The following is a 99,545-nucleotide window of genomic DNA, read 5'->3' as shown; positions in this document are numbered from 1 at the left end:
CTCCCCAGTTGCCATTTTGACGAGTTTTCTCATTTATGATGCCTATCATGGGCGGCATAGGAGTAATCTGCAAATAATGGTGCTATGTTATTGATTAACTATGGGTGGCTAACTGCTTGCTCATTTAGGAGTAATCTGCAAATAATGGTGCTATGTTATTGATTGACTATGGGTGGCTAACTGCTTGCATTGCTAACTGCTTGCATTAGTTCATGCCCATGCTGGGCGTACACAAACCCATCCAAGCGACCGCATTCTGCGGCGCTTGATGGGGGCGTTATATTTATAGTCATGTCTGGAGTTCAAAATGGCATTACCAGCATTAGATGTATCAGAAAATAAGAACAACTCGCCTCACGTGGTCATCTTGGGGGCAGGAGCAAGCTTTGCTGCTTTTCCTAACGGTGACAAAAATGGTCGAAAGTTGCCTTTGATGTACAACCTTGTGGAAGTTTTAGGGATCGGTTATCTCTTTGAGAAACACGGCGTAAAATATGATGGTGACAACTTTGAGGCTGTTTACGACCAATTATCTAAATCAGGTCAGCATGAAGAGCTCGTTCAAGAAATTGAGACTGCTGTTGAAGAGTATTTCCGTGATATGGAACTACCTGATGAACCGACTATTTACGATTACTTAATCCTTAGCCACAGACCTAAAGATATTATAGCTACATTTAACTGGGACCCTTTCTTAGCTCAAGCTTATCAACGAAATATGAGAGCTGTTGGTTTTGAAAATATGCCTAGAATAGTTTTCTTACATGGCAGCGTTTCTATTGGTGCTTGTATGCCATGTAAGACCAAGGGCTGGGTTTATAATCGCTGTGATTCTTGCGGAAAGCAGTTTACACCTTCAAAGCTCTTGTACCCAGTTAGTGACAAAAACTATAGTGCAGCCCCCTTACTATTTGGTGAGTGGGATGAGCTACAACGTCACGTAAAACACGCTTATTTTGTAACTGTATTTGGTTACAGTGCGCCTGTAACCGATGCTGAAGCTAGAAAGTTGTTATTAGATGTATGGCAAGAAAACCAAGTTAAAGACTTTGCTTTAATCGAGGTCATCGATATCAAAAGCTCCGAAGAAGTTAAGGCTAGTTGGGCTGACTTTATCGTCAGAGAAAACTATGCAATTTACAATGACTTTTTTAATAGCTATGCGGCAGTTCACCCCCGTAGAAGCTGTGATGCTTATGCCATGGCAACTCTTCAACAAAGCCCTTGGCAAGACAATCCTTTTGTTAAAGGACAAACGTTAAAAGAGCTTCAAGAGTGGACCCTTAACTTAGTGGAAGAAGAGCAGGGTGTTCTATCAAGTAAAGGTGTTACAAAATAAATATAACAAATAAGGATAGGCCGCGCGCAGCCGCGTCCTTATCCCAAGTGTTGAACAAGCCCGAGCTTACTGGAAGTGATACCTTTATATAGTAAATAGCGGCGCGAGAGTTCACGCTGGTTTAGGTCGGGGAGCTTAATTTACACTTTTGGCTAGCCGTAACTATCCCTTAGCAACGCTAGCTAATTAATTAACTTCACTATATCAGTGCCTTAATCACCTCCTTTAAGTCCATCTCTTTCGGTCTATTAAGTCTGTATTCTTGAACTTACCCGCTTAAACAGCGGCGTTAGGCAGTGTTGCTTAGCGGTGTTTTTAAGCTTGTCGGTCGTGCATGCTTATTCTCATGTACTCCCATAAACTTCATTGGCTGTTGGCAGCAGGGACAAGGCCGTATTGCTGCGGTGTGCTTTGTATCCTCTACTATAGGAAATACCGCACCAGCGACAGCGAGCAGCAGCTGTATCTGTATCTGTTGCCTGAGCTTGCTGCAACTCCCTCTCAACAGTCCATAATCTCTGACCCGCCGTAACCCTTTGGGCAAAACATGCTGAAGCACTAACCATAGGAACTCTATCGCGGGTAAGGTACGCACTTTATTGGTTTGAGTTTGGCTGTCTAGATACTCGAAGCTGACGTGCCCATTGATATTACTGATGATATGGTAAGCCCCTAGAACAGTAGACACTTCATAGAGTTATAATGAACCAAAAAATATGAGGTGTCACATGCGCGCAGCCGCGTCCTTATCCCAAGTGTTGAACAAGCCCAAGCTTGCTGGAAGTGATACCTTATATAGTAAATAGCGGCGCGAGAGTTCACGCTGGTTGAGGTCGGGATCTTAAATGACACTTTAGGCTAGCCGAACCTCAACTCGTCGTGGAATACTTGAAAGCTAACCATGCCAAAATGCCTAGAACAGCTTTTCGTTATGCGTTAGAGTGCCTAGATAAGCAGGCCCAGCGAGTGCTGATGTCACTGTGAAAATTGGCTTAGCAAGGCGTTAAATTGACATAGGAATGTTATTGTAATGGAAGTGAATACACTGGTGCTGTTTGTCATTGCAGCGCTCTCTATTAATCTGATCCCTGGCCCTGATGTTATCTACATTGTAACAAACACAATGAAAGGAAAAATGCATTCGGGTATTAAAGCTTCGTTGGGGTTGGGCGTAGGTTATTTGCTCCACACGTTAGCCGCGATTTTAGGGCTTTCTGCGTTAATTTTGAGTTCAGCATTTTTGTTTGCGGTAATAAAGTATTTAGGTGCTATCTACTTGCTTTATCTCGGTGTTCAATCGCTTATTCATTGTTATAAAAATGAATCTAAACTTTGCGTTGAACAAACGAATAGCAAGCAGAGTCATGTTTTCAAGCAGGGTGTGATCGTTAGCGTATTAAACCCTAAGGTTGCGATGTTCTTTCTTGCTTTTTTACCGCAGTTTATTGATCCTACCTCACCCAACGCCACGAGTGAATTGCTCACTTTAGGCTTATTATTTAGTGTGTTGGCAACATGCTGTAATCTGTTTTATGCCTGTTTAGGCGGTATATTGTTGAGTAGCTCAACATCACAAAAATACTCAAGAGTGCTTGAGGGAGTATCTGGAACCATCTTAATTGGTTTAAGTGTCAAGATAGCCTCAAGCGATAATAAATAGTCGATTTCGCAATGATTTTAAATGGTGCGACAGCAATTGGCTAGGCTTCGCGCCTATCATGTTAGCCAACCTTTTTTGTCCGCCTAAGCGGGATGATTATCTTGGAGAAATCGATGGAAGTTATAGTCGTTGAACAACATGTTTCTGAATACCCCAACCCTATCTATTTGAAACAAGGGGATAGAGTAAGTCTTGGCCATATGGATGATGAATTCCCTAATTGGATGCTGGTAACCACAAGTTCGGGTGTGCAAGGGTGGGCGCCGATTCAATATATTGAACCGTCGGATTGTGGCGCGTTTGGTCATTTGCTCAATGATTATGATGCATTGGAACTTAATACCGTGTTAGGTGAAAAACTGTCAGTACTTTTTGAGCTTAATTGTTGGTATCGAGTCTCAAGGGCCACTGGCGAGATAGGGTGGGTTCCTGTACAAACAGTACAAGGCACAGAGCAAGTTGAACAGGAAGAATAAACCGTTGCTTTGCAGTGCTGTCATATTATCCTGCCTATTTGATCTCGTCACGCTTGCCCATTCATTATCCATATCACGATTACTTTCCTTAAATGATAGCGAGATATCGATGTTACTTTGTTGAGGGGCAAACGGGGGAGGTGCGTGAGCTGATATGCAGCGAATTACTGCTGGTGATGCAGATAAAAAAATGGCCAGTATTGCTACTGACCATAGTGTGGTTATGACTTATCGATAAGCGTTACTTAGCGGGTTGCGCTGCACTTGGGCGACGCGTACGGCGACGACTCGGGGCGTTGCCGTCTCTGTGCTCGCTCTTACCTTGGTATGGGCTCTTGTTGTGGCTTTGGCTTTCGGTGCTTGGTTTATCGGCACTGCCACTGCGACGCTTACTTTGGCCGTCACGGTTGCCTTGTGGCTTATCATCATTGCGGTTGTGACCACCGCTATTACGCGCTGGGCGACTGGCATTTGGCTTAGCATTACGCGGGCCACGGTTTTGTCCATGACGCTTAGGTGTTAAGTCTGTTTCAGGGAGCTTATGAGTCGACTCAAAGCCTGCCACTTCGGTGCGTGGCAGGGTTTTACCTATTAAGCGCTCGATATCGGCAAGTAATTTGCTCTCTTCACTACTCACCAGTGAAATTGCTTTACCTGCGGCGCCGGCGCGACCAGTGCGGCCGATACGATGTACGTAATCCTCTGGCACGTTCGGCAAGTCAAAGTTGACCACTTGTGGTAGTTGATCGATATCGAGGCCACGAGCGGCAATATCGGTCGCAACCAATACGCGGACTTCACCACTTTTAAAGTTAGCCAGCGCCTTGGTGCGCGCGCCTTGGCTCTTATTACCATGAATGGCCGCAGCAGTGATGCCTTTGGCATCTAAGCTCTTAGCGAGGCGGTTAGCTCCATGCTTGGTGCGGCTAAAGACCAATACTTGTTGCCAATCGTGTTGCTTGATTAATTGCACCAGTGCAGCCGATTTTTGCGTCTTGTCTACTGGGCAAATTAACTGCTCTACCGTATTGGCTGTGGTGTTACGTGGCGTTACCGAGATTTCGACCGGATTGTTAACCAAGCCTTTGGCTAGGGTGCGGATCTCATCGGAGAAGGTGGCCGAAAACATCAGATTTTGACGCTTGGCGGGGAGTACGGCCAAGATTTTTTTGATGTCGTGGATAAAGCCCATATCCAGCATGCGGTCGGCTTCATCGAGCACTAGCACTTCCAGTTGACTAAAGCTAACGGCGCGTTGGTTATAGAGGTCGAGTAAACGCCCTGGGGTGGCCACTAAAATATCGACGCCACGATTAATTTGGCTGATTTGCGGGCCGATGCCGACGCCGCCAAATACTACGGCGCTACGCAGGGGTAAATATTTGCCGTAAGTGGTGACGCTTTCTGCTATCTGTGCAGCCAGCTCCCGAGTTGGGGTTAACACCAGTGCGCGCACTTGTTTGGCGCGAGCACGTTCTCCTTTGCTTAGCAATTCGAGCAGTGGCAGGGTAAAGCCTGCGGTTTTGCCCGTGCCGGTTTGTGCCGCCGCCATTACATCCTTACCTTCTAACACGGCTGGAATCGCCTGGGCTTGAATTGGAGAGGGTGTTTCATAACCTTTATTGGCTACAGCTTTTAAGATAGGGGCGGATAAACCTAGGGAGGTAAAACTCATAGATGGGTCTCTTGGGGCTGCATGGGCAGCAAAATTCAGGTGCCAGGTACGCTGGCGGGCGTGCATCTTACAGGATTTACTGAAAAATCGCTAATTATTCGCTAAAACATGGCGAGTAAATGTGCAGGCATGGGAGCCATGGGCTATCAATGGCTGGGTGGAAGTATAGCGTTTAAGTGGTACGTAAGACACCTTGTGTGGTTAAGGGGGGATTAAGGCACCTGTAATATCGAACGTCGGCTGTAGATGACTAGGCCGTTAGACGATATATTTAGCTGGGCTTAGCGTCGCTAAAAACGAGGGTGAATATGTCATTAAGCTCAATCTTAATAATGGCTTATACTTTAACGCACCTGATGTTAGCGCTTTTTTGGTTATTAAAATTGACCCCTTATTTAAATTGATTAGTATTATTCACTCGCCCATGATTGAGTTTTGTGCAAAGGAGACTACAATAGCCGCCTTTCGGGCAAAACCCATCGCGGGCCTCGCCCAACCGGTGGTAGATATTTAGACACTCGAAGATCTATGCCTTTACTTATGTTAGGACTGAATCATGTTAAAAGATAAAAAGTATGCCCTTCGTGTTGTTGAAACCGAAAAAGGCTGGAGTGCACAAGTCACTCGTCGTATGACTGCGCGTAAAACCGTGGTTTCTAAGTCAAAAGCTGGCTTTGCAACCGAAGCGGAAGCGACAGAGTGGGGCAATGGCGCCCTGCAACAGATCGTTGAAAACCTAATGGTACGCAATCAGCGCCGCGCTAAGCAGCGTGAAGAGCGTACAGAAGCGTTAGCGGCAAAAGAAGCGGCAGCGCAAGAGTGGCGTGACGCGCACCCAGATGCCGATGAAGATGACGACGAGATCTATATTAAGCAAGATTAAACCTTGTTGTTATTGATGAATCGCCCAAAAAGCCAGCCAAAAGTGCTGGCTTTTTTGATCTAGCTCAATTTTTGTGAAGCGCCTAACAATTACGCACGTCGCTGTTTATTAAGCCCCCATTGCCTGCGATACTTCACGGATTGGCAATATACGCCGTTACCCTCGCCTCAATGTCGTCGGAGCCCCATGGACAAAAGCTTAGAAAAAGTGCTTTCCCGTTGGTTGAAACAGCAAAAATCAGCCTGTGGCATCTACCTTAACCTCACTGTGTTGTTTGGCGTATTGACGGGCTTAGCCTTAGTGGCACAAGCCTATCTGCTGGCCACCATGTTACATGGCATGATCATCGAATCGCAGCCCAAAACCGATTTTATCAACCATTTTTATCTCCTCATCGGCATCATAGCGCTTAGGGCATTATTGGCCTATGGCCGCGAGCGCATTAGCTTTAAAGCGGGCTGTTTGCTGCGTGGGCAGATCCGTAAAGCGGTGCTGGATAAGTTAACCCAACTGGGACCCGTGTTTATAAAAGGTAAGCCTGCGGGTAGCTGGGCCAGCATTGTATTGGAGCAGGTTGAAGATCTGCATGACTTTTACGCCAAATACCTGCCACAGATGCTGCTGGCGGGCTTTATTCCGCTGACCATTTTAGCGGTGGTGTTTCCGATAAACTGGGCCGCGGGCATCATCTTGCTGGCAACGGCCCCGTTAATTCCGCTATTTATGATCTTAGTGGGCATGGGCGCTGCCGATGCCAACCGTAAAAACTTCACCGCCTTGTCGCGTTTAAGTGGCCACTTTATGGACCGCCTTAAAGGCATGAGTACCATTAAGCTGTTCTATCGCGGCGATTGTGAGATCAAAGCGATTGAAACCGCCTCTGAAGAGTTTCGCAGTCGCACTATGGCGGTGCTGCGCATGGCCTTTTTAAGCTCCGCCGTGCTGGAGTTTTTCGCTGCTGTGTCGATTGCGGTATTGGCGGTGTATTTTGGTTTTAGCTTTCTTGACCATCTCGATTTTGGGCATTATGGCGCTGGGCTCACCCTGTTTACCGGTTTATTTGTGCTGATTTTGGCCCCCGAGTTTTATCAACCGCTGCGGGACATGGGTACGCATTATCATGCTAAGGCGCAGGCCATCGGCGCGGCAGAAGCGTTAATGGCCTTGCTTAATCATCCCGAGAGTGGCTGTGGCGATAACAATAGTTGCGATAGCAATATTGGCGGCAATCAGGGGGTGCCGTTTGCCTCTAATCAGCCGCTGAGTCTGGTGCTGCAAGATGTGACCGTGCGTAGCCTCGATGGCCAAGTGTTAGCCGGACCGCTGAGTGTGACGTTATTGGCTGGGCAACGTATGGCGTTGGTGGGGCCTAGCGGGGCAGGCAAAAGCAGTTTACTCAATATGTTGCTCGGCTTTTTACCCTATGAAGGGTCGGTGTTGGTCAATGGCATCGAGCTGAATACACTCGACAGAGTCAGCTATCGCCGCCATTTGGCATGGCTGGGACAAGAGCCGCAGCTGTTTCATGGCACGGTGCGCGATAACGTGGCGATGAGCAACATAGAGATGAGCGACGCCAGCGTACTGGCGCTTTTGGAAAAGGCGCAGGTGAGAGAGTTTGTCGACGCGCAGCCGCTCGGGTTAGCCCATCCCATAGGGGAGCAAAGTGCCGGGGTATCGGTGGGGCAAGCTCAACGCTTGTGCCTTGCTCGCGCGCTGGGGCAAGAGGCGCAGCTTTTGTTACTTGATGAGCCTACTGCCAGCTTAGACAGCCACAGTGAGCAAGCGGTATTAGCGGCACTGGATGAGGCGATGGCAGGCGCGAGCGCCTTGATGGTGACTCATCGTCTAGATTCTCTGCAGCAGATGGACAAGATAGTGGTGTTAGACAAGGGACGCATTGTGCAGCAGGGCGATTATCAGACCTTGGTGAGCCAGCGGGGGCTATTTCGGGAGCTGTGCCATGAGCAGGCTTTAAGCGAGGCATTGTCATGAAACGTAAAGGAATAAGCCAACTGTTGCCGTTTTTAAGGCTGTTTAAACGCCAATGGCTGATGATGGGCGTTGGACTGTTGTTAAGTATCACCACCTTGATGGCTGGCATTGGCTTGTTATCGCTGTCGGGCTGGTTTCTCTCGGCCACGGCGGTTGCAGGACTCACGGTGGCGACCGCGCAGGCGTTTAACTATTTTTCCCCCGCAGGTGGCGTGCGCTTTTTATCCATCGCCCGCACCGCGAGTCGCTACGGTGAGCGCCTTGCCACCCATGAGGCCACCTTTAAATTATTGACCGAGCTTAGGTGCTGGGCATGGCGCAAGTTGATGCCGCTGAGCGCGAGCGATCTTCAGGCGGTGCGCGGTGGCGATCTGCTGAATCGTTTAGTGTCAGACATCGATACGCTGGATCATCTCTATTTACGCTTAATCACTCCCATGACCGCCTCGCTGTTGATGATTGGTGCCCTATACCTGTTTTTGGGCTGGTTTGATGCCACCTTAGCGCTAACCCTGTGCGGCGTGTTATTGGCTTTATGGTGTTTATTGCCGTTGATCTTTTATGCATTAGGCCATCGCCCAGGCATCGCCCAGCTTGAGGCAAAACGCGACTTTAGAGTATTAATGCTCGAATATGTGCAGGGCCAGGCCGAGTTAACCCTATTTGGCGCGCTACCACGGTTTCGCGCCGAGCTTGATAGGGCGCAGACAAAGTTGTTTGCCAGCCAAGCGGCGATGGCCAATGTCACTGCGCTGAGCCAAGCGGCGTTGGTCTTGTGTCATGGGCTGGCCGTGGTACTGCTGCTATATATGGCGGCCGATGGGGTGGGTGAACATCTGCCGCCGGGGCCCATGCTGGCGTTGGTGGTGTTTATGACACTGGCTTGTATCGAGATGTTGATGCCGCTAGCGGGAGCGTTTCAGCACCTGTCTGCGTGTGTGATGGCCGCCGAGCGAGTCAATGAGGTGGCGCTGCAATCGCCTAGCATCATCTTCGATGAGCAGGCAGAGCATAGAGTCAGCCACGGCGCGTTAAGCTTGCAGCAGGTCGATTTTGCCTATACGGCAGATAGGCCCGTGCTCAAAGGGGTCGATTTAACCCTGCAGGCTGGCGACAAGGTGGCGCTGCTTGGGCAAACCGGTTGTGGCAAGTCGAGTTTGTTGTCATTAATCACTCGTCAGTGGCAGCCGCAAGCGGGCAGTATCATGCTCGATGGGGTGCCTATTTCAGCCTACAGCGAAAAACACCTGCGCCAAGGCATGACAGTGGTGAGCCAGCGTATCTACCTGTTTGCCGGAACCCTGCGCGATAACTTAACCTTAGCGCAACTCGATACGCAAACGGAGAGCCAGACACAAGGCTTAAGCCGTGCAGCCCGGCAGGAGGCGCAGGCGGCCAATGATAAGCTGCTCGTTGAGGTGCTCAATAAAGTGGGCTTAAGTACTTTAACTCAAGGTGATAAGCCACTGGATACTTGGATTGGTGAAGGTGGGCGACAGTTGTCGGGAGGGGAGCAGCGCCGTATTGGGGTTGCCAGAGCGCTATTGCGTGATGCGCCGTTATTGCTGCTCGATGAGCCTACCGAAGGGTTAGATCAACGCACCGAACGTGAGATCTTGGCGCTGTTATTTGAATTTGCTCAAGATAAAACCTTGTTGATGATAAGCCACCGCCTAACTGCGATGGCGCAGATGGACTGTATTCATCTGATGGAAAATGGGGCGATCCGTCAAAGTGGTAGCCATCAAATGCTGCTGCAACAGGATGAATACTATGCCAGCTTACAACGGCGCTTAGTGTAAATTAGGCTTGCTTAAGCCGGCGATGAGCCGTTAAGCAGACAGTAAAAAGCCAGTTGCATTGCAACTGGCTTTTTATTTATCGTCGCCGACACCTTAGGATATCGGCTTACTTGTTATTTGCCTACTTACGCTATGGGATGCGCTAATGGCATTAGTCATCACTATCGCCCAGAGATAATAGGGTCGCATTGCCACCGATGGCGGTGATGTTATTGGTGCGGGTCTTTTCGGTCACAAAACGGGTTAAGTAGTGTGGACCACCGGCTTTAGGGCCTGTGCCCGACAGGCCTTGTCCGCCGAAAGGCTGCACGCCAACGACAGCGCCAATTTGGTTGCGATTGATATAGACATTACCCACATTAACCTTGTCGGCTAAGGCGAGGGCATGGCTTTCGTTACGGCTATGGATCCCTAGGGTAAGACCAAATCCGGTTGAATTGATCTCATCAATAACCTTAGGTAAATCAGCAGCCTTGTAGCGGATCACATGCAGGATAGGCCCAAAGTGCTCTTTTTCTAACACTTTAATCGAGTCTATTTCTACCGCGATCGGCGCCACAAAGTGGCCATTTTCGGTGCCAGTTGGTAACTCAAGTTGGTTAATCAAACGGCCTACTTGCTTGATGTGATCGATATGGGCATTAAGGTTGGCCTTGGCGGTCGCATCGATCACCGGCCCGACATCTGTCTTCACCGAGTTGGGATCGCCAATGGTTAACTCATTCATCGCCCCTTTGAGCACATCAATAACGCGATCGGCGATATCTTCTTGTAAAAACAGCACTCGCAGCGCCGAGCAGCGTTGTCCGGCACTGGTAAAGGAAGATGACACCACATCATTAACCACTTGCTCTGGCTGCGAGGTTGAGTCCACTACCATGGCATTTTGGCCGCCAGTTTCGGCGATTAGCGGAATGATAGCCCCTTCGCGCTGGGCTAAGGTTAGGTTGATGCGCTTGGCCGTGACGGTTGAGCCAGTGAAGCAGACGCCCCCTATGCGCTCATCGGCGGTGATGGTCGCCCCAACGCTAGCACCCGTGCCGGGGAGGAACTGTAACACCTCTTTGGGGATCCCCGCTTGATGAGCCAGCTGCACCGCGCGGTAGCCGATAATTGAGGTTTGTTCGGCAGGCTTAGCCACCACAGTGTTACCCGCAGCAAGCGCGGCGGCAACTTGACCTAAGAAGATGGCTAGGGGGAAGTTCCAAGGGCTGATACACACAAAGACGCCGCGACCTTGCAAGAACAGCTCATTGAGCTCACCCGTTGGGCCGGGAAGCAGTTCAGGCTTGGCCATCATCTTCTTGGCTTGCACCGCGTAGTAGCGACAGAAATCGACCGCTTCGCGCACTTCATCGATACCGTCTTGAATACTCTTACCCGCTTCACGGGTACATAAGACAATCAACTCTTCGCGGTGTTCTTCTAATAGATCCGCTAGCTTTTGTAGCGCGTTGGCGCGCACTTCAACGGGCGTTGCACACCATGAGCCAAAGGCGCCATGGGCACTGGCGAGCGCATGTTCTATGGCGTGGCTGTCGGCAAAGGCGACGCTACCGACCACCTGAGTGGTGTCATAGGGGCTGAGCACTTCTATGGTGTCACCCGTTAGGGTGTCGCCATTGACCAGCGGGCCCGCGCTCCAGCGCGTGTCTTTAAAGGTGTCTAGCGCCGCGAAAAACGGCTCAGATTCCGAGATGATATTCATATTGAGTCCCTTAGAGTTTTTACGTTCGGCGCCAAAAATATCGGCTGGCTGAACAATTTTATTATTGGCTAGGGTGTTGTAGCTTTGTAGGGTCGTCAAAGGATGGACAACCAAAGAGTCGATGGGGGTTTTAGGGTCTACCAGTTTATGCACAAACGAGGTATTGGCGCCATTTTCTAGCAGTCGACGCACCAAGTAAGGCAGCAGATCTTTGTGGGCACCAACGGGCGCATAGATACGCACTGTGCTCACGCCAGCTTCGGCCAGCAAGGTGTCATACAACTCTTCGCCCATGCCGTGCAGACGTTGAAACTCATACTGGCGATCGCCCGCCATATCGGCAATGGCCGCGACGGTTTGCGCATTGTGGCTGGCAAACTGCGGATAGATGGCGCCGCGAGTGGCATCAGACAACAGGTAGCGGGCGCAGGCAAGGTAAGATACATCGGTACCTGCCTTACGGGTGTAGAGCGGGTAACCGCCTTCACCAGCCATTTGTGCCCATTTTAGCTCGCTGTCCCAGTAAGCCCCTTTCACTAAACGGAGCGGGATCTCATCGCCTTGCTCTTTCGATAGGCGTGTTAGCCAGCACAATACCGGCAGGGCGCGTTTAGAGTAGGCTTGCACGACTATGCCTAACAGGCCCCAGCCTTTGGCTGCGTCTGAGTTATACAGCTTTTGGAATAGCTTGAGCGACAGTTCTAAGCGATCGGCTTCTTCGGCATCGATAGAGACGCCAATATTGAGGGCGCGCGCTTGCTTGATTAATTTGATAACTGTGTCGTATAGCTCGGTGAGTGTGCGATCTTCGTTAGCGACTTCATAGCGAGGATGCAGCGCTGACAACTTAATCGAGATGGTTGGGCGCGGCGCTTGGCTTTCATCGTACTCTTGCTCGCCCAAGGCGGCGATAGCGCTGGAATAATCGTCGAAGTATTTTTGCGCATCTTTCATGGTGAGCGCCGCTTCGCCGAGCATGTCGTAGCTGTGGGTATATCCTAGCTTACGCTTATCGACACTGTTTTTTAGGGCTTCTTTAACGGTGCGCCCCAATACAAATTGCTTACCCATGATCTTCATCGCTGCCAGCATGGCTTGGCGGATCACAGGTTCGCCTAGGCGGTTAACTAAACGGTTGAGTAGGCTACTGGGCTTACCATCAATCTCTTTATCTAGGTTGACAATTTTACCGGTTAGCATCAATCCCCATGTCGAGGCATTGACTAAGGTGGAGCCACTCTTATTGAGGTGTTCGTCCCATTTGGCCCCTGAGAGCTTGTCTTCAATCAGTGCATCGGCGGTCTCGGCATCGGGTATGCGTAGCAAGGCCTCGGCTAGGCACATCAAGATAATGCCTTCTTGAGTTTCTAAGCTATATTGCTGCAAGAAGGCATCGATACCGACCATCAGGCCTTTTTTATCGTATTGACGTACCTTGCTGACTAAATCGTGCGCACGTTGGGTGACTCGCTGGATCTCTGCTTCACTCGAAGGCACCAATTGGATCAGCTCTGAGAGGTATTGTTCTTCATCGACAATATAGTTGTGGGTGATCGCTTCAAAAAGCTCATCTAGGGTAGCTGAGTCATAACGACCAGTCAGAACTTCACTTGCTTTGAACATAGTAGTAACTTCCACCTGGACCTACATTAGGGACAGTTTTGGCTTGAACAAAAGGTCAGTTTAAAAGGCGTTTAGTATTATTTTTGTATACAACCTGGCGCCTTAGCGCGCCGATTATACATTCAAAATGTGACGAGGAACACCATTGTGAAAACTTATGTGATCCTTGTTTGAAATGATGTGAATGTAAGGTGTCATATGCCCGCTTTATAAAGGGTAAGGCTCGTAGCTGATAATTGCATGGTGTTTGAAATTGACTGTAAATAACCTGTTAAACCAGGTCGGTTTTGCCAAGAAGCAGCTAATCTCTACACAGCCTTTAACCATGCGTCCGCTGCAATATCTGTTTGCTCGTTTTAGCGCAGTTTGGTTGGCATAGCCTATGGAGTGTATTTATCAGATCAGGGTTGAGCATCGATTGGCCGAGCGGGTTCATGGGGTTGAGATGGCAGTAAAACGATTGAGTCCGGCTATCAATAAAGCGTGATGCATAAAAAAGCCAGCACCTTAAGTGCTGGCTTGTATGCTAAGCGGTCGTTATTACCAGCGATTTTTTTGGCGACGACGGGGTCTTGGTAGGTAAGCGATGATCACCCCAAGAATTAAACCGATACCCGCAATCATACCGCCTTGCTTGAGTTGCTCGAAACGCTCGTTATTTTGAATCTTTGCTAGCTCACGTGTGGCGCTATCGCGCTCGCTGCTGGCTTCGGCGAGCGCCTGCTCACTGGTGGCAAGTTGAGAGCGAAGTTGGCGGATAAGCTGAGTACTATTACTGCTTTCATTGGTCAAGGTATCGAGCTCGGACTGTACCTGTGCCAGCTTGGCTTCCACCTCGGGTAGCTGCACGCGAAAGCTCTTGCTGCTGGTGACAAGATTAGCATCGACCCAGCCTTCACGGCCTTTGTGGTCGATAATTTTAACATAGTCTCCTTGGGTCTCACCTAGGTAAGTGATGGCTTGTCCTGCCTCGACGCTACCTAAAATACGGAACTGAGTACCCGGCCCGCCATGAAGGAAGGTGTAGACATTATCCGAAATATAACGGGTCTGCTCAGCTGCCAAAAGAGTGGTTGACAGCAACATCAATGCAACGATAGATAGGAGTCTTAACACTTTGAGTTCTCTTCAACGAAATATTGCCACATGCTAGGGATTTAACGGCCTTTTTGCAAGGGGTAGCATGGCTGATATTTTATCAAATGATGATAGAGATCAGCGATAAGCTATCGTTATGGGCCGTGTCAATAGCCTATCTTGTTCTGTCGCGCCCATAAAAAAGGAAGCCTTAAGGCTTCCTTTTAATGCTTCTACTTATACTATCAAGGTGTTAGTTGAAAATACCCTTAATGGTAAAGAAGAAGATGATCGATAGGCCAGCACCTGCAGGTAAAGTGACCACCCAAGATACCACTATGTTACGTACCACGCCGATATTGATAGCGGCAATACCACGCGCCATGCCGACGCCTAATACCGCACCCACCAAGGTTTGTGTGGTAGAGATAGGTAAGCCGGTACCCGAGGCGATAACCACGGTAGAAGCGGCTGCTAGCTCGGCGGCAAAGCCACGGCTTGGGGTAAGATGAGTAATATTTTTACCAATGGTTTGCATGACGCGCTTACCAAAGATAGCCAGACCCATCACAATACCCACAGCGCCTAAAGGCAGGATCCACCATACCAATGGAGCTTTGCTGCTGATCTCGCCGCCACTGTTAACGACAGAAACAACGGCTGCCAGTGGGCCAATGGCGTTAGCTACGTCATTAGAGCCGTGCGCAAATGCCATACAACATGCGGTAACCACCATCAAGATGGCGAACACTTTCTCAACGTTACCAAACTGGGTTTGACGATCGGCTTTATCGCTCATCTTGAGGCGTTTAATCGCAACCATACCGCCAAGTCCAACAAGGATGGCAATGCCTATGGCTAATACATAGGACTCAAGATCGGTAAAGTGTAAACCAACGTGTTTTAGCCCTTTCTTGATGGTCACAAGTGACATTACAAAACCAGCTAACCCCATGTAGAACGGCACATAGCGTTTAGCATTTTCAAGTGGATTTTCGGTGTTGAAAATCAGCTTCTGTACGCTTTGGAATATCATGAAGGCAATAAAGCCCGAAATGGCTGGCGTGACTACCCATGAGCCAACAATGCCAAACACTTTGCCCCAAGCCACTGAGTCGGCACCCACTCCGACCGAGGCAAAACCAACAATCGCGCCCACAATGGAGTGAGTCGTCGATACTGGCCATCCTAATGCAGAGGCCACTACTAACCAGATACCTGCGGCTAATAGCGCCGCAATCATGCCGTAAACCAATAACTCTGGTGAGTCGACAAAATACGCTGAATCGATGATCCCTTTTCGAATCGTGCTGGTAACTTCACCGCCGGCAAGATAAGCGCCAGCGAATTCGAAGATCATCGCAATAATGATCGCTTGTTTAATGGTGATCGCGTTTGAACCTACAGAGGTTCCCATTGCATTGGCGACATCGTTTGCGCCGATACCCCACGCCATTAAAAATCCAAATGCGGCCGCAATAGCAATAAGCCATGGGCCGTTGGTGACTAATACATCAACCATGTTGATACCTTGATAACTTGTTTTTTAGACGCGAGCTAACATTAGCTCTAAGCGAGAACCGACGCGCTCAGCAAGATCTGCTAAGTCACCAACCCACTCAATTATCTTATAAAGGAACATCACATCGATAGGATTTAGCTCGTTTTCAATGCTAAATAACTGGCGACGGATTTTGATTTGTAGATCATCGGTGTCCTCTTCAATTTGGTCGAGTTCACTGATCATCTTAGCGACAAGATCGACTTCACGCCCACGAAAACCTGTTTCTAGTAGGTCGTCGAGTTCGTTAATGGCTTCCTTAGCCTGCACAACAGCATCAATGCAGCGTTGTAAATAGGCGGTGAAGGGTTCTTGTATAGCTGCGGGGACAAGTAGTTGACGGCCAATGACGCGGCCTGAAATGTCTTTCGCCTTATTAGCGATCTTATCTTGCTGGGTAAGTAGCTCCAGTAAGTCGGTTCGTTCAACTGGCATAAACAGGCCACCAGGAAGAGTCAGACGGATCTCTCTTTTAAGATCATCCGCTTCACGCTCCGCTTGGCTAATTTGCTTACGAAGTTGAACTGCTTTGTCCCAGTCACCTGCGACAGTTGCTTCAAAAAATGGTACAAGTATCGACGCACAGTAGTGCACTTTATCGATATGTTCTTGTAACGGTTTGATTGGCGATTTTGCAAACACGCCCAAAATAGAGTTTACTGGCATTGCCGTGTACCTATTTAGGTTATTCCACTGTTGGAAAATGCGGGCGCATGTTAACCCAAGCGTCCACGTATTGAAACTGTGTTTTTATATAAAAACTGACAGTTTTTATTCTAACGAGTTATATAGAAACTGCAAAGCGTAATCCTAAAGTGCTTTTGTGACAGCAATATTACATTATGACGTTTTCATTAAATAATAATGAAAGCTGCATTACAGAATCGAATTTATTAATCAAAAAGTGAGCAATTGGCGAATGGCAGCCGAAATAGAACTTAAACTGTTTTTCCCGAAAAGTGCACGAGAAGCCTTGATATCACTGCTAAACAGTTTACCTCATAGTGAGTCAAAAGGCGTAAAACATCTCAGTAATAGTTATTTTGATACCCCAGACTTACAGCTGCGGCAATGGGACATGGGGCTGCGTATTCGCGGTTGCGATGGCCATTATGAGCAGACCATCAAGACCGCCGGCAGTGTCGAAGGCGGAGTGCATTCCCGTCCCGAATACAATATTGATATCGATCAACCTAAGGTCGATTTATCACGCTTTCCGTCTAAAATTTGGCCGCTAGGTGCTGACATAGATAAAGTGCAGCGCCGATTAACTTCGTTATTTGATACCGATTTTAGCCGGATGATTTGGCATATTTATCTACAAGATAGCTTAGTCGAGGTGGCTTTAGATATCGGCACCGTTTGTGCCAATGGTGTCAGCGAACCTATATGTGAAATTGAGTTTGAGCTGCTTGCTGGCCAAACGCAGGCGTTATTGATACTGGGCGAGCAAGTGACCAAGCAGATCCCCGCGCGTTTGGGACGAGCCAGCAAGGCGCAGCGAGGCTATTGCTTGGCCGCCATGGCGAGCCCACCACCACTTGAACCACTCGATGTTATCGCGTTAGGTGATAATGCGACGCCAAAACAGGCATTATTAACTGTGCTTAGTATCGGACTGGAGCGTTGGCAATTGCTCGAAGCCTTGGTGTTAGAGTCCAGCGAGAGTGTTGAGCAGTCAGAGCTGGCATATCGGCTGCGCGCTTGTATCAGGCTGCTGCGCTCTACTTTGATGCAATTTGGTCTGTTAGATGAGTCCTTATTACAGGCTTTTTCGCGCCTAGAGCAACATCTGGCCCCGGTTGATCTTAGTTTGGGTTACCGCACTCTATTAACTCAAAGGGCCACCTTGTTAACGACTTTGCCGCAAGTGGAGGCGGTTGAGCCGTTAATCACCGAGGCTTTAGCTGCACTGGATTTACCCAGTATGATGCAAACCATGTTGGCTGATAACGCCTATGGTCACTTGCAGCTCAAGTTGGTTAACTTGTTATTTGCCTGTCGAGAGGGCTTATTGCCACTTAATCTCTCGTCTGAGCTGGTGCAATTTGCCAATCACCAGTTAGAAGATTCATGGCGGCAAATGTGTACTATGATGTCAGCCGAGCGCACATGGAACTGTGATGACTTGCTTTCGCTGGGTAAGGCATTAGAGGAGAGTCACTTAGTGGGTATCGCGTATGGTGACTTGTATCGCGTCAAACTAAGATCGCTATTTTGCGCCCCTTGGAATGACTTAGCACAAGGGGTTCGCACCTTATATGCTTATCAATGTTTAGCCAAGCTGGCGACAGCGAAAGGGATTGCGCTTCAACCTTGGCTCGATTCTCAGCAACAGAGTTTATTGGTCGCGATGGAGCATTCGCGCCGCTCGGCGCTGAAGGCCACGCCTTTCTGGCGTTAAATTAGCGCTTAAGGCTCGGTGCCTTTTTCACGGCATCGAGCCGAAGTTAGCTCAAATAGGGGGAAGCTTTATGGTTTAGCCCTGATATGCCTTAGTGCTAACACGACTTAGTTTTGAAGCGTAACCCATTGCTCGGCGTGAACAGTCAATGACGGTGTTATGGGCGGGATTAACTTACTCGAGCGATTTACCTTGTTTGAGTTGTTGTTTGAGTTGTTGTTTTAGTTCTGTAACTTCTTGCAGTAATGTGGCTTGGTTTTGCTCCATTCGGTGCAGGACATGATGAAGATCGCTACGAATTTCTTCGCTCTGAGTATCTAATTTTTCTGACTCATCGGGAGCGATAAAAATCGAGGCCATATAGCCTGATATCACCCCGAAAAAGCTCACACCACACACTATGACTATGCCGCCGATAACATGGCCAATGGTGGTGACCGGGTAATGGTCGCCATAACCTACGGTAGAAATGGTTACCAGCGCCCACCAAATCGCCTCTTCAGCGGTATGGATATTCGACCCAGGCTCGCCACTTTCTACAATTAATATTAATACTGAGGCGAAGGTGAGTAAGGTGACCAAAGCCACGAGTAAGCTTGCCAGCGTGGCCTGTCGTCGCTGTTTCATCATAGGCACAATGATTGAGCGGGTCATTCTAAGTAGACGAATAACCCGTAAGATTTGGAATAACCTTGCCATGCGCAGAGGCTCAATCGCCGGAATGCTAGCAACAAGATCGATCCAATTGTGTTTGATATAGTGACGTTTATCGTCGGCGCGAAACAGATTGATGAAGAAATAACTGATAAAGATGGTGCAGATACTGGCATCGACAAATAATAATAGCCGGCGGGTTTCAGTGTCGAGCTTGGCAAAGGTGAGCATCAATACCACGACAACGGAAATCAATGATAGCGCCATCATGGCTAGCTGAAACGGGGATGGGGCCTGCTCCATTGGCGGTAACCAACGTTTTTTCTCTGCCATAAAATGGCTCCCTAAACGGGACGCGGGTTAATCCCGCGCCCCTTTATTTTATATTTGAGCCACAATCTTATTCGTTTTCTCCAACAAAATGAACCAAGTCGTCCAATACCCGGCGTTTTATTTCCAGCTGTTCGCTGGGTGGCACGTTGTATTTTTGCGCCAATAATTGGTAATCATCTAGGCTGAGGGATACCGTTAGCCTTGGGCGTTTGGGACGCTTAGTGACCGATAATCCTAAGATAGAGCGAATTTGATCCGAGGGGCTGACCCCAGCATCCAGCGCCGCTTTTCGAATGGAGTATTGAAACTTTTCATCAAGGTCGAATGCGACTTGCGTGGCCTTGGCGGCCTTTTGATTTTGTAACCACTGCTCCGGGAGCGGTTGTTTAACTTTACTCATTTTTGGTTACCTCAGCTTGATGCGGTAAGCCGCTTAGGGTTAATTGGATCACCGCGACAATCCCTATCACTTTCCTGGCCAGTACTCGCGAATGTCACTCAGTGGGCGATATAGGGTCAGCATGACGTCGGTATCGCCGCCTTCATAGACTTCCACTTCAATGCCATAACGTTCGTCATCGTCAAGCAGTTGATACAGCTCAAATGGCTCACCACTGTTAGTGCCTTCATCTTGAGGGGGGGTCATACCGCGATAATCTTGGCGATGGAAATAACCAAATTGAGCAAAGTTAATCTGATGATATTGGCTGCCTAACCAAGCGCTAAGTGATTCAGGAACTGTGGGCAATATGGTCAGACTTGCCTGAACATCTTCTTCAAAAATATCGCTAAATTGGTCAAGATCGACAATCTGTTCGACTTGGCTGCGGGTGATTTTTAGGGCGAAACACAGATGGGTTTCATCATCTTCATCGAGCGATAAAAATAGGGTGTCATTACCATGACCTTTTAACACCCACTCGGTCGATTGTCGACGTTCAAATTCATAGGTGTTGACCGCTTCGACCCGCAGTTGTTGGCCGCGTAGCTGCTCGGGTAGCGCGAAGCTATCATCGAGGGTGATCATATCGCCAAGTTGGAGCTGATTGGGGTGGCTTAGTTGACGTGGCGGTGGGGCTTTTTTACCAAAAAGCCCTTTTAAGAATCCCATGTGATACTCCTAGCACTAACGTAAATGGCTAAAAGCACCTCGAGGGAAAACCTTGAGGTGCTTTGAGCAAAGTAACATCGATTACTTGCGGGCTTTGAGGCGTTCGAGCACCGCATTGGCATTGGATTTTTGTTCGCCAATGCCTGCTTCGGCTAACTTTGATTGCAGCGACTTATCACTGTTCTCTTCGGCTAAGGTTTCCGAGGCCTTTAAGCGATCGTCAAACTGTTGTTGACGTGCTTTGATGCGCTCTAGTGAATCTTTAGCGTTCAGCAGTTTTGAGTTGCTGCTGGCAAATGAATCAGTAATGGTTGCCGTGGCTTTTTGCACGCTCTCAGTGGTTTTAACCATGCTCAGTTGGCGCTGATAATCTGCCAGCTGACGTTCGGTTTTACGCACCAACTCTTTGAGTCGAATCGCATGAGCGCTAAAGCTGTCGTTAGCCGATTGCTGCTCGGCAAGCTCTTGGTCTAGTTGGGCTATTTTCTCTGCCACTTCTAGCGCCAAGGTTTCATTGCCTTTTTCTAATGCCTGAGTGGCATAGCCTTCATGCTCGGCGATGGCACGTTTTAGGCGGTCGATTTCACGGCTGGCCTGCATCTCTTTAGCCATCACGTCGGTTAGCTCACGCTTGGCCTTGGTGAGGTGCTTTTCAGCATCGCGGATCTCTTGTTCAAAAATACGCGTGGAGTTGGCATCAACAATACTTTGGCCTACTTCGGTCGCGCCGCCGCGAAACGCGGTTAAAATCTTATTTAGAATACCCATAATGAGACTCCTCTACAGTATAACCGTGCGCTAAAAACCGGATGTCTCGCCCACAGTTACCATAATTTAATTTGGTCTGAATCTAGTTTAAGAACTCGCTGAGTTCATCGATCACTTCTAAGCAGTTATCTGACAGTACCGATAACTCCTGTTCAATCTCTTTCATGCTCGAATTGACCGACAGTGCCCCGTACACCACATATTTGTCGTCAATTTTGGCAAAAGAGGACAGTGGCATTGGAATATTAAGCTCTAGCATGGTTTCGAACATCTGACTGCGACGCTCAGGTTTTACTTCATCTTCGCCCCACAGGTAGCTGATGCATAACACCTGATTCTCCGTGACTGACACAAATAACGGTATCTCTTCACGCCCAACAATATTGACTTGTAACACCTCGACATCACCGTCAATGGGATAGCAATCGAACTGAAAGCCTGTGTGGCTATTGTCGCCAAGATCATTGAGGTGGTTGGCAATTTGGTGAATGTTCATAGTTGTCCTCTTTGACATATTATGTCTGCGGTTAAAGATAGCACTGAGACATAATATGTCAAGTGCTATTTTACGATTCAAAATAGGGTTAGATTTTCATTTTCAGACCAAGCTTGTTGATGATACTGATACAGCTGCATTGAGCCAATATCATTCACTTTCACCTCATCGGCGTCTTGATAGTAGTTGCCCGGAAACTCGAATGCCCCCTTGATCAGCCCAGGCGTTAACCAATCTTCGGCTATCGATAACTGGGTCAGGGGTTGCAAGCGCTCACGTGGCGCTTTGCCCGCTAAGGTGGCGATACTCCAGCCCCACTCGCCAAAACTGGGCACATTATGATGATATTGCTGCATATTAAACCCAGCACTGGCGAGGGTTTTGCCCACGGAGATGAAGGCCTTTGGCGCATGGTAGGGTGAGGTCGACTGCACCGTAATCGCGCCGTCAGCGCTTAGTAGCTCTTTGAGTTTAAGGTAAAACATGTCGGAGTAGAGTTTATTCAGATCCGGGTGACTGGGATCGGGCAGGTCGACAATAATGGCATCAAATTTATCGCCGCGGCGGATCAGTTTATCGGCGCCATTAAAAGCGTCATCGAAGACAAGCTCTACTCGTTTATCGTTAAGCGCATCATCATTGAGCTTAAGTAGGGCGTGACGCAGGCGCGTCGGCATGGTGTCATCGGGGTTTTTAAATAATGCCACTAAGTCCGCATCCAGATCCATAAGCGTCACCTGCTGCGGCTGCCACTTGAGGACTTGGCGCAAGCCTAAGCCATCGCCGCCGCCAATGATCAGTACCTTATCATGGCGCGCACTGGCTTCGAGGGTTGGATGGACTAAAAACGCATGGTAGATATGCTCATCCTGGCTAGAAAACTGCAACCGACCATTGATGTAGAGCGAATACACCGCAGGCAGATCGTTTCCGCGTAAGCGTTCGGTGAAGGTAAGCTGTTGGAAGCGGGTCGCCTTGGCGTAGATCACTTTATCTTTGTAGAGCAAATTATTAAATTGTTGCTCCCACTGCGGACCATGGCTGGCGAGCAGGACCAACAAGCCGCTAGCGATTATATGGCCTGCGAGCAGTAATTTGGCGTGAGCGATATTATCCCAAAAGCGCCAAATAAAGATGAAGCCAGCGAGCAGGTTAAAGCTGGCGGTTAACGCTGCCGCGAGTTGAATATCGATGGCTAACATCAATGTTACCCAAATCGCCGCGCCAACCCCGGCGCCAATATAGTCGGCGCCATAAATGGTGCCTGCATTGTGTAGCAAATGGGCTTCACACAGGGACTGCCTGACTCTGGCGATCAGCGGGATCTCCATGCCGATCATCAAGCCCAGCAACACTCCCCAAAAATAGGGTAGGTACTCGCTTAATTTTTGCAGGCTGCCGATAAAGCCGCCTTGAGGCAGTTGATCGGGCGGCAGGCCGATAGTGTTAGCAATCAACATTGGCAGCTGCTGACCAAAGCCGATGACGGCGGCGGTGATTAAAATTGCCAAGGCGCCGCACAGAGCGACGCTGAGTTCTAAAATGGCAAAGCCAGTATAAGCGCAGCGAATTTTTCGCGCCGCAAAGGCGCCAATGCCCATGGAGACAATCATCAAGCCAATCATGGTGTAGATGGCGGCTTCTAATGCGCCGAGCACTCGCCCGGCATAGTGAGACAATAAATATTCGTAAATCAGACCGCAGCCAGCTAGCACGGCCATGATACCCAGTAACAGTAGATCGTCAAACCAGGTGAGTTTTTTGGCGCCAACCGAGGTTGGCGCAGTCGTGGGAGAAGAGTGCATTACATCCTTGCTGGTGCGATTAGGTTACACCATCAAACTGGTTAAAATAAGGGCGATAGCCACGCTAATGGCCAATTCAACGGTGGCGATCCCCACATTGTGTTGCAGCTCTACCTCTTCTGCCAAATTGATGTTAGCTAAGACTAACTTTTTCACCAAGGCTTGCAGCAAAGAGAGCGCCAGCAGCATGATCACCGAAAATACCAACCAGCCAATAATATTGTTGATATAGGCATCGGGGATAAAAATAATAAAGTGGCTGGCGGCATTAAAGCTCAGCGCCATCGCTAACATATAGCCGCTATGGCGAATGGCTAATGCAGTTTGGCCTTGGGCTAAAGCTTGTTGCATTGAGGCTTCTTGGTGGCGTTTAGCATAGCCTTTTTCACGGATGCGGGTGAGTAACACCAACATGAGTTGTGAAATGGCAAATGCACTAAAGATGGCGATAAAGGTATCTAAGGTCAGATCTTCAGCCCAAATCAGTACCGCGCGAATAATAATGGCTGTAGCGATGGCAGCGGTGGCATCGACAATTGCCACCGAAATATTGCCCTTAATGATGAGGGCATTTTTATCAATCTCGTTAAGGGCGATCTTATCGTGTAAAAAGCGCCCCAGTTTGATTAGCATTAAGCCGAAGATACCGTAGGCGCTCATGCCGATAGCTTCGACCCAATATGACTCGGCCGCCTCGCCTGTGATGGCGCCCGTTAGCACTATGCCTAAGCCTGCCACTGCGCCAGCAGTGCTAATGCCAAAGGCAAAATTATCGCGCTCAGACAGTTCATGGGTGCTGTTCACCTTAACGGTCCAGCCCTGTAGGTAGCGCATCGCCGTGAGGAGGATAATGGCGATAGCAAGATCGATCCCTAAAATGATGGCCAGTTCGGTGGTGATGCCGAAGTGTTGCAATATTGTCATCTTAATTTCCTTTATTTGCCCCGACGGACACCGCGTGTCGTGCGACTGCCTGAATTTCTAAAGTTGCTGTTTTTGGAGTAGTTAGAGCGAAATTTACTGCCACTGCTGCGCCCAGCTGTGCTGGCTTTAGGTGCACTGGCGCTTTGGCGTGACAAGCTGGTAGAGCCTGCTCGCGGCTTGGCATAGGGGCTGTCGAACTTTTTCCCCTGGGCATTAAACTGCTTCTTAGTTCGCTCAAAGGTTTGATTTTGCGCCTGAGCTTGTTTCGGTGACGTGTAACGGTAGCGGCCTACATCATTGTAATAGCTGTAGTTACGACGGCTCGACCAGCGGTCGTAATACACTGGGCCGCGTACCAGATTAGAGAACATGGCATACATGCCATACCAGGCCCAAAACGACATACCATCGGAGCCCGTTTGCCAATTACCATAGGCGGGGTTACCAACTAACTGACTGCCCGCGCCAAAATCTTCGGCACCATTAGCCAGCACAGCGGCTTCACGGCTGATGGCGTTGACCCGCGCCAAGGCGCCATCTGACATGTCGGCGACCACGTTAACTGGATCCGATAACATATCGTTAAATAGGCTGGGGTCGGCGGCTTGATAGAGGTTTTCTGCTTCGCTGAGTTGTTGATCCAGATCGACAAAGTTATTGCCATCACCAAGCTCGTTAAGGCGTCGTTGCAGCGAGGTATACATAGGCCCGGCTGACGTTGCATCTTTAGCTAACTCACGCAGTAGTGGAGCGAGATCGGTTTTTTGTCCTTCAAGTACCTCAACATACTGCCTGAGCAGGTTAGCATTTCGGATCTCACCTTTGTCGAGCATCTGACCAAGGTTAATAATGCGCTCTTGGGCGAGCTGTTGAAATTTTGCGATTTTTTCTGGCCTGTCATCACCACAGCCTGTTAAGGCCAGTAGTAAGGTCAGGGTGAGAATACGCATTAGCATTACTGCCATGTTTTCTCCATAAACATAAGGTTAGATTGCAACGGATAAAGGGTGAACCGTTGATCACTTCTTTGCATAATATAGCGACTAGTTGGGTTATAGTAACCCTTAAACGCGATCAATTTCGTCTCCTGTGGCCCTTTTATCACGCCACAGGGCTCGATAAGCCATATCGCACAAATTAACGCATATCTATATCATTCAAGACATATTATGTCGAATGTTTAAATGTTAGGGATTGTTTAGGCTATGGAAAATATCACGCATCACCCGTTACCCGCAGTGGTTAAGCAGGTTGCAGACTCGCAATGGCAACGCCTGACTGACGTTTGGCCTGATATGTCTGAGCAGTTAGGCGTGGAGCAAGAGGCGCAATTACGCCAGATGCTCGGTTTAAGTGATTTTGTCGCCGAGCAGTTATGCCGTCACCCTAATTGGATCATGTCGTTATTTGAAGGGCAATTAGTAAGCCTAGACCGTGCCGATTTCAGCAGCGAGTTAAACTCCTTGTTAGCGGGTGCTAGCGATGAAGAGCAGGTCAAAGCTATATTGCGCCGCTATCGCAATCGGCAAATGGTGCGTTTGGCCTGGCGTGACTTTCAAGGCTATGCCTCACTCAATGATGCCCTCCTCGATTTATCGGCGTTAGCCGAAGCACTCATTATTGCGGCGCGTGATTGGCTATATCAACAAATGTGCACGCAACATGGCACGCCATGCGATAGCGAAGGGGTTGCGCAGCCCTTGATGATTTTGGGTATGGGAAAGTTGGGGGGACGTGAGCTTAATTTCTCCTCCGATATCGATCTGATCTTCACCTTTCCCGAACATGGGGAAACCCGTGGTGGTCGGCGCGCCTTAGACAATCAACAATTTTTTATTCGTATGGGCCAGCGCTTAGTGAATTTACTTCACCAAGTGACGGTCGATGGCTTTGTTTATCGGGTCGATATGCGCCTGCGCCCCTATGGTGAGAGCGGCCCCTTGGTGGTCAGTTTTAGTGGCCTAGAAGATTATTACCAAGAGCAGGGACGTGACTGGGAGCGTTACGCCATGGTTAAAGCGCGTGCGCTGGGGCCATGGAACGCGTTTTCTGATGAGCTGCATGACATGTTACGCCCGTTTGTTTATCGCCGCTATTTAGATTTTTCGGCTATCGATTCACTGCGTAAGATGAAGCAGTTGATCAGCCAAGAGGTACGCCGCCGTAAGTTGACCGATAATATCAAGCTGGGCGCAGGTGGGATCCGCGAAGTGGAATTTGTGGTGCAAAGCTTTCAATTGATCCGTGGTGGCCGTGAGCCCGCATTGCGCCAGCAAAGTCTGTTTGCCGCTATCGATACCCTTTACAGCCTAGGGCAACTTGAATATTTGGCGGTCGATGAGTTGAAAAATAGCTATCAACTGTTAAGGCGTGTCGAAAACTTATTACAAGCCATTGGAGATCATCAAACTCAGACCTTACCTAGCAGCGAACTCGATTGGCAGCGTCTCTGTTTTGCCATGGGCATGGCTGATGAGGCCGAGCTTCGCAGCCATATCGATACGGCGATGAGTAAAATTCACCGTTATTTTAACGACACCGTCGGTGGGCAGGATACCGAAGAGATCTGCGAGCTGTGGACGCAACCGTTATGGAATGTGCAAGACGATGACGATGCGCACAGTTTGATGGAAGAGCAAAGCATTGCCGATCGCGCTTTATGGCCAGCATTAAAAAGTTGGCGCGAGACAGTCGCCAAGCGCACCATAGGCCCACGCGGACGAGATACATTAGACAAATTAATGCCTCTGCTGTTGCAGGAATTCACCCATCTTGCGGCGCCCTCGAAGGCCTTTACACCTGTCTCTAAGGTACTGGATCAAATTTTGACTCGTACCACCTATTTAGAGCTGTTGTTTGAAAATCCCGGCGCGCGCCAGCAATTGGTAAGCCTGTGTTTGGCCAGCCCATGGATTGCCCAGCAGTTAGCTAAATTTCCCATGTTGCTTGATGAGCTTATCGATCCATCGCAGCTGTATGACACCACATCGCTCGACGATTACCCCAGTGAATTACGCCAATATTTACTGCGGGTTCCCGAAGACGATATGGAGCAGCAAATGGAAGCCTTGCGGCAGTTTAAATTGTCGCAGCAATTAAAAATTGCCGCCGCCGATGTTACCGGTGTACTGCCTGTGATGCAGGTGAGCGATCATCTCACATTTTTGGCTGAGGCGATCATCGAGCAGGTGATTCAGCAGGCATGGCAACAAGTGGTGGCGCGCCATGGGGTGCCGCCCCACCTACAAGGCGATCAGATGGGTTTTGCCGTGATAGGTTATGGTAAAGCTGGTGGCATAGAACTTGGTTATGGTTCAGATCTCGATTTAGTGTTTTTGCATGACTATAGCCGTGAAAAATACCCACAGAGTAGCCAAACCAATGGTGATCGCCCTGTGGATATCGGCCACTTTTACTTAAAGCTGGCCCAGCGTGTGCTACATCTGTTTTCGACTCGAACCACCTCGGGTGAACTATACGAAGTGGATATGCGCCTGCGTCCCTCGGGAGCATCGGGTTTACTGGTGAGTGAAATTGAGTATTTTGGCCGTTATCAACAAGAGGAAGCTTGGACCTGGGAGCATCAAGCCTTAGTCCGTGCGCGATTCTTGTTTGGTGATAATGCCTTAGCGGTGCGTTTTAGTGAGCTGCGCCGCGACGTACTGGCCATGGCTCGCGACCATATTCAGCTGGCGAAAGAGGTGCGTGAAATGCGCCAGAAAATGCGCGACCATCTGCTGAAGGTCGAACCGGGTTATTTCGATTTAAAACAGAGCCCCGGCGGCATTGCCGATATTGAGTTTATCGCCCAATATCTGGTCTTAGCGCATACCCATACCCATCCAGAGTTAGCGACCTGGTCTGATAATGTCCGTATATTTGAGACGTTATCGGAACTTGAGCTGTTGCCGCATCTTAGTGCACAGCATTTAACTCAGGCCTATTGTTATCTTCGAGATGAGAGTCATCACCTAACACTGCAACAGCAGAGTGGCAAGCTCCCTATTGAATTGGTCGAGTCGCATACACAAGGTGTGGTCGATATTTATCAGCAGATCTTGGGGGGTGATGAGTAATAGGTTGCTTTTTTCTCAGTCTGCTACACTGAAATTTACCATTATCTAGCGGTATCTCTATGTGACCAGATTGCGCTTTGCGACTCTATTTACGGTTTGTTTATATTCTTGTATTGGGACAGTTACTTTCGCTAATAACTTGTCCCATCTCACTTATTTTACCGAATCTTATCCCCCTTATAACTATCGTGATAATTATCAACTGACAGGGATCGCTGTCGATCTGCTCGATGCCGCCGTGTCTAAATTTGAGACTGAATTTGACCCTAGCCAGATCCAGCTCGTGCCGTGGGCTCGAGGTTATAAACTGACAAGAATAGGCAAAGATACCGTGTTGTTTTCTATGACACGTACGGCTTATCGTGAGTCTACATTTGAGTGGGTAGGGCCTATTTCGGCTACTAGGATCGTGTTATTTGCGTCAAAGTCTAGGCAGCTGAAAATAACGCAACAGAGCCAGCTTAAGCAATATAATATCGGTGTTATTCGAGATGATATTGGCGAGCAATCACTGTTGGCCCTTGGCGTGAATAAAGACCAGATCCACAGGGCACATAACGCGCGTTACTTAGTAAAAATGCTTGAGTTAAAACGGATCGATTTATGGGCATATGATGAGTTAGTCGGTCGTTGGTTAATCAAACATGCTGGCTTAAATGCCGATGATTTTGAGGTGGTTTATACCCTCAAAGATAGTCAGCTTTATTATGCCTTTAGTAAGGATAGTGACCCAGTATTGCGCCAAAAGCTGCAGCAAGGTATAGATCAGGTGAAAAGCACTGTGCAAGCCAATGGATTAACCGAATATGAAAACATAGTCAGTAAATACCGTTAGTTTAGTTGGTCTTATTTATCAGTAGTTTGCCACTTGGATTAAGGACTACTCGCACTGAGAGTAGTAAGCTGGTTGTAACACATACACTGAGTACGACAAAGATAGCCAACAAGATAATCAGTTGATATTTAACCGCTAGCATGGGATCGCTACCGCCGAGAATTTGCCCTGTCATCATGCCGGGAAGTGTCACTAGTCCGGTTGTGGCCATAGACGCTAAAATTGGTGCAAGTGATTGTTTTAGTGCAGATTGCACGAAGGGCATTGACGCTTGTTTCGGCCGTGCCCCTAGGGCTAGGCGACCCTCATATTCACTGCGATTTTCCGCTAGGGCACTGAATAGACGCTGCAGGGCAACAATATTGCCGCTGAGGCTATTGCCTAACAACATGCCCGCCAGTGGGATTAAATATTGGGCGCTATAGGTGGGCGTAGGCTGCAGTAACCCAAGTAGTAAAATGGCCAGCACAGGCAGTAACGACAGGGTTATACTTGTCAATATGGGCAAAAACAGCAGCCGTTTAGGCAATTTGGCCCCGCTTAGAATCGCGCTGGCGCCAATCAATATCATGGTGGCTAACCACGTCAAGTTAAGCCAGACGCTATTAAGATCGAATAAAAATTGTAAGTAGATACCGACCAACAAAAGCTGCAACGTCATGCGCAGTACCGCAATACCGATATCTCGGCCGATCCCCAGCTGTAGCCAATGACTAATGGCCACAGGAATGCTGAGCAGTAACATAAACAGTGCTAAATCTAACCAAGTGATATCAATGGTGGCTTGCATATCGCGTCTCTAGTGATCGCTATTATCGGCAGCGGTAAGTGTAGCGGTTAAATATTGCCGCGATTGCATTTCAATCAGCCGACTCTGGGTACGCTGAAACTCAAAGGCCAATGCCCCTGGGGTATAAAGCTGCTCCAGTGGCAGAGCGGCATGTAAATACAGCTGAACTTGTTGATCGTAAAGCTCATCGACCAGAGCGATAAAGCGCCGCGCAGGATCGTCATTGGCTGCGTAGTGTAACTGCCGCTCGCCAGCTTGAGTGGGCAGTGCGCCATCTTCGGTACCCCGAGCGCGAATCCATGAGCGCGGCGTTCCGCCCAGCGGCGGAATGTCGCTGAGTAAAATAGTGCGATAACAACTGGCTAGCTCAATATAGTCCAGTTGAGATCGCGGCCCATCACAGAGGGCATCGAAGCTTAGCCAAACTGTGCTGCGGGTGCGTTTTATCACCGGGATCTGTCGACCTAAAATCTCGAGAGGCTGGGTTTGTACCTCAGAGTCATCACACAGTTGTTGAAACAGTGCGTCAAACCGAGCAGCATGGTCGTAAAAGTAGGTTTGTTGATAAGTTAATTGCCGCAAACGATGATCGAGCGGGCCGTTAAGATGGAACGCTTGAGTATGCTCATTGAGCAGGTCGATGGTAGGTAAAAAACGGTCGCGAGCTAAACCGTTTTCATACAGCTTGTCGATGGGCTTATTGGAGGTCGCAACCAGCACGATACCGCGGCGAAATAAGGCCTCAAACAGCTTGCCTAAAATCATCGCATCGCCAATATCGGCAACAAAAAACTCATCGAAACAGATAACCTTGCACTGCTTAGCGAGGCGCTGGGCAATCCGCTCTAACGGGTTTTGCTGGCCATGCTCTACTCGCATCTCTTGATGAATTCGCGCCATAAAACGATGAAAGTGCAGTCTAAGTGGCACCTTAGTGGGTAGGCTCTGGCAAAAGAGATCCATCAACATGGTCTTACCGCGGCCGACACTTCCCCATAGATAGAGGCCTTTAATGTGCGGCGTTTGGCTGTGGAGTTGTTGATACACGCGCTCTAACTGCTCGATGGCGGCTCGCTGGTGGGGATCATCGACAAAATGGGCTTCATTTTGTAATTGGGCGAATCGTTGGCGTGGAGAGAGTGACATAAACGCTGTGGGTTATTGACCAATAGCATCAGTATATCAGCATATTATGACAATAATCGAATGGGGCCCGTTTAGCATGCTTGCCTGTAAGTGAGATAAATTGTCTTAGATGGTTCGCTGTTTTGAGTGACCACAACATGGGTTATCGACCAGAGTAAAAGGGCCACCGGGAGGCGTTGAGTGTGCAGCTCTTTGCGATGCAAAGTGATTATGGGAGGTGACTCGCAGCGGGTAGCAATCAAAACGCCAGTGCAGTGCTGGCGTTATGATCAAGCTTATTGATACAGCGACGGATCGTCTTGATTAGGGCGAGTCTTAAAGCGGCGATGTAACCACATATATTGGGCGCGATTTCGATTGATGATCGACTCGATGATCTGGTTACCGCGAATGGCATCCTCGACTTCATTGGCACCGGGAAAATTATCCAGCGGCGCTTGGACTTCAATGGTATAGCCTTTATCGTCGCTGTTGCGTTCGACCACAAAAGGCAAGACTTTGGCTTTACCCAGCTTAGCCAAGGTGGTTGCGCCTGTGATGGTGGCGGCATCGGGCACATTAAAGAAAGGGATAAAGACCGCGCTTGAACGGCCAAAGTCTTGATCCGCCGTGTACCAGATGACATCGGGTGCTCTGAGGCTGCGCACCATTTGACGTAAATCTCGTTTAGGCACTAAGCCTTTGTTGGAGCGTAACCGACCATTGACCTGAAGGTATTCCATTAATGGGTTGTTATGTGGGCGATACACACCAATGCCGGGTTGAAACTGACCAAAGATACGCGCACCCATCTCTAGGGGGAGGCAATGCACGGCGAATAAGATCACGCCTTGGCCGTTAGCAAGGGTTTGCTCGACATGCTCTTGGCCTTTAATCGTCATGTGGCGTTGCACTTTGGCATCAGACCACCACCATGCGTTGGCGATATCAAAGATGGCTTTGCCTGTCTCTTCAAAATTCCGATTGAGTAAGTGTGCTTGCTCTTGCGCCGGCATATCAGGAAAGCACAGCTCTATATTTCGTTTGGCGGTATGCACTCGGCTGCCGGCCACTTTTTTGGCGAAGCGTCCGAGCATTTTACCCAGCCACATCTGCATCGGTAGGGGTAACAACTGAGTGAGCCGCATCAAGCCAACACCCAGCCAGAGAAGCCAATATTTAGGATGACAAAATGTTACGGAGAATTCTGCTTTTTCGACCACGAGTCACTCAAATGTATTAACCAAAATTACTGCATATTCTAACTCAAATATTAGGTAAAATTAGGTATAATCATGGATTAATTTTTAAAAGATAAGCCCAATATGAAGATTTCTCTGCCAGCATTTGAAAAAGCTAAAGTTCTTGTGGTCGGTGATGTGATGTTAGACAGATACTGGACCGGACCGACTGGGCGCATCTCTCCTGAGGCACCGGTACCTGTGGTGCGAGTCAACCAGGTCGAAGATAGACCGGGCGGCGCAGCTAACGTGGCTCTGAATATTGCAGCCCTGGGCGGCAATGTTCGCCTAGCGGGCATTGTCGGCGAAGATGAAACCGCGGCTGCGCTTACCCAAGGCGTGCAAGCTCTAGGTGTTGAACCTAAATGGTTCCGAGTGGCTGAGAAGCCGACAATCACAAAGCTCAGAATTTTGTCACGTAACCAGCAGTTGTTGCGTTTAGATTTTGAAGAGCCTTATCTGCCTGCACACAGCCAAGCGCTGTTAAATAGTGCCGAGAGCGAATTTGCTGATGTGTCTGTTGTGGTGCTGTCTGATTACGCTAAGGGCGCATTAGATAAGCCGCAAGAGTTTATTGCCAGAGCGAAAGCTAAGGGCATTAAAGTCTTGGTCGATCCTAAAGGCAGTGACTTTTCTCGTTATCGCGGCGCAACGTTATTAACGCCCAATATGCTGGAGTTTGAACAAGTTGTTGGGACTGTGCGTGATGAAGCCGATCTGGTTGAGAAGGCGCAGGCGTTGCTAAAAGAGCATGATTTAGAAGCCATGTTAGTGACGCGTTCAGAAAAAGGCATGACTCTTATCACTGCTAACGCACCTGAGCTACACATTCCGACCGTCGCCCGTGAAGTGTACGATGTGACTGGGGCTGGCGATACGGTTATTTCGGCGCTTGCTACCGCCTTAGCCGCGGGGAGCGATCTGCCACAAGCGTGTGCTATTGCCAATACGGCTGCGGGGATTGTTGTCGGTAAGCGAGGTACCTCAACAGTTAGCCGTATCGAATTGATTGCCGCCTTAAATTTAAGCCATGGCGAAAGTGGTTTTGGCGTGATAAGCGAAGATCAGTTAGTTTATGCGCTAGAAGAGGCGAAGCTGCGCGGCGAGCGCGTGGTGATGACCAATGGTTGTTTTGATATTTTGCATGCGGGCCATGTGAGCTATTTGCAGCAAGCCAAAGCCTTAGGCGATCGCTTGATTGTGGCGGTTAATGATGATGAGTCAGTAAAACGTCTCAAAGGCGATGGTCGTCCAGTCAATCAACTGGAGCGCCGCATGGCGGTGCTTGCTGGACTTGCGTCGGTGGACTGGGTGGTATCATTTAGTGAAGATACGCCGCAACGCATTATTGCCCGACTACTGCCCGACATGTTGGTCAAAGGTGGTGACTATCAGGTTGAGGATATCGCCGGGGGGAAAGAGGTGATTGCCGCCGGTGGCAGCGTTGAAGTGCTTGGCTTTGAAGATGGCGTATCAACCACGGCGATAATACAAAATATCATGGCGAAGCAGTGATCTCAGAGGCGCTATTGCTTGCCAGCGCTTGGCTGTGGGTCCCTATGTCCCATGGGCAAGCATTGGTCTGCCATACGCCTGAGCTTGTTCAATGTTTAGCCCAGTTACCCGGTGATGCGCGTCAGCAATTGCCGCCAAAGCGTGAGCTTCTTAAAGAGCTTGGCCACCGTGGCGCCATGGCAAAACCTATCGACCACCCCGAGATAACTGGGGTGGTATTACTTAACCCTGATAATATACCTCGGTTATTGTCGGCACGTTGGAGCGGTGAGCTATATAGCTTAACCCTTGATAATGCCGTGCAGATGACGCTCTGGCATGAACTGGGACATTTGGCCGTCACCTCTTCTGCGTCAGCGTTGTTAACTCAGCATCCGCTATCGGGTTACCAACATGAGTGGCTGGCCGATATCTACCTTGTATGGTCGCTGGCACAACAAGGACAAGGTTGTCATTTAGCTTGGCAGCAATACCATAAGCGTAATCTTGCGGTGTTTGATAATGTGATTGCTCTCTCTCATTGGTCTGCACCCATGCTGGTTCAGTTGCTGCATAGTTACAGCTGGCAAGAGTTGGGTCAGTTTGCTGATTTTGATCTGTTAATTGATGAGATTTATCCGACGTTACAACAATACCAGATAGATGAATTAAATGAGTTTGCTAGCTTGTTACATTATCTTTTTGGTCAAGGTGTTAACCATAGGTTGCCGCGCTATATGTTTTGGCGCCGGGCACAAATGGCGGATGTGATTCGACCGACATTGGAGCACCTTATGGGGAAAGCGCAGGCGCTAGCGTGGTTAGATGAACAGACGATGAGTGGCGATTAAATTTCATCACATTAAATGCCCAGAGGCTTAATAGTGAACCGCGAGTCTTAATATCTAGTGTTGCCTGCTTTTTTTCTATAGCTGTTGCCGTGGTGGACGACGTTCGCGTAGTACCACATTAGGATTAAAGTCGATGTCGCCATCATCGTTAATCGTCACCAGTTGTTCTTCCTGCTTGACTATGGCGGTGGAGGTGTGTGGCGTGCGCCTAACAAACAGCAGTTGGTAGCCCAGTTTGGCTAAAGTGTAAAACGCAAACCGCTGCGCGTTAGTGAGTCTATCCCAGTGTTCTCCTGATCTAGCCTGTTCAATACGTCTATCTTCAAAAGGTGAAAACGGATGATTTTCTACCGCACTTCCTTGCATCATGCTCTTCCTGTATAAACATTATCTGCAGGATATTTAAGCAAAACATCATCACTTAATCAAGTGTCAGGCTCGGTCTGTTATCGCTGTTTGAGGTCATTCTAACTTGGTGTTGATATTGTCTGGCAGATATCATCGACATGACTAACAATCAGCGCACGTTACGCGATAGAGAGTCGAGTACTTGTCAGCAGGTGTAAGTCTAGGGCACAGCGTTGGCAGGGGCATTATTCTGGCAGGGCGCCTGTTGGCTGAGTATAAAAAAGACCGCTCAGCGGTCTTTTTATCCATGTCTTTATGCCTTGAGATTGGGCTAAGTTATGATGCAGTAGCCCTAGCGATATTAATCAGCTTCTTTCAAACTTTGGGTTAAGTCGACAATGGCTTTCTTACCATCACCAAATAACATCAAGGTATTATCTTTTGCAAACAGCGGATTAGGTAAGCCTGCAAATCCTGGACTGAGAGAGCGTTTCACCACAACCACAGTGCGCGCCTTATCGACATTTAATATAGGCATACCATAAATTGGGCTGCCTTTATCTTCGCGCGCCATAGGGTTGGTTACATCGTTTGCGCCAATCACAATCGCCACATCAGTCTGCTCAAACTGAGGGTTGATCTCATCCATTTCAATCAATTGCTCATAAGGCACTTCGGCTTCAGCTAGGAGTACGTTCATATGCCCTGGCATGCGGCCCGCCACTGGGTGAATCGCGTAGAGCACTTGAGCACCGCGAGCTTCTAGCACTGAGGCGAGTTCACGCACCGCGTGTTGTGCCTGCGCCATCGCTAAACCATAACCTGGTACAATCACCACGCGCTCGGCAGTTTCTAGCAGCATCGCGACTTCTTCAGGTGAAGAAGAGGTCACTTTGCCAGCATACACTTCGTCGGCATCGATGGTTTCGCCGCCCTCGGCCATTACACCAAATAACACGTTAAACAGTGAACGGTTCATCGCCTTACACATGATTTGGGTCAAGATGATGCCCGAGGCACCGACCAGTGAACCCGACACAATCAATACCGTGTTACCCGTGATAAAGCCGGTTGTCGCCGCCGCAATCCCCGAGTAAGAGTTCAGCAAGGCGATTACCACTGGCATATCTGCGCCGCCAATAGGCACGACCAAGAACAAGCCCAATAATACCGACACCGCGACGAGTGCATAAATTAGCATGGTGTTGCTTGGGTCTAATACTATAGCGACCGACAAACCGATTGCAGTGATCAATAAAGCGGCATTAATCACTTTATTGCCAGGCACTTTTATGGGGTTGCCAGAGATCAACTCTTGTAACTTAGCAAAAGCAACGAACGAGCCCGACAAGGTAACCGAACCTATGAGTACCGTTAGGGCAATTGAGATCAACGCCACGATATGGGTGGCCGAGTCTGGGTCAAGGAAGCTGGCTAAGGCGATAAACAGCGATGCGCCGCCACCAAAACCGTTAAGCATTGCGACCATTTGTGGCATGGCGGTGACTTGGATTTTAGTGGCCATCAAGGCCCCAATGGTTCCGCCTAATAGCACCCCGGCAATGATCCACTCATAGCTTAAAATGCTTTGATCGAATAAGGTCACGACCACGGCGATAAACATACCTAAGGCCGACAACTGATTACCACGTACCGCGGTGCGTGGTTTAGTTAACCCTTTAATGCCCAAAATAAACAGACTCGCGGCCACAAGGTAGGCGAGATAAATAATCGTCATACTCATGTTGGCTTATTTCCTTTTAAACATGGCAAGCATGCGATTGGTAACCATATAGCCACCGACCACATTAATCGTGGCAAGTACCACAGCGATAAATCCTAATACGTTAACCCAGACACCTGCGCCAGAACCGGCCGACAGCAATGCGCCTACCAGTGAGATGCCCGAAATGGCATTAGAGCCAGACATTAACGGGGTATGCAGGGTCGGTGGGACTTTAGTGATCAGTTCCACTCCAAGAAAAACGGCCACCACGAATAGGGTGAGTAGTAATAAAATATCCATTATTGAGCCTCCTCTGGCACAGCAATGTCGGGCATGCCCAATAGCGAGCGGATCCGGGCGTTAACCACGTCTCCTTGATGCACGACGACAGTATCGCGCACGATTTCATCGTCAAAATCTAAATGAAGTTGGCCGTCATTATCGACGAGTAATTTCAATAGGTTTTCGATGTTGGTGCCATACATTTGACTGGCATGGGTTGCGGCTGTGCCTGGTACATTCGAAGGACCCAAGATCGTGACGCCATTATGCACAACGGTTTCATCGAGGCGGGTCAGCTCACAGTTGCCGCCAGTTTCGGCTGCCAAATCGACAATGATGGTGCCAGGTTTCATCCCCTCGACCATGGCTGTAGTGATAAGCACTGGCGCCTTGCGGCCTGGGATCGCTGCGGTGGTGATAACAATATCTTGTTGTGCTAGCACATTGGTCATGGCTTGCTGTTGGCGCTTAATAAAGTCATCACTTTGTTCGGTGGCATAACCGCCTTTGGTCTCGGTGTTTTCAGTTTCCAGATCCAGTTCGACAGGCTTGGCACCGACAGACAGAATTTGTTCGCGCGCGGCGGGGCGAATATCATAAGCTTCCACCACGGCGCCAAGGCGTTTAGCGGTCGCACATGCCTGTAGGCCTGCTACACCAACGCCCATGATAAAGGCGCGGGCCGGTTTTAAGGTGCCTGCAGCCGTCATCATCATAGGGAACATACGCGGGGCTTTATGGGCGGCCAGTAGTACCGCTTTGTAGCCAGCGATCGTCGCCATTGACGATAGAATATCCATGCTTTGGGCGCGCGTGATGCGTGGTACCAGCTCAAGGGCGATAGCTGTGGTGCCCGTTGCGGCCAGCGCTGTGGCGTTGTCTGGGTGAGCTAGGGGATCCATCATGCCGATAAACAGTTGGTTAGCTTTAGCCAGCGTTTTGATTTCATCAAATTGGCTGCCTTTGCAGTTAACCACAGTGATGATGTCAGCCTGCTCAAACACTTGTTCGCGGGGGGTGATAATAGCTCCGGCTTCCTGATATTGTTGATCGCTAAAACCTGCGCTTTCGCCAGCGCCGCTTTCGACAAGGATTTGGAGGTTTTTTTTGATTAACCGAGTCACGTTTGCCGGAATCAACGCAACGCGTTTTTCATCGGCTTGGCTCTCTTTTAGTAGACCTAGTTTCACTGAGAAACCTCTTAGTTAGGGACAGACGTCGTTATTAAAGTTGACTCATTATTGTGGCGTGTCTAAAAGCATACACAAGCGCGAATTTTTCATATTTGGCTTTTTAACACTGGTCAGAGCAAAAAATTTGCGCTAGACCACAATTTCTTATTTTAAATTCTGTGCTTAACTACCCATTTTTTACAGTTTTGATTTGCCACCCTCACTTTTGTAGCTCAATTAATGCACTTTGCATATTCCAAAAAGATATTAAAAATCATATTTTATTCTTTTTTGCTTTTCAAGTAAGGCTCTAAGCTAGGTCTATTACACTGATATAGGGCCGTCCTTCATGCTGTTAAAAGCGCTTTCATCACAGGCTTCGCCACTGTCTCAAGGACAGGTCGATAAGCTAAAACAACTCACGAGTGAACTTACTGCGGTGCAACTGGCATGGGTCGGCGGCTATCTGTCGGCGACTGCCGTAGCGGCAGGCGATAACGTCAGTGCGGCTAGCGCACCAGAGCAAACCATTACCCTTCTCTATGGTAGTCAAACTGGCAATGGTCGAGGCATTGCGACCGACTTGGCTGCAAAAGCCCAAGCACAAGGCTATGCCGTTAACCTCGTTTCTATGGCCGACTACAAGGTGCGCCAGTTGAAACAAGAGACCTTACTACTTGCCGTGGTCAGTACCCATGGTGAAGGCGAGGCCCCTGATGATGCCATTGAGCTACATCAGTTTTTGGCATCGAAACGTGCGCCACGTTTAGAGCAGCTTAATTATGCTGTTTTAGCGCTCGGTGACTCGAGTTACGAGTTTTTCTGCCAAACCGGTAAAGACTTTGAGCAGCGCCTAGCCGCGTTAGGTGCCAAATCGATTGTGCCGCTAACTGAGTGTGATGTTGATTATGATGTGGCTGCCAGCCAATGGCAGCAGCAGGTGTTGACTGCCGTTAAGCCGTTAATCTCGGCGTCTAGCGCGAACGTGGTCTCAATAGACGGTGTCAGCAGCGCCACTGCAGCAACTTACACTAAGCAAAACCCCTGCAGCGCCGAGGTGCTAGTGAGTCAAAAGTTGACCGGGCGTGATTCAGACAGAGATGTGCGCCATGTTGAGATTGATCTCGCTGACTCTGGGCTCAGTTATCAAGTGGGTGATGCACTAGGGGTCTGGTTTAGTAATTCAGATGCCTTGGTTAATGAGATTTTAAGTGCCTTGTCCCTCGATGGTACAGCGCAGGTGACGCTTGCAGATCAAAGCTTATCGCTTTTTGAGGCGCTTAAAGATAAGCGCGAATTAACGCAGCTTTACCCTGGACTGGTGCAAAACTGGGCACAACTAAGCGGTGATGAAGCATTACTGGCAATCAGCGAAGACCGCGAGCTGACGCGTCAGTTTTTGCTTCATCATCAACTTGCCGATCTGGTTGCTCTGTATCCGGTTGATATTACCGCTTTCCAGTTGGTCGAATTATTGCGCCCAATCACGCCGCGCCTCTATTCGATAGCATCGAGCCAAGCCGAGGTGGGCGATGAAGTCCATTTGACTGTGGCATTGGTTGCAGATGAGCGTGAAGGCGTTGCCCGTTTTGGCGGCGCGTCGCACTTTTTAGCGACCGCAGCAGAGGGCGCAGCAGTTAAGGTCTATGTTGAGCCAAACAACCACTTTCGCTTGCCTGACAACCCACAAACCCCAGTGATCATGATAGGTCCCGGCACCGGTGTGGCCCCTTTCAGGGCCTTTATACAGGAGCGTGCCGTACAAGGTGCGGCAGGAGAAAGTTGGTTATTCTTTGGTAATCCGCACTTTGAGCAAGATTTCCTGTATCAAACTGAGTGGCAGCAATATCTTAAACAAGGCACATTAACCCGCTTTGATTCCGCTTTCTCGCGAGATCAGGCGCACAAGGTTTATGTGCAGCATCGCATTGCTGAGCGCGGCGAGGCCTTGTGGCAGTGGTTAGAAAAGGGGGCCCATCTCTACGTGTGTGGCGATGCCGAGCGAATGGCTAAAGATGTGCATCAAGCTCTGCTTGATGTGGTGCAGCAATATGGCGGAAAAGATGAAGAGACGGCCACAGCATATTTAGAGCAACTTCGCCGTGATAAACGTTATCAAAAAGATGTTTATTAACCCTATGTCTTGATACCCGTAGATTTGACTAAACAGATTAACGAACAGTGGTCATGCCGCTGTTCGAAAAGGATGAGGCACTAGCCATGAACGAACAAAAATTATCAGTAAATGAACACCTAAAGACCGACAGTAACTATTTGCGCGGCACTATCGAAGAGGGGCTAGATACCTCGTTGACGGGCTCGTTCAGCGAAGGCGACCAGCAGCTGATCAAGTTTCATGGTTTTTATCAGCAAGATGATCGTGATCAACGCAATGAGCGTAAAGCGCAAAAGCTAGAACCCCTTTATAGCTTTATGTTGCGTGCTCGAGTGGCGGGTGGGGTGTGTACGCCGAAGCAATGGTTGGGAGTCGATAAAATTGCCGCAAACCTCACCAGCTCAAATAGCATTCGTCTTACGACACGTCAGACGTTTCAGTATCACGGTATTCCAAAGCGTAATCTGAAAACGTTGATCCAGGATCTCGACAAAGAGGCGCTAGATTCAATCGCAGCCTGTGGTGACGTCAACCGTAATGTGATGTGTAATCCCAACCCGGTGGAGTCTAAGCTGCATCAGCAAGCCTTTTATTGGGCCAAGCAGTTGTCGGATAACTACTTGCCGCGTACTAAAGCTTACGCCGAGATCTGGTTAGGTGATGATAAGGTGGCCGTCAGTGAGGGCGATGAAGTAGAGCCTGTGTATGGCAAAACGTACCTGCCGCGTAAATTTAAGATGGCGGTAGCGGTACCGCCAGATAATGATGTCGATGTCTACACCAACGATCTTGGCTTTATCGCCGTAGCAGAAGCGGGGGAGTTAATTGGTTTTAATATGGTGGCAGGTGGCGGTATGGGATCAACCCATGGCGAGGTTGCCACTTTTCCGCGCCTGGGTGATGATTTTGGCTTTATTAAGGCGAAGGATTGCCTTAAGTTTGCCGAAGCGGTACTTAAAGTGCAGCGTGACTGGGGTAATCGCTCCGATCGTAAACAGTCACGCCTTAAATACACCATTGTAAAACATGGATTTGATGCCTTTAAAGCTGAAGTTGAAAAGCGTGCTGGCATTAAGTTTGAGCCTAAACGTGATGTAGTGATCGGCGATCGCGGCGATCGTTATGGTTGGATAAAAGGCGTTGATGACCAATGGCATTTGACCCTATTTATCGAAGGCGGTCGGATTAAAGATCTACCAGGTCAGCCGTTGCAAACTGGACTGCGTGAAATTGCCTTGGTACACAAAGGGGATTTTCGTATGACCTCTAATCAGAACATCATCATCGCGGGGGTTGCCGAGGTTGATAAAGCACAGATTGAAGCGATTGCGCGCCGTCACGGTTTGATGGGCAGATTGATCAGCGAAACCCGTGGTCATTCCATTGCCTGCGTTGCATTGCCGACTTGTGCGTTGGCGATGGCAGAAGCGGAGCGTTACTTTCCTGATTTCTTGACCAAAGTCGAGGCGCTGCAGGAAAAGCATGGTTTCCTTGACCAAGGTATTGTTATTCGTATGACGGGGTGTCCTAATGGCTGTGCTCGTCCCTTTGCGGCTGAAATTGGCTTGGTAGGTAAAGCCCCTGGGCGTTATAACCTCTATCTTGGTGCCAGCTTTGAAGGTACGCGTTTGAATAAGCTTTACCGAGAAAATATTCAAGAGGCGGAGATTTTAGCCGAACTCGATGCCCTGTTTGCTCGCTATGTCAGTGAGCGTGAAACGGAAGAAACCTTTGGTAATTTCACTGTGCGTGTCGGCGTAGTGAAAGCGGTATTAGATGCCGCCCGGGATTTTCATGGATAAATTAATGATATCGCCAAGCCAATTACAGGCGCTGCTTGGTGCACCTAAAGTAGAGCAACAAGCTGAATTAGCAAAGATAAATGACTATCTTGCGACACTGACCGCGGCCGAACGTGTCCTGTGGGGACTAGCTTATTTACCTAGTGAGCATGGTTTGTCATCCAGTTTTGGCATTCAGGCGGCAGTGATGTTGCATCTGGTCAGTCAGGCTCAGAGTGATATTACGGTGATCTTAACCGATACAGGTTACCTGTTTCCTGAAACTTATCAGTTTATTGACCAATTGACCGAGCGCTTGCAACTGAACCTGAAGGTATACCGAGCGCCAACGAGCGCCGCTTGGCAAGAGGCCAAATTTGGCAGATTGTGGGAGCAGGGGCTCGATGGTCTAGAGCAGTATAATCGCATCAATAAAGTACTTCCGATGCAAAATGCCCTACAAGAGCTCAATATCGGCACTTGGTTTGCGGGATTAAGACGCAGCCAAGCCAGCACACGCGAAGTTTTGCCTATTTTAGCGATTCATGGCGAACGCTATAAATTGCTGCCCATAGTCGATTGGAGTAATAAAGATGTGCATCAATATTTGACTGCACATCAATTACCCTATCATCCGTTGTGGGAACAAGGTTATGTCTCTGTGGGTGATACTCATTCTACCCAACCCTTAACATTGGGAATGACAGAAGAGGAGACGCGTTTTAATGGCTTGAAGCGTGAATGTGGGCTGCACTATGAGATTTAAGGTTTGTTGGGGAAGCGCTGGTGGTGCTTTTTAATCGCAACGTTGTCACTATCGTCATGATAGATAAGCTAATAAGACGTTAGTCTTAATACTTTATTATGCTTTACGCACTTTTTTTGCACATAGTTATGCACAGGCTGGTTATTTGCTCTATAGTTGTAAGTTCCCGTAGATGGTTTTGATATGTTGTTCGGTTTTTGTGTGCATCTTATCCCGCTGGGATAGCGTAACTTTTACTTCCTTTATGAAGGTTACAGCAGGCATGGCAGCATTATCGACGCCAGCGAAAGCTTGATTGGTTTGCTAGCGCTTACTAATTATTGTAGTGGCCCTGGATAGTCCGGCGTGACTATCCAGGTGTCTGGACTCGCCAAGCCTAGCTATCTCCTTATCTTATTTCCCCACTGGTTTTTACCTGAGCCCAGTTTATTACTGTGATTATGCCACTCGATTAAGCTAAATCGTTTATGCTATCGATTTACATACATGTAGATAGTTATTTCCCTTTTTATTCATCCATATAGTATTATTTGTGCCATTAATTTTTTATGCGTAGGCTAAAGCGACTTCAACGCCTTAGCAGATTATTGATATTTAAAGGGAGTTAGTTAATGAAAAAGGCATTAGTGGCGGCAACTGTGATCGCTATCGGAGCAGGCGCTTACTGGGTTTCGCAGCAAAAGGAGCAGCCAAATAATGCGATGTTGGCCTATATTCCAGCCGACACACCTCTATTATCCGCTCAGTTTAGTCCGTTTCCTATCAAAGATTACATAGACAGTATTCCAGCATCGCAAAAGCAATATCCTGCAGAGTTACGCGAGTTGATGCGTGAAGAAGATGATCCGCGCGCTAAGTTCTTCCTCGGATTATTTAATCGCTATATGGGGAGTATTAAAGATGGGCAGACCTTCATCGATACCTTTGGTTTACCGCAAAATATCACCAGCTATTTTTATACCTTAGGTGCGATCCCTGTACTTAAGCTTGGCGTCGCTAAACCTGAGGCGATTTGGGCGTTGTTAGATAGTCTCGAGGCTGAAAGTGGGTTAGTTCATGAAATGCGCTCTTTGGATAATGTCAATTACCGTGCCTATTCATTGATGGATAAAGATGAAACAGAGCGGGTTGATCTGGTCGTCGCTATCGATAATGGGCTGCTGACCATGACGTTATCGACCAGCTTTAGTGAGCCGACTTTACTGGAAACGGCTCTGGGTATTAAGGCGGTGACAAACCCCATTGGCGACACCCATATTATTGAAGAGACTATCGCTAAACACGGTTTTTTAAAGGATGGATTAAGTTATATCAATCATCAGGAGTTGGTGAAGGGCATTACCACTCGTGACGGCAATCAATTGGCTAAGCAGTTAACTCGTCTCTTTGCCATGGCTAATGAAGATCCCTTTATCGAATTGCGCTCACAAGTATGCCGCGATGAGTTTAATGGTATCGCCAACAACTGGCCCAGAACCGTAATGGGATACACAAATTTTGAGTTAACTAAGCAGCAGACCACCATGGGGCTCAGCACGGTTATTGAAAGTAATAATCAGGTGATCATGGGCGCCGTTCAACAGATACGTGGCTTTTTACCTGCTTATACGCAAGATATTTCAAGCAGTGTATTTTCTGTCGGTTTAGGTATCGATGTGGATCAGTTTGTACCAGCAATAACAAAAGTGTGGGACGATCTGCTTACGCCATCGTATCAGTGTGAACCGCTGCGCCAAATGCAAGCTGAGATGGAAGGTCAAAGTCCGGCGATGTTAGGTATGTTTGCTGGTATGGCTAATGGAGTTAAAGGGGTATCGGTGTCGCTTATTAACTATGAGCTAAATGAAGTGGCGGCGGATGTAGAGATTAAAACCTTGGATGCAATCGTGACGCTGTCGGCAGAGGATCCCGCCACCTTGTTCAATATGGTGAAGCCATTTGCACCAGAATTAGCCAATATTCAACTTCCTAAAGATGGTAGCCCAGTTGATTTAAGCAGTGCCCTGCAATTACCGGCTTATTACGGCTTTACCGCTAATATGGCGCTTAAAGGTAATCATTTGGCTGTCTACAGTGGTGATAAGGCCCAACAAGTTGCTGATGGCTTAGTGAATGAGACGTTATCAAGCAATGGTTTGCTGACGTTATCGGCCGATTACAGCAAGCTGTTTACGCCTATGATGACGCTGATGGAGATGAGTGGTGAGCCAATTCCTGAAGAGTTAGCTGCTCTTAAAGATTACAATATGAAGATAAAGGTGGATTTTGATGTCAATGCTAACGGCATAGCGATTAACACATTTATGCAGACAGCAAGCGACAAATAAGCCATTAATCGATTTGAGCCCCACCACTATGGTGAATCATAGTGGTGGGGCTTTTTAGTTTTTACAGCAGGTGGGTCTTATGGTGATAACAGGTGTGTTTTTAAAGGGGAATGAAGCCCGTTTAGTGAGTGTTGAGGGGACCCGTGAAAGCCATAGGGTGCTGGCAAGTAAAATCAATAAACTGACTATTCCTAAGGCTCCCACTACAGAGGATATTAAGCTGTTTTGCGCCGCTTTTGAGAGCTATTGTCAGCAACATAATGTGGCGCAGTTAGTGCTTAATCGCCGCGCGACAACCGGGCAAGGTGCCGGTGGAGCAGGCACTTTTATCCTTGAGGGAGTGTTATTGACTATCGCTAATGTGCCGTTGAGCCTGGTGCATCCTGCGACGCTTAAAGCTACCGATAAGCGAACTGGTGAGTTGAAGGCTGATAAGCCTAAAACAGTTGATTTAGGCAAGGCCTACGACCTTGCCTTCGAAGGGTTAAGTTAAGGCTTAACTGCGTTTCTCTACGCCTAGCTCAGCTAAGGTGGCGGCGATATCTTCGGCTGCGGTGGCAGGGTTGATATCGTCATCAATTTTTAAGATGGTTCCATCTTTTCCGATATAAAAAGTTACTCGGCTGGCGACTCGCACTAAATTAAGCACATCAAAAGCTTTAGCCGTGGCTTTTGTCGGGTCGCTTAACATAGGAAAGTCGGCTTTTTGTTCTTCGGCAAACTTTTGGTTATCTTCAAGATCATCGACACTCGCCATCATATAAACGGCATTATACTCCCGAATAAGGTGGCCTTTTTGCACCAGTGATTTGCACTCTAACGTACAGCCATGAGTATTAGCCATGGGGTACCAAGCCAGAACTAAGGTTTGTTTGCCCAGGTAATCTTGTAGTTGGTAGAAATGGCCATCGGTTGCTTGCAATCTAAAGTCTGGCGCCTTATCGCCTACTTTTAAATCGGTTGCATGGGCAAAGTTAACGCAGGTTAGGCCGAGGATCAGAACGCTTGTGAGCCTCTTAATGTGGGCCCATCGGCTCGATAGGGGGTTGATTAATGTCTTCATATTATTGATCCTTTTATGTGGACTTTGAGTGATTGCTAGAGGGCTTCCTGGTCATTCTGAAGAGTCTTTACTGGCGTGTAAATGGATGAGCGAGATGATTGAATTACGCCATAAAAAGTCGTCTATATTGGTTAAAATATCAGGATAGGTTGCTAGCCCTGATAACCTTTGGCCGAACATATCATAAATGACACTGCTGCTAATGCTCACCTTAATATTGCTGTTGGGCAATGTGATGAGGTAATACCTATCGAAGCTACCGCGAGTCGGCTTACCGATTAAGATGGTACTTGACCATTGCTGGGCAAAGTGGGCTATCCACTGGCATTGCTGGCGACAGTCGGGACCAATGAGTAATACCAGCTGCCCTAGTTGACCGGTTGCAGATGTTAATCCTGTTGGCCAAGCGGGCTTATATTGAGGCATTGGCTGTGAATATGTTTGATAGGGGGACAATGTAGACTCAGTGACACTTGGCTTAGTGAGTGTGGCGGGCGAAAACATCGCTCGGCTGATTGCTAATTTAGCTTCACTGTGGGGCCATTTTCGTGCATGCCATTGACTAAAGCGAGCATCAAACTGAGTATGGATCTGTTGACTGGCTCGGGTTAGTTGCAGTTGTTCATCATGGGAGAGGTTATCATAGGCAATAAATTGCAATGGCGACAGATAGTCGCTGCGCTGATTCGGCGCTCGTCTATATCGGGCAATGGCGTAAAGTGCTGAAGTGGCATTTACACTAGGCGCTAGGCTTTGGTCGCGGTAGTGTTGTGCCAGCCAAGTTAACAGCTGATCGCCATGGCCATAGGCGTTACGCAAATCAATAATGGTCAGCGGCGTTAATAACGACTGACTCAGCGCTTTTTGTAACTGACTATTTTGGGGGAGCTTACTTAAGTCATGTAGGCTAAATTGGCCGCGCACAGCATCAAAATAGCTCTCCGATTTAGGCAAAGGCGCTAGTGCAGTTTGTGCGGCATATTGCAATGAGACATTAAGCTGACGGATATGTTGTTGCAGATCTCTTAAGGTGATACGCACATGGTCGCTAGGCATGATGCCTATCTCTTTTCTCAGTAGCGAAATATGGTGTAGTAGTTTGGCTTGCTGATCGGGTTGTGACTGCTGTGATGGTGCTAAAAACAGTTGCCAAGCATCGATCCATCGGGCTATGGGGACGCCATCAATATGAGTAATAAAGGGATGCTCGCTATCGATTGGCGTACTGTCGTTATTAAGCACTTGCCAACCATTTTCATTGTATTGAAGGTGAATGGGCAGCTTAACGGCGCTATCAACATCCGATATGTCACTGGCGATATCATCTAAAGGTGCTAAGACCTTATGCAGCTGCATAGCAAAATCAGTGCGCTTAACGGGTAATGCACTTAGCTCGGCCAGCCGTTGAGCTCGCTCGCTTATGAGTGCTAGTCGCTGCGGTGCGATAGCGGCAAATGAGGAGTGCTCTACCAGTTGTTGCTGTAGAAATTGCAAGTCGTCGCGGATCTCTTGGCTCGTTAATAGGGCCTTAGGCGGCTCGCTGCGCAGCGCGATCGCCGTTAGCTGCAAACAGCTGATTAGCATGATTAATCCAAAGCCATTGATGATGGATTGATGACCGAATTTCATCATGCTGCTTGTTTGTCCTCTCGTGCTGAGCCAATGCTTTGACGTTTATAAGATGTCGTTTATGGAAAAACCTATCCCAATTCTATTGGTGTGTGAGTTGTAGTCTAACAGACTCTCGCCATAGCCATTAAAATACTGCGCATAAAACCTTAAGTTGCCTATGATGGGGTAACTCCAGGTGAGCTCTACCGCACCATAATTAGGTTTATCTAAGTTGTTTCGTAGCAGCATGGTGAATCGATGTTTATCTAGGCCATATACTGCTTGTAATTCAAAATCACCCATGTAATCAGTAATATCAGGGTTGTCATCTCCCCTTGCCGACGTCGGCGTCTCTTTGGCATCTTCTGGAATACGCCACCACACCTTGGCGCTCAATGCAAAAGGGCCACTATCGAATACCATAGTGCCATAAATACGGTTCCAACTTCGGGAGAGATCACCTGTTTGACCATTGGATTGATGCACCGCGCCGATACCCCATAGTGAGTTAGTTAGCGGGCCAATTTGCCAATCGTTATTGAATAGCATGAATATTTCCGGTTCATGATTAGTTTCGCGAAACGGGGATGAGATCTCTTTATTGTAGACCTGCCAATAGGATTGATTGGTGTAGGCAAAGTACAAGTGACCATTGTCGCCAAATACGTTATACATCAACGGAAACTTGAAGCTAATTTGAAATTTAGCTTCCATTTTATCTATGTCGGCTTCAGTGTTTTCTATCTCTTCTCTGAAAGGGTCGATGTTAGGGCTGGTGTTATAGGTAAAAGGTAAGATGTAGTTGACTTTGTGTGGGGTGATAACAAAGGGGAAGTCTGCGGTGGCCAACTCCACTTTTATCCTTTCATCGACTAACGATTCGCTTTTTTTCGTTGAGGATGTTTCTACCTGCTCAGCGCCAAAGGCTGGCATAGCCAACGTAAGTAGTCCAAGCAGAGGCATCCAATAACGATACTGAGCTATTTTCATCCAAGCGTTCCTTTTAGCATATGAGTTAATGTAGCTATAACAGTAAAAGCTAGCTCTGTTTTAACATTTGAGTCGCCATACTGCATCTTTTATCTGCTCCGCGCCGATTTCAACAGCTTATTCGCCTTGGTTATGCCTCTTCTTTGACGCGCCACTAATAACTAAATGGAATAGAATCTAATTATTATATATTTTTTAAGTAATAAAAATGGCGTTATATTAAGCTGACTATATATTGGCAGAGATGCGGACATGGAATTAATTACTTTACCTAGGCAGCAGGAGCGCGGCAAAGTGTGGCTGGTTGGTGCTGGCCCTGGAGATGTTGAGTTACTGACGCTCAAGGCTTTTCGCATCTTAAAACAAGCCGATGTAGTGCTTTATGATGCTTTGGTGAGTGAAGATATTATGGCCTTAGTGCCGGTAGCTGCCGAGAAAATCGCCGTGGGTAAACGTGCAGGAAAACATAGCGCCGCTCAAGATGAGATCAATCAACTGCTAGTCACTAAGGCATACACCCGCAAAAATGTGGTGCGCCTCAAAGGAGGAGATCCATTTATCTTTGGCCGCGGTGGTGAAGAGCTAGAAACCTTGGTTGAAGCCGGCGTCGCCTTTGAAGTGGTCCCCGGCATAACGGCGGCGAGCGGCACATCTGCCTATGCAGGCATCCCATTGACTCACAGAGATCATGCTCAAGGCGTGACCTTTATTACCGGGCATTGCAAATTGGCGAGTCGCCCGCTCGACTGGCAAAGTTATGCCAACAGTCAAAACACCCTAGTGATCTATATGGGCATTCTAAATGCGCAGACGATAAAGCAAGGGCTTATTGAAGCTGGACGGGCACCAGCGACACCAGTTGCGATCGTATCTAAAGCGACGACCCATGAGCAGCGAAGCTTTATCGGGACCTTGGATGAGCTGGATCAATTAGCGGCATCGCCACAATTACGTATGCCAGCGCTGATGATTATTGGTGAAGTGGTTGGATTAGCTCAAAACCTTAACTGGTTTAATCCTCAATCGGCAAATTGCAATGTGGCGCAAACGGGTCAATAATCAATTTTAAAATCTTTACTAAACAAGGCGTTTAGCGCTTTAACATACTCTTCATCTGGCTTAGGGCGCACCAATTGGGCAAGTTCATCCCCCGTAGGAGTTAAGCGATAGTAGTTAAATTGCAGGTTTCCATGTTTAGGGGTGAGTGTCATACACTTACCCGATAATGTCAGGCTGATGGCGGTTTTAGAGTTGAGCACTCCGGTTTCAAACTCGCTTTTATGCAGTAATCCGGCATCCACCAAGGTTAAGATGGCAGAGTAGGGTAAGCCAAATTGTGACAGGGCAATATGGGTATTATCTGACTTGCGAAACAGCTGTCCAATCCCACCAGAATGGCGATACCCCATGAGTAACTTCAGCTTAGATTCATTATTAATGGTCACGCTCATGCCTAAGGCTTTTTCAAAGATCTGCGCCTCTTTGTGCGTCAGCTGTTTGAGGGTCGATAGGCTGCGTAAGCTAAAGCGGCCGGGATTGGTGAGCTCATTGGCTAAAATACGTCCCCATAAGGTTTGCATGTTACGGTTATGGATCTGCTCTGCTAACTGAAAAAATTGATGTATCCAGTCGGGGTCTAAGTCAGCACCAATGACATCTGACGGCGTTTGTGCGAGCGCAATGGTATAGATAGTTTCTAGATTACTCTGGTATTGGTTGACCAACAGAGTCTGCCGTTGCTGGGCGCGCGCCGTTATTGATGCCATCGAAGGGCGATAACCTTCCTCACCGCTCAAGCCTAAATAGCGGCCAAGTGATAAGGCCTTTTTGCGAGCAGAAACATCAAACTGATTGTGTTGTGAAGCACTAGCACCCTTTTCTGTCATGGTTAAATATGTAATTGTGTGATGAAGTTATAAGCAGTTTATCGCACTATTATTAGCCTTGCCTTGCTTAATTTCATCTTATTTATTGCTGATGTAAGTCAGTTGTTCTTGGTTGGAGTTTTAGGACTTAAGCTGCGGATTATCCATGGCTAGGTGTGAGCGCGAGCTTGTTATTGAGCTCTGGGATGAGTGCCGTTACCCTTAAGGAGTAATGGTTGTATTTGTGATGCAGGTAAACTTAGCCGATGTTTTGCTGCTAACCCTCGTGATCTGTTTCAATAAAATATTGCCACAAATCGCTTATGATGATTTTATTGGTTGATATTAATAAAGTTAGAGGTATCAGTGAGTAAAATATTAATTATCTATTCTAGCGTGCATGGACAAACACGTAAGGTCACTGAACATCTCAAGCAACATCTTGAATCTTTTGGCGATCAGGTTACCTGTACCAGTATTGATGCTGTACCAGCACTTGAAGCTTTTGATAAAGTGGTGCTAGGCGCCAGTATTCGTCACGGTAAACATCATCCTGCAGTCTATCACTTCATCAGCCAAAATATGCAGGCCTTAAATGACAAGGTCAGCAGTTTTTTTTCGGTCAGTCTAGTGGCCAGAAAACCGGCTAAAAATACCCCAGAAACCAACCCTTATATGCAGGCTTTTTTAGCTAAAACGTCTTGGAAACCTAAGTTACTGGCCGTATTTGGGGGCAATTTAGATTATCAAGGCTATAACGCCCTCGATAGAAATATTATTCGCTTCATCATGTGGCTCACTAAAGGGCCGACGGCGCCAGATACTCGAGTGGAATATACCGATTGGGATAAGGTGAGCGAATATGCGAGTCAATTACATCAATTGTAAGCGTGGCTTAAGGCTAGGAGATAACTGATATGCTCCGTAAACTGATCAATAAAATCATAGAGTACCAACATCTGCTGTTGATTTTGTTATCGCTATTTTTAATCCTCACCAGCAGTTGGATTGTTATGGGGCGTAGCATCAGGCCGAACGCTTCAGTGTGGGACTATCTGCATGTTTATTTGGGCATGGTCGTTGCAGGTTTGTCTGTACCGATGTTGCTGGCTAATGTTACTAAGGGCAAGTGGCGTCAGTTTTTTCCTTGGCTTATGGGGGATTTTACTCAACTGAGTCGTGATATTTGCGGCCTAAAGCGCGGCAACATTCCTGCGGCAGGAGGGCGAGGTCTCTTTAGTGTCATTGAGGGGATTGGCCTGATATTGCTGTTGTTAGTCTCGTTTACTGGGGTGATGTGGTTTGTGACGCAAGGCAGCAGTGAAGCGTTAAATTGGCGCAGTTATCATCAGAGTAGTGCCCATGGATTTATAGGGTTTATGTTAGTGCACAGTGTTTGCGCTGCGGCGCATCTTATTGACTTGGTTCGTAACTAATCCAAGTAACCGCCTGTTTGTGACAGCTGCATCACGTCATCGTGAGTTAATTGGCATGAATAAGAGTCTGCGTTTATTAGCGTTTATTAACTATGCTCTTTGTTAACCAGAATTGGAAAGTCTGTTTGCCGCTAGTTTCAATTAAGCCATGGGCTCTAGGCGTTAGCATGGCGCGTTGCAGTGCGATTTCTATTTAGAGCCTATTGGATTAATGATAACTCTAGGGCCTGTTGATCTTTGCTGGTTGAATTTTGTTCGAGACAAAAACGTTTTAATCGAGGCGAGTGGATTGCGGCCTAGTCATCTAAGCAAAATTCACTTAACAAAGAGTAAAACGTTTTTAGCCGAACCCTTCGGGCGGCGTTTGTTGGGTGTTTTTACTGCGTTCTCAGCTTTTTATGTAGAATAACTACACTACAAAGCTTCTGCCTTGTATAAATACCCAGTAACTCGCTGCAAAAACAACCTTGAAAGATCAACAGGCCCTAGATAATTAAAATTCTAGATGAAGTGAAGTTTGCAGTTACTTGAAGCTAATTTTTGCTGTCATATAAAATCTTACTGGAGCTTTTGGTGGCGTAAAGGCCTTATTAGGGTCGATGAAATTTTAAATTCACTTTTACCAACTTACTGATAAAAATGTTATTTATCATCTTTAATTGTATTACAGCTCTGTTTAGTTGCAATACTCGATAATACTGGATAGATTTAAACAAGTAGCGCAAAAGAGAGACCTGTTTTTAATCGTTAGCCGGAGTGTAAATATATACCATGTATTATCAAAATGACGACGTTCGTATAAATAAAATCAAAGAGTTATTACCTCCAGTCGCGATTCTTGAGCGATTTCCGGCTACTGAAAATGCATCTGCTACCGTTTTTAATGCACGTGAGAGTATTCATCAGATATTAAAGCTGCAAGATGATCGCCTCTTGGTGGTGGTCGGTCCGTGTTCTATTCACGATCCTGTAGCGGCGCTAGAATACGCACAAGGGTTGGTGAAGGTGCGGGAGCAATATAAAGATCAACTTGAGATTGTCATGCGGGTCTACTTTGAAAAGCCACGCACCACTGTGGGTTGGAAAGGGCTAATCAATGACCCTGATATGGATAATAGCTTTAAATTAAATGATGGTTTGCGCACTGCGCGTAAGTTGTTACTGGATTTAAACGATATGGGAGTGCCGACTGCGGGTGAATTTTTAGATATGATCACACCGCAATATGTTGCCGATCTGATGTGCTGGGGGGCAATAGGTGCCCGCACGACTGAGTCTCAGGTTCACCGTGAATTAGCGTCGGGCTTATCTTGCCCTGTGGGATTTAAAAATGGAACCGATGGCACCATTAAAGTGGCGATCGATGCTATTGGCGCCGCCAGTGCCCCACACCACTTCTTGTCGGTGACTAAATATGGCCATTCTGCCATTGTGTCGACTAAAGGTAATCCAGATTGTCATATCATTCTGCGTGGCGGCAAAGAGCCCAATTACAGTGCAGAGCACGTTAAAGCGATTAAAGAGCAACTGCTGAAGGCGAAGTTGCCTGCCAATATCATGGTGGACTTTAGCCATGCTAATAGCAGCAAACAGTTTAAACGTCAGTTACTGGTGGCTGAAGATATTGCAGGACAGATAAGTGCGGGTGAGCGAGCCATTTTTGGCGTGATGGTCGAGAGTCACCTCGTCGAAGGGCGGCAAGATCACGTGGAGGGGCAAGCTTTACGTTATGGGCAAAGCATTACCGATGCGTGTTTGGGCTGGCAAGACACGGAAACATTACTGGGCTTGCTGAACCAAAGTATTATACGTCGTCGCGAAACAATTTAAGTAATGCGAAGAGGGAGCCAATGGCTTCCTCTTGCACTAATGTAAATGCGATTAACGATGTTGTTGAGCAATCAGGTATTCGTTAGCCTTGGCTAAGCTGCCAAAAGAGGAGATTAAATTACTCTGACCTTTTTGTTGAATTTCGGGGTTATTCGACTCTGTCATCATCCATACCCAAGTTTGTATTAACGGTAATGGTGGGTATTGCGCGTCAGATGATTGTGGCATATCGGCTTCCTTAACATTTTGCGGGTTATTCCCGATGCTCTATACAATACGATTGAGCGACTTTTACGTGATGCCAAGATTATCAAAAATTGCAAGATCTGATAACCCCTTGAGGTTATGTGTCTATTGGCTATTAATGACACATCACTCGGCAAAACGTTAACCTAATTCTAATACTTTTTAATCGTTATTTACCACAAAAGTAACACTAAAGTCCATCGACCGATTGGTTTAGCGATTGTTTGATATGCAGGCAGGAGAATTCCTTGTGGGTCATTTCTCGTTGGGTATGTTAAGTGATCTTATCTATAGGTGGTGAGTACGTTCTAACCGTGGGCAATAGCAAACGCTAAACGAGATTTACAACCTTAAGCCAATCTGTTTTACCCATTGGCCATTGATGTTTTTTATTATAATACGGAGCCGCTATGCGCCCCACGCTCTATTTTGATGGACCTATCGATAAATTAAATTGGCATGTGTTGAAGCTGCTTTGGCCCTATTTGTTGGAGTTTAAAGGGCGGGTGATACTGGCTTTGCTATGCTTGGTTATCGCTAAATTGGCCAGTGTTGGTTTACCCTTTGTGCTCAAAGAGATTGTCGATACTTTAGATAAAGCATCGACAGAGCAAATTATTAGCGTGCCCATAGCCTTAGTCGTCGCCTATGGCGGAATGCGGCTGTTAAATACCGTCATTTCTGAGGTGCGCGATACCTTATTTGGTCGAGTGACAGAGCGAGCGATTCGGCGTCTTGGCTTATCGGTATTTCAACATCTACATCGGCTGGATCTAGCCTTTCATTTAGAGCGCCGCACCGGCGGTCTGTCTCGTGATATTGAACGTGGTACCAGCGGCGTCAGCTTCTTGATGCGTTTTATGGTGTTTAATATTGTCCCCACCATGTTAGAAATCGCCTTGGTGGTGGGAATTTTGTTTTATAACTACGGCTGGCTGTTTGCGCTGATCACCTTAGGCGCTGTGGTGGCTTATATTCTATTTTCAGTGATAGCGACCGAGTGGCGCACCGGCTTCGTTCGCGAAGCTGCCTTGGCCGATTCACAATCGAATACCCGCGCTATCGACAGTTTATTGAATTATGAAACCGTTAAGTATTTCAATAATGAAGAATATGAGGCGCAAAAGTACGATCAAGCATTACAACGCTGGGAGCGAGCAAAGCGCAGTAATCGCTTATCATTGTTTGCCCTTAATGCTGGGCAAGCATTGATTATTTCGCTCGCGATGACCTTGATGCTAGCGTTAGCTGCGCAGCAGGTTAGCGCAGCGATAATGACCATAGGTGATTTTGTGTTGATTAACGCCTTTATGATGCAGCTGTTTATGCCGTTGAACTTCTTAGGTTTTGTCTATCGGGAGATCCGCGGCGCCCTAGCCAATATTGAGCGCATGTTCTCTTTATTAGACCGAGTCCCCATGATTGAAGATAAGCCCAGTGCCACCAGTCCTTCACTGACACAAGGTAGTCTACGTTTTGAACATATCAGTTTTAGTTATGATGGCCGCAAGATCCTTGATGATGTGAGTTTCGAATTACCCGCAGGCAAAAAAGTGGCTATTGTAGGCGACAGTGGCGCGGGCAAATCTACCATAGTTAAACTGCTATTTCGTTTTTATGAGGCACAGTCTGGGCACATTTATATTGACGGTGAGGATATTACACAACTGAGTCAACATGCTCTGCGACAAGCAATAGCCATAGTACCGCAAGATACTGTGCTATTTAATGATTCACTACTGGAAAATATCCGCTATGGCTCACCCAATGCCACTGATGAACAGGTGCAGGGGGCGATTAGGATGGCTCACTTAGCCGGATTCATTGCGCAGCTTAGTGACGGCTGGCATACCAAAGTGGGTGAGCGCGGCCTAAAACTCTCAGGCGGTGAAAAGCAGCGAGTCGCTATTGCTCGAGCCATTTTAAAAGGATCGCCCTTATTAGTATTTGATGAAGCCACATCATCGCTGGACAGTCATTCGGAGCAAGCTATTTTGACTGCACTAAAAGAGATGGAAAAAGGCCACAGCAGTTTGGTGATCGCCCATCGTCTATCGACCGTGGTAGATGCTGATCAAATTATAGTGCTTAGCCAAGGTAAAATAGTGGAGCGAGGTGATCATCATAGCTTGTTAAAAGCCAAGGGCTTGTACCATAAATTATGGACGGTACAGCACCAGTATTAATTACTAGTCGATTGAGATTATTGGTGAGTTAATTAATAGGCCAGCTTATCTAATTCGGTTGCGATAAGCTGGACTTACTATTTCGGTTGATATCTCTGCAAGTGGTGGGCTTAATTGCTCCACTGTCAGATTTTTACAAGAAACCAAGAAAACCAATGTGGCGTGGTCAACCACAGAGCTTAAGGTGAACAGCAAAGGTATGGTATTGATTATTTCAATTAATCAATACGGCTGGTCAACCACAGAGATGAGCCTAAGTAAAGACATATGGTGGCTTGTAGGGTAACCATAATCAAGGAAGCACTGCGGTAGTGGCGGCATACCATAGTGGTGGTTTATTGTTACAATTAATGATTGTCGCTAAAGAGACAACGATTAGGCTGTTTTTGAGGTATTAATAGGTCTCCAACCATCACAAAGTAGACTGAGTTTTGTATTCCCCGCATTGTAGGGCGTAAGTCGTATGATCTCTCCCCCCTTGAAACAGATAGTCTCACCTTCGATGACGGTTAACCGATCACAGTTTTGACAGCTGACCGAGAGAGGTTTACTTTTCCCACCCGCTCCAAAAAACGAATCACTCACCAGATGTTCTCCTTGTATTGACTTTATGCTAGCTGTGCCGCTATTCCATACATCGCTAATGTAGTCAAGTGTAGCGTATAAAGCTAGTGCTATCGAGAGTCATGCAAGCGACTGTAGATTAATAACTCTCTAAAGCGCTTTTTTGACTTGCTGTTTTCCACTTTGGTTTAAACCAGAATCGTACACAGTCGTTGTTTCGACGAGTCTGATGATAACGGTTTTAATATTTGACTGTTGCTGCGGCACTGCTATGGGCTGAAACACCAAGTTACGATGAATATACTGCACAAGAGTTGTTTTGCCATGGTAGCGCTATGTCACAATATAGTCGCGACATAGTAATCTAATTGAGGGTAAAACTCGATCTAATTAGCACTTTTTACTTAAAATGTATCACCTCGATACACTTTTAGGTGTCATATAGTAAAGGTGGATAGAGCTAGGGATAAAAGCTAAAGTTGTTCGAAAAATGGTCGATAATAGACGTTAGACCAAAGAGTCATTATCGCTTAGAGAGGCAGTTATGCAGATTAATAATCATGGCACCGCCGTGTCAGAAACGGCACGTAATAAATCAGAAACCAATACGAATCACGGCCAGCAGGTGGCGGATGTGGCTAACACTAACACCGCCCAGGCAACCAGCAAACAGCTAATGAATACTGCCATTTTGTCGGCGCAACAAGCAGTGAATCTCAGTTCGGCTAATGAACCTATGCGGTTACTCTATAAGGCGGCAATAGCCTCAATAAATGAGCATCTAGCCCCCAGCATGGGGCAACATGCGATTGAAACGGCAGTCGAGCAGGGCGTTGATACCTCAGCTGAAGCGACAGCTGAGCGCATTGTTAGCTTTGCTACGCAGTTTTTTAGCGTACATCAAGAGCAAAACAGTAATATGACCTTTGACGAACAGCTTAGCTCATTTATGGAGATTATTGGCGGCGCGATTGATCAGGGGTTTGATGAAGCTAAAGATATTCTATCTGGTTTAAAAGTCCTTGAAGGGGATATTGCCGATGGTGTGGAGCAAACCTACTCTTTGGTGCAGCAAGGATTACAAGCATTTCGTGATAGTTTTAACCCAGAAGTTGAGTCTATATAAGGGGTTGCAATTTAATCCTGTCGTGGCTTATTAAGGGGCAAACGAGTTACGCGGCTTAGGATGTTACCTTGACTCTACTCTCAATAACCTCAATGATGGTGTTTATCGACCTTGATTTAACTCTCAAAGGGGATGCTAATGTGGCAACAGGCATACGTGATAGAGCGTATAGATTGGAACGAACGATTATTTACGTTGAAGCTGTCTGCTGATATTGGTGATTTTATTGCAGGGCAGTTTATTAAGCTCTCACAAGTTATCGATGATAAGAGAGTGGCTCGAGCTTATTCATTGGTTAATGCCCCTTCGAGTCAGTATCTAGAAATATTGGCGGTAAGCGTAGAAGAGGGCAAGTTATCTCCTCAATTACAGACGTTAAATGTTGGCGACAGCATCGATATTTCCACTAAAGCGACAGGCTTTATGACATTAGATGAACTGCCCGCTCAAGGCCAACATTTATGGCTGTTTGCTACAGGTACGGCTGTAGGACCTTTTATCTCTATGATGCGAACCAAGCAACCTTGGTTACGTTTTAATAAGGTGATTTTGGTTTATGGGGTTAGGCAGGCGAACGACTTAGCTTATTACCCAGAGTTACAGCAGCTTAAGTTAACCTATCCGCAACAGTTTGAACTTGTTACCTCTGTAACTCGTGAAAAAGGCGTTGGCACCATAGATAGCCGTATACCCGATGCCGTGGCTACAGGCGTTATTGAGGCGCAAGTTGGACTTAAATTAACCCCAAAAGATGCTCAAGTGATGATTTGTGGCCACCCTGAGATGATTAAAAGCCTGACTCAACAGCTTAAAGCGCGTGGTTTAGCGACTAATTTACGCCGAGCACCTGGTCAAATCACGGTTGAAAAATACTGGTAACTAGGCTTTGGTGGCAACGGCGTAGAGGGGCCATGATTTGAGTCGAATAAAGTGGATCCAATAGATAGCATATCCTCTTGCCTTAAGGCGACTTGTATTAAGATTGATTGGCTTACAGAGCAATGACGATTGCTTTAATGACATCGTCCTTCCTTTACTGCACAAGCTCTCCATTTTTATATTAAATATCTGTTTTAAATTGACTATATTTGGGTTGGTCGTGTTTTTCTAAGTATTCATACTGTGGTTTATCGTGCCACTCAGTATGCGGCTTTACTCGTTGCAAGTAGGTCTACTGCACGCCAATGTTATGGTTGGTCGGATTGGCGGCGGCCGTTATGCTTGAAGCTTCTTCGGTTTTGTTCACCAAAGGTTCCGTAAAGTTCATGAGTGACACCAAATTGTAACCGCCGCTCCCCGTCGAATTTGCGTCTATCGGCATGATGAATATAGCGACAACGGCACGGTGTTGTACTGCATCCTTTCAGGGGAAGCATAGGCGCTTGTGCGGAAAGATAGCGTTTACCTTGCAGTGAGTGGGCGCTGGTACAATCCATTGCATCATTGACAATTTCGACACTATGAAAATTTGTATTCGTTGAGGAATATTGCTGCTCAGCAAAAGGCGGGTACTCACTAATAGGCTTAGCTTTGGTTTTGCTGCGTGCTTTTTTTGTTATCTTTTTCCGCCTTATACCCAGTCTGTGTTTAAACAGATACAGCAGTAGCATGAGCGCCAAGAGCAGCGCGATGATTTTGATTGGCATATATATTCTCTGTGATGTTATCGCTTGTCTGGTTTTACGCTTACTTGTTTAGTGTAGTCACTGCTACACTGCTATTAGCTAAGTGCAAAATTGTCGCTACAGATGATTTTTTTAATAATTCAACTTGCCGTTATGAGAGGTTTTGATTACCCTAGTCGCAATTGATAACCATTATCATTATCGGTTTGTAACTGGAGAGTTGAAATGAACTTTACTAAAGGCGTTATTGCGCTAGGTTTGGCTTGCATGACATCAATGGCAAGTGCTGCTGATACGTTAACGATTTACTCATATCGACAAGCGTTTTTGATTGACCCTATTTTAACTGACTTTACCAAGGAGACGGGTATTGAGGTGAATGTGGTCTTTTCTAAAAATGGTATTGCCGAACGTATTGCTAGAGAAGGGCGCTTATCTCCAGTTGACTTAGTGCTGACGTCTGATTTTTCTCGCTTAATGGAATTGGCCGATAAAGATTTGGTTACCCCTGTGCAGAGCGAAGTACTTGAGGTTAATATCCCGCAATCAATGCGTTCACCCAGCGGTGAATGGTTTGCATTAACCCAGCGAGTAAGAAATATTTACTCTTCTAAAGAGCGCTTAGGGCCGTTAGATATTACTTATGAAGATCTTGCCGATCCTAAATATAAAGGCAAAATTTGTACTCGCAGTGGTAAGCATCCTTACAATATTGCCTTAGTTGCCTCTATGATAGCGCACCATGGTGAAGCCGAAACCAAAACATGGTTAAACGGTTTTAAAGCCAATTTGGCCCGTAAGCCGCAGGGTAATGATCGTGCTCAGGTACAAGCGGTTAAAGAGGGGCTATGTGATATCGCCATTGGTAACAGTTATTACTTAGGAAAAATGTTGCAAGATCCTAACCAAGTGGCTTGGGCTGAGGCGGTCAATATTAATTTCCCTAATCAAAGCAATCGCGGTGCGCATATTAATATCTCGGGTATGGCGTTGGCCAAGCATGCCCCCCATAAAGACAACGCAATTAAATTAATGGAATATTTGTCAGGTGATGCTGCGCAGCAATCTTATGCGCAAATCAATATGGAGTATCCGGTCAAGGTGGATGTTGCACCATCAGAGTTGGTGGCCTCTTGGGGAGAGTTTAAAGCCGATGCGTTACCCATTTTTAAATTGGCAGAGTATCATCAGGCAGCCGTAAAATTATTAGATGAAGTGAAGTTTGATCTGTAAAAAATAGTCAGCTTTACGCGCTATTGGTCTCGACATAGCCTTCTTATTAGAAGGCTATTTTGCTTTTTAGCCACAGGGCGCACACTTTTGTAAGTTATAATCGTTTTTATTTAAGCTTCGGTTTAGGTTAATCCTTGATAATTATCTGATTAAGGCAAATGAGATAACGAATGATTTTAGGTTTTGCTCGACGTTGGTCACTGATCAGTTATTTGATAGCAGTTATCTTAACACTGCCATTGTTAGCCATTATTGTGCAGGCTGCAGTGCCCGGTGAGGCTATATTTGCTCATCTACTCGACACCGTATTACCCACATATATTTTCAATACGCTGGCCTTGATGCTGTGTGTCTGTATTGGTGCAGTGGTATTGGCACTGCCTGCGGCTTGGTGTATTGCCCGCTGTGACTTTCCTGGCCGGCAACTCTTCCAGTGGGCCTTGTTGTTACCCTTAGCCATGCCTGCTTATGTCGTGGCTTATGTATATACCGACTTGCTCGATTATGCTGGCCCGATTCAGCGGGGGATACGTGCTGTGTTTGGTTGGCAATCGCCCCAAGACTATTACTTCCCTGATGTGCGTACCTTGATGGGCGCTGCTGTCATGTTAGCCTTAGTGTTGTTTCCTTATATTTATTTGTTGGCTCGCACCGCATTTATGGAGCAATCCTCTAGCTTACAACATGCGGCTCGTGTGATGGGATGCTCCCCATGGCAAAGCTTTTGGCGCTTAAGTTTACCCATGGCTAGGCCCGCATTAGCCGTCGGCGCTTCACTGGTCGCGATGGAAACGGCAGCTGACTTTGCTACCGTCAGTTACTTTTCGGTGCCGACACTGACTACAGCGGTATATGACACTTGGCTAGGTTATGGCAGTTTATCTGCTGCCGCTAAGTTGTCGGCGATTATGTTGTTGGTGATTTTTTGTATGATTGGCAGTGAGCGTTTTGCGCGCCGTAAGCAGAAGTTGTTTCAGAAACAGGCCGAGCTTAATGAGCGTGATCGCTATCCGTTATCGGCACCTAAGGCGTGGTTAGCGACGTTTTACTGTGCTGGCTTATTACTGCTGGCATTTCTCTTACCCTTTGGGGTACTTGTCAGTTATGCCTGGCAATATTTCGAGGTCAGTTGGAACCACGAGTTTCTACAATACAGTATTAATAGTCTCTATATCGCGTTGCTGGTGGCGTTACTCACTGCCGTGATTGCTATCGTGCTGATGTTTGTTAGGCGTTGTAGTCCACGTCGCAGCGACTTATTACCGTCACGTTTAGCGTCTACAGGATATGCGCTGCCTGGCACAGTGCTGGCGATCGGGATTTTAGTGCCGCTCACATATATGGATTTTACCATTAATGATATTTATGCCTACTTCGACAGGCAAGGACCTGGCTTAGTGTTAAGTGGCAGCATATTTGCTTTAATTTTTGCTTTTTCTATTCGATTTGTGGCCATTGCAATCGGTAGTGTGGAAAGCAGTTACAAGCGTATTAGTCCAACGCTGGATATGGCTTCGATCACCATGGGCTTAAGACCCAATGCTTTGTTGCGTAAGGTTCACTTGCCCTTGTTGAGAAAAGGCATTTTTGCTGGCGTATTGTTGGTGTTTATTGAGTGCATGAAAGAGCTACCTGCGGCGTTACTACTCAGGCCTGTAGGGTTTGAAAATCTTGCCACTTATGTGTTTCAGTTCGTTTCAGATGAACAGTTAGAGCATGGCGCTCTGGCGGCCATTGTGATCGTACTTGTGGGGTTCATTCCGCTGATCTATTTAAACCGTTCATTGGAGCATAATACTTAAATGTCGACACTCAAAATTGAAGATGTTCACAGTGATTACCAAGGCCTGGTAATTTTAAATGGCCTTAGTCTTAATATTCAGCGTGGAGAGATTGCGGCGCTATTAGGGCCTAGTGGCTGTGGTAAGACGACTCTGCTCAGGGCAATTGCTGGGTTGCAACCTATCTCTGCTGGCCGCATTAGCATCAATAAGCGGTTGTTGTCGGGAGATGAGCACTTCGTGCCGAGTGAGCAAAGAGAAGTGGGAATGATTTTCCAAGACTATGCATTGTTTCCCCATTTAACGGTAGCGGACAATATTTTATTTGGAGTCAAAGGCTTAACTAGTGCCGAACGGCAAGCCAGATTAACTGAAATGTTAGCTTTGGTGAAACTTGATGGCTTAGAGAAACGTTATCCACATGAGTTATCGGGCGGCCAGCAGCAGAGAGTATCGATTGCCCGCGCTCTGGCGTATGAGCCTGAGTTATTACTGCTCGATGAACCCTTTTCAAATATCGATGCCAAAGTGCGCAATGAAATGATGCTGGAGATCCGCAGCATTTTAAAACAACGCGATGTTAGTGCAATTTTTGTGACCCATAGCAAGGATGAAGCCTTTGTATTTGCAGATAAACTGGCGCTATTTAATCAAGGAGCGATAGTGCAATATGGCTGTGCTGAAGCCCTTTACAGTGCACCTGCCGATAAATACGTTGCTGAGTTTTTAGGTGAAGGAAATTATCTTGCCGCTCAAGTGGTAGATGGTTTTACTGTGTCTACTCCACTGGGTATGCTTGTTAGCACAGCACCTATGCTGTTTGATGTGGGGCACAAGGGGGAACTTTTGCTGAGGCCTGAGCAGATCGACATTCATGCCAACGGTCAGGGTGATGGATTGATTGTCGAGCGCCGTTTTTTAGGCAGTAATTGTTATTATCGAGTCTTGGTCGGTACACAAGGTTATGATGTTCGCAGTGCTAAAAACGATTTAGCCTTGGGTGAGCGAGTTCACCTAGCAGTGATCCCTCATTCGTTGGTCTTATTATCGCCTGCTGAGTAACATATTTGTAACTCGCGGTGGTTGTTATGATTAATAAACGTTAATCTAACCATTAATACGGTTTCTTTTTAACGGTTTGTGGCTTGTGTAGTACTATTTATCGCTAAAGTTTCGGACAATATAGCCGAAATTGAAACTGACAAAGGTAGGGTCTATATGGATAGTCAGGTTATGCCACGTGAACAGTTAGGTGTGTGTGCCGAAGGAAATTTGCATAGCGTATATTTGATGTTTAATGCCGAAGACGGTGTGGAATCACAATTACGCCCTTGTGTAGCCAATGTTGCGCAGTACATTTATGAATTATCGGATCAATATGCCGATAGTGCCTTTAATGGTTTTGTCGCGATTGGTGCTAATTACTGGGACAGCTTGTATCCCCTGTCTCGTCCAGCTCAATTGAAACCGTTTCCGGCGATGAATGCCGATAATCGAGATGCTCCTGCACATGAGTATGATCTCTTTATTCATCTGAGGTGCGATCGTTATGACATCTTGCACTTGGTTGCTAATGAAGTGTGCCAAATGTTTGAAGGTTTAGTCGAGCTGGTTGATGAAGAGCGCGGTTTTCAGTTTATGGATGCGCGCGATCTCACCGGTTTTGTCGACGGTACTGAAAATCCTAAAGGGCGTCATCGCCAAGAGGTCGCCTTAGTTGGCGATGAAGATGCAATCTTCCGTTCAGGTAGTTATGTCCATGTACAAAAATACGCGCACAATCTGAGTAAATGGAATCGGCTTCCTCAGAAAAAACAAGAAGATATCATAGGTAGGACTAAAATCGATAATATCGAGTATGCCTCGCAGGATAAGCCTCTTACCAGCCACATTAAGCGGGTTAACCTAAAAGATAGCCAAGGACGTTCGATGGAGATCTTACGGCAGAGTATGCCTTATGGCTCAATGAAAGAGCAGGGGTTGATGTTTATCTCATTGTGCCGTAATTCAGAGCATTTTGAAAAGATGCTCCACAGCATGATCCACGGTGATGGAGCTGGTAATCATGATCACTTAATGCACTTTACTCAAGCGCTGACGGGATCGGCGTTTTTTGCTCCTTCGCTAGATTTTATGCAAAATGCAGCTGCCGAAAGCGACGAGTGAATAGCGGCAACCTATTGTCGTTGCGCCATTGATTAATCACAGTCGGCCAAGTCTTTGGACTCTTTTTTTACCGCGTGGTCATTACACTGGCGTAAAATTAGTAGCCATCAAAAGCGGGCTGCAATAAAATTCGCCTGAATGGGCTTTACCAAGCCTTTTTGGCAGGCTGGTTAAGCGTCAAAAGCGATAAGATCTTGCATGCTAATTAAATGCCGATAAGTTTCTCTTATCGGCATTTTTATATGATTTTCAGTGATACAGGCTTTGATTGAGCATTAATGGCTAAATTGGAGCCATTGTTTTGGCATAAAAAAGACGCCATTGGCGCCTATTTTTAGTAAATCGTAATTAGTCTTGATCCAGAATTTGTCATTTAACCGCTACAATATAGACTATCGATTCCTTGACCTAGTGTGCTATAAAACACTTTAATCGGTATAGTTAAATAATGACTTGATCGTGTTGAACGTTTTACCGACCTCTTGAATATTAGATGGGCAGATGAAAATCGTATCATCACCAGCAATGGTGCCCAATATTCCCTCTGGTTTACCTATAGAATCCAGCAGTCTAGCGATTAGCTGTGCAGCTCCCGGGCTGGTTCTTACCACAATCATAGATTGATTATGGTCAACATCCAATACGAGGTTTTTCAATGGGCTGCCAGCCGTAGGCACACCTAGCTCTGCAGGGAGGCAGTAAACCATCTCTTGTTTAGCATTGCGTGTACGCACCGCACCAAACTTACTTAGCATGCGCGATACTTTTGATTGGTTAATATTGTTATAACCTTCGGCTTGAAGCGCATTGACGATTTCGCTCTGAGAGCCAAAGCGTTCCTCTTTTAAGATAGCCTTAAAGGTCTTGACGAGTTCTTCTTGGTTTTTATTGGCTTGCATGAATTTGGCATCTTATATTCGTAAAATTGGCTCATTGTGAATAGCTATGCAAAGCAAGTCAAGTCTTACTCGAAGTGAATGAATAAACATTCATTTACTATTGTGGAAGATCGTGTAAATATCGAAACTACCGCTTACTTAGGTATCCTTTTCATTTGGCATGATTAATGATGAATGTAGCGGTTGTATCTAATCTAAGTGAGTTAAGCCAACCCCTCATCGACTAACCGTTAATACATACACTTTTTGGGTTATTTATAAAATATCTTGCTACACGACTAAGGGATAATTGAATTATTGATGTGATTGCAGTAATGTTGCGCCATCTGTGAATTTAGATCTATGTCACATAATAACCAAGAATTAACGGAGATAACTATGAAAGTTGCTGTACTTGGTGCCGCTGGTGGTATTGGCCAGGCTCTTGCTCTACTACTTAAAACTCAATTGCCTGCCGGCTCTAAATTATCCCTTTACGATATCGCGCCAGTGACCCCTGGTGTTGCGGTTGACTTAAGCCACATCCCTACAGCGGTTGAAGTCAAAGGGTTCGCGGGCGAAGATCCAACACCAGCACTAGAAGGTGCTGATGTGGTGCTAATTTCTGCAGGTGTTGCGCGTAAGCCTGGTATGGATCGCTCAGATCTATTTAACATCAATGCGGGGATCGTTAGAAACCTCGTTGAAAAGTGTGCAGTAACTTGTCCTAAAGCGCTTATCGGTATTATTACCAACCCAGTTAACACGACTGTGGCTATTGCTGCTGAAGTATTAAAAGCGGCAGGCGTATATGATAAGAATCGTTTGTTTGGTGTAACCACTCTTGATGTTATCCGCTCTGAAACCTTCGTGGCCGAAGCCAAAGGGTTAGATGTGGCTGATGTGAAAGTGAATGTTATTGGTGGCCACAGCGGTGTTACTATTCTTCCTCTGTTGTCTCAAGTTGAAGGCGTGATCTTTAGCGATGAAGAAGTGGCTGCTTTGACTACACGTATTCAAAACGCGGGTACCGAAGTGGTTGAAGCTAAAGCCGGTGGCGGTAGTGCAACACTTTCTATGGGGCAGGCGGCGTGTCGTTTTGGTCTTTCATTGGTTCGTGGTCTGCAAGGTGAAGCGAATGTTGTTGAATGCGCTTATGTTGATGGTGGCAGCGAGCATGCAGCGTTTTTCGCACAACCAATTCTGCTAGGTAAGAACGGCGTTGAGCAAGTGCTGGCTTACGGTGAAGTAAGTGAGTTTGAAGCCAATGCGCGTGATGCCATGCTAGATACCTTAAAAGCTGATATCAAGCTAGGTGTTGAGTTTGTTAAGTAAGTACTATTTGTTAAGTAAGTACTAAGTTGATAAAAAAATGGAGCCGTCAGGCTCCATTTTTTATTATCACTAAGGTCGTATTAGTGATTACGCGCTACGGCGATTTTAGCGAGCGATATTAGCGCTTGCTTGTAGTCACTCTCAGGGAGTATTTCTAAGGCGCTAATGGCCTTATCAGCTTCTTCTAGCGCTCTTTGTTCCGTATATTTGAGAGCACCACACTGGTTGAGCGCATTGAGAATCGTCTCAATATGACCTGAACCATCACCTTGCTCAATCGCTTGACGAATTAAAGCTCGCTCTTCGTCGGTACCATTCGCTATGGCATAGATAAGTGGTAACGTTGGCTTGCCTTCGGCCAAATCATCCCCAATATTCTTACCTAGCTCTTCAGTTTCGGCGGTGTAGTCTAATAAATCATCGGTGAGCTGGAATGCCGTGCCCAAAAATTTACCATAATCAGCTAATGCGGTTTGCACCTCAATACTGCTATCGGCTAATACCCCAGCTAAACGGGTCGCAGCTTCAAACAATTTAGCTGTTTTGCAGTAGATGACACGCATGTAGCTTTCTTCCGTGGTGTCAGGGTCGTTACAGTTCATTAGCTGTAACACTTCGCCTTCGGCTAACACGTTGGTAGCATCGGCCAGCACTTCTAACACTTGCATGCTGCCCAGCTCGGTCATCATTTGAAACGAGCGAGTATATAAAAAATCGCCGACTAACACGCTCGCACTGTTGCCAAAAAGCGCATTAGCTGTCTCTCGACCACGCCTTAGCATTGACTCATCCACCACATCATCATGCAGTAATGAAGCGGTATGAATAAATTCGACAATTGCCGCAAGCTTGATATGAGCTTTACCCTCATAGGCAATCGCGCGGGCGGCCAGAATGGACAGCAGCGGGCGCATTCTCTTGCCCCCGCCATTGATAATATAGAATCCAAGTTGGTTTATTAGGGCTACATCTGACTCCAACTGTTTATAGATCAGTTGGTCGACGGCTTTCATATCAGCATCAGCCAGCTGACGAATGGCGTTCAAATCCATATTAGGCTCTACTTCTAGTGGTATTTTGTAATTCAGGCAGCCCAAATTAAGGCAAAAATGTTATAGTATTGAGATTCTACCTAAAAATGTCGAGTAAGACATTATTAGAAGACTAATGTGAGAGTAATTCCGATCTTTTTTTGATCAAAGTGAATTAGGGCTTGTCAGCCTAATCAACTTAGCGTAAACTCCGCGACCATTGTCATTAAAGCTTTTATAGCGCCCAGCCTAACATTAAAAGGTCTGCGTGCTTGAAATATCGGAGTAAAATAGCTATGTACGCTGTTTTTCAAAGTGGTGGTAAGCAGCACCGTGTTGCTGAAGGCCATACAGTTCGTCTAGAAAAATTAGAAGTCGCTACAGGCGAAACTATCGAATTTGACCAAGTTCTTTTGGTTGCTGATGGTGAAACTGTACACGTTGGTGCACCTTTAGTTGAAGGTGGTAAGGTTGTTGCTGAAGTTGTCAGCCATGGCCGTGGCGAAAAGGTAACTATCGTTAAGTTCCGTCGTCGTAAGCACCACGATAAGAAGATGGGCCACCGTCAGTGGTTCACCGAAGTTAAAATTACTGCTATCAACGCTTAATAGGAGTCTAACTCATGGCACATAAAAAAGCTGGCGGTTCTACTCGTAACGGCCGCGATTCAGAAAGTAAACGTCTTGGTGTTAAGCGTTTCGGTGGTGAATCAGTTCTTGCTGGTAACATCATTGTTCGTCAACGTGGTACTAAATTCCACGCAGGTGTTAACGTAGGTATTGGTCGTGACCATACTCTATTTGCACTAACTGATGGTAAAGTTAAGTTTGAAGTTAAAGGTCCTAATAACCGTAAGTTCATTAGCATCGAAGCTTAACTCTTAGTCCACCTAAGATAGTTTATAAAGCCCTGCCTCTGGTAGGGCTTTATTGTTTATAAATATGGTGAAATGAGCCGGTTACGTTGCTCCAGCACCAGTAACACATTGTAGCTTCAAACCTGTGTATCTTGTTTGAAGTTCAATATAGAAATTGTTTTTTGGCGGTACGATTAGATTGGCAGTATAATCGGTCTATTGTGTGGTGCCTGGAGTTGGTATGAAGTTTGTCGATGAAGCTGTGATCAGAGTTGAAGCTGGTGATGGTGGTAGTGGTTGCGTTAGTTTTAGACGTGAAAAATATGTGCCTGATGGTGGCCCCGACGGTGGCGATGGTGGTGATGGTGGTAGTGTTTATCTGCAAGCAGATGAAAACCTTAATACCCTGATCGACTACCGTTTTGAGCGCTTTCATTTTGCCGAGCGCGGTAAAAATGGTCGCGGTCGTGATTGTACTGGCCACAGTGGTCAAGACCTTATCCTTAAGGTGCCTGTCGGGACGCGCGCCATTGATGAAGAGACCCAAGAGGCATTAGGTGATCTCAAGACCCATGGGCAAAAATTGCTGGTGGCAAAAGGGGGCTTCCATGGCCTAGGTAATACGCGTTTTAAGAGCAGTACCAACCGTGCGCCAAGACAGAAGACCCTTGGTACGCCAGGTGAAGTACGTAGCTTACGCCTAGAGCTGATGCTACTCGCCGATGTAGGCTTATTGGGTATGCCAAATGCGGGTAAATCAACCTTTATTCGTGCCGTGTCTCGTGCTAAGCCTAAAGTCGCTGATTATCCATTTACTACGTTAGTGCCTAACCTTGGTGTGGTGACACCACGTCATGGGCAAAGTTTTGTGATTGCTGATATCCCCGGCTTAATTGAGGGCGCTGCAGAAGGGGCCGGTTTGGGGATCCGCTTCTTGAAGCACCTTGAGCGTTGCCGAGTATTACTGCACATTTTGGATATTGATCCTATCGATGGCAGCGACCCTGTTGATTCAGCCCGTGCTATTGTCGCCGAGCTTGAAAAGCATTCTCCATTACTGGCGAGTAAGCCACGTTGGTTAGTGTTTAACAAGACTGATCTGCTTCTTGAAGAAGAAATTCAAGAGCGCGTAGAGCGAATTGTTAAAGAGTTAGATTGGAAAGGCGAAGTCTTTACTATCTCTGCGTATAACCGCGAAGGTACCCAAGAACTTAGTTTGAAGTTGATGGACTTTATTGCTGCGCTACCTGAAGAGGTTGAAGCGGATCCTGATGCTGAAGTTGAATTCAAGTGGGATAATTATCATCAACAGACTCAAGATGTTGTCAACGAAGATTATGATGGCGATGATTTGGATGATGATGACTTTGACGATGATGATTATGATGTTGAGATCATCTATCAAAGATAAGCTTAGCTTATTATTGCTTTCATTCTGAGAACCACGTGTACGCAGATACTCAAAATGATATTACTCGGCAAGTTGTCCGGGTTGCCCAACTTTTGCTAGCCTATGGTGCTGAATCTGAACTCATTGAAGAGATCAGCCAGCGCCTTGGTTTGGCATTAGGTTTGGCCAGTGTTGAAATCTCTATCTCCTCTAATTCCCTCGTGCTAACCAGCTTAGTGCATGGAAGGTGTATTACCACCACGCGCCGAATTCGCGAACATGGCATTAATATGACCATTATCTGTGAACTACAGCGCATCTGTTTATTAACAGAGAAAGGCATATACGGCTTAAATGAAGTGCGTAAGCGCGTGTCTCGTATACGACCTAAAAGCTATCCTAAGCGCTATTTAATCCCCATGATTGGCTTATCCTGCGGTAGTTTTTGTCACCTATTTGGTGGCGATATGGTAGCGATAATCATCACTATATTGGCCGCTTCGCTGGGGATGTTTGTGCGCTTAGCCATTGCCAAGCGCCATTTCAATCTATTGGTGAACTTTGCCGTCACGGCTTTTGTGACAACCTTAGTGGCGCAAATGGGCTATCACTTTGATCTCACCAGTACACCCAAGTTACCTATGGCTGCGAGTGTATTGATGTTGGTGCCGGGCTTTCCGATGATTAATGCGATTTCAGATATGGTTAAGGGACACCTTAACGTGGGGATCTCGCGTTGGGGCCACGCCACTTTACTGACGGTCTCCTCGGTGATTGGTATTACTATCGCGATGCAGTTAGGTGGGTTATTCCTGTGATAGAACTCTTACTCAAATTGGCAAACGATGCGTTATTTTCATCGATACCCGCGGTAGGATTTGCCATGGTATTTAATGTGCCTAAACGCTTTTTACCTTATTGTGCGTTAGCCGGCGCAACGGGCCACAGCGTCAGAACCTTGTTATTACATATTAACTTGCCTATTGAATGGGCCACGTTCGTGGCGGCTGCATTGGTCGGCGTATTGACGATTAGCTTTGCCAAACGTCATCTTGCACCGCCTTTAATGTATGCAGTAGCGGCTATCATACCTATGATCCCCGGGACTTATGCCTACAATACCGTCATTGCGTTAGTACAACTGTCTGCCCAGTCGCAGGTGAGCTCCGAACTGACTGCTGAAGTGATCAGCAATGGGTTAAAAACGGTATTTATATTGGGGGCGCTGTCGGTTGGCTTGGCGATGCCCAGTCTGCTCTATTTTCGCACTCGTCCTGTCATTTAACTCTGTTGATTTAATCTGTTCTAATTGAAGCGGCCTAGACCGTTGGAGCTACTATGAAAATTGCTATGATTGCCGCGATGGCCAATAACCGAGTCATTGGAAAAGATAATCAGATGCCATGGCATCTGCCTGAAGATCTGCGCCATTTTAAGGCTATGACCTTAGGTAAACCTGTGGTGATGGGGCGTAAGACCTACGAATCTATTGGTCGTCCGTTACCGGGGCGTCACAACATTGTCATTAGCCGTCAGGCCGGTCTCACCATAGAGGGGGTCACTTGTGTCACTTCATTTGAGGCTGCGCTGCAAGCGGCTGGTGAGTGCGATGAGCTTGTTGTCATTGGTGGTGGTCAGTTGTATCAGGCGCTACTGCCTAGAGCCGATAAACTCTATTTGACTGAAATTAATCTTGATGTTGAAGGCGATACGTTTTTTCCTGATTGGAATGATGGATCGTGGGAACGAGTGACCACTGAAGCGCATACGAATGAGAAAGGTTTAGAGTATTGCTTTATCAACTTGGTAAAAAAATGTTAAGTTGTGGGTGCTATCCTGAGTAGTCTTTAGCGTAATTGTTACCATTTATGCTATTGAAAAAATAATAAATATTATAGGAGTACCCAATGCGTCTGTTACCTACGACGATTGCTGTGATGTTAGTGGCCTCATCTTATGCTGTGCCAGTAAAAGCCAACGATCAACTTGCTGCAAACATTTGTAATTACGTGCAAGCGGATGATAAAAACCGTTTACGTAAAAAGTTGAAAGAGACCCGTGTAAAACTGCGTAACGTCTATCAAGATATCTCTTGCGATGGCGATAGCTTGTTACGCTTTGCAATGAAAAGTGGTGCTAATGACGTAGGAGCATTCGTTGCGAAACGTCTTTCTACTACTGATTTAGCGGCTAAAGAGGCGGATGGACAAAATATCCTTGAATGGGCCGAAGCTAATGGTCATAGCGCGTTAGCGATGACCTCTGCAATTAAAGAGCGTCTTGCAGGAAGCTAGTCTTATACCTAATCTCTAGAGGATTAAGTATTGAGCCATAAAAAACCGGACTAGATGTCCGGTTTTTTATGGGCTAATGTGCATATAACACTCAAAATCATAACGCGATTGCTGATTGATGAGCAGGGTAAGGCTTACCTTGGTTTTATTTACCCCTCAGTGAATCGCTACTCACTCTTCAGCGCGCAAGCATGCTGTTGGTACCTACTAGACTTTAAATTCGCCTACAGAGGCTTGTAGCTCTTCAGCTAATCGTGCCACCTGATGACTAGACTGCGCAGTTTGATCTGCACCGATAGCGGTTTCTTCTGAGATTGCGGCGATATGTTCAAGCTTCTCAGACACCTGTTGGCTAACGATGTTTTGTTCTTGCGCTGCATTAGCAATATGGGTGCCTGAATCGTGGGCACGATGTACCGCATTGTTAATGCTTTCGAGCGCTAGATTAGCTTGTTCAGTTTTCTCAACACAATGGCTGGCTTGCTCTCGTCCAAGCTCCATCACAGATACTGCTTGCTGCGCACCTTGCTGTAATACTTCAATCATCTGCTGGATTTCTTGAGTCGAGTCTTGTGTGCGCGAGGCTAGGCTGCGAACCTCATCGGCGACCACTGCAAAGCCTCGGCCCTGTTCGCCAGCTCGTGCGGCCTCGATAGCGGCGTTTAATGCCAGTAAGTTAGTTTGTTCTGCAATGCCACGGATCACATCTAATATCGAGCCAATCGCGGCGCTGTCCGAATGCAGTTTATTGATCACCTGCCCGGCTTTGGTCACTTCATCGGCCAAGGCTAAAATCGTACGCTTATTGTCATCGGCGATGGTGCGCATATGCTGAGCTTCTTCATCGGCATTTTTAATTTGGCTTAGGGCCTCATCGGCACTGCTGGTGACTTGCATGGCACTAGAGCTTAACTGCGTCGTCGCGGTAGCGACCTGATCGACCTGATTTTTCTGCTCCTGAATACCTGCAGTGGTTTGCGCTGTGATGGCCGATGTTTGCTCTGCAGCTGCAGCCAGCTGATTAGATCTATCCAAAATACCTTGAATAAGAGTACGTAAACTATCGACTAAGCGATTACAGTTGCGCGATAACTCGGAAAATTCATCATGGCCCGAATCATCCAATTTATGGGTGAGGTTACCCGACGCTAGAATATCGAGTGCATTATTGACCTCGCCCAATGAGCGCGTTAGTGGGCGGATCACCGCAATACTTACCATGATAGCGACAATAATCGCAATGATAACCAGTGCCATGGTGCTATAGCTGGCGCTATCGATATCACTTATTGCATTGTTGCTGATGGTTTGTGAGATGTTTTCAATCGACTTATTCAAGCTAACCATGCTTTTATTCACAGCATCGACGTCGGTTTCCACTTTACTTAATAGATCGGTCGCAGCCATGTCAAAGCCGAGTTGTTTTTCTTTTTGCATTTGGATGGCATTTGGGCCATCAAGCATTACAAGGACTTTTGCAGCCTCTTGGTTGATATTGTCGAGCATCTGCTGATCGATAACGCCTTCCCAGTGTCGGCTCACATAGGCTAATTTGTTACTGGCATCGCTTAGAATATAACCTAACTCTTTGGTGATGGTGTCGTATTTAGATTTGTCTTTGGTATTAACCAGATCGTAGCTACTGGTGATGAGGTTACTAAAACTGTTATCTATATTGCTGGCGGTGGCGGCTATCTCGCGCTCGGTAGGATCTTCGCTGATTTCCAGATCGATAAGATCCAGCAGCAATGAGGCGGTATCGTCGGCTGCTACTTCAAGATCGTCGAGCTTAGCAAGTAAAGCCTCTTGAGTTTGTAGCGACTGTAAGCGCGCCGAAATCATTTTTTGACTGTCATCTTCAAAAGCTTGATAGCTATTTTTAAGGGCTGAAATTTGCGTATCGAGTCCTTGCTGTTGCCCCTGAATAATGGTTTGTAAGTTACTCAACTCACTTATAAATGCTTTTGAGTCATCGTTAAACCTTGTTTGTATCTGTGGTAATTGTGTCGAGTGAGTACTGTGATAAGCCACTAATAGTTGTTTTTCTTGCTGGGCAAGGCTTTGTGTTAGGTGGTTACTGCTTTCAAGTGCGGGAAGGCTTAGCTCTTGCAGTATTAATGTGCTGCTCTTGATATTGTTATTGGTGATTAACGATGCAACGCCTAATGTGATGAGCAATAAAGTTACAACGCTGAATCCACCAATCACTCTTGTTGCGACGTTTAATTTCATAGGGGGCTCCATTTTTGTTGTTATATCCCTAATTGCCAATACATGCATAGGATGGGCAGGGGGTTATTCTAGCTCTATCGGCTATTAATACCTTAGCTTAACCTTTTTCTAACCTTTTTTGTGTAATTTTTTGATTTGATTCTAAATGCCAGAGAGTCAAATATTGACCCCAGCAACAACCAGTGTCCAATGCCTTTAGTGCTGGATGAGCCACTTTCCCCATTAATGAGGCCCAGTGTCCAAAGACTAAAGTGTGGGTTTGTGCGGCTAAACTGGTTTGCTCAAACCACGGGATTAATCCTGAATGACCGTCACTGTTAGGTGGTTGTTTACAGCCGAAGTCTAAACGACCGTCATGGTGTAAATAACGCATACGGGTTAGGGCGTTAATACAATAGATTTTTCGCTTAAGGGGGGGCATTGATAATGACCAAGTATCGACATCATTGGTGTACATTTTGGCGATAAGCTCAGTTAAATAATCGGGGCGTCGCAGAGCTTCATGTACACTACTGGCTTCTTGTATAACGGTTTCAACGTCCCACTGTGGCGGTACACCCGCATGGGTCATCAATAATTTGTGTGCACTATGTTGCCTAACAAGTGGCTGTATTCTCAGCCAATCGATAAGTGTATTAATATCGCTGGCAGCCAGTAAAGCATCAAGTTTGTCATTGGGATTTGGGCGTTTTAGCTTACCATGTAAGGCCAATAAATGCAGATCGTGATTACCCAGAACAGGCTTAGCAGCACCCGCTAGCGACTTGATGTATCTTAATGTTTCTAGTGACTTATCGCCTCTAGCTACCATATCGCCAACGATCCAGAGCTCATCTTTTGAAGGGGTAAAATCGACCTTACTTAATATGGCCTGTAGCTCATCAAAACAGCCTTGTATATCGCCGATAAAATAGGTGGCCATCGATTACTCGTTCAGTCAAAAATGGATTGATTTAGCTAACAGGATCAATGGAGAAGCCCGGGTGCAGCTAAGCGAAATGGGGCGATAGGGGCTTTAAACTCACGGCCATCTTTAGTGACCATCACATAATGACCTTCCATCACCGCGAAGGGGGTCTCACACACGGTACCACTGGTATATTGATAAGCGGTATTAGGCGCTATGGTTGGCGTCTCGCCGACCACGCCAGCTCCTTGAACTTCGCTGTAATGGCCATTGGCATCGGTAATACACCACATACGGCTAATAAGGGTGACGTCTTGATCACCTAAATTGATAATGGTAATGGTATAGCTAAAGAGGTAACGGTCTTCTTCGGGGGATGACTGCTCTTCGATATATTCAGTTTTTACCTCAATTTTAATTGAGGATTCAAGTGGTTTCATTGAATGTCCTAAATGTAACAGAGAGAGCGGGGAATGACTCCCCCGCTAAGAGACCTAGCCGTTTCTCTTATCGATGACTAAGTTTGCCATGGCTACGTACTGTTCTACTGTTATCTGCTCTGGGCGTTTGGTCGCATCAATATTGAGCGAAGCAAAGTCTTCATCAGATAACATCTGTTTGAGATTATTACGTAGTGTTTTGCGGCGCATATTAAATGCGGTAGTACACAGGTGTCTTAATAAATCGACATCTTTACATGGCCAAGGCTTATTTTTATATGGCACCAAGCGCACGACGGCTGAGTCAACTTTTGGCGGTGGGGTAAAACATCCTGGTGGTACTTCTAATACTGGCATCACTTGGCAAAAATATTGCGCCATCACTGTGAGGCGACCATAGGCCTTAGTGCCGGGTGAAGCCGACAAACGTAGCACCACTTCTTTTTGCAGCATGAAGTGCATGTTTTCAATATGCTCTGCAAACTCAAATAGATGAAACATTAATGGTGTCGAGATGTTGTAAGGCAAGTTGCCAAACACCTTCATCTGCTTGCCTTCTTCCACTAGCTGGTTAAAGTCAAACTTAAGCGCATCACCTTGGTGGATCTCGAGTTTATCTTTAAGAAATGGATGGGTTTTAAGGCGTTCCACCAAGTCTTTGTCTAGCTCAACTACGGTCAGCTTATCAATGCTTTCGGCAACAGGTTCTGTCAATGCCGCTAGGCCTGGACCAATTTCAACCATGACATGGTCATTGTCGGGGGCAATCGCGCCAACAATTCGATTGATCACATTGCTGTCGGTCAAAAAGTTTTGTCCGAAGCGTTTTCTTGCTGTGTGGCCTAAATGTACTTTATTACTCATTACTTCTCTTTTTGTGACTCGTTCGTAGTGGCTAATTCAATAGCCTTGTTTAATGCGCAGACAAAGCTACCTATTTCGGCTTCACCTGTGCCAGCAAGGGCTAATGCCGTGCCGTGATCGACTGAGGTGCGAATATAGGGCAAGCCTAAGGTGATATTAACCGCACTACCAAAGCCTCGTGACTTGAGTACTGGCAGGCCTTGGTCGTGATACATGGCCAAGACAACGTCGGCATCTTCTAAATATTTTGGTTGAAATAGGGTGTCAGCAGGCAAGGGACCGACCAGGCTCATACCTTGCTCACGCAGCTCTTCTAATGCAGGGCTGATAACATCTATCTCTTCTCGGCCTAAGTGGCCATCTTCTCCTGCATGCGGATTGAGTCCGCAGACATAAATTTTGGGGTTTTGTAAGCCAAATTTGTTCACCAAATCATGGTGTAAAATCTTGATGATTTGATGCAGGCGATCGCGAGTGATCGCTTTAGACACATAAGCCAGTGGAATATGTGTGGTCACTAAGGCGACCTGTAACCCGGGCGCAGCCAACAGCATCACCACATCTTGGCAGTTTGCCTGATGGGCGAAAAATTCGGTGTGGCCGCTAAATGGAATACCCGCTTGGTTGATAATCCCTTTATGCACAGGGCCTGTCACGACAGCATCAAATTCGCCGCTCATGTTCTTTTCGCCAGCGTAGCTTAAAGTTTCAATGACATAGCTACTGTTTTGTTCGTCAAGCTTGCCGCATACAGACTCGGTGACCAAGGGAAAAGGTACTATGGTCAATGTACCTGCTTCTTGAGGTTTAGGGGCTTGATTTGGTTGAAAAGGACGCAGTTGGATCGGCAAGCCAATTTTTTTGGCTCTGGCTTTTAATAACGCCGGATCGGCACAAACAACAAGCTCAGCGGGCCAAGCACGCTGAGCAAGTTGGATGACTAAGTCTGGTCCCACACCAGCCGGTTCGCCCGGCGTGATTGCGATACGTTTAATCGTCAATATGATTAACCTCGGTTAAAATCGGCATCAAATACTTCAATGTAAGCTTCAGCTCGCATCTCATCCAGCCAGTTTTGCAGTTCTTCATTAAACTTGCGGCGGAAAATCAGTTGATGGGCCCGATTAGTATTAAACTTGTCTGTCGCATCTGTTTTACGTTTTTCTTCAAGCTGCACTATATGCCAGCCATGACTGGAGCGGAATGGTTCGCTGATTTCGTTAACGTCTAGTGAGTTCAGGGTTTGTGCAAATGCAGGCACATAAACCGCAGGATTGGCCCAACCTAACTCACCCCCTTTGGCGGCAGAACCTGGGTCTTCACTGTATTGACGCGCTAAATCGGCAAAATCTACATCACCGGCACGCAGTTGCTGCACAAAGTTGTCGAGCATGGCTTTAGCGCGCTCTTCCGATAGGATTGGCGATGGTTTTATCAGTATATGGCGAGAGCGGACTTCATCGATCTCTTGGGTTTGTAGGCCGCGCGCGTCCATTACCTTGATAATATGGAAACCAGCACCGCTACGAACAGGGCCAATAATGTCATTAGTTTTAGCACCCGTGAGTAGTTCTGCAAATAGAGTCGGCATTTCATTGACGTTCATATAGTCCCAAATACCCCCTTCAAGGGCTTTAGGGCCAGCAGATGAAGCAATGGCTGTTTGCTTAAAGTCGGCGCCATCTTGCAGACGTTTCAATACGATATTAGCCCGCTTACTGGCACTGTCTAACTGTTCGCTGTTGGGGTTGCTTGGCACTTCAATTAAGATGTGCCCAATTTGAAACTCCACCTCCTGCATGCCTTGTTCTTCAATCAACTTGACTAGGCTGTTGATCTCTTGTGGCGACACCTGAATACGGCGCTGAACTTGAATACGTTGAATTTCACCTAAAGTGATCTCTTCACGTAGTTGTTCACGATATTGCGCCCAGCTCAATCCGTCTGCAGCAATTTTAGCTTGCATGTCGGCTACGGTGATATTTTGCTCTTTAGCAATATTCTCAATGGTTTGATCTAACTGTAAGTCACCAATGTGTAGACCAATACGGTCTGCCATCTGCAGCTGTAAGCGGGTCATGATCAGGCGTTCAATTACCTGAGTACGCAAGGCTTCGTCAGACGGTAACGCTTGGCCTGCGGCTTTAGCGTTCGCTTTAACTGTATTCAGCATGTTGGTGATTTCGCTTTCCAGCACAATCCCTTCGTTAATTTGTACCGTTACACGGTCTAAAGCCTGAACGGCCATAACGCTGTGGCTCATCGCCAATGTGAGTAACGCAATAATCAGTTGTTTACAGGGTCTCATCCACAAAAATCCTTGGCATATTGAGGTCGTTTGTCATTGTTGACCGACCACTTAATTCGATTATTCTGATTGGACTACAAGTCCGTATCTAGGTTCAGCAATAAGACTAACTAATTTATCTTATCCTAGTTTTTCAGGTAGAGCGGCTTACGATAATTAAACAGACCATCATCGAGCATATCTGCCACACCTAATGGGCCTGAGCCGCCTAAGCCTTTGATAACAAAGTTCAGATAGAAGCCATGCTCAAACAGCTCTCGGTCATCAAAGGTGGGTTCTAAATCATCGTCGTAGTTGGTCTTAATGCGATAATGATAACTTAAGCGCAGCGCCCAGCAACAAGATTCGTATTGGAATCCGGTATAGGTTTCGACACTTCGGCTTTCATTGAGGTCATAATACCAGTTGCCAACAATATACAAGTTGTCACTGATTGGCCATGCGCCACGCACACCTGTTTGTGACACATTAACCGATTCATTAGTGTTACTGTTAATTAAATCAGGTACATATCTGTAACTTAGTTGGAGCAGTTTATTGGTTTCTGGTCGAAAATCTAATGTGACTTCGCTCTTTTTATTGTAGCTATTTTTGGTGTCGTATTGAATCGCGCCGCTCATAAACCAATCATTGTATATTTGAGTATTTAACTCAGCCGCCAATACCGAGTTGGAGGTATTTTCTTGTTGAAAATATTGGTTTGGTTGTGATGCTTCGATGAGGCCGACTTTACTGTCTTCAAAGTAATAAATTTGGCCAATACTGAACTGGAAGGTTTCACGGTTATGCTCATCAAACAGGCGAGTGGTTAATCCCAGTGTCATTTGATTCGCATCGGCAATACGGTCGAGGCCTGAAAAACGGCGATCGCGAAACAGGCCATAGTAGTCATCTTGCAGTAATGAGGTATCGTAGATGCCGATTTGCGATTGATCTTCATAGCCGACATATAGGTATTGAAATTGGGGCTCTAAAGTTTGACGGTAATTGACATTAAAGTAGTCGGTATAACGCTCAAAATTAATCTGTCCGTGAATACGCACCTGGGGTAAGGTACGGCTTACTGTGCTGGCTAGCTCAGAGTTGGGTTTATTATCAGTGTCTTGCCAGTAGTTGGTCTGTAGCAGTTTAAGCTCGCTGGTTAATGAGCCCGCTGGGCCATGGATTGGCAAGGATATACTGGGTTCTAAGTGCAGTCTGTTGGCGCTATTGTACTGATTGTCTTTATGGCGGAAATTGCTTGCTTCGGCTAATAGATTGACATCTAAGCCACTCCACAATTCAGGACTGCGGTAATTTAGCCCCACTTGTGGCATCACTTGATACGGCGATTCATCTTCGCCTAATACCTTAATATCTTGTACTCTGGCAGTGATATCCCAGTTATTTTCAAAGTAGGCGATTTCGCCAATGCGTGACAATTGGTTATCGGTGGCACGCAAGACGTCCGATTTCAAATCGTTAAAGTAATTGTTGTCAGAGACATCGGTAAAATTGGCTAACACACGCCAATTATCATCAATCGCGCCTTTATGTTGCCAGTGATATAAGTAACGGTCAGAGCGATTTGTCAGCAAGTTGTCGTTGGCTAGATATTCAACATTTACACCGCCTTGCTGGGCTTCACCGGTCAAATAACGGAACTCCGTTTTTAAGAACAGGCCCCGCGCCGACATATAATGTGGTGTAAAGGTTAAATCGTATTCGGGCGCGATATTCCAATAATAAGGGGTAGCAAGTTCAACCCCGTTGGTGGTGCTGGTGCTAAATAACGGAAACAGAAAGCCTGATTTACGCTTTTCTGAGACAGGAATCGTCATGTAAGGCAGATAAAAAACCGGCACACCAGCAATTCTTAATTTGGCATCCCACAATTCTCCCCACTCTTCGGTGCTGTCTATTTTGATGGTTTCAGCCTCGAGCAACCAAGAGGTATCGCCCGGTGGACAAGTGGTGAAGTTGGTATTGGTCAGATGTAGGTTATTATCTTGAGTAATCTCTAGTTTTTCTGCATCGCCATGTATTTGCTGGCCATGTAACCAATATTGGGCGCCGCTTAACTCGGCACGATTGGTACGCATCTGCGCGCTCAATGAGTCGGCGGTGACGGTAAACATACTGTCTTGGAACACCAAGTTGCCATCGGCATCTAAGCGTTGATTGGCTTGATCTAACGTCGCGTTATCGGCAGCAATGTGTCGTCCACCTTGACTGAAAGTGACATCGCCCGTGAAAGTGGCCTTATCACCTAATTTAGCCTCTGTGGTGTCTGAAACGATTTGTATCTGTTGTAAATCAAGTGGCACATCAGCGCTATTGGCCGCTGGAATAGGCACGGGAGGTTCCACAAGACATTGTGTGTCGGCATCGACGGTGCGATCTAATTCGTCTGCTAAGACTAGGTGTGGAAGCAGTATTAAAGCCAATAAGTAACGGATATGCATCTTTTATCGTTTTTGTGATTTCTTAGTCTAGACAAATTATCGGAGAGAATAGTTGCATCTATCTGCGCAAGCAACCTAGCAAAAGAGATAGAATCATCTTAATTGCTGTTTCCATTTTGCTTTATAATAAAGCAATTTTTGCTTAAGAGCCATGAGGTGCCCTTGTCAGATCTAAGATTTATTGCCTTAAATGCGTGGATTGAACGCGTGCTGAGCGCTAATGCTACCATCAAACTCATCTCAGGTGATGCCAGTTTTCGTCGCTATTTTAGGGTAACTCTGGGGCCTAAACGCTACATCGCCATGGACTCTCCTCCAGATTTAATTGCGGTGAGTCCGTTCATCGCATTAGCAAATGAATATCATCAGCAGGGGATTAACGCCCCCCAAGTCATTGAAAAAAATATTGAACAAGGTTTTTTATTGCTCAGTGATTTAGGTGATACTCAGCTACTGAGTGTATTAACACCTGCCAATGTCAGCGATTATTATCAACAGGCATTATGTTTGCTCACCCCTATTCGTGCGGTCACCAGAGTCGATGGCGTCCCGCTACCTAGTTATGACGAGGCCTTCGTTTATCGAGAGTTAGATATTTTTTCTGATTGGTTAATCGGTCGCCACTTACAACTTAAGTGCAGTGCTGATACTCAGCAGATGCTAGCCGATACCTATCGGATACTGGCTGATAGTGCGTTAGTGCAGCCCCGCGCGGGAATGCACCGCGACTTTCATAGCCGTAATTTGATGTTGTGTGATAAGCAGTTAGCTGTGATTGATTTTCAAGATGCTGTGATAGGGCCTGTCACCTATGATGCGGTGTCGCTGCTTAGAGACTGTTATGTGCGCTGGCCAGACGAGGTGGTTGAAACCTTGATGCAGCAGCATTACCTGCAATTACTCTCTGACAATGTGCTAGGGCAGGATGTCACTTTGGCGCAATATCGGCATTGGTTTGATTTAATGGGCATGCAGCGTCATCTTAAGGCCGCAGGTATCTTTTGTCGGTTAAATTACCGTGACGGTAAGCCCAGTTACATGCAAGATATAATGCTCACATTGCAATATGTTAGTGATATCGGCAAGCGCTACTTGGCATTACACCCCTTTATCAGCTGGTTAGATAATCAAGTGATCCCCAAAATGGAGCAGACCCTGTGAAGGCGATGATTTTAGCCGCAGGCCGTGGCGAGCGTTTACGACCGCTAACCGATAAGATACCCAAGCCGCTGGTTGAAGTGGCTGGTAAACCACTGATTGTCTACCACATTGAGCGTTTAGCCGCCCTTGGTGTCACCGATATAGTCATTAATCATGCTTGGCTGGGTGATAAGCTTATCCAGGCCTTGGGTGATGGTGGACGTTGGCAGGTGAAATTGCATTACAGCGGTGAAACCGAAGCATTAGAAACCGGTGGTGGGATTAAAAATGCCTTAGAGTTGCTCGGATCTGAGCCGTTTTTAGTGATCAACGGCGATGTGTTTATTGATGCTTTACCAACCATTGCCGCCCAGCCTCTCTCGTTAATGGCTATCAAGGCTGCAATGGGCGAGGCTCTGGCTTATTTGTGGTTAGTCGATAATCCGTTACAGCATCCAGAGGGGGATTTTGCCTTACTTGAGGGGCGACTGAGCGCTGCAGGCCCAAGTAAATTGACCTTTTCAGGTATGGGAATTTACCAGCCAGCGCTGTTTAATGGCACCACCAGTAAGCGGTTTGCACTGGCACCTCTCCTTAAAGATAAGATGGCGCAAGGATTAGTTGCCGGTGAACATTTTAACGGCTTTTGGTGCGATGTGGGTACGGTCGAACGGTTAGCGGCGCTGAATACGCGCATGACAACACTAGATAAAAAACAAGATTAGGTTAATAGATGAAAATTTGGGGTAAGGTATTTGGTTTTGCGATCGGCTTTATGTTTGGTCGTATCTTTGGCGCAATTTTAGGATTATGGCTAGGCCATTTATACGACAAAAAGCGCGCCGAACTCAGTGGTATTATTGGCAAGGGCAGTAATCGCCAAACACTGTTTTTTAATACCACCTTTGCGGTGATGGGCCATGTTGCAAAGGCTTCTGGCCATGTCACCGAAACAGATATTCGCATCGCTAGCGCGCTCATGGATCAACTGCAGCTAAGTGGCCAGGCGCGGCGCGACGCACAGTCGGCTTTTAACCAAGGTAAAGCCAGCGACTTTGATCTCAATGCTTGCCTTAAAAGCTTTCGATTGTTGTCCATGGGACGTAAAGATCTGGTGCAGATGTTTTTGGAAATCCAGATCCAGACGGCCTTATCCGATGGAGAGCTCGATGCTAAAGAGCATGCCATCTTACTGTTGGTCGCCAAGGAGCTAGGTTACAGTCGATTGCAGCTCGATGAGTTACTTAAACGCTGGCAGGCGGAGTATAATTTTCACCGCAGTGGTGGCCAGCAACAAACATCGATTGCCGACGCCTACAGTGTGCTGGGGTTAACCGAAGCCGATTCAGATCAACAGGTGAAACGGGCCTATCGTAAGCTGATGAATGAACATCACCCAGACAAATTAGTGGCTAAAGGGTTACCTGCCGAGATGATGGAGCTGGCTAAGAAAAAAGCCCAAGATATTCAAGCGGCTTATGATAGAGTCAAACAAGATCGCGGTATGAGGTAGCGAGTAAAAAAAGCAGGTTGAAACCCAGTGCTCAGCCACCGCCAATGGGTGGCTGAGCTCACCAATGGATTAGCGCCATCATGGTGCGCAGGGAGATAAACATGAAAGCGATAACTACAACAAGTCGATATCAAGTCAGCTGTCTATTACCTTTGCTGCTATGCCTAACTGTCCCGTCAACCCCTGTGCTCGGTGCGCCCGTAGAGGCAGAACCCGGAATGTTTGTGGCACCATTTGGTGGCTACAGTTTTGCCGCCACAGAATTCGATGCCATCGAGCTTAATACCCAAACCCAAAGTGGGATTAATATCAGCGAGTCCGGCCACTACGGCATCATGGTCGGCATTCACACTCGTGACCCTGGCAATGTCTATTTGCTTTATAGCCATCAGGCCACAGAGCTTAACCGCCGCGGCAATGTTCCCCCTAAGCAACTAACCACGTTGGATGTCGATTACCTGCACGTGGGCGGCTCGCTCTATTTTTCTCATGGTGCCTTACGCCCCTATATCACCACTAGTCTAGGGCTGACCCAAATGCGCCCCGATAACGATTATGGCAACGAAACGCGTTTTTCGATGGGGTTTGGTGCCGGGGTTGAGTATCAAGTGAATCCGCGCCTCTCGCTGTTTACCGATGCACGGGCATTCGCCACCTTTGTGAGCAGTGACAATGCGCTATTTTGTGATGCTAGCCAGTGTATCTGGCAGATAAGTGCCGACATCATGTGGCAAGGGCAGGTCAATGCAGGGCTAAAGTTACGCTTTTAACGGGCGCAGAAACGATATCTCACTTAACGGATGATGAGAATAATAACGATGAAAATTGTAGTACTCGATGGCTATACCTTAAATCCGGGCGACCTGAGCTGGCACGGGTTTGAGTCGCTCGGTGACTTTCACTGCTTTGAGCGCACCGCAGCGCCATTAGTGTTAGAGCGTGCTCATGACGCCGATATTATATTAACCAACAAAACTGAGCTTAATGCCGATACCCTAGCCATGCTGCCCTGCGTGCGCTACATAGGTGTTTTAGCGACCGGCACGAATGTGGTTGACATTAACGCCGCCGCTGCGCGGGGGATTGCGGTTACAAATGTGCCAGGGTATGGTCCCGATGCCGTAGCGCAGATGGTTTTTGCCCACATATTACATCACACCCAAAAGCTCGCCGAGCATCATCAGGCGGTCATCGCAGGTGGATGGAGTCAAAGTGCTGATTTTTGTTTTACCTTATCGCCGCTGCAATCGCTTAAAGGTAAAACCTTAGGATTAATCGGTTATGGCGATATTGGCCGTCAGGTGGCCAGTATAGCGCGTGCATTTCAGATGCAGGTATTGGTCAGTACGCCGCAGCCAAAAACTGACTTACCCACAGGTGTCAGCTGGTGTGAGCTGAACATGTTATACCAGCAAGCTGATATTATCTCTTTGCATTGTCCACTCACGCCTGAGACAGATAAGATGATCAATGCCGCCAGCCTTGCAAAGATGAAACCTAATGCGCTGCTGATCAATACCGCTCGTGGCGGCCTAGTCGACGAAGCTGAGTTAGCCCATGCGTTGAATGAAGGGGCTATTCGCGCCGGTGTCGATGTGTTGTCCAGTGAGCCGCCAGCGGTCGATAACCCCTTGATCACGGCGAGCAATATCAGCATTAGTCCACATAATTCGTGGGCGACTCGTGAAGCGCGGCAAAATTTGATGGATATTGCACTGAGTAATTTAACAGGCTACCTGTCGGGTAAACCCATTAACCGTGTCAGTTAGTGTGAGATGTGAATTAAAAAAGGCGCTTGAGCGCCTTTTTTAATGTTTTACACCACCGCCTTTAGTTGCTGGCAATGGGCTAACTGGGGCATGATTACTCGAAGATAACCTCGACCTTAGCCGCAACCGTTAAAGCTTTTTCTATCGCATCGTCAATGGACTCACCACGGGCAAGGCCGACTCCGAGTCGACGGCGTCCGTCAATTTCAGGTTTGGCAAACAGACGCAGTTGAGTATTTGGCTCGGTTAAGGCCGCGGCCATATTGCGATAACGTAAGTTACTGGACTGGCCCTGAGCCAAGATCACCGCTGATGCAGATGGGCCATGCTGTGCAATATTGGCGATGGGTAAGCCTAAGATGGCGCGCACATGCAGCGCAAATTCTGACAGATCTTGGCTGATCAAGGTGACAAGTCCGGTATCGTGTGGGCGGGGAGAGACTTCAGAAAAGAACACCTCATCGCCTTTAACAAACAGTTCGACACCAAACAGACCGTAACCGCCTAGGGCCTCTACCACTTTACGACCAATCTGTTGCGATTTAGCCAATACGTTGGCCGACATCGCTTGTGGTTGCCATGACTCGCGGTAATCGCCATCTTCTTGTCTGTGGCCAATAGGATCGCAAAAATGGATGCCATTAATAGCGCTAATGGTCAGTAAGGTTATCTCATAATCAAATGGCACGAAGCCTTCAACAATGACACGACCGCCGCCCGCACGACCACCCTCTTGGGCGTATTGCCATGCAGGCAAGACTTGGGCGTCTTCACGGATCACGCTCTGGCCTTTACCTGATGAACTCATCACGGGCTTTACCACGCAGGGAAGGCCAATCGCTTTTACCGCCTGTTCAAATTCAGTTTGAGTGTCGCAAAAAAAGTAAGGCGAGGTGGGAATGGCCAAGGTTTCTGCGGCGAGGCGACGTATGCCTTCCCGATCCATGGTCAGTTGGGTGGCTTTGGCTGTCGGGATGACGTTGAGCCCCTCGGCTTCCATATCGACCAAGGTTTGAGTGGCAATGGCTTCAATTTCTGGAATCACCAAGTGCGGTTGCTCTAGTGTGATCACTTGGCGCAGAGCCTCGCCATCGAGCATGTTTATCACATGTGAGCGGTGGGCGACTTGCATGGCTGGTGCATTGGGGTATCTGTCGACGCCAATGACTTCAACGCCTAAACGTTGCAGTTCGATTGCGACTTCTTTTCCTAGTTCGCCGCAGCCGAGCAGCATGGCGCGCAGCGCGCCTTTAGTGTGGGGAGTGCCTATCATGGTGTGGGTACCTTTTATTCATTTTGGCTAAGGGGATATACCAGTTTTTATTAGTGTTTTTTAATATCTTACCTTTTTACAGCAAAGTTAAACGGTTTTCGAGTCATCGAGTGTACAAGCGATAGCTGTATCAAACTCTGCCGATATAAAAAGTGTGATGCAGCTGTAAGTTATTGCTATCCTTGCGTGTTATAAAAATGTTAATTGAGTGGTGTTGCCACCACTTTGTTTGCGCTATTATCAGCGTAACAACAAATAAGGAGAGCGCCATGTTTTTGGATTACTTTGCGTTGGGGGTGATTATTTTTGTTGGTATATTTTTGTTTTATGGCGTCATTGTTATCCATGATATTCCTTATGAAATAGCTAAAAAACGCAATCATCCTCAGCAAGATGCATTGCATGTAGCAGGTTGGGTGAGTTTATTTACCTTACATGCCATTTGGCCTTTTTTATGGATATGGGCCACCTTATATCGAGAAGATAGAGGCTGGGGATTTAACCAAGTGGTTGAGCGAGAATTGCAGTTGGAAGAGGAAGTTAAGCAACTCAATCAGACTGTGGCGCAGTTAGAGCATCGAATGCAGGCGATGGAAGAGGCGAGGGTGGATGTACCAACGCCTGCCAGTGTCATCCCCCCACCGTTGGATGAGAAGGAATCATAAGATGGATCTATTAATCGTATTGACTTATACAGCTTGCTGCATCGCCATATTTAAGATTTTCCATATTCCGTTAAATAAGTGGACTGTGCCGACTGCTGTGTTGGGCGGTGTTTTTATTGTTGGTGGACTGGTGCTGCTGATGAATTACAACCATCCCTATACGCCTTATGCTAAAGAGATGTTTGTGTCTGTGCCGATTAATCCTGCCGTTAGGGGCGTTGTTACCGAGGTGCATGTTGCACCTAATGTACCTCTAAAAAAAGGCGATGTGCTGTTTAAATTAGATCCCACTCCTTTTGAGGCCGTGGTGATGCAAAAGCGAGCGGCGCTAGCGGCTGCCGAGCTAGAGGTGCCACAGTTGGAAGCGGCTTGGCGTACCGCTAAAGCCAGTGTTGAGTTAGCATTAGCCGATAGAGACCGCACCAAGTCGGCCTTTGACCGTTACGATAAAGGCCAAAGACAAGCTGGTGTCGACTCTCCCTTTAGTGAGCTTGAACTAGATAATCGGCGGCAACGATACTTAGCGGCCGAAGCGCAATATACCGCAGCGAAATCAGAAGAGCTGCGGGTTCGTTTGGCTTATGAATCAAATGTTGATGGGGTTAACACTAAGGTGGCGGGGATCCGCGCCGAATTAGATAAGGCGTTGTATGAACTTGAGCAAACTGTGGTTTATGCACCGTCTGACGGGATAGTGACTCAAATGGCCTTACGTCCAGGCATTGTCGCTGTGCCTATGCCGCTGCGTTCAGTGATAAGCTTTATTCCTAATGAAGAGCGTTATATGGCAGGCGCATTTTGGCAGAACTCTCTGTTGCGTCTCAAGGAGGGGGACACTGCTGAAGTGATTTTAGATGCAGCGCCCGGACAAGTATTTAGCGGCACTGTGGCCAAAATATTACCAGCGATGGCCGAGGGTGAGCTGCAATCGACGGGGAGTTTGATGCCTTCGCGTATGTTGACTTTGCCCGGGCGAGTGGTGGTGTTGATCAAAGTCGATAATAATCAGATTAGCCAATCTTTCCCCGCCGGCGTATCGGGGGAGATCGCCATCTATACCGAGCATTTTTCTCACGTCGCGGTTATGCGCAAGGTGCTGGTGAGAATGCAAGGTTGGTTAAATTACCTGTTTCATTAATCTCATTACGCTAGATGTTCATCATTGATGCTTAATGTTTACTATGCCTTGCCGATAACAGTGAGTGATTATTGGCAAGCTAGGCTTTTTCACTCGGTGTAAACTCCTATCTGGCTATGCTATTTAGCTGTAATCGTATTGCATGACTCGATAGCGGATCATCAAGATACTTCACTATGACAGCTTTGTGTATTGGCCTTTGAGGCTAATGCTACAGGCGCTAATGATTAATATTGTGGTGCTGTTATATACCAAGGCGTTGGCATAACTCCTTGGTTTGTTTAGTGCGGCTTTCATCTGAGTGGTATTGCTCAAACAAGTAAAATCGCTGCATGTCATTTGAACCTTTCTGCTGTGTGCTGCGTATCTATACTGTTGATGATAAATGATGTGGTCATTCTCAAGTCGTGGTTATTATTGTTGGTGGTCACCTGCGTGGCTGCGTTAAAATGTTTTAGTCTAAAGTTGAAGATGCCTGTGATTAGTATCTTGAGTCGATACTGATGCGGGTGTTTTTTTGTATTTAGGGGCAGCCCCCCGAAGTTAAGGTGTAGCGGTATGTTTGGTTTTGGTCGTGGTAAGTTGGCGTTGCAGCAGCAACAAGCGCAATATAATGCAGCATTGCGCACTGACAATCACATTTTAAGTGCGATCCGTGGCAGTGTGCCTTACATTGAATTTTCTGTCGATGGAGAGGTGCTGACTGCCAATAAGCAGTTTTTAGCGGTTATCGGCTATTCACTTGAAGAGATCCAAGGACGGCATCATAGTATGTTGTGTCAAAGCCAGTATGTTGCTGATCGCAATTACAAAAAGTTCTGGCAGGAACTGGGGCAAGGTAAACTTAATCAAGGTACCTTTCAGCGCATTTGCAAAGATGGTTCTGTTATCTGGATTGAAGCCACCTATGTGCCGGTCAAAGACGAACAGGGCCGAGTAAGTAAGGTTGTCAAAATCGCTAGTGATGTGACCGAAGACCGCCTCCAACTCGATCGTCAAGAAGCCATTTTTAATGCATTAAATAAGTCACTGGCGTTTATCGAGTTCACCCCTGATGGCGAAGTGATCGATGCTAATAGTAATTTCTGTAACACCATAGGTTACTCTCATCACGAGATAAAAGGCCTGCATCATCGGCTTTTTTGTACCGATAATTTTTTACGTGAACAGCCCGATTTTTGGGCGTTGTTGGCTAAAGGCCGGTTTCAATCTGGCTTGTTTGAACGTATCACTAAGCAAGGTAATACCGTGTGGTTAGAAGCGACCTATAATCCGATTGTTGACGAAGCGGGTAATGTGGTGCGAGTGGTTAAATTTGCCAGCGATGTGACGCCGCGTATCGAGCATCAGCAAGCAGTGCAAAACGCCTCTCAGTTGGCTCGCCAAAGCGCGCTGGAGACGGTCGATATTGCTCAAAATGGCGCAAATATGCTCGATTCAGCCTCCGAAGTGGCTAATGATATCGATGCATCGGTGACGGAAGCGGCGGGCTTAATGGAACAATTGGCTGTGCAATCACAACAAATTACCAAGATTGTGAGCACCATAGCTAAGGTTGCCGATCAGACCAATTTACTGGCACTTAATGCTGCAATTGAAGCGGCCAGAGCCGGCGAGTATGGTCGTGGTTTTGCAGTTGTGGCCGATGAGGTGAGAACCTTGGCGGCCAATACCTCCCGAGCCACGCATGATATCGAACAGATAGTCAAACGTAATAGTGAGTTAACCAAGGTCTCTGAAGCGGGGATGTTAGCCATTCAAGCCAAGGTATCTCAGTGTAATCAACAGCTGCAATTAACCCAGTCTTTAATTAGCGACATTCGCAAAGGAGCGCAAAACGTTGCCGATACGGTTAATGGGCTGGTGAGCGACTAGCGGTGACCCATGTGTTTAAGCCGCAGGGTTACTTTAATGACTCTTGCGGCGGGAATTGGGCTAATATTTTAGCCACAGTTTGCTGTGTTAGCTGGGCTTTATCTTCCCCGCCGGTATCAAAACTAAAATTGTCGCTTCCGCGCCAAATCAGTTGTTGTGTCTTAATATCAATCATATCAATCTGAATTGTTTGTAATTTAGCCGAGTCATTACCAATAGGCACACCCACGCTTGTGCCTATGCCCACTCCTCCAGAACTGCCCCAGTTGCCAGTACCCAGCCCAATAGATAGCCCCGACTTTTTAGGCTTATCGGTAATATTAAAGGTGTAATTGACCTTAAATTGAGCCGTGTCATCGGCTTGTTTAAACCCTTGCGTCAGCAGAGATGATTGAATCGCATCGGCAATTCGTTGGGCGCTTAGGGGATCGCTATTGCTCGCAGTGGTGATGCCAGAAAAGGTGTGTAGCTGACTAAAATCATAACCTGTGTCGTAATCTTGATTTGGTTTACTGCTGCAGGCTAGTAACACTAGGCTGCAAAACAGTAGGCTTGCCAGTCGTGTCGATATCATTACTTATTCTCCCTTGCGGATATTTTTATTGCTCAGGGTTAACACTGCTGCGTAAAAATCAAGCGATTAACCTTGATAGCATCGCAGCGTATCGCGAGCTTTAATTTATTCTTGCATGGCTTAATATTAGCCAGTTTGAATCATATAGGTTATGTTTTATTAACACTTGTCGCTGGTGATACTCAGTCACACTGGCCGTGACAGCACACAACCGAAAAGGAGGGTAAGTGGAACAATTAGAGTTTTTTGCGATACCTAGCCCTTGTATTGGCGTGTGCCAGACGGATGCGAAAGGCTACTGTAAAGGTTGTTTGCGTAACCGAGATGAGCGTTTCAATTGGCTCAATTTTTCAGATGCGCAAAAATATGATGTGATCCGCCTGTGTAAACAGCGTAAACGCCGGCGATTATTGGCGTTACACAAAGCCAAAAAGAGTGAAATATTGCAAGCGAGATTAGCACAAACTGCCCGTTTAGATTTTGATGAGCAAGCTTAATGGCTTACCAAAAGAGGGTAAATTGTGTCTCGCCCGGTTTGCTGGTAAGTGTCACTTCACCTTGGTGCCACTGCATGATGCGTTTGATGATGGCGAGCCCCAAACCGTGTCCTTGGCTATCTTGTGCTGTGACTTGGCTGCGGTAAAAGGGTTCAAATATTTTACTCTGCTCTTCTGGTGCAATCCCCTCGCCATCGTCTGTAACACAGATACTGACCCCTTTGTTAAGAAAGCTGAGTTCGACCCTGATCTGCTGCTTGGCGAACCGCTGTGCATTAACCAGTAAGTTTTGCAGGGCGCGATCGATAAGCGCAGGATCGGCGCTCACTGGGCGCTCATCTCCCGTGATAGTAAAATGGATAGGTATAGGGCTGAGGGGGTGTAAACGTTCAATCGTTTGCCGTACAACCAATGGGAGATCGCACTGGGTCTGAGGCTGCGTATGTCGCCTAGTTTCCAAACTGGCGTAGGTCAACAATTCTTGTAACAGGTTTTCCATCTCTTCGACATCTTGCTGCATCTCGGCTAAAAAGGCTGCTCGTCGCTCGATATCGGTGTCAGGGTGACAATACTGAGGCATCAAGGCGAGTGCGAATTTAAATCGTGCTAGCGGCGTTCTAATTTCATGGGATACCGCATTGGACAAGTGGCGTTGGTTCTCTATTAGTGCACTAATATGTTTAGCCATCTCATTAAAGGTATGGGCTAATGGCAAGACTTTTGAGTGGGGAGGTAGCTGGATTTGGGTGTCCCACTTGGCCTGGCCAAAGGCTTTAGTTGCCAGCCTTAATGTTTGTAGATCCCGCGACAGTGGCCACACCCACAGTAATACCACTAAGGCTAATGATAGATAAAATAACAGCGTAAATAACCTTCTGAGTTGCTCATTTGGGGCCAACTCTATGGGGCCTGCCATTAATATCTGCTGTTCATCTAACTTGATAAAATGCAGTTCATGCTGGTCATTCTGGGCCGTCACCAACACTTTATCTGTGCTGAGTTGGTCGCTATCAATTAAGGCGATTTGTTTGGAATCTAATAATTGCAGTGGATAGAGACGGTTGTTGCCTATCTGGGCCAGCAGTTTTGCTCGCTCATTTTTGGGGTGAGTGGCCAGTAGTTTCGCCAACGCGACCAGCGGTGCGTTAGTGGCACCGCTGTCTTCGACATTATTCTGCCAAATACTGTCCAGCGTCCAACCAATACCCAGCACGCTGATGCTGAGTATCAAGTAGAGGCTAATAAACAGTCGTTTCAAAAGTTATTTCGCTTAATTGTTCCATGCCTCGGGGGCAAATAGGTAGCCTTGGCCCCACACGGTTTTAATTCTAAATGGGGTATCAATATTGTCACCTAGCTTTTTACGCAAACGTGAGATGCGAACATCAATCTTTCTGTCTTTACCATCGAAGTCAATATTGAGTAGGTATTGGTAGATATACTGACGGCTCAGCACTTGGCCTCCTTGTGAGGCCAGTAACCATAATAACTCAAACTCATGGCTGGTTAGGTCGACTTGTTTCTCTCCTAGGCGGATGGTTTGTGTGTGTGGATCAATGCTGAGGCGCCCATAAGTTAAACAATGTGATTCGGCCTGCATAGGTTTCGCTTTGCGGCGCAGCAGATTATTGATTCTGGCAATTAATAATGCGGGGTCGACGGGTTTGACGACATAATCATCGGCTCCAAGGTCGAGACCTTTGATTTGATCTTCATTGGAGCCCATCGCACTCATCAGTAAGATGGGGCCCGCAAAATAGTCGGGTAGCTTTTCGCACAAGGTGAGCCCGTCCATGCCGGGTAACATGATATCGAGCAAGATAATATCGGGCTTGTAATTAAGCAGTCGAGTGAGCACGGTATCACCACGACGTTCGACTTCAACATGCATTCCATGGGACTTTAAGTAATCCACGATGAGGTTTGCTAGACGGATATCGTCTTCGACAAGCAGGACTCTATGGGTCGCTTGAGCTTCTGACATTAAAATAGACTCCAAGGGTTACGAAAACGGCGACGAGCTTGAGGCTCCGCTGTTGGGGTAATGTTTAATTGCGCACCGGCTAAGGTTTGGTGCGTCAGTTTATTGATCAATATAAATTGAATATCTTCTTGGGTAGAGACCTTTAGCGACAGGGCTTTGATGTCAGCTGAGTCTGCGCACCATTTAGGTAAGGCTTGATAATTGGATAAAATACATACTACTTGCGGTATGGCGGTATGCCAATTCAATAGCAATTCGATATCACAGTTCTGCTCTTCACTAGCGGTAATGCAAAATTGCGGCGACAAGGATAGGGTCGCAGCCGCTTCTCCGTCGATCGCAAGGGCCGAATTTGCATATAAGATGCAGAACAAAGTGGCTGGTAAAAGCGAGTTAATAAACGAATACACTTGTACTAAAACCTGTAGGCTACGCCAACAAAGAAGGTATTGCTGCTGTGCTCATTAATTAAGGGGCTGGCAACGATCTCATCGGCAAGGTCGGTATAGTGAGCAAGGAATAACAGTTCCCAGTGTTGATTAATGGCGTATTGAGTCGTCAAAGTTAAGCTTAAATTGGTTGCGGAACCTGGATTATAGGCCTGATTCCAATAATAATTTTCACTGCTTCTTACGCCGTAATAGTAATTAACGATCTCTTGGCTCTTCCAATTTGCACTGGCGGCGAGCTCTAATTTCCACTGCGAAAATGCCAAGCGATACATCCATTTTAGCTGGGCTTCCATACCTGAGTGGACATCAAGTAGGTCGTGGGCCAATGCGATATTAAAGATACCTGCACGCGTATAGAAAAAGGTTTCAACGCCACCCAGAACGGTAACTTTTCTATCTTCAAGTTCGTTAAAGTTTAATGCGTACAGATCATCCACATCCCAAAATGAACTCGAATTAGCCAGTTCTGTTGATACGCGACTGCCGCCAGCAACAAAAATGTTGGAGGGATCCCAGCGAGAGAAATAGGCGCTATCACTGCTAAAACTGGTGGTCATATTGACAGTGATATTTTCGCTCTCTAGCAGGCTATAGCCTAGATTACCGTTATCGAAAAACCACTGTTCACCGTAGTAAGCCAGGCTTGGGATGATATAAATGGGGATGTCATCAAACTGAGTGATGGGGTTAGATTTTACGCCATAGCCGACAGCAATACCTATATCCCAAAGCCCAATGGTAATACATTCACTGCCATCATCGCAGCTAACGGCCTCATCGGCATAAGTTGCAAATGATAATAGAGCAGCGGTGAGTAGCACTGTGATGATTTTGTTCATTATGACTATGAGGTGGCACATTTATTGAGTAATTAAATTTCTAGGCTACAGATTAACATTGAAGCCGTTTTTAAGCTGTTTTTTCAATGGTTGAGATACAAAGTGATACATTCGTGGTCGATGCCGTTGTTAATGCTATAGTATTACTTTATCTGCTCACCCCCCCCCCTTTATTAATGCAAACTATGGCGAAGTGAAGAGAATCATGGGTTCTCCTGCCATTGCCACAATATCAAGCTGCGCTTCTATCAATATCGCTGTTGGACACATCCAAGAGTTAGATGAATGTGCTGGCGATTTCACAGGTGTGACTTACTGGATGAGAAGGCATTCGATATCACCGCGGAATCATCAGATCATGAATACTGAACTTATTGCTGAGAGTCGCTATTGATGGGCATGGTGCGATGTTGCGCGCCATTTTAATCTGATCTAGATCAGCCCTACTGTTTTTTTAGCTTTTGCTGATTAAATTTGTGATCTGGCGCAGATGGTGCTGGTTATTGGGCGCTAGCACACAATAATTGCTGCTCTTGTCAGGTTTATGGAACGCAAAGGCTTGGTGCAATTCTATTATTTGTGATCTGGGTCACGCTTTTGCGTAATGTTGACGGTTAGGCGAGGTTATTGCCGCTGTTATATCTATGTTTATGATTTTATGAAGTTATATTTTTTATCAATGATACGCTGGCTATGATTTTCAGTATAAGCATTTGTATTTAAGCACTATTTCCCCTGTGTTACTTAGGCGCGCCGGTGTATTGCTGTCGCACCGCACCTGCTCTAGAATCCGCCGCTTGCTGCGCGACCTATAAGGGGCGCGTATTTCTGCATTGCAATTGATTAGGGGAATTTAATGTCTACCACCTTCGCAAATCCTGCGCCATTAGGCTTAATGGGATTTGGCATGACCACCATTTTACTCAATATCCATAACGCCGGATATTTTCCAATTGATGCCATGATCCTCGCGATGGGGATGTTTTATGGGGGGCTAGGACAGGTGATTGTGGGGATTATGTGTTTTGTCAGAGGAGATACCTTTGGCACCACAGCCTTTACCTCATATGGATTGTTTTGGCTGACCTTGGTAGGACTTATCATCTTGCCTAATGGTGGTATTGCAGCCAGTCCAGCGCACTTTATGGGCTGGTATTTGGCATTGTGGGGCACCTTTACTGCATTTATGTTTGTGGCATCGCTGCGCTACCCAAGGGCAAAGCAGTTTGTGTTTGGATCTTTGACGCTACTGTTCTTTTTACTGGCGGCACGCGATTTTACCGGCAGTGAGTTAATTGGCACTATCGCTGGGTTTGAGGGGATTATCTGTGGCGCCAGTGCCATCTATTTTGCCATGGCTCAGGTGATCAACGCCGAATATGGTCGCTCAGTCTTACCTGTAGGTGAAATCAAAAAAACGTAATCAGGTAGTGATGTTCAGGCTGCCAAGATTTGCAATCGACAGTGGTGCAAAATGGCAGCCTGAGCCGTTAAGCTGGGATTAAGGCGGCAATGGCCTTAATTGATTGGGCTTAGCACTATTTCCACGCGGCGATTTTGTGCTCGACCTTGCTGAGTATTGTTACTCGCGATGGGACGTGATTCGCCCATGCCTTGTGAGACGATGCGTCTAGGCGCGACATTTTGTGACATCAGATAGTTGGCCACTTCACTGGCACGAACTTGTGATAGTCGTAAATTATAGGACTCACTACCAGTGCTATCGGTATAGCCAACAATATTCAGTCTGGTTTCATCATATTCTTTAGCCACTAACGCGACGCTGTTGAGCACCTGCTTAGCGCGAGCGCTGAGTTGACTCTGGTCAACACCAAAGGTCACTTCGTTAGGCATATTCAAAATAATATTATTGCCACTACGAGTTACACTTACCCCCGTCGATTGCAGTTGTTTACGCAGCTCGGCTTCTTGTACATCCATATAATAACCCACCCCACCACCGACTGCCGCGCCCGATGCAGCGCCAATCAAGGCACCTTTACCGCGATCGCTCTTGCTTGAGGAGGCCACGCCAATAGCAGCGCCAGCAATTGCGCCAATAATCGCCCCATTAGTGGCTTTGGCATTTTGTGATTCATTAGTGTAAGGATTGGTGGTTTGGCAGGCTGACAATAGTAGCGCCGAGCCAGCAACAAGCGCAGTTAACGCATGTTTTTTATGGTTCATTGTGACTCCAAAAGTGATCGACAACGCTCTGTTTGCCGAGATTAATGAATACTGTTTTTATCGTAATAAGTTAACCTGCCTAAGTGAATGTCTATTCCCTTATGCAGATGTCACTACGCATTTAGGGCTTAGTCATCATCCGTTTATTGGATTTGTACTCAGGTAGGGAGTTGGCTTTGTTAGCCTTTATGTGGCTAATAAGTCTTATATCTTAGCCCTGATAAAATCGCAGGCCTGTGTGCTTAAATGGCTTTTTGATACGTAGCTGGTGCCTTTGGCTAAGGTGATGAGGAAGCCTTTATCGGTTTCGTTAATGCGATACATCTCATCCCAAGCAATAAGCGAGTCGACACAGTAAGAGTGAGTGCTAATGCCACGCTCATCTATGGTCAGGGTGGTTTCATTACCAGCGGCTTTGCTCCACATCTGTCTCATCAGCCACCATGAACGTTTAAATTTAACGCTAAGTGCTTCTAGTACCCCAAGGCCGACAATAAACCATGACGCATAGCTATTGCTACCAGTAAGCAGTAGCGCCGTGCCAATGACAATAAAACCGATGGCTTTGTAATAGGTTTTTATCGATGTATCTTGCGTCACTGATTGGTCAAAGCATTCTGCATAATAGGCTTTATCAAGGGTAAATTGGGTGGTGTAGTGAAATGGGTCACTCATAGAGAATCTAAAGTCACTTAAAACGATTTCCCCTAGTGTAATGACAATAGAAATTTGTGCAACGATGTACTAGCTTTAGATCTGATTTATCAACAAACTTTAATATAAGGCGGTTGTTTATGTCGTGCGTACCAAAGGGTTATGTAAAGTGCAAAACAACAGCAGTGTTCGGTAAAGATAATATTCCAGCAATCTATGCCCAGCGTCACTTTACCCGTAGCGGTGTTTACGAGCAGATCCATGTGATAAGTGGTGAATTGATGTTTTATGGGTATAAGAACAAGCAGGGGGAGGCTGAACGAGAGGTGAGATTAAAAGCCAATGAAACGGCGATATCCCACCCTAAATATTGGCACAGTATCGTGCCGCTAACTGATGATATTCAGTTTGAAATTCATTTCTACATGAAAGCTTAAACCTTAGCCTTCTCATCTAAGTTATCGCGGTAGCCATCAAGGCTTAACTTATTCCTCAAACTCGCCTTTAAGTTATGAGAGGGTAGGCTTAGTGTTAACAATTATTAACGGGATTTATAAGGTTTGGCTGGTTAGAGTGTTGGCTATTCACTCGTCAATTCATCCGATCAACCCAACTCGCTAAGGAAAGTCGATGACTGTTAATCAAGCTGATAAGCCAGAGACAATCACAAGCAAATCTGTTGTTCACGGAAAATTCTGCTTGATGGACATACTTGAAATGGAGACCTACTTTGCGCTGTTTCAATCGATGAGGCGCTCAAAAACGCTGACGACAATGGTTATCATAGGTAGTGTTTTAGCTGCTGTGTTTGTGCTGTTTTTATTTAAAATGGCAGGCCATTAGGCGTAGTACTTGGCAGAAATACTTTAAATTGGTCGTACCTTAGAAAAGCAAAAATGTACTGAAGGGAGGCTCTGATGGCTGCAGGCTTTGTTACCGAACTCGTTATCTGGTTTTTTTGGGAGTTATTGCTCTCTTTTGTGCTCTATACCTCAGGCGCGGTAGTGCTTGCGATAGTCTCATTTGGGCGTATCCAGAAACCGCTCTATTGGCCTGCGAT

General features: G+C 46.8%; 91 protein-coding genes and 2 pseudogenes (1 of these 93 cut by a window edge). 49 read left to right on the top strand and 44 right to left on the bottom strand.

Annotated features, from left to right (window positions below; translation table 11 throughout):
- Positions 1 to 307: 307 nt before the first annotated feature.
- Positions 308 to 1,339 carry a hypothetical protein gene (locus tag DVO77_RS12025; RefSeq protein ID WP_119978497.1) on the top strand — a complete coding sequence of 344 codons (1,032 nt, stop codon included), beginning with the start codon at positions 308 to 310 and terminating at the stop codon, positions 1,337 to 1,339.
- A 289-nt stretch (positions 1,340 to 1,628) separates the two neighbouring features.
- Here DVO77_RS12025 and DVO77_RS12020 read toward each other — a convergent pair.
- Positions 1,629 to 2,018: pseudogene (locus tag DVO77_RS12020) on the bottom strand (transposase); the annotation flags it as partial.
- Between the two features lie 351 nt (positions 2,019 to 2,369).
- Here DVO77_RS12020 and DVO77_RS12010 point away from each other — a divergent pair.
- Positions 2,370 to 2,999 (top strand): LysE family translocator, encoded by a 630-nt coding sequence (locus tag DVO77_RS12010; RefSeq protein ID WP_119978496.1) that lies wholly within the window; start codon positions 2,370 to 2,372, stop codon positions 2,997 to 2,999.
- Positions 3,000 to 3,112: 113 nt separating this feature from the next.
- On the top strand, positions 3,113 to 3,475 hold the full coding sequence (locus DVO77_RS12005; RefSeq protein ID WP_110455908.1) for an SH3 domain-containing protein: 363 nt from the start codon (positions 3,113 to 3,115) through the stop codon (positions 3,473 to 3,475).
- Positions 3,476 to 3,716: 241 nt separating this feature from the next.
- Here DVO77_RS12005 and DVO77_RS12000 read toward each other — a convergent pair whose 3' ends face one another.
- On the bottom strand, positions 3,717 to 5,150 hold the full coding sequence (locus DVO77_RS12000) for a DEAD/DEAH box helicase (RefSeq protein WP_119978495.1): 1,434 nt from the start codon (positions 5,148 to 5,150) through the stop codon (positions 3,717 to 3,719).
- Positions 5,151 to 5,706: 556 nt separating this feature from the next.
- On the opposite strand from DVO77_RS12000, the gene DVO77_RS11995 reads away from it, so the two are divergent.
- From DVO77_RS11995 to cydC, 3 genes are all read left to right on the top strand, one after another.
- A complete protein-coding gene (locus tag DVO77_RS11995) occupies positions 5,707 to 6,033 on the top strand; it encodes a DUF3622 domain-containing protein (RefSeq protein ID WP_110455910.1) in 327 nt (108 codons plus the stop codon).
- A gap of 186 nt (positions 6,034 to 6,219) precedes the next feature.
- On the top strand, positions 6,220 to 8,028 hold the full coding sequence (cydD, locus tag DVO77_RS11990; protein WP_119978494.1) for a heme ABC transporter permease/ATP-binding protein CydD: 1,809 nt from the start codon (positions 6,220 to 6,222) through the stop codon (positions 8,026 to 8,028).
- 11 nt (positions 8,029 to 8,039) lie between these two features.
- Positions 8,040 to 9,830, top strand: coding sequence for a heme ABC transporter ATP-binding protein/permease CydC (cydC, locus tag DVO77_RS11985; RefSeq protein ID WP_119978504.1), 1,791 nt, complete (start codon positions 8,040 to 8,042; stop codon positions 9,828 to 9,830).
- 151 nt (positions 9,831 to 9,981) lie between these two features.
- On the opposite strand, the gene putA is transcribed toward cydC, so the two are convergent.
- The 4 genes from putA to DVO77_RS11965 form a co-directional block, all read right to left on the bottom strand.
- Positions 9,982 to 13,161, bottom strand: a complete 3,180-nt coding sequence (gene putA / locus DVO77_RS11980; protein ID WP_119978493.1) for a bifunctional proline dehydrogenase/L-glutamate gamma-semialdehyde dehydrogenase PutA — start codon at positions 13,159 to 13,161, stop codon at positions 9,982 to 9,984.
- A gap of 540 nt (positions 13,162 to 13,701) precedes the next feature.
- The gene (locus DVO77_RS11975) at positions 13,702 to 14,277 is read right to left on the bottom strand and encodes a TIGR04211 family SH3 domain-containing protein (protein WP_239473201.1); all 576 of its coding nucleotides are present in this window, start codon (positions 14,275 to 14,277) and stop codon (positions 13,702 to 13,704) included.
- 214 nt (positions 14,278 to 14,491) lie between these two features.
- Positions 14,492 to 15,760, bottom strand: coding sequence for an inorganic phosphate transporter (locus DVO77_RS11970; RefSeq protein ID WP_119978492.1), 1,269 nt, complete (start codon positions 15,758 to 15,760; stop codon positions 14,492 to 14,494).
- Between the two features lie 24 nt (positions 15,761 to 15,784).
- The gene (locus DVO77_RS11965; RefSeq protein WP_110455915.1) at positions 15,785 to 16,465 is read right to left on the bottom strand and encodes a TIGR00153 family protein; all 681 of its coding nucleotides are present in this window, start codon (positions 16,463 to 16,465) and stop codon (positions 15,785 to 15,787) included.
- A 253-nt stretch (positions 16,466 to 16,718) separates the two neighbouring features.
- Between DVO77_RS11965 and DVO77_RS11960 the strand changes: the two genes are divergently transcribed.
- Positions 16,719 to 18,203 carry a CYTH domain-containing protein gene (locus DVO77_RS11960; RefSeq protein ID WP_119978491.1) on the top strand — a complete coding sequence of 495 codons (1,485 nt, stop codon included), beginning with the start codon at positions 16,719 to 16,721 and terminating at the stop codon, positions 18,201 to 18,203.
- 174 nt (positions 18,204 to 18,377) lie between these two features.
- Here the strand turns inward: DVO77_RS11960 and DVO77_RS11955 are convergent, their stop codons facing one another.
- From DVO77_RS11955 to DVO77_RS11920, 8 genes are all read right to left on the bottom strand, one after another.
- Positions 18,378 to 19,190 (bottom strand): ion transporter, encoded by an 813-nt coding sequence (locus tag DVO77_RS11955; protein ID WP_119978490.1) that lies wholly within the window; start codon positions 19,188 to 19,190, stop codon positions 18,378 to 18,380.
- A gap of 67 nt (positions 19,191 to 19,257) precedes the next feature.
- A complete protein-coding gene (locus DVO77_RS11950; protein WP_110455918.1) occupies positions 19,258 to 19,590 on the bottom strand; it encodes a hypothetical protein in 333 nt (110 codons plus the stop codon).
- Positions 19,591 to 19,656: 66 nt separating this feature from the next.
- A complete protein-coding gene (locus DVO77_RS11945; RefSeq protein WP_119978489.1) occupies positions 19,657 to 20,301 on the bottom strand; it encodes a DUF4178 domain-containing protein in 645 nt (214 codons plus the stop codon).
- Positions 20,302 to 20,382: 81 nt separating this feature from the next.
- Positions 20,383 to 21,069, bottom strand: coding sequence for a PspA/IM30 family protein (locus tag DVO77_RS11940; protein WP_110455920.1), 687 nt, complete (start codon positions 21,067 to 21,069; stop codon positions 20,383 to 20,385).
- A gap of 82 nt (positions 21,070 to 21,151) precedes the next feature.
- The gene (locus DVO77_RS11935) at positions 21,152 to 21,565 is read right to left on the bottom strand and encodes a YjfI family protein (RefSeq protein ID WP_110455921.1); all 414 of its coding nucleotides are present in this window, start codon (positions 21,563 to 21,565) and stop codon (positions 21,152 to 21,154) included.
- A gap of 77 nt (positions 21,566 to 21,642) precedes the next feature.
- A complete protein-coding gene (locus DVO77_RS11930) occupies positions 21,643 to 23,370 on the bottom strand; it encodes a polyamine aminopropyltransferase (protein ID WP_119978488.1) in 1,728 nt (575 codons plus the stop codon).
- Positions 23,371 to 23,394: 24 nt separating this feature from the next.
- Positions 23,395 to 24,294 (bottom strand): DUF350 domain-containing protein, encoded by a 900-nt coding sequence (locus DVO77_RS11925; protein ID WP_110455923.1) that lies wholly within the window; start codon positions 24,292 to 24,294, stop codon positions 23,395 to 23,397.
- An 11-nt stretch (positions 24,295 to 24,305) separates the two neighbouring features.
- Positions 24,306 to 25,259 (bottom strand): hypothetical protein, encoded by a 954-nt coding sequence (locus tag DVO77_RS11920; RefSeq protein ID WP_110455924.1) that lies wholly within the window; start codon positions 25,257 to 25,259, stop codon positions 24,306 to 24,308.
- Between the two features lie 240 nt (positions 25,260 to 25,499).
- On the opposite strand from DVO77_RS11920, the gene glnE reads away from it, so the two are divergent.
- Both glnE and DVO77_RS11910 read left to right on the top strand, forming a co-directional pair.
- Positions 25,500 to 28,370: a bifunctional [glutamate--ammonia ligase]-adenylyl-L-tyrosine phosphorylase/[glutamate--ammonia-ligase] adenylyltransferase gene (gene glnE, locus DVO77_RS11915; protein ID WP_119978487.1), complete on the top strand. Its 2,871-nt coding sequence runs from the start codon at positions 25,500 to 25,502 to the stop codon at positions 28,368 to 28,370.
- A 139-nt stretch (positions 28,371 to 28,509) separates the two neighbouring features.
- Entirely contained in the window at positions 28,510 to 29,205 is a 696-nt protein-coding gene (locus tag DVO77_RS11910; protein ID WP_249038162.1) for a substrate-binding periplasmic protein, read from the top strand.
- A gap of 1 nt (position 29,206) precedes the next feature.
- Here the strand turns inward: DVO77_RS11910 and DVO77_RS11905 are convergent, their stop codons facing one another.
- The 3 genes from DVO77_RS11905 to DVO77_RS11895 all read right to left on the bottom strand — a co-directional run bounded on the left by DVO77_RS11905 (position 29,207) and on the right by DVO77_RS11895 (position 32,343).
- On the bottom strand, positions 29,207 to 29,995 hold the full coding sequence (locus DVO77_RS11905) for an ABC transporter permease (RefSeq protein ID WP_119978485.1): 789 nt from the start codon (positions 29,993 to 29,995) through the stop codon (positions 29,207 to 29,209).
- A 9-nt stretch (positions 29,996 to 30,004) separates the two neighbouring features.
- A complete protein-coding gene (zapE, locus tag DVO77_RS11900; protein WP_119978484.1) occupies positions 30,005 to 31,141 on the bottom strand; it encodes a cell division protein ZapE in 1,137 nt (378 codons plus the stop codon).
- A gap of 275 nt (positions 31,142 to 31,416) precedes the next feature.
- Positions 31,417 to 32,343 carry an LpxL/LpxP family Kdo(2)-lipid IV(A) lauroyl/palmitoleoyl acyltransferase gene (locus DVO77_RS11895; protein WP_110455929.1) on the bottom strand — a complete coding sequence of 309 codons (927 nt, stop codon included), beginning with the start codon at positions 32,341 to 32,343 and terminating at the stop codon, positions 31,417 to 31,419.
- Positions 32,344 to 32,445: 102 nt separating this feature from the next.
- Here DVO77_RS11895 and hldE point away from each other — a divergent pair, with 102 nt between their 5' ends.
- Positions 32,446 to 33,876 carry a bifunctional D-glycero-beta-D-manno-heptose-7-phosphate kinase/D-glycero-beta-D-manno-heptose 1-phosphate adenylyltransferase HldE gene (hldE, locus tag DVO77_RS11890; protein ID WP_119978483.1) on the top strand — a complete coding sequence of 477 codons (1,431 nt, stop codon included), beginning with the start codon at positions 32,446 to 32,448 and terminating at the stop codon, positions 33,874 to 33,876.
- Positions 33,873 to 34,706 carry a hypothetical protein gene (locus DVO77_RS11885; RefSeq protein WP_119978482.1) on the top strand — a complete coding sequence of 278 codons (834 nt, stop codon included), beginning with the start codon at positions 33,873 to 33,875 and terminating at the stop codon, positions 34,704 to 34,706. Before hldE ends, DVO77_RS11885 begins: the two co-directional genes overlap by 4 nt.
- A 75-nt stretch (positions 34,707 to 34,781) precedes the next feature.
- Here DVO77_RS11885 and DVO77_RS11880 read toward each other — a convergent pair whose 3' ends face one another.
- The 4 genes from DVO77_RS11880 to DVO77_RS11865 all read right to left on the bottom strand — a co-directional run bounded on the left by DVO77_RS11880 (position 34,782) and on the right by DVO77_RS11865 (position 38,252).
- Positions 34,782 to 35,075 (bottom strand): hypothetical protein, encoded by a 294-nt coding sequence (locus DVO77_RS11880; RefSeq protein WP_249038161.1) that lies wholly within the window; start codon positions 35,073 to 35,075, stop codon positions 34,782 to 34,784.
- Between the two features lie 340 nt (positions 35,076 to 35,415).
- Positions 35,416 to 36,798, bottom strand: a complete 1,383-nt coding sequence (locus tag DVO77_RS11875; RefSeq protein ID WP_119978480.1) for an NAD(P)(+) transhydrogenase (Re/Si-specific) subunit beta — start codon at positions 36,796 to 36,798, stop codon at positions 35,416 to 35,418.
- A gap of 6 nt (positions 36,799 to 36,804) precedes the next feature.
- The gene (locus DVO77_RS11870) at positions 36,805 to 37,080 is read right to left on the bottom strand and encodes an NAD(P) transhydrogenase subunit alpha part 2 (protein WP_110455934.1); all 276 of its coding nucleotides are present in this window, start codon (positions 37,078 to 37,080) and stop codon (positions 36,805 to 36,807) included.
- Positions 37,080 to 38,252, bottom strand: coding sequence for a Re/Si-specific NAD(P)(+) transhydrogenase subunit alpha (locus DVO77_RS11865; RefSeq protein WP_119978479.1), 1,173 nt, complete (start codon positions 38,250 to 38,252; stop codon positions 37,080 to 37,082). Before DVO77_RS11865 ends, DVO77_RS11870 begins: the two co-directional genes overlap by 1 nt.
- Before the next feature lie 331 nt (positions 38,253 to 38,583).
- Here DVO77_RS11865 and DVO77_RS11860 point away from each other — a divergent pair, with 331 nt between their 5' ends.
- The 5 genes from DVO77_RS11860 (at position 38,584) to DVO77_RS11840 (ending at position 45,717) form a co-directional block, all read left to right on the top strand.
- Positions 38,584 to 40,368, top strand: coding sequence for an assimilatory sulfite reductase (NADPH) flavoprotein subunit (locus DVO77_RS11860; protein ID WP_119978478.1), 1,785 nt, complete (start codon positions 38,584 to 38,586; stop codon positions 40,366 to 40,368).
- A gap of 86 nt (positions 40,369 to 40,454) precedes the next feature.
- Positions 40,455 to 42,152 (top strand): assimilatory sulfite reductase (NADPH) hemoprotein subunit, encoded by a 1,698-nt coding sequence (gene cysI / locus DVO77_RS11855; RefSeq protein WP_119978503.1) that lies wholly within the window; start codon positions 40,455 to 40,457, stop codon positions 42,150 to 42,152.
- The gene (locus DVO77_RS11850; protein ID WP_211328807.1) at positions 42,145 to 42,897 is read left to right on the top strand and encodes a phosphoadenylyl-sulfate reductase; all 753 of its coding nucleotides are present in this window, start codon (positions 42,145 to 42,147) and stop codon (positions 42,895 to 42,897) included. Before cysI ends, DVO77_RS11850 begins: the two co-directional genes overlap by 8 nt.
- 611 nt (positions 42,898 to 43,508) lie before the next feature.
- The gene (locus DVO77_RS11845) at positions 43,509 to 45,224 is read left to right on the top strand and encodes a hypothetical protein (protein WP_119978476.1); all 1,716 of its coding nucleotides are present in this window, start codon (positions 43,509 to 43,511) and stop codon (positions 45,222 to 45,224) included.
- A gap of 79 nt (positions 45,225 to 45,303) precedes the next feature.
- Complete coding sequence (locus DVO77_RS11840; RefSeq protein WP_110455939.1) at positions 45,304 to 45,717, top strand: DUF3010 family protein; 414 nt, start codon at positions 45,304 to 45,306, stop codon at positions 45,715 to 45,717.
- A 3-nt stretch (positions 45,718 to 45,720) separates the two neighbouring features.
- Here the strand turns inward: DVO77_RS11840 and DVO77_RS11835 are convergent, their stop codons facing one another.
- Genes DVO77_RS11835 through DVO77_RS11825 form a run of 3 tightly spaced genes read right to left on the bottom strand, consistent with a single transcriptional unit; the run spans position 45,721 to position 48,831 of the window.
- The gene (locus DVO77_RS11835; RefSeq protein WP_110455940.1) at positions 45,721 to 46,287 is read right to left on the bottom strand and encodes a peroxiredoxin family protein; all 567 of its coding nucleotides are present in this window, start codon (positions 46,285 to 46,287) and stop codon (positions 45,721 to 45,723) included.
- 51 nt (positions 46,288 to 46,338) lie between these two features.
- A complete protein-coding gene (locus tag DVO77_RS11830) occupies positions 46,339 to 47,919 on the bottom strand; it encodes a hypothetical protein (RefSeq protein ID WP_162924185.1) in 1,581 nt (526 codons plus the stop codon).
- Positions 47,920 to 47,961: 42 nt separating this feature from the next.
- On the bottom strand, positions 47,962 to 48,831 hold the full coding sequence (locus DVO77_RS11825) for a phospholipase A (protein ID WP_249038168.1): 870 nt from the start codon (positions 48,829 to 48,831) through the stop codon (positions 47,962 to 47,964).
- Between the two features lie 309 nt (positions 48,832 to 49,140).
- On the opposite strand from DVO77_RS11825, the gene cobA reads away from it, so the two are divergent.
- Positions 49,141 to 49,947, top strand: a complete 807-nt coding sequence (gene cobA, locus DVO77_RS11820; protein WP_119978473.1) for a uroporphyrinogen-III C-methyltransferase — start codon at positions 49,141 to 49,143, stop codon at positions 49,945 to 49,947.
- Here cobA and DVO77_RS11815 read toward each other — a convergent pair.
- A complete protein-coding gene (locus DVO77_RS11815; protein WP_110455944.1) occupies positions 49,941 to 50,774 on the bottom strand; it encodes a TIGR03899 family protein in 834 nt (277 codons plus the stop codon). The two genes, cobA and DVO77_RS11815, sit on opposite strands and share 7 nt — an antisense overlap.
- Positions 50,775 to 51,119: 345 nt before the next feature.
- Between DVO77_RS11815 and hemG the strand changes: the two genes are divergently transcribed.
- The 3 genes from hemG (at position 51,120) to aroG (ending at position 54,019) form a co-directional block, all read left to right on the top strand.
- Positions 51,120 to 51,641 (top strand): menaquinone-dependent protoporphyrinogen IX dehydrogenase, encoded by a 522-nt coding sequence (gene hemG / locus DVO77_RS11810; protein WP_119978472.1) that lies wholly within the window; start codon positions 51,120 to 51,122, stop codon positions 51,639 to 51,641.
- 29 nt (positions 51,642 to 51,670) lie between these two features.
- The gene (locus DVO77_RS11805) at positions 51,671 to 52,189 is read left to right on the top strand and encodes a cytochrome b/b6 domain-containing protein (RefSeq protein WP_119978471.1); all 519 of its coding nucleotides are present in this window, start codon (positions 51,671 to 51,673) and stop codon (positions 52,187 to 52,189) included.
- A gap of 771 nt (positions 52,190 to 52,960) precedes the next feature.
- Entirely contained in the window at positions 52,961 to 54,019 is a 1,059-nt protein-coding gene (gene aroG, locus DVO77_RS11795) for a 3-deoxy-7-phosphoheptulonate synthase AroG (protein WP_119978470.1), read from the top strand.
- 51 nt (positions 54,020 to 54,070) lie between these two features.
- Here aroG and DVO77_RS11790 read toward each other — a convergent pair whose 3' ends face one another.
- Complete coding sequence (locus DVO77_RS11790) at positions 54,071 to 54,247, bottom strand: hypothetical protein (RefSeq protein WP_110455948.1); 177 nt, start codon at positions 54,245 to 54,247, stop codon at positions 54,071 to 54,073.
- A gap of 428 nt (positions 54,248 to 54,675) precedes the next feature.
- On the opposite strand from DVO77_RS11790, the gene DVO77_RS11785 reads away from it, so the two are divergent.
- From DVO77_RS11785 to DVO77_RS11770, 3 genes are all read left to right on the top strand, one after another.
- Positions 54,676 to 56,451 carry an ABCB family ABC transporter ATP-binding protein/permease gene (locus DVO77_RS11785; protein ID WP_119978469.1) on the top strand — a complete coding sequence of 592 codons (1,776 nt, stop codon included), beginning with the start codon at positions 54,676 to 54,678 and terminating at the stop codon, positions 56,449 to 56,451.
- A 1,108-nt stretch (positions 56,452 to 57,559) separates the two neighbouring features.
- The gene (locus tag DVO77_RS11775; RefSeq protein WP_110455951.1) at positions 57,560 to 58,141 is read left to right on the top strand and encodes a DUF5610 domain-containing protein; all 582 of its coding nucleotides are present in this window, start codon (positions 57,560 to 57,562) and stop codon (positions 58,139 to 58,141) included.
- 138 nt (positions 58,142 to 58,279) lie between these two features.
- Complete coding sequence (locus tag DVO77_RS11770) at positions 58,280 to 59,020, top strand: ferredoxin--NADP reductase (protein WP_119978467.1); 741 nt, start codon at positions 58,280 to 58,282, stop codon at positions 59,018 to 59,020.
- Between the two features lie 308 nt (positions 59,021 to 59,328).
- On the opposite strand, the gene DVO77_RS11765 is transcribed toward DVO77_RS11770, so the two are convergent.
- Positions 59,329 to 59,787 (bottom strand): hypothetical protein, encoded by a 459-nt coding sequence (locus DVO77_RS11765; protein ID WP_119978466.1) that lies wholly within the window; start codon positions 59,785 to 59,787, stop codon positions 59,329 to 59,331.
- Positions 59,788 to 59,991: 204 nt separating this feature from the next.
- Here DVO77_RS11765 and DVO77_RS11760 point away from each other — a divergent pair, with 204 nt between their 5' ends.
- The 4 genes from DVO77_RS11760 (at position 59,992) to DVO77_RS11745 (ending at position 64,946) form a co-directional block, all read left to right on the top strand.
- Entirely contained in the window at positions 59,992 to 60,999 is a 1,008-nt protein-coding gene (locus tag DVO77_RS11760; protein WP_119978465.1) for a Fe(3+) ABC transporter substrate-binding protein, read from the top strand.
- 170 nt (positions 61,000 to 61,169) lie between these two features.
- A complete protein-coding gene (locus DVO77_RS11755; protein ID WP_110455955.1) occupies positions 61,170 to 62,801 on the top strand; it encodes an ABC transporter permease in 1,632 nt (543 codons plus the stop codon).
- Complete coding sequence (locus DVO77_RS11750) at positions 62,802 to 63,842, top strand: ABC transporter ATP-binding protein (protein ID WP_119978464.1); 1,041 nt, start codon at positions 62,802 to 62,804, stop codon at positions 63,840 to 63,842. It abuts the gene before it with no gap.
- A 156-nt stretch (positions 63,843 to 63,998) separates the two neighbouring features.
- On the top strand, positions 63,999 to 64,946 hold the full coding sequence (locus tag DVO77_RS11745) for a Dyp-type peroxidase (protein ID WP_110455957.1): 948 nt from the start codon (positions 63,999 to 64,001) through the stop codon (positions 64,944 to 64,946).
- Between the two features lie 428 nt (positions 64,947 to 65,374).
- Here DVO77_RS11745 and argR read toward each other — a convergent pair whose 3' ends face one another.
- The gene (gene argR / locus DVO77_RS11740; RefSeq protein ID WP_110455958.1) at positions 65,375 to 65,845 is read right to left on the bottom strand and encodes a transcriptional regulator ArgR; all 471 of its coding nucleotides are present in this window, start codon (positions 65,843 to 65,845) and stop codon (positions 65,375 to 65,377) included.
- Positions 65,846 to 66,223: 378 nt separating this feature from the next.
- Between argR and mdh the strand changes: the two genes are divergently transcribed.
- Positions 66,224 to 67,159: a malate dehydrogenase gene (gene mdh / locus DVO77_RS11735; RefSeq protein WP_119978463.1), complete on the top strand. Its 936-nt coding sequence runs from the start codon at positions 66,224 to 66,226 to the stop codon at positions 67,157 to 67,159.
- Positions 67,160 to 67,239: 80 nt separating this feature from the next.
- Here the strand turns inward: mdh and ispB are convergent, their stop codons facing one another.
- On the bottom strand, positions 67,240 to 68,211 hold the full coding sequence (gene ispB / locus DVO77_RS11730; RefSeq protein WP_110455960.1) for an octaprenyl diphosphate synthase: 972 nt from the start codon (positions 68,209 to 68,211) through the stop codon (positions 67,240 to 67,242).
- Between the two features lie 275 nt (positions 68,212 to 68,486).
- On the opposite strand from ispB, the gene rplU reads away from it, so the two are divergent.
- From rplU to DVO77_RS11695, 7 genes are all read left to right on the top strand, one after another.
- Positions 68,487 to 68,798 (top strand): 50S ribosomal protein L21, encoded by a 312-nt coding sequence (rplU, locus tag DVO77_RS11725; RefSeq protein WP_033537952.1) that lies wholly within the window; start codon positions 68,487 to 68,489, stop codon positions 68,796 to 68,798.
- Between the two features lie 14 nt (positions 68,799 to 68,812).
- Positions 68,813 to 69,067, top strand: coding sequence for a 50S ribosomal protein L27 (gene rpmA / locus DVO77_RS11720; protein WP_007650346.1), 255 nt, complete (start codon positions 68,813 to 68,815; stop codon positions 69,065 to 69,067).
- 220 nt (positions 69,068 to 69,287) lie between these two features.
- Complete coding sequence (cgtA, locus tag DVO77_RS11715) at positions 69,288 to 70,457, top strand: Obg family GTPase CgtA (protein WP_110455961.1); 1,170 nt, start codon at positions 69,288 to 69,290, stop codon at positions 70,455 to 70,457.
- 35 nt (positions 70,458 to 70,492) lie between these two features.
- Positions 70,493 to 71,254 carry a threonine/serine exporter family protein gene (locus DVO77_RS11710; RefSeq protein WP_119978462.1) on the top strand — a complete coding sequence of 254 codons (762 nt, stop codon included), beginning with the start codon at positions 70,493 to 70,495 and terminating at the stop codon, positions 71,252 to 71,254.
- Complete coding sequence (locus DVO77_RS11705) at positions 71,251 to 71,721, top strand: threonine/serine exporter family protein (protein ID WP_119978461.1); 471 nt, start codon at positions 71,251 to 71,253, stop codon at positions 71,719 to 71,721. The genes DVO77_RS11710 and DVO77_RS11705 overlap by 4 nt, the downstream gene beginning before the upstream one ends.
- Positions 71,722 to 71,774: 53 nt before the next feature.
- Positions 71,775 to 72,257, top strand: coding sequence for a type 3 dihydrofolate reductase (gene folA / locus DVO77_RS11700; RefSeq protein WP_119978460.1), 483 nt, complete (start codon positions 71,775 to 71,777; stop codon positions 72,255 to 72,257).
- A gap of 86 nt (positions 72,258 to 72,343) precedes the next feature.
- A complete protein-coding gene (locus DVO77_RS11695; protein WP_119978459.1) occupies positions 72,344 to 72,730 on the top strand; it encodes a DUF3718 domain-containing protein in 387 nt (128 codons plus the stop codon).
- Between the two features lie 207 nt (positions 72,731 to 72,937).
- On the opposite strand, the gene DVO77_RS11690 is transcribed toward DVO77_RS11695, so the two are convergent.
- The 7 genes from DVO77_RS11690 to lptD all read right to left on the bottom strand — a co-directional run bounded on the left by DVO77_RS11690 (position 72,938) and on the right by lptD (position 81,925).
- A complete protein-coding gene (locus tag DVO77_RS11690; protein ID WP_119978458.1) occupies positions 72,938 to 74,962 on the bottom strand; it encodes a methyl-accepting chemotaxis protein in 2,025 nt (674 codons plus the stop codon).
- A 97-nt stretch (positions 74,963 to 75,059) separates the two neighbouring features.
- On the bottom strand, positions 75,060 to 75,884 hold the full coding sequence (locus DVO77_RS11685; protein ID WP_119978457.1) for a symmetrical bis(5'-nucleosyl)-tetraphosphatase: 825 nt from the start codon (positions 75,882 to 75,884) through the stop codon (positions 75,060 to 75,062).
- Between the two features lie 44 nt (positions 75,885 to 75,928).
- Positions 75,929 to 76,309 carry a Co2+/Mg2+ efflux protein ApaG gene (apaG, locus tag DVO77_RS11680; RefSeq protein WP_119978456.1) on the bottom strand — a complete coding sequence of 127 codons (381 nt, stop codon included), beginning with the start codon at positions 76,307 to 76,309 and terminating at the stop codon, positions 75,929 to 75,931.
- A 54-nt stretch (positions 76,310 to 76,363) separates the two neighbouring features.
- Complete coding sequence (gene rsmA / locus DVO77_RS11675) at positions 76,364 to 77,173, bottom strand: 16S rRNA (adenine(1518)-N(6)/adenine(1519)-N(6))-dimethyltransferase RsmA (RefSeq protein WP_119978455.1); 810 nt, start codon at positions 77,171 to 77,173, stop codon at positions 76,364 to 76,366.
- Positions 77,173 to 78,174, bottom strand: a complete 1,002-nt coding sequence (gene pdxA / locus DVO77_RS11670) for a 4-hydroxythreonine-4-phosphate dehydrogenase PdxA (RefSeq protein ID WP_119978454.1) — start codon at positions 78,172 to 78,174, stop codon at positions 77,173 to 77,175. The genes rsmA and pdxA overlap by 1 nt, the downstream gene beginning before the upstream one ends.
- Positions 78,175 to 78,179: 5 nt before the next feature.
- Entirely contained in the window at positions 78,180 to 79,481 is a 1,302-nt protein-coding gene (surA, locus tag DVO77_RS11665) for a peptidylprolyl isomerase SurA (RefSeq protein WP_110455971.1), read from the bottom strand.
- Between the two features lie 125 nt (positions 79,482 to 79,606).
- Positions 79,607 to 81,925, bottom strand: a complete 2,319-nt coding sequence (lptD, locus tag DVO77_RS11660; protein ID WP_119978453.1) for an LPS assembly protein LptD — start codon at positions 81,923 to 81,925, stop codon at positions 79,607 to 79,609.
- Between the two features lie 156 nt (positions 81,926 to 82,081).
- On the opposite strand from lptD, the gene DVO77_RS11655 reads away from it, so the two are divergent.
- From DVO77_RS11655 to DVO77_RS11635, 5 genes are all read left to right on the top strand, one after another.
- The gene (locus DVO77_RS11655) at positions 82,082 to 83,086 is read left to right on the top strand and encodes an aminoglycoside phosphotransferase family protein (protein WP_119978452.1); all 1,005 of its coding nucleotides are present in this window, start codon (positions 82,082 to 82,084) and stop codon (positions 83,084 to 83,086) included.
- Positions 83,083 to 83,790 (top strand): N-acetylmuramate alpha-1-phosphate uridylyltransferase MurU, encoded by a 708-nt coding sequence (gene murU, locus DVO77_RS11650; RefSeq protein ID WP_110455974.1) that lies wholly within the window; start codon positions 83,083 to 83,085, stop codon positions 83,788 to 83,790. The genes DVO77_RS11655 and murU overlap by 4 nt, the downstream gene beginning before the upstream one ends.
- A gap of 8 nt (positions 83,791 to 83,798) precedes the next feature.
- The gene (gene djlA, locus DVO77_RS11645; protein ID WP_119978451.1) at positions 83,799 to 84,578 is read left to right on the top strand and encodes a co-chaperone DjlA; all 780 of its coding nucleotides are present in this window, start codon (positions 83,799 to 83,801) and stop codon (positions 84,576 to 84,578) included.
- 101 nt (positions 84,579 to 84,679) lie between these two features.
- On the top strand, positions 84,680 to 85,348 hold the full coding sequence (locus DVO77_RS11640; protein WP_119978450.1) for an outer membrane beta-barrel protein: 669 nt from the start codon (positions 84,680 to 84,682) through the stop codon (positions 85,346 to 85,348).
- 48 nt (positions 85,349 to 85,396) lie between these two features.
- A complete protein-coding gene (locus DVO77_RS11635; RefSeq protein WP_119978449.1) occupies positions 85,397 to 86,347 on the top strand; it encodes a D-2-hydroxyacid dehydrogenase in 951 nt (316 codons plus the stop codon).
- Positions 86,348 to 86,441: 94 nt separating this feature from the next.
- On the opposite strand, the gene purT is transcribed toward DVO77_RS11635, so the two are convergent.
- Positions 86,442 to 87,620 (bottom strand): formate-dependent phosphoribosylglycinamide formyltransferase, encoded by a 1,179-nt coding sequence (purT, locus tag DVO77_RS11630; protein WP_110455978.1) that lies wholly within the window; start codon positions 87,618 to 87,620, stop codon positions 86,442 to 86,444.
- Between the two features lie 269 nt (positions 87,621 to 87,889).
- On the opposite strand from purT, the gene DVO77_RS11625 reads away from it, so the two are divergent.
- The 4 genes and pseudogenes from DVO77_RS11625 (at position 87,890) to DVO77_RS19425 (ending at position 91,298) form a co-directional block, all read left to right on the top strand.
- Positions 87,890 to 88,285, top strand: a complete 396-nt coding sequence (locus DVO77_RS11625; protein ID WP_110455979.1) for a DUF3302 domain-containing protein — start codon at positions 87,890 to 87,892, stop codon at positions 88,283 to 88,285.
- Between the two features lies 1 nt (position 88,286).
- A complete protein-coding gene (locus DVO77_RS11620; protein WP_119978448.1) occupies positions 88,287 to 89,423 on the top strand; it encodes an HlyD family secretion protein in 1,137 nt (378 codons plus the stop codon).
- Positions 89,424 to 89,981: 558 nt separating this feature from the next.
- Positions 89,982 to 90,767: pseudogene (locus DVO77_RS19430) on the top strand (PAS domain-containing protein); the annotation flags it as partial.
- Positions 90,768 to 90,851: 84 nt separating this feature from the next.
- Positions 90,852 to 91,298, top strand: a complete 447-nt coding sequence (locus tag DVO77_RS19425; protein WP_249038166.1) for a methyl-accepting chemotaxis protein — start codon at positions 90,852 to 90,854, stop codon at positions 91,296 to 91,298.
- A gap of 28 nt (positions 91,299 to 91,326) precedes the next feature.
- On the opposite strand, the gene DVO77_RS11610 is transcribed toward DVO77_RS19425, so the two are convergent.
- Positions 91,327 to 91,872: a DUF4136 domain-containing protein gene (locus DVO77_RS11610; RefSeq protein ID WP_119978446.1), complete on the bottom strand. Its 546-nt coding sequence runs from the start codon at positions 91,870 to 91,872 to the stop codon at positions 91,327 to 91,329.
- Between the two features lie 227 nt (positions 91,873 to 92,099).
- On the opposite strand from DVO77_RS11610, the gene DVO77_RS11605 reads away from it, so the two are divergent.
- The gene (locus DVO77_RS11605) at positions 92,100 to 92,369 is read left to right on the top strand and encodes a DUF1289 domain-containing protein (RefSeq protein ID WP_110455983.1); all 270 of its coding nucleotides are present in this window, start codon (positions 92,100 to 92,102) and stop codon (positions 92,367 to 92,369) included.
- A gap of 4 nt (positions 92,370 to 92,373) precedes the next feature.
- Here DVO77_RS11605 and DVO77_RS11600 read toward each other — a convergent pair whose 3' ends face one another.
- The 4 genes from DVO77_RS11600 to DVO77_RS11585 are packed head-to-tail and all read right to left on the bottom strand — an operon-like array spanning position 92,374 to position 95,644.
- On the bottom strand, positions 92,374 to 93,627 hold the full coding sequence (locus DVO77_RS11600) for an ATP-binding protein (RefSeq protein WP_110455984.1): 1,254 nt from the start codon (positions 93,625 to 93,627) through the stop codon (positions 92,374 to 92,376).
- 12 nt (positions 93,628 to 93,639) lie between these two features.
- Positions 93,640 to 94,353 (bottom strand): response regulator, encoded by a 714-nt coding sequence (locus tag DVO77_RS11595; RefSeq protein WP_110455985.1) that lies wholly within the window; start codon positions 94,351 to 94,353, stop codon positions 93,640 to 93,642.
- Positions 94,353 to 94,763 (bottom strand): DUF3019 domain-containing protein, encoded by a 411-nt coding sequence (locus DVO77_RS11590; protein ID WP_249038160.1) that lies wholly within the window; start codon positions 94,761 to 94,763, stop codon positions 94,353 to 94,355. Before DVO77_RS11590 ends, DVO77_RS11595 begins: the two co-directional genes overlap by 1 nt.
- 5 nt (positions 94,764 to 94,768) lie before the next feature.
- Positions 94,769 to 95,644: a MipA/OmpV family protein gene (locus DVO77_RS11585; RefSeq protein ID WP_119978445.1), complete on the bottom strand. Its 876-nt coding sequence runs from the start codon at positions 95,642 to 95,644 to the stop codon at positions 94,769 to 94,771.
- 856 nt (positions 95,645 to 96,500) lie between these two features.
- Here DVO77_RS11585 and DVO77_RS11580 point away from each other — a divergent pair.
- Entirely contained in the window at positions 96,501 to 97,067 is a 567-nt protein-coding gene (locus DVO77_RS11580) for an acetate uptake transporter (protein WP_110455987.1), read from the top strand.
- 95 nt (positions 97,068 to 97,162) lie between these two features.
- On the opposite strand, the gene DVO77_RS11575 is transcribed toward DVO77_RS11580, so the two are convergent.
- Entirely contained in the window at positions 97,163 to 97,831 is a 669-nt protein-coding gene (locus DVO77_RS11575; protein WP_110455988.1) for a YiaD family glycine zipper/OmpA-like lipoprotein, read from the bottom strand.
- Positions 97,832 to 98,035: 204 nt separating this feature from the next.
- Positions 98,036 to 98,506, bottom strand: a complete 471-nt coding sequence (locus DVO77_RS11570) for a YcxB family protein (protein ID WP_110455989.1) — start codon at positions 98,504 to 98,506, stop codon at positions 98,036 to 98,038.
- A 119-nt stretch (positions 98,507 to 98,625) separates the two neighbouring features.
- On the opposite strand from DVO77_RS11570, the gene DVO77_RS11565 reads away from it, so the two are divergent.
- From DVO77_RS11565 to DVO77_RS11555, 3 genes are all read left to right on the top strand, one after another.
- Positions 98,626 to 98,922 carry a TehB-like domain-containing protein gene (locus tag DVO77_RS11565; RefSeq protein ID WP_110455990.1) on the top strand — a complete coding sequence of 99 codons (297 nt, stop codon included), beginning with the start codon at positions 98,626 to 98,628 and terminating at the stop codon, positions 98,920 to 98,922.
- A gap of 193 nt (positions 98,923 to 99,115) precedes the next feature.
- On the top strand, positions 99,116 to 99,328 hold the full coding sequence (locus DVO77_RS11560) for a hypothetical protein (RefSeq protein WP_110455991.1): 213 nt from the start codon (positions 99,116 to 99,118) through the stop codon (positions 99,326 to 99,328).
- A 74-nt stretch (positions 99,329 to 99,402) separates the two neighbouring features.
- On the top strand, positions 99,403 to 99,545 hold the 5' portion of the coding sequence (locus tag DVO77_RS11555; protein WP_110455992.1) for a hypothetical protein. It continues 106 nt past the right edge of the window; the window shows 143 of its 249 coding nt (coding positions 1-143); the start codon lies at positions 99,403 to 99,405; its stop codon lies off the right edge, out of view.

It is taken from the genome of Shewanella algidipiscicola (assembly GCF_003605125.1).
GTDB lineage: Bacteria > Pseudomonadota > Gammaproteobacteria > Enterobacterales > Shewanellaceae > Shewanella > Shewanella algidipiscicola.
The sequence above is the reverse complement of the archived record's forward strand: the minus strand, read 5'-3'. Positions and strand labels throughout refer to the sequence as shown.

Coding starts and splice junctions, on each gene's coding strand:
- DVO77_RS12025 (WP_119978497.1), top strand. CDS start 308: ATGGCATTACCAGCATTAGATGTATCAGAAAATAAGAACAACTCGCCT.
- DVO77_RS12010 (WP_119978496.1), top strand. CDS start 2,370: ATGGAAGTGAATACACTGGTGCTGTTTGTCATTGCAGCGCTCTCTATT.
- DVO77_RS12005 (WP_110455908.1), top strand. CDS start 3,113: ATGGAAGTTATAGTCGTTGAACAACATGTTTCTGAATACCCCAACCCT.
- DVO77_RS12000 (WP_119978495.1), bottom strand. CDS start 5,150: ATGAGTTTTACCTCCCTAGGTTTATCCGCCCCTATCTTAAAAGCTGTA.
- DVO77_RS11995 (WP_110455910.1), top strand. CDS start 5,707: ATGTTAAAAGATAAAAAGTATGCCCTTCGTGTTGTTGAAACCGAAAAA.
- cydD (WP_119978494.1), top strand. CDS start 6,220: ATGGACAAAAGCTTAGAAAAAGTGCTTTCCCGTTGGTTGAAACAGCAA.
- putA (WP_119978493.1), bottom strand. CDS start 13,161: ATGTTCAAAGCAAGTGAAGTTCTGACTGGTCGTTATGACTCAGCTACC.
- DVO77_RS11970 (WP_119978492.1), bottom strand. CDS start 15,760: ATGGTTGATGTATTAGTCACCAACGGCCCATGGCTTATTGCTATTGCG.
- DVO77_RS11965 (WP_110455915.1), bottom strand. CDS start 16,465: ATGCCAGTAAACTCTATTTTGGGCGTGTTTGCAAAATCGCCAATCAAA.
- DVO77_RS11960 (WP_119978491.1), top strand. CDS start 16,719: ATGGCAGCCGAAATAGAACTTAAACTGTTTTTCCCGAAAAGTGCACGA.
- DVO77_RS11955 (WP_119978490.1), bottom strand. CDS start 19,190: ATGGCAGAGAAAAAACGTTGGTTACCGCCAATGGAGCAGGCCCCATCC.
- DVO77_RS11950 (WP_110455918.1), bottom strand. CDS start 19,590: ATGAGTAAAGTTAAACAACCGCTCCCGGAGCAGTGGTTACAAAATCAA.
- DVO77_RS11945 (WP_119978489.1), bottom strand. CDS start 20,301: ATGGGATTCTTAAAAGGGCTTTTTGGTAAAAAAGCCCCACCGCCACGT.
- DVO77_RS11940 (WP_110455920.1), bottom strand. CDS start 21,069: ATGGGTATTCTAAATAAGATTTTAACCGCGTTTCGCGGCGGCGCGACC.
- DVO77_RS11935 (WP_110455921.1), bottom strand. CDS start 21,565: ATGAACATTCACCAAATTGCCAACCACCTCAATGATCTTGGCGACAAT.
- DVO77_RS11930 (WP_119978488.1), bottom strand. CDS start 23,370: ATGCACTCTTCTCCCACGACTGCGCCAACCTCGGTTGGCGCCAAAAAA.
- DVO77_RS11925 (WP_110455923.1), bottom strand. CDS start 24,294: ATGACAATATTGCAACACTTCGGCATCACCACCGAACTGGCCATCATT.
- DVO77_RS11920 (WP_110455924.1), bottom strand. CDS start 25,259: ATGGCAGTAATGCTAATGCGTATTCTCACCCTGACCTTACTACTGGCC.
- glnE (WP_119978487.1), top strand. CDS start 25,500: ATGGAAAATATCACGCATCACCCGTTACCCGCAGTGGTTAAGCAGGTT.
- DVO77_RS11905 (WP_119978485.1), bottom strand. CDS start 29,995: ATGCAAGCCACCATTGATATCACTTGGTTAGATTTAGCACTGTTTATG.
- zapE (WP_119978484.1), bottom strand. CDS start 31,141: ATGTCACTCTCTCCACGCCAACGATTCGCCCAATTACAAAATGAAGCC.
- hldE (WP_119978483.1), top strand. CDS start 32,446: ATGAAGATTTCTCTGCCAGCATTTGAAAAAGCTAAAGTTCTTGTGGTC.
- DVO77_RS11880 (WP_249038161.1), bottom strand. CDS start 35,075: ATGATGCAAGGAAGTGCGGTAGAAAATCATCCGTTTTCACCTTTTGAA.
- DVO77_RS11875 (WP_119978480.1), bottom strand. CDS start 36,798: ATGAGTATGACGATTATTTATCTCGCCTACCTTGTGGCCGCGAGTCTG.
- DVO77_RS11870 (WP_110455934.1), bottom strand. CDS start 37,080: ATGGATATTTTATTACTACTCACCCTATTCGTGGTGGCCGTTTTTCTT.
- DVO77_RS11860 (WP_119978478.1), top strand. CDS start 38,584: ATGCTGTTAAAAGCGCTTTCATCACAGGCTTCGCCACTGTCTCAAGGA.
- cysI (WP_119978503.1), top strand. CDS start 40,455: ATGAACGAACAAAAATTATCAGTAAATGAACACCTAAAGACCGACAGT.
- DVO77_RS11850 (WP_211328807.1), top strand. CDS start 42,145: ATGGATAAATTAATGATATCGCCAAGCCAATTACAGGCGCTGCTTGGT.
- DVO77_RS11845 (WP_119978476.1), top strand. CDS start 43,509: ATGAAAAAGGCATTAGTGGCGGCAACTGTGATCGCTATCGGAGCAGGC.
- DVO77_RS11840 (WP_110455939.1), top strand. CDS start 45,304: ATGGTGATAACAGGTGTGTTTTTAAAGGGGAATGAAGCCCGTTTAGTG.
- DVO77_RS11835 (WP_110455940.1), bottom strand. CDS start 46,287: ATGAAGACATTAATCAACCCCCTATCGAGCCGATGGGCCCACATTAAG.
- DVO77_RS11830 (WP_162924185.1), bottom strand. CDS start 47,919: ATGATGAAATTCGGTCATCAATCCATCATCAATGGCTTTGGATTAATC.
- DVO77_RS11825 (WP_249038168.1), bottom strand. CDS start 48,831: ATGCCAGCCTTTGGCGCTGAGCAGGTAGAAACATCCTCAACGAAAAAA.
- cobA (WP_119978473.1), top strand. CDS start 49,141: ATGGAATTAATTACTTTACCTAGGCAGCAGGAGCGCGGCAAAGTGTGG.
- DVO77_RS11815 (WP_110455944.1), bottom strand. CDS start 50,774: ATGACAGAAAAGGGTGCTAGTGCTTCACAACACAATCAGTTTGATGTT.
- DVO77_RS11805 (WP_119978471.1), top strand. CDS start 51,671: ATGCTCCGTAAACTGATCAATAAAATCATAGAGTACCAACATCTGCTG.
- aroG (WP_119978470.1), top strand. CDS start 52,961: ATGTATTATCAAAATGACGACGTTCGTATAAATAAAATCAAAGAGTTA.
- DVO77_RS11790 (WP_110455948.1), bottom strand. CDS start 54,247: ATGCCACAATCATCTGACGCGCAATACCCACCATTACCGTTAATACAA.
- DVO77_RS11785 (WP_119978469.1), top strand. CDS start 54,676: ATGCGCCCCACGCTCTATTTTGATGGACCTATCGATAAATTAAATTGG.
- DVO77_RS11775 (WP_110455951.1), top strand. CDS start 57,560: ATGCAGATTAATAATCATGGCACCGCCGTGTCAGAAACGGCACGTAAT.
- DVO77_RS11770 (WP_119978467.1), top strand. CDS start 58,280: ATGTGGCAACAGGCATACGTGATAGAGCGTATAGATTGGAACGAACGA.
- DVO77_RS11765 (WP_119978466.1), bottom strand. CDS start 59,787: ATGCCAATCAAAATCATCGCGCTGCTCTTGGCGCTCATGCTACTGCTG.
- DVO77_RS11760 (WP_119978465.1), top strand. CDS start 59,992: ATGAACTTTACTAAAGGCGTTATTGCGCTAGGTTTGGCTTGCATGACA.
- DVO77_RS11755 (WP_110455955.1), top strand. CDS start 61,170: ATGATTTTAGGTTTTGCTCGACGTTGGTCACTGATCAGTTATTTGATA.
- DVO77_RS11750 (WP_119978464.1), top strand. CDS start 62,802: ATGTCGACACTCAAAATTGAAGATGTTCACAGTGATTACCAAGGCCTG.
- DVO77_RS11745 (WP_110455957.1), top strand. CDS start 63,999: ATGGATAGTCAGGTTATGCCACGTGAACAGTTAGGTGTGTGTGCCGAA.
- argR (WP_110455958.1), bottom strand. CDS start 65,845: ATGCAAGCCAATAAAAACCAAGAAGAACTCGTCAAGACCTTTAAGGCT.
- mdh (WP_119978463.1), top strand. CDS start 66,224: ATGAAAGTTGCTGTACTTGGTGCCGCTGGTGGTATTGGCCAGGCTCTT.
- ispB (WP_110455960.1), bottom strand. CDS start 68,211: ATGGATTTGAACGCCATTCGTCAGCTGGCTGATGCTGATATGAAAGCC.
- rplU (WP_033537952.1), top strand. CDS start 68,487: ATGTACGCTGTTTTTCAAAGTGGTGGTAAGCAGCACCGTGTTGCTGAA.
- rpmA (WP_007650346.1), top strand. CDS start 68,813: ATGGCACATAAAAAAGCTGGCGGTTCTACTCGTAACGGCCGCGATTCA.
- cgtA (WP_110455961.1), top strand. CDS start 69,288: ATGAAGTTTGTCGATGAAGCTGTGATCAGAGTTGAAGCTGGTGATGGT.
- folA (WP_119978460.1), top strand. CDS start 71,775: ATGAAAATTGCTATGATTGCCGCGATGGCCAATAACCGAGTCATTGGA.
- DVO77_RS11695 (WP_119978459.1), top strand. CDS start 72,344: ATGCGTCTGTTACCTACGACGATTGCTGTGATGTTAGTGGCCTCATCT.
- DVO77_RS11690 (WP_119978458.1), bottom strand. CDS start 74,962: ATGAAATTAAACGTCGCAACAAGAGTGATTGGTGGATTCAGCGTTGTA.
- DVO77_RS11685 (WP_119978457.1), bottom strand. CDS start 75,884: ATGGCCACCTATTTTATCGGCGATATACAAGGCTGTTTTGATGAGCTA.
- apaG (WP_119978456.1), bottom strand. CDS start 76,309: ATGAAACCACTTGAATCCTCAATTAAAATTGAGGTAAAAACTGAATAT.
- rsmA (WP_119978455.1), bottom strand. CDS start 77,173: ATGAGTAATAAAGTACATTTAGGCCACACAGCAAGAAAACGCTTCGGA.
- surA (WP_110455971.1), bottom strand. CDS start 79,481: ATGAGACCCTGTAAACAACTGATTATTGCGTTACTCACATTGGCGATG.
- lptD (WP_119978453.1), bottom strand. CDS start 81,925: ATGCATATCCGTTACTTATTGGCTTTAATACTGCTTCCACACCTAGTC.
- djlA (WP_119978451.1), top strand. CDS start 83,799: ATGAAAATTTGGGGTAAGGTATTTGGTTTTGCGATCGGCTTTATGTTT.
- DVO77_RS11640 (WP_119978450.1), top strand. CDS start 84,680: ATGAAAGCGATAACTACAACAAGTCGATATCAAGTCAGCTGTCTATTA.
- DVO77_RS11635 (WP_119978449.1), top strand. CDS start 85,397: ATGAAAATTGTAGTACTCGATGGCTATACCTTAAATCCGGGCGACCTG.
- purT (WP_110455978.1), bottom strand. CDS start 87,620: ATGATAGGCACTCCCCACACTAAAGGCGCGCTGCGCGCCATGCTGCTC.
- DVO77_RS11625 (WP_110455979.1), top strand. CDS start 87,890: ATGTTTTTGGATTACTTTGCGTTGGGGGTGATTATTTTTGTTGGTATA.
- DVO77_RS11620 (WP_119978448.1), top strand. CDS start 88,287: ATGGATCTATTAATCGTATTGACTTATACAGCTTGCTGCATCGCCATA.
- DVO77_RS19425 (WP_249038166.1), top strand. CDS start 90,852: ATGCTCGATTCAGCCTCCGAAGTGGCTAATGATATCGATGCATCGGTG.
- DVO77_RS11610 (WP_119978446.1), bottom strand. CDS start 91,872: ATGATATCGACACGACTGGCAAGCCTACTGTTTTGCAGCCTAGTGTTA.
- DVO77_RS11595 (WP_110455985.1), bottom strand. CDS start 94,353: ATGTCAGAAGCTCAAGCGACCCATAGAGTCCTGCTTGTCGAAGACGAT.
- DVO77_RS11585 (WP_119978445.1), bottom strand. CDS start 95,644: ATGAACAAAATCATCACAGTGCTACTCACCGCTGCTCTATTATCATTT.
- DVO77_RS11580 (WP_110455987.1), top strand. CDS start 96,501: ATGTCTACCACCTTCGCAAATCCTGCGCCATTAGGCTTAATGGGATTT.
- DVO77_RS11575 (WP_110455988.1), bottom strand. CDS start 97,831: ATGAACCATAAAAAACATGCGTTAACTGCGCTTGTTGCTGGCTCGGCG.
- DVO77_RS11570 (WP_110455989.1), bottom strand. CDS start 98,506: ATGAGTGACCCATTTCACTACACCACCCAATTTACCCTTGATAAAGCC.
- DVO77_RS11565 (WP_110455990.1), top strand. CDS start 98,626: ATGTCGTGCGTACCAAAGGGTTATGTAAAGTGCAAAACAACAGCAGTG.
- DVO77_RS11560 (WP_110455991.1), top strand. CDS start 99,116: ATGACTGTTAATCAAGCTGATAAGCCAGAGACAATCACAAGCAAATCT.